Here is a 115343-nt window from a genome sequence, read left to right as displayed (position 1 = left end):
ATGCAAATCTCCATGAACTAAATAAGGCGTGAAAGAAAAGTCCAACTCAGATGTTAACTTATTATAAGCATTTAAAATGCGGGAAGAAATTTGGGAAAACCCATTGTATTCACTAGATGATTTTATAAATGCAGCGAGTTTTTCAATAGGTTGTTGCTTACGATGTACATACTTTTTGAAATCCTCTATAAACTTTTTGTCAGGCTCACTTGTATTTCTATGTAAGCCAATATCTTGAAGAATCGACTTGATTGCTATTGCACAATTTTCAGAACTGTTATTTTCGTCTAAGAAATATCCACGAAATTCTTGATGATTTTTTACCTTAGCCAAGTCATATAATATAATTCCCAAATCATTTTCTGTATCTTCTGCTGAAATGACATTCGGGCATAAAGAAGCAAAAGCAGCTTTTTTAGCGGCTTTTAATTCATCATCAGTTTTTCTAATATTTTGAAATTTAGCAATAAATTTCTTAGGATAACTAGCTGTTTTTATGTAAAAGTCTAAATAGAATACTTCACTACCACTTTTTCCTGCACGAGCTACAGGATATAAATTTAATTTCTCAACAGGTTCTTCGAACGTATTAAATTTTTTTAAGGCATTTTGTACAAGGTTGGATCTAATTTTAATATCCAATTCATGTTGATTTATATCTCTGTCAAAACGGAATTCAAAGTTAATAGGATTTAAAAGAGGTTCAATAAATTTTTCTGTTGAAGTATTCATGCGAGCTCTGCCTTTTCAAGGATAGAAAGCATATTTTCTTCTCGCTCTACTTTTCGCCAATCCCATTCATTTTTATCAAGTTGAGTAGCTATAGCTTTTCTAAGAGTTTGGCTTGGCAAGGCTTCCTTTAACTGTAAATGATAGAAGCCATCTTTCAAATTTCCAGCAAAAATATATGGCTTATCAACAGATGTATTCTTTAGTACAGATTCAATATTGGTTATGAGGTCTTTATTCTGAAAATTATAAAGTCCACTTACATTCACTTGACTAGCTGAAGGTAAAACATGGAGGTGTGCGTGGTAAATTCCACAACTACCATCATTAGGCCCTAATGCGCCATGCTCAAAAATTAAGCTGTCTGTTAACTCAAAGCCTAAGATTAAATGAACTTCTTTAAGTAAATGGGTTAATTCTTGATTGAGATTGTTTAATCTTTTTTGTGTTTGCGCTAGCGTACAATCATGATTCTTGGGTACAACAAGAAAATGTCCATTTACTAGTTGCCCAATACAAGGGAATGCTACTAGAGATTCAGTTTCGTAAATAATTCTACTCTGAATTTCTGGGTATCGAGTAGCAAAATTTGTGTCACGGCTACCATTGAGTTCTCTACAAAACACACAATCATTAATCATGTAATGCCCTTTTATACAAATTTATAAGTATGAATTTATTGAATTCTACTATACCAAATAATAGTTTGTTTTTTTAAACTATTCTTTTAGCTAGAAAATTGTTTATCTTAAAAGGAGAAAGTGTGATTCAAAAATTAATACAATTTGGATTTGATATTCATACTGAGATGTCATTGAGTGAAATCATACAGGCATTGAGATTTTGTCCAACATCTTATGACGTGGAGCAATTAGACTCCCAACGTTTCTTTTTTAAAGTTGAGAATTCACAACAAAAAAGCCTCATTCTTAATTTCTTAAATGATTTTAAATTACGTCAAGAGTTGGATAAGCAAATTAGTCCACAACAAAAGTCATTTGTTGATGCAATTATTTTAGCAAGTATAAGTAAATAAAATGATTTTTAAAAATGTGGAGTTAATGCCATTTAACTTTAAACGAATGGCAGATGATAATTATCTCATAACAAGTGTTACGGGCGATTTTGAGTTTATTTCTCAGGATAATTTAAAAAAGATCATTGCTAAAGATGAATCATTAGATATGGATCTCTATTTCAAATTGAAATCCAAATTTTTTCTGATGAGTCAAAATGCTATTGGTTCAAAGCGAGCCCTGGCCTCAAGGTTACATGCAAAGAAATCAACAATTTTAGAAGGAACTTCACTACATATTATTGTTGTGACGATTCAATGTATGCACTCATGTTCTTACTGCCAAGTCAGTCGCCAACAAGCAGGAGATGAGTTCACTATTTCCAGAAAAGATTTACTCTTAGCCTGCGACACTATCTTTGAAAGTACATCTGATACTTTAACTGTTGAGTTCCAAGGGGGAGATCCTTTAATCAAATATGATTTAGTAAAACTTGCGATTGAGTACATTACTGAAAAAAACAAAGAGCACAATAGATCTATTCGTTTTGTAGTAACTACAACATTGCACCAGTTAACTTCTGATATGTGCTTATTTTTCAAAGAACATCAAGTGGTGTTATCAACAAGTATTGATGGTCTTGCAGACTTACATAATAAAAATAGACCAACTGCTAATCGAGATGCTTATGAAAGAACTATTACAGGCTTAGAGCTAGCACGTAAAGAATTAGGCCAAGACTCGGTTTCTGCATTAATGACGACTACACGTAAAAGCTTGGATTATCCTAATGAGATTGTAGATGCATACGTTAAATTAGGATTTAAGGATATTTTTATCCGTGGTTTGAGTGATTATGGATTTGCTAAGAAAAACTCAAAGCGACTTGCACCAACTCATGCTGAGTTCTTAGATTTTTATGAGAAAGCATTGGAACGCGTTATTCATTGGAATGATAGAGGATATGAACTAATAGAAGTTCATTCCGGAATCTTATTAAACAAAATCCTTTCTCCATTTGATCAAGGTTATATTGATCTCCAGAGTCCATCAGGCGCCGGACTGGGGTGTATTGTCTATAACTATGATGGATACGTATACCCTAGTGATGAATCTCGTATGCTAAAAGAAACAGGAGATACTTCTTTACGCTTAGGTAAAATTGGTGAACCTTTATCTCAATTGTTAAGCTCTGATCTACAAAGAAATATCATTACTTCGAGTTTGAATTTTAATGATCCGAGTTGTAGTCAATGTGCTTATCTACCGTATTGTGGGCCTGATCCTATCAGTGCTTATAACGAATTCAAAACGATGACTCCACCAACACATTTAACCAGTCATTGTAGGCGTTACATGGGTTTGTTCGATTTGATATTTAACAAGTACCAAAATTCTGACAAGTTCAGGAAGTTAGCAAACCGATGGGCTTTTAGTAAGTAGATAAACGATGAGAAAAATAAAACTAGAGTCAGTTACAGAACATACACCACAAATCTTTAGGGTACTTAGTCTTAATAATTTCGATGCGGAGTGGTTGCCTAATCAATCTATTTTAGTGCCACTTAATAGTGTCCAGGAAGTTGAAATCTTTGATCGATATATTCAGGCTGGGCTAGATAATCTTTATTCAATTTATAGCTCAGACTTGCTTGAAAGGGTTGGTGCAAATAATCTCTTTATTCCAGAACAACAAGAACTAGAATCAAATGACGTGGTTGCTATTGATCCATATAAAAAGAACCTAAGCGTACTTTTGAGAGCAAGTGATACTCACCATACTTTGTTTTTAACCAACAGATGTAATAACTATTGCATCATGTGCTCTCAGCCGCCTACTAAGCATGATGATTCATGGTTAGTACAACAAGCACTAGAAATCATTGATCATCTCAGCTATGAACCAATGAATATTGGCTTAACGGGTGGTGAGCCATTACTACTTGATGAACAGTTAAGACTAATCATCGATACCATTCATAATAAATTTCCTTCAACTGAGATTGATGTATTAACGAACGGTCGCTTGTTTAGTAATCCTAAGATAGCGGAATCAGTGTTATCTAATCTTGAAACGAAAGTGAATTGGCTTGTCCCATTATATGGTCATGCAGATCTCTTACATGATTTTGTGGTGCAGCAACATTCGGCTTTTGAAGAAACATTAGAAGGTCTATATATCCTCCAGCATTACGTACAGCCGATACAATTAAGAATTGTTTTGGTTAAGCCTGTATTAGAGAACTTAATTGATCTTTGTGCCTATATACGAACCAACCTTCCATTTGTAAAAGAGGTCGCTCTGATTGGATGTGAACCTATCGGTTTTGCACTTGCCAATAAGGAACTTAGCCAAGTTGATATTAAGGATTGGTGGGATCAATTAAATGCAGCGGTAGATTTATTGCTAAGTACTAAAACTCGATTAATTTTGATGAATATTCCACTATGCTGTTTACCTCAAAGCTTATGGCAATATGCAGCAAAAAGTATCTCTGATTGGAAAAATACATATGATGATGTATGTAATAGTTGTGAAATTAAAGCTGATTGTTGTGGACTATTTAGTTGGTATAAATCTGGATGGATGCCATCTACGTTATCGCCAATTAAACTTGTTGATATTATGAGCACATAAATTGCATAATATATTTATTAATTAGTATCTTATTATTTTTTGGGGCGGTGGAAACTTGAGTAAATTTATAAAATCATTAGCTCTTTTTGCAGTATCTGCTCCAATCGTTCATAACAAGACAGAAGCAATGACGAATGTGACTGTTGATTCTTATGATAACTTAGAGCCTGTATCAATTCGTCCTCTCAACTATGAGTACGAAAATATGTTTGCAGCACATCGAAGCCATTCAAGTCATCGAAGCCATTCGAGTCATTACTCTGGTTCAGGTTATTCGAGTTCAAGAGCTCCAACGTATTCTGTGCCAACATATACGACACCAAGCACAGGTAGTTCCTATAGTGGAACTTCATCAGCAGCCAAAAGAAGTTCAAATATAACTGTAAAAACATATAGTAATGTTCCTACAAGGACGGATACAACAGCTAACCCATTTTATGGTAACTCTACTGATTTGATTGATGTTGGATCAAGTGAAGATCCTGTATTAGCTCGTGTGTTACAGGTGAAGCGTGTACAAATGTCTTTACTACGACTGGGATATTATTCTGGAAAAATTGATGGTGATTTGGGTAAAAACACAAGAAAAGCTATTGCAAATTATCAAGTTGATAAAGCATTAACAGTTAATGGTCGAATGACTACAGAATTATTAAATAGTCTAGGAATTCCAGCGGTCAATTTTGTTGAAGACTCTTACTAAGAATTTAGATTCAAAAATAAAAAATGTCAGAATTTCTTAAATTTCTATTCTTGAAGATAGAATGGCTAATAGGATTTAGTGGGCTAATTACTAAGTTTATCATTGGTTTTGGTATATGCCTTATACTTTGCTATTTTATTTATATTGATTATTTTCCAACAGATTTGTCGTTGGGGGATGGTCTTTTATTCTTTCTTATCACAGTTAAATTTTGTTTTGTGTATTTGTTGTTTTTAGGGTCACACTATGCTCTCGGAAATGCTTTAGTTGGTATATTAAGTGTATTGCAAAATATATGTATCACCTTGTTTTCTTTTAGAGAAAAGTTAGCTAAAAAATTATTGAATCTGTTTTTTATTAAATTAGATTTCAAAAAAAGTATTGATAAAATTGGAAAATTTTTTATCAAGTTTTTACTTTCTCTCTTTGGCTTGGCCTTTGTTTTTGTCTTTTATGGTGGGAAATCATTGAATTTAATGATAATGATTTTTTTAAGTTTATTGCTAAAAGTTTGTATAGATAAATTCATAAAGCATTTAAAAATAGAAAAATTAAATAATGAAGAATTAACTGAAAGTGAGAAAGATGATAAAAATAAAAATCTTTTAATAATATTGCTTTATATATTAATTGTACCTAGTGCTGTATATCTTTTTTACGCAGGAAAAGAGACCAATTTTTTGATTACTAATACACTAGGTTCTGTACGAGAAGACGATAAAAATAGCCTTATTTATATCAAATTAGTATTCAAAGATTTTTTTCCTGAAGCCAGAGTTGGAGAGAAGAAAGGTGAATACATAGAAATTAAAGATGCTGAAGTCTTGTTAAGAGGTGTTGGGAAAAATGCTTTAGTCCAATATATATCTAAAGCTAAAGATCAAAATGGGAATATGGTTCCTATTAAGGTGAAAGTAGAAATTCCAAATGATTCACTTTTAATTATACGAAGAACGCATAATCAAAAGTGATAATCAATTTTATAGATTCTATAATTTAAGCCATTAAACTTAATACATCAGAACGCTTAAAAAGCCTAATTTTTTTATCAGTTTTGCCTAAATAGTAAGGAATTATAAGACTTTGCGTTTGTAAATTCGTGATGTGAGAATGACGCATTCCAAGGAGTGAACTAGCTTCAGCTCCAGTTAGATATTCTTCTTTCAATTTAATGATTTCATATAGTTGACTCTTTTTAACAAGTTTCCAATAAACTAAATCTTTAATTTCTAAAAAGCCTGTTTTACACCAATATTGATTGAACCAGTTCATTCTACAACTGAGTTTTTCTGATGCATTTTGAAGCGAAACATACTCCTCACTTTCAAGCATATTTTTTAGTGCATCTAGTGAGATACGTTTGATTTTAATGGGGGTTAAAAACTCGTTATCGCGATCCAAAATTTTTAAATGGATCAAAGTCGCAACTTGACTAGGGCTAATTTTTAATATTAATGCTGCTTCATTCAATGAGTAAAAATCATAATTAGTTTTTCTCTTAAAGTTTGTTTTTTTTCTCCCTGTTTTTGTCTGGTATTCTTTAATCTGATCTATGTGTTCTTTAGTAATAAGTTGAATGGCATCTTTAGAGAAAATATTTACAGGAAGTTTATCTATATGAGGACCGCTAATAGGTTTAATACCGATACTTGTCATTTTCTCAACAAAATTTCCAGGATTGACATTTAATTTTTTTGCAAGAGTAGAGGCAATTACATATTTTTTTTGAAAATTTTCTAGTTTATGGATTGGGATTTGTAGTGGGGTGGTATTCCTTTTTTTGGCATCATCGAGCCAATGCGATTTAGCTAATTTTCTTATCGTATCCAAATTTGTATTTAGTATTTCAGCGGCTAATCTTATCTCTACTGTTAATAATCCATTTTGCCTGTTAGAAATAGAAACGGGGAGCTTTTCTATTTCTAAACTCTTTTCTCCGATTAAAAACATTTCAATATCAATGCTAGATAGAAGCTGTTTACTATGATTATTTTCCACACGCTTTAATAAATTAGAAGCTAGCAAATTGGTTAGCTTAAGGCGTCCAATTCCAAGTATAAGCCTTGATTCTTCAGGTGTTAATTGAAAATTTTTACTTTTAGTATTAGGTAAATAAGGAATACAATTTTTCTCAATATTTGAGAGATAATTCTCTTTAAACCTAACAGTCTTATTTTCTTTGTAAAATGATAATAGTTGAATTCTTGGATGGGCTAAATTAATTCTACTGTTAATCCAATTACTCATGGTGAGTATGGAATGGTGAGTATTTTCGAAATATTCGTATAATATTTTTAAGTAATCTTCATCTGAGCGCGGCTCATCCAATGCTGCAAATTTTTCTAACGCAAACCAAAAAGATGTAAATTCATGAAATAACTCATTCGAGTTTTGATTCAAAATATAGATAAACCAATGAATCAAAAAGTTTTCCGAATAGTGTATTTGTTTAGCCTCTCTTAAATCAGCAGAACAGTTTGAACAGTTTATAATAGATCCTGACTGTAAATTAATTGCATGTCCGCATCTGTAACAATTGTCTAAAAGTAAAATAGAATGAATAGGACAAGAGTAAACAGGCCTTAAAAGCCATAGTTTTCTGAAATATGATTGTTCCTTTAAGCATTGTGGGCAATATGAATGGCTTTTTGATTTAAATAAACTAAGATCAATAATCACATTTCTATAGATTCTAGGTGCTCTGCTAGTTAATTTATCTCGATCAAAAGCAAGAGCAATATAATCAGGTTTAAGATTTAAAGTCTGTAATACATGTTTAAAACGATGTTGATCCATAAAGGTGTAATTAGGAGCCAATTTAGTCAAAAAACTAAATTTTTCTTTCCCAAATAATTGATAGACTGATGTGTGACCATTTAATTCAGCAGTTCTCAGTAAGTAACTCGTAGCTGATTCGTCTGGATAAGGCGTTGCTTCAATAAGAAGTCGTATGTTTTTATTCATATTTGACCTCTTACTTGCATGGTTAATTGTGACAGAGACATTTTAAAAGGGTTAGAGTTGGGTTTAGAAATATGATCAGTTATTCCTAATTCCCAAGCCTTACTAAAATCATTATTGTTGACGATTATCCTTCCTTCATTCAATGCATTAACAATACTTTCTCTAATCAAACTAATGATATACGAGTGATAACCTCTAGTCGCAGTGTAAATTTGCATACCCATGAGTGGAGTGTCGAGAGGTGGTGAAAATGAAATATTTTGCTGCGCTATTTTACGAGCAATTTCACTTAGAAAAGCATAGATTGTGCCATGACCTTGGGTAGACTCAATGTAAAGTGGATTTAAGGTATAGATAAATGGAAATCTTCGGGCAATTTGGCTATCGACTTGTAATAATTCTGCAAATTCTGGAAGACCGACTAAGCAAAAGCTAATTCCTGTTTGATTAACAAGTGTTTTCAGCCAATTTCCTATAGTTACGTTCATTCGTGTATACGATTGTTTACGCTCAAATAAATGATGAAATTCGTCTAGGAATACGAGTTTAGTTTCACACATACCGAGTAAATAGCTCAATCTGTCAGTCAAGTAGGATGTTGTACCAGTGTTATAAGTTGGATCACCTAATTCATGTAGCATAGTGATTGCTAGTGATTTAACAGTGGCTGGAGAAGGAACCTCAACATAAAATGCTGGAATGATTGTTTTTTTATGATCCTCTTCAATTCTGATAGATTTAGGCATTTGGCTGACAATAGTTTTACACAAAGTCGTTTTCCCTAAACCACCTTTCGCAAGAAGCATGCTTCCTATTGGCTCTTTATAAGCTATGCTCCTTTTCACACAATTTTGTATTCCTTGAAATGCTGTCATAAACTCATCTGAAGTGACTACGATGTTATTAATCGAGCTAATTTGTTCAAAAACGTTATCAAATTTTTCCATTTTTCATCACCTCAATTGATCCAAAACTCAAACTATTTTTTTTGTTATCACAAGGTGCTTCAATATTTGGTTCCTCTTGAATCTCTACAATAGGTGATAAATTTTTTTCCATATTTTGAAGGATGAGAGGAAGCTCAAGTTTGATCGGCTTTAGCTTTGGCTTTTTTCTAATTAGATCTGATTGAATTTCATGTAAGAGTTTGTAGAGGCCGAATAAATCTGAAAACTTTCCTAATTTTTGTTGATCGTGTTTAGATAGTTGTTTTTTTCTTTTTTGAATCTCTATATGAATTGTCCTTGATAATCCAGAAGTGTAGTCAGGGTTGGTAGAGTCTGCTTGTATGACAACATGCATATCATTGGGATCAATGATATAAACTACATTTAAGTCAAGATCATCAACGAGCACTGTGACTTTTTTAGAGCCTTTTGCTTGTAAAGTAGTTAAGGCGTGAGAAAAATAACTTAATCCATCAACTTGAACTTGCCCATGATGAATTGTACGTTCGATGGGTTTTCGACATAAAATTTTTGCATCAACTTCAGAAATATGACTGGGCTTGATATCTCTAATAGCATCTTGCCACATGACAAATGGTGAGCGACCAGTCACGCTATGAATTGAGCGGTGATAGACATCGCTGATCCACATATCGATATATTTTCTTAGCTGTTCTATTGTAAATTGAACATTTTTTGTAGAGTTGTAGCTTCCTCTATCGGATGGATTTGAAAAGGTTGTTCCTGATAATTTTTGAATAATACCGTGCGTAAGGGTGCTAAAAAACCTTTCAATATGTGGTTTATTATTTGGTGTACCAATTTGAGAAGGTGTTAAAGTAATTTTTAACTGATCACAGACTCTCGCAAGCGAATTATTCTTAAATTCGACTCCGTTATCTGGAATAATAATGCTAGGAATACCTCCAGGTAAGTCTTGATTTGGTCGAGTAATCATATCTTTTATGACGGCTAGAGTCGTTGTTGCACTTGGCGGATACATGCTGATATACCTGCCTACGATTGCGCGAGTGTGGACATCAATTGCACATGCTAAAAAAGGACGACCAAGAGCGACGTTTGTTTTCGGATCGATCACGATGACATCGAGATAGTGGGTGTCAATTTCGACCATATATAAAGCAAAAGGGCTGATAATACTTCTACCTGACGCTTGAAATGATTTTTTGGCTACACGACTTCCTTTTTTAGATTTTAAAATCAGGTATGGATCAAGCTTTTTAATATGCCTTTGTATGCATCTGAGGCTAGGTAAATGATTTAGAGCAATTCCTTGTTCTACTAATTTGCCAAGCATACAGGCACGAACATCATTGCTCGTTCGAAATTCTGGTTTTAGATAAACCTCTTCAATGGTCTGATTGAGAATTTGATAAATTTCAGCTGAAAAACGTAATGAATGATTTCCCTTGCGCTCATTTTTTAAGAAGAGTTTATTGTAAGAATAATTTTTATATTTAAAAATCCATCTTGCCACTGTTCTAGGTGAAGGAGGGGACTTATCATCTATCAAAGTCGCAATTTCTTGAATTAATGGTGAGAGTTGGTCAAGGCTTGTAGGGTATTCTAACTGCTGAAGTGCAGATAAAACATAACGTTCTTTTCGATGGATATCCTGACTACATTGAGGATTTAGAACAAGTTTCTCAGGTGCAAAACTACAAATGATTTCACCAGATTTATAGCGACTCTCAAATTCATTTAGATTCAAGGTACATATTTTGCCTCCCACTGTTGCAGCATAACGAATTGTGTTTAATGCAATTGATGCTATTTCAAAAATATAATCTGGATGCTCGGCAAAATAAAAGCGATACCCTGGTTGAGGGAGAAAAAGCGGATTTTCCATATTAAAAAATTCCTTGATGATTATATTTAGGCGAAAATTCTTTGAATTTATTGTGGAAAAATAGGTAATCGCCTAGTTCTTGTTTGAATCCAATCATTTCAAGCTCTTTGTAGATTTGAATCGGACTTTCAGGTCGCTTTTTTTTTAAATGGTCTAAAGCGTATTCAATTTCAAATTTACTCCAATCAAAACGATGCCCTCTTTGATACCAGTAAAGAAGTTGTTGAAGTTCTTTCTCTGTAGGAAGTTCAGTTTGATCAATAAGTTTGAATGTAATGCCAACTGAGCTAAGTAATGATGCTAGGCGATCAAAACGGACATATTCATCTAAGGCTAATGATGCAATTGATGGTTTTACCTCATGTACTTCATAGCAGCCGTCAATCGTTTGAATTAGAAAATCTGGATAGCAATATTGGTCATGGGAAAGTTTGATTTTTAAAGCTTGGGATCTATAGTTGATTACACAGGAGTTTCTTTCTAAACAGATAGCATGAGCTAGCTCTAAGCGACTTTCTGTAGGGATCGCACCTCCGCACTTTTTACTTGGGAATAGGGCAGTTCTACGTCCATAACAGCCTTGGAAAATTTTACGTTGTCCGTGAATGGTTGCTGCAATATTTGGCTCAGTTGCAAAAGCCTTTCGAATTTGTTCAAAAATATAATGATAAGATTTGTTCTGATCATAGTTTAGGTCAAGGTACATAGATGTATCTCCAGTATTTCTGAGCACCCTAAATTTAGGGTGAGTGAAATTACTTGTTGCTTAAAATTTAGCTACAAGGCTTGACTGGCGACTGAATACAGAAGATACTTTGATTGACAGGTTTTTATATCTATATATAGAGCCACCAACGGATCCTTATTAGGGTCCGTTTTTTATTTAATATTTTTTATCTCATCCATGAAGTCCTTTCTAAAAATTGAAGTTATTGGATCGACTCATTGCGTTGTTTAGCCAACCAAAAGGCTAAGTCTTTAACAAGTGCATATTTACCACGACGGTTTTCGACAGAGAAAATTGGGATTGGTACAGTCTTTCTTGTTAATGCCTGTCTAAAGGCATCCATAGAGCGATAACCCAATGCAATTCTTAATGCATCATCTGAAATCATGGGACCATGACGTTCAAACAGATCACGTTCAATCATTTCTGTATTTATTAAGATTGCTTTATTCATCTTATTTAGTCCTAACACGTCATAACAAAAGCATATATCCTCTTAGAATATTATGGTAGGAGAGCGTTAAGAGTGAAAATTTGGTCTTGTTTTTTAGATAATTTTTTGATTTTAAATAAAAAAGAAGTGTTGCGTTAAAGTTGCGTTGAGGTTGTCATAAGATGAATGCTAAAAAAATAAAAACTAGGATAAGAAGAGATTGGATTGATGCTTTACGAACTGTGGTTTGGTATGCATATATAGAAACTCATTTTTTCAATCGTACGAACTATGAGATAGCAAAACTGATTGAACCTAAGGTTTTTGGGATAGATGAGGATAAAGATATTAATAATCAGATTAGGTGGGCCAAATATAGAAGAGGAATACATACACCAGGACAAGATCTTATAAATAAAGCTAATATGCATGTAGAAGGGACGGCTGATATTATAAATCATGTTTTATGGGAGGCAATTAGAGGTCGTAAATCAATGAAATGGTTTATGAATGATGGTGTAAGTCAGCTTTCTTGGGATGTCCAAAAAATTATTTTTAAGTCTGTAAACGGACAAAATGAATTAATTTCTGTTTTTCATATAACAAGAAATGTAAGGAAATTACAGCGCTTGGCAAGTTTTGATGCATTAGCAGCATTGATTATCTTCTTTAGGATTGCAGTAGATCAAAATCAAAAAGAAACTGCTTCACGTGTAGCGTTGTCGATTTACAGAATATCATTGGTGATGTGTATATATTCACCATTTCAAAATTTTAAGTATGGATTGGCTTTTTTACTATACCTAAATGTTTTTTCTATTCTTCCAGGAAAAATAAGAAATTTTGATAGTAGTGATGTTGATGAGTTTTGTGAGCGATCCTTTGATTTAAATGCTATTTTATTAATTGCTGAAGATGAATGTTTTTTTGATCTAAAGCAGAAGGATAACCGAAAAAAAAGCTACTCAAATTATCTATTTGATACTCTCGAAGGTAAGCATAACTTTAGAATGTTGTTTGAGTTTGCACCTTCCTTTTAAAAAAGGATACCTAAAGTGTTTTAAAAGCTTAGGTCTTTTCCTAAGCATTTATAAGCTTAATTCTCTCAATAGATAAGAATTTATACTTTGATCTTGAGAAGATTATTCAGCTTCTAATTAATCTTATAACTAATTATAAGAGACTGAATAACTAACTGAAACTTTCAAGCGTCAAGCCTTTTAGATAGTTTTTCTTCAGCATACATCTGTTTTAACAGTAGATTTTCCTGTTCTAACTTGTCTAAACGAGTAAGAATTTGCTCACTTACATCTAAATAGTTTGCTTTCCAATGATAGAAGGTTGCCACACTAATTTGATATTCCTGACAAATCTGTTCGATAGTAGCACCTGCTAAATTCTTTTTAACAATATTGTTGATTTGAGCTACAGAAAATTTTTGCTTCACAGTGAATTCCTAAACTATTGTTCATTGATTATCCAAATGAAAAAATTCAGTAAACAGATAGGGTTAAATTAAAAATATCCCATTTTGGGATATTTTTAATTGTAACTGATATTGAGCCATGCGCTCAATACACGATCCTAGGTATCAAGACCTAATTAAGAAACTTATAGAACTCCGAGAGTCTAAACATGTGACTCAGGTTGAGCTCGCTCGTCGTTTGAATAAGCCTCAATCATATGTTTCAAAAGTTGAAATATTGGAAAGAAGACTTGATGTGATTGAGTTAATAGACTGGTTAAAAGTATTGGATGCTAATATTTTTGATTTTCTGGCATTCTGCTATTTTCAAAATTAAAAGGCTCAGAATATTTTCCAAGCCTTTTGTTTTTAAACTGATATAAGCTCATTGCCATTTTCAGTACTATTAATCCTTAATACAGACTCTAAGCCAGCTTGTTTATAGTCGTAAATGATTACATCTGGATGATTTTTATCAATCCCTTGTCCTATGGCAACACATGCTGCATTCGGGGCTGTTATAAATAAATGTACTAATTCAATTCCATGGTTACTTTTAAAATGATGTAGTAATTTCTGAATTTGGGCAGTAAGAGCTTTAACGTTTAATGGGTGGGGTATACTTTTACTACCCATATACTCAGGTAAAGTCGATATTTCCACGACTTGATTATCAATGCTTTCTGCTAATTGCTGCGCCTTTTCAAGAACTCTATCAACTTTAGCTGTAGCATGAATGCATAGCACAACTTCATTATTTTTCTTTAATTTATCTAGTCCAATTATCTCATTAAATGGATCCACCATTGTGGGACTTGGCCATTCCCATTTTTGACTGTCTCTAAATTTTAACATAGGTATAAATTCTGCCTTGTTACCGAGTAATGCCCCTAAACCAATTAAAGCTGGCATAGGACCAAAAGCAAATATTGCTGCTTTATAATTCTCATTTTGAGTTTGATTGATAATTTTTCTAGCTTCTATTTCTATGTGTCGAATCATCTGTTCTTTGAATAGCTCTGGATCGATATTGCTATTACATAAGGTATTAAGACAGCCATTTATTTTATATTTTAATGGGTGGAGGCTTGAGGCAATTTCTTTTAAGTCAGGATTTGATACAGCTTGTCCATGTACGGGCCATAGAACTGAATATACAGGGATTGGTTCAAAAGCTAGAGCATCTAAAAGCTGTTGAGCCATTTCTTTATGCTCATTACGCATCTTATTGAGTGTCAGTGAATCATAATCACTTGGTGCTACCTTATCTATTAAGCGATGATGTTTGTCACAGAGTAACAGTACATTTTCAGGATCATTAGATAAAGCGCTTGATAAGAAAGGTAGACCACGCTCACCATTATCTGAAGAAGCTATATTGTGAGCATTATAAGCATAATTTCCCTTTCTACCTGTGAGTTTATCGATATCCAATCTTTCTCCACAACCAGTAAACATGCATCTGCCAAAGCTATCTAACATAACTTGATTTAAAGTACTTTTTGTAAAAGGATTACCTCTACCTACTTTCTTCTCGTGGCTAAGAAAATCACTAATAAATTTAGATTTCACACGTTTATCATTCAGAATATGTGATGTAAATGTATATTTATGCCAAATATTTTGAATCGCATTAAGATCAGTGATTTCTTCAGCTAGTAGTGCTCTATCAGGAAGTGATCTGACTTCAATATTTTTGCGAATACCTGCTGTAAGTTCTATAAATGAAATAAGATCATTTTTAGGTAAATTGACACGTAAGACCGAAAGTATTTCATCATCAAGCATCAATAAAAATAGTAAATTTTTTCTTCCATCAATGTCACTTTTATCTCTTAAAATACTTACTTTGTTCCAACTAATAATATTTTTAATCGCAGCTATGTATGCTTGAGCTAATTGAATATTGTCTAAAGGTAAATAGCGGGTTTGTATAATATCGAAAGATGGTTCTGTGTTACTTGTATTCATGAAAGTTCTATAACCTTATAATTGAAGTTACGTATAAAGAATTTTTTTTCATAATGTAGATATTAATTTCTTTGATTCCCACAATAACGAAAAAGAGTTTTCTATCAGTATTTCTAGCTAGACACTTCGCCCAATCCTTTTTATCGATTGCAGAGGGCGTAGGGGAGTTTTCAGGATGGCTATGCCATGTACCCAAATAAATAGATGTACCATTAGATTCTTTATACTTTTTATCGAGAAACTTCTGGTGAAATGGATCTTTCATCACAAAGTTATATCTAGTTCTAATGTCTAGTTTTTGTGGGGTAGTAACAAATTCTAGTTGAAAGACTTGAGTACCTTGAATTTGATGTCCTATCAATATTCCGCAAGCTTCTTTAGCTTCAGATGAGATTTGACGATACTGTTCCCATGTTTCAATGATGTCTGAATTGATATAAACAGTAGCGTCAGAAACATTAACAGTTAATTGGTCATTCATTACAAATATCACATTCTGGATTTAATAGTGGTGTGATTAGTAATGATTTTGAAAAGGCATAATAACGATCTGTTAATTCTAAATTTTCATTTAAAGCATCTTGATCAGAACCTTTCCAACTTACTTTTGAGGAATCTTTTACCTTTCCTTTTAAAAATTTTAAGGCTAAGTCTGTAGCGATACTGGCGGTCTGAATGGCAGATAAGTTTGAATAGGGTAGAAAGGCATTACCACATCCTGAAAGATTTTTAGTTAAATCTTGATTCGGTTTTAAAAAATTAAGATTAGAAACTAAGCCTCTGCATAAATTTTTATTATCTACATAAGCACATCTTAAACATCCTTTTTGCTCTGGAATATCTAAAGCTACATGTCCGCCAACTCCATAACCTTCTGTCCATGCATTAATTACGGCTGTTTCTACGTTATTCTTAATACAGTAATCATGAAATATCCGTTCTTTTGTTGGAGAACCTATAGCGATAATAACTAGATCAAATGAATTCAAAATAGAAACTTCTCTAAGATTCAATAAACAACCCTTAACAGGTTTGATGTTGATCCAAGGATATTTTGTTGCAATTTTAACCTGTAGTCCTGTAGTTTTTTCCCAATTTAAGTAATCGATTGAAAGGTAATGCCTGTATGTATTTTCAATTGATATTGTATCTGAATCAACTAGCGTTAGGCCTCCTAGTCCACATGAGGCGAGCTGGTCTGCAATATATCCACCTACTGATCCACAGCCTACCAGTAAGACTTTTTTCTTTTGTAGATCCGTAAAGGCACCACCACGGGGAATTAGACTTGATTTATCAAATAATTTAATCGAGCATGCTTCTATATTCCATTCGGCGAAGCTTTCTAGTCTAAGTGGAAGGGTCTTATTAACTTTATTTTTTTTATGCTGAAATTTCAATCCAAACCAAGATTTTCCTGATGGAGTGTCAATATTGAATATTATCCAAAAAATATTCTTTCTAATTTGAGCAAAAGTAGTTAAGAAGTGGTGTTTTGTATCAGAATCTAATAATTCAATATGTTCTAAAAACCATACCGGAAGGTCTGATACATTCCATGGAATAGAGGAAAGATCAGGTAAAGGGAGAATACAACCCAAATCAGGACTCTTTTTTCTTTGAGCTACTTGGATTTTAAAAAAAGGTTCTTTTGTTGCAAGATCATAATTTTCAGGGTGAACTAACACGCTACTTTTTAATCCATATTTCCCCTCAGTCGCATAAACTTTTAATTTACAAAATTCAGGTGAATCTACTAGACAAAGAACATCATTAAATTTTGTATTATTTAAGCTATACCAACTGGCTAAGAACTCTCTTAAAAGCTCTTTTTTATTTTCAACTGGATCTGTTAAACATTTTGTAAGCAATTCAATATGCTTTTTTAATGAATCCTCAAATGCAAGGGTTGGAACTTCATAATTTACTGAGACAGAGTCTGTGACATTCACACATATACTTGCTAAGTTGTAATCATTGAAAGGCAAGGTATGAGCAAGTTTTGGAAATTGCTGTGGATCTTTTAAATAAAATGCGGGCATTGAAGTTAATTCTTTAACTTTAATATGAATCAATTCAACGTTATACCCCCCAATAGTTACATCCACTTCTATTGTATCTAGAGTTAATAGTTCAGCTGCAGATACTGAGTATCCACAGCTTTGTAAATGTTGAATTATGGATTGATAGTTCATGCGCCTTGAGATGTTCCTACAGATCCAGCTGAAGGAAATACAACCTTAGCTGCTTCATTTTTTGAGTTATTTTTAGTACCTTCAGGGAAATCTTCACCAAATATTTCTCTTAATAGATCACATTGTTTGGATTCATCTGACTCATCAATGACTTTCTTTAAGTTATTTCTCAATGTGGATAGCTTATTTTTCAATTGAGTACCTGTATCTATACTACTGCCAGAGAAAATATCTCTGTATGGAGATACTGGTAAATAAACACTTACTTTCCATTGGCTCTCATTTTGGTATAAAAAATAATTCGATTGATCTAGTATTTTATCGATAGTATTTTTCAAAGCTTGTAGGTCATTTTCAAGACCTTCATCATTAATTGAACTTTGAAACTTTTCTTTGAGCATCACAGTAAGACCGATTGAAAAAACTTTTCTACAAGTATTTTCATGGAACTTGATATTTCTCCATCTCTTTATATATCTAGTTAATCGTTTAAATTGCTGCAGTTTCTGTGATTCATAAATGCCTGAACTGTCTTGAGCATTGATCCAATCAATTAATCCTTTGGGATCTGAATCAGACCATTCTCTATTATTTTCATCTGAATTTTTCTTGCCCACAGCTAATTTGTAATAGCCACTCTCCGATTTGCTATAAATAGGAATATCAATATGTAAATCCTCATTTTTATAGTCAGCCGTTACACAAGGCTTTTTAATTTTGGCATTCTTGAAACCTCTGGTTTCTAGAATTTCTAAGACAACTTTCTTAGGGATGGTTGGATCAGCAGGAGCGTCTTTTTCGTTAATCACAATCGCTCTATCAATATCGAAGTCTTTCCCTTTTTCCTTGATCGCTGTACTAGTTGCTAAAGAACCTTGGATAAAATCATCTTGGACAGGGTAGCCAAATTCCTTAAATTTTTTGCGAATTTCTTCCGTAATGCTATCGTCTTTTTGACGTGCATTTTTATACTCATCACTTTGGCGAGTTATGTTGATATTGTTGTTGAATGTTGAAAATTTACTTTGTAGTCCCATTTTTACCTTCTAAATTGATTATTCATTATGAAATTGATTTTCTATTTGCTTGTTCTAAGCACAATTGTCCCTTAGCCAGAATTAGCCAAACTTTGATATTCAATTTCGGGTTTAAGATTTTAAAGTGATATGCTTTTTTAGTTTCCCAGTAAGAAACCTAGATTTCTTACCGGGTATTTATATAAAATTTCTCAATGACAACTTATGTGTCGCGCAATGACATTTTATGTGTCGTAAATGACAACTTATGTGTCGCGTGACGTTGAAACAATCTTACCAGCTTAACGCACCACCAGTTTGGTAGTCAGTCACGCGAGTTTCGAAGAAGTTCTTCTCTTTACGCAAGTCCATCATTTCTGACATCCACTGGAATGGGTTATTCACACCAGCAAATTGCTCAGGTAAACCAAGCTGACTTAAACGACGGTTACAGATGAATTTCAAATATTCTTCCATCATGCCAGCGTTCATGCCCAATACGCCGCGCGGCATAGTGTCGCGTGCATATTCAATTTCAAGCATTGTGCCTTCAAGAATCATTTGAATGATTTCTTGCTGGAATTCTGCTGTCCATAAACTTGGGTTCTCGATTTTGATTTGGTTAATCATATCGATACCGAAGTTCAAGTGCATAGACTCATCGCGCAGGATGTACTGGAACTGCTCAGCAACACCATTCATCTTGTTACGACGGCCCATCGACAAGATTTGGCTGAAACCGCAGTAGAAGAAAATACCTTCCAGTACACAGTAGAATGCGATCAGGTTGCGAAGCAAAATTTGATCGTTTTCAGGCGTACCCGTTTGGAACGTAGGATCGCTTAAAGACTGTGTATATTTCAAGCCCCAAGCTGCTTTACGCGCTACAGATGGAACTTCACGGTACATGTTGAAGACTTCGCCTTCGTCCATGCCTAAAGATTCGATACAGTATTGGTAAGCGTGTGTGTGGATCGCTTCTTCAAAGGCTTGACGCAAAATGTACTGGCGGCATTCAGGGTTGGTAATGTGGCGGTAAATCGCCAAGACCAAGTTGTTTGCAACCAAAGAATCCGCTGTAGAAAAGAAACCCAGTGAACGCATAACAATGGTGCGCTCATCTTCAGTTAAGCCGTTTTCAGACTTCCAAAGCGCGATGTCATGGTTCATGTTGACTTCTTGCGGCATCCAGTGGTTTGCGCATCCGTCTAGGTATTTTTGCCAAGCCCATTCGTATTTGAACGGCACCAGCTGATTCAAGTCTGCGCGGCAGTTGATCATGGCTTTATCATCAACTTGTACACGCTGAGCGCCCATTTCCAGCTCTTCTAAACCTGGTGCAACATCAAGTGTCTCTAGAGCGTCAGATGCTCTTGCCAGCGGATCGGCTGAATTTCCTGTCCCGCTTGAACGGGTTCGAGCGGGTTGTGCAGCTGCCACATTCGGCGATGATTGCTTTGCATTAGATACCACTTGCGAATCAGCCGCTTTTTGCGGTTCGACGGGCGCAGGCTGGTGAGCTTGTGCAGCTTGTTTCGGTTCATCATCTTCGAAATCGTCCCAACTTAGGATAGACATAACAGTTCTCTCTTCGTTGCTTTATATCTTTTATATAGTCATCCATATAGCGGACATCAAGCTATTGAAGCAAAGACGTCCTACTATACGCTCATTCTGTGTAAGCAAAATTAAGTTTTGTCGATGGATGCTCTTGTTTTATTCGGAAGAGCAAATATCCCCACTACTTATTTTGATTACGCTGCTGTTCGCGAATCTTCACCCATGCATACGTCAGGGGTACATAAAAACAAACAATAAAGGAAACCACCAAGGCAATCAGCCCTAACATGTAGTTGTGCGTCATATGAGGCATTGATGCTTCCTTTATTGTTTTGAATTTTGAATCTCCCCAAACCCCACTTTAATAAGAGGGGCTTCCTTGAATCCAAATGGTTTTAGGAAGTCCCCCTTTGAAAAAGGGGGATTTAGGGAGATTGGAAACCTGTCAGATTACTGACAAGCCTCACAATCAGGGTTGTCAATTGAACATGCCATTGGCACTGGAGCTGCTTGACCGAAACCATCTTCTTCAACCGCTTCAGGCTTTTTCGCTTCAACAACAGGAGCCGCTGCTACAACAGGCGCTGCAGCTGCAGTCGCTTTAACAGCATTCAATGCGCCTGTGTTAATGGTCGATTTCTCTGCAGAAGTTGCGCCCAATGCACGCAGGTAATACGTGGTTTTCAGACCGCGCAGCCATGCCATTTTGTAGGTCATGTCCAGTTTCTTACCGTTTGCACCTGAGATGTAAAGGTTCAGAGACTGAGCTTGGTCAATCCATTTTTGACGGCGTGATGCAGCATCAACGATCCAGCGCGGTTCAACTTCAAACGCAGTCGCGAAGATTGCTTTAAGCTCTTCTGGAATACGTGAGATTTTTTGAACAGAACCTTCGAAGTGTTTCAGGTCGTTGACCATCACAGAATCCCACAAACCACGCTCTTTCAATGCACGTACTAGGTACGGGTTGATCACTGTGAATTCGCCAGAAAGGTTAGATTTCACATACAAGTTTTGGAATGTTGGTTCAATCGATTGCGAAACGCCGCAAATGTTCGAAATGGTTGCTGTTGGTGCAATCGCCATCACGTTCGAGTTGCGCATACCGTCTTTTTGAACTTTGGCACGTAATGTGTCCCAGTCCAAACGCTGTGTGCGGTCAACTTCAAACATGCGGTCTGGACGTGATTTCGCAACGAGGTCTAAAGAGTCGATTGGCAAAATGCCTTGATCCCACAATGAACCTTTAAATGTTTCATATGCGCCGCGTTCAAGCGCTAAGTCGCTCGACGTTTGGATCGCATAGTATGAAATCACTTCCATTGATTCATCAGCAAAATCAACAGCAGCGTCTGAACCGTAAGCCAGCTGCATTTCATACAACGCATCTTGGAAGCCCATGATGCCCATACCGACTGGACGGTGCTTCATGTTTGAAGTACGTGCTTGCGGTACAGCGTAGTAGTTGATGTCGATCACGTTATCGAGCATGCGAACGGCTGTTTTTACTGTGCGCGCCAGTTTTTCACGGTCAAGAACGCCGCCTTGAACGTGCTGTACAAGGTTAATCGAACCTAAGTTACATACCGCAATTTCATCTTTGTTTGTGTTTAAGGTAATTTCAGTACACAAGTTTGATGAATGCACCACGCCAACGTGCTGCTGTGGTGAACGTAAGTTACATACGTCTTTGAATGTGATCCACGGGTGACCCGTTTCAAACAGCATAGACAGCATTTTGCGCCACAAGTCTTTTGCACGGATTTTCTTGTGCAATAAGTTTTGTTCTTTGGCAATGCCTTCGTAGTACGCATAGCGTTCAGCGAATTCTGCGCCAGTCAAATCATGCAGGTCAGGTGTTTCAGACGGCGTGAACAGTGTCCATTCAGCATCTTCAAATACACGCTGCATGAATAGGTCTGGAACCCAGTTTGCAGTATTCATGTCGTGCGTACGGCGGCGGTCATCACCTGTGTTTTTACGCAGTTCAAGGAATTCTTCGATGTCCAAGTGCCAAGTTTCAAGGTATGCACATACTGCGCCCTTACGCTTGCCGCCTTGGTTTACCGCAACTGCAGTATCGTTGGCTACTTTAAGGAACGGCACAACACCTTGTGACTTACCGTTAGTACCTTTGATGTACGAGTTCAGCGCACGGACTGGCGTCCAGTCGTTACCTAAACCGCCTGCCCATTTAGACAGCATGGCGTTATCACGCATTGCGCCATAAATGTCGTACAAGTCATCATCAATGGTTGTTAAGTAGCAGCTAGACAACTGTGGACGTAACGTACCTGAGTTGAACAGGGTAGGCGTAGATGCCATGTAGTCGAAGCTAGACAATAAGTTATAGAACTCAATTGCACTGTCTTCACGGTTTGCTTCATTTAAAGACAGACCCATCGATACGCGCATGTAGAACAATTGCGGTAATTCGAAACGGACGCCATCAGAGTGAATGAAGTAACGGTCAAATAATGTTTGCAGACCTAAGTATGTGAATTGGTTAGAGCGTTCAGGTTTGATCGCAGCAGCCAATTTCGCAAGGTCAAAATTAAGAAGTTCTGGAGAAAGCAAATCAAGCTCGATACCTTTCTTAAGGAAAGTCTCAAGCGCGTCGCCTTCATTTGTGTCTGTAGATAAACCCAAGAACTCTAAGCCAGTTGCAACTAAGTTGTCACGAAGTAAACGTGCAGTCACATAAGTATAGTTTGGTTCTTGCTCAATACGGGTACGCGTCGCCATCATCATTGTTGTTGCGATGTCAGACTCTTTTACGCCGTTATATAGGTTTTTAATGGTCTCATCGATAATCGCTTGAACATCAATGCCTTCTAAGCCTTCAGCCGCTTTTGCAATATGAGCTTGAAGCGCGCCAAGGTCGAGTGGACGAAGCTTGCCTTCAGCAGTCGTTACTTGCAGTGTTGGATGATGGTTCGCGCCAGTTTGCTTACGCGCTTCAGCGCGCTGGTCACGGTAAATCACGTATGAGCGCGCAACTTTTTGCTCGCCTGTACGCATTAGCGCAAGTTCAACTTGGTCTTGAATTTCTTCAATATGAATTGTGCCGCCAGACGGTAAACGGCGGTTGAACGTATTTAATACCATCTCGGTAAGTTGAGAAATACGGTCGTGAATGCGGCTAGAATCAGCGCTTTGCTGGCCTTCAACAGCCAAGAACGCTTTGCCGATCGCTACAGAAATTTTTTCCGCATCAAAAACGGCAACATCACCGGTGCGCTTGATCACCTGCAATTGGCCAGGGGTAGACGTGATTACGCTCATGTCAGCATAGCTCCATTGTCATCTATTGTTATGTTTATAGACCGTTTGAACTGCGCAAAAACTATGCCGCAGTGTTTGAGGTTTAAACACAAGACTTAGTGGTTTAAAAATGAATTGAACACAAGATACGGGAAAAATTAGGTCAGATCAATATTGACATTTTACTAAAAGCTTCGAACAGTTCTGGCAGAAATCCGTCTCGAAAAATCCCTATTTTTTTGTCATTCTTGTTTATGCCTTATCGGACAAGGGCATAGCATAGCAAAGCTGAGATTAAGTGCTTATAGATAACCTTGTGGATAAGTTAAAAAGCAAAAAACTTATGATGAATGGATTTTGTCTAAATGCTGTAAATATAGGCGCTGATTGAATTTTATTCTTTTTGTAACTGAATATTTGGGATAAAAGCCCTGAAAGACTTCCTGTGAAAAAGAGAGTGAATTCAGTGCTTAAAAAATATTAACAAAATGCAGCGCTGATGTATCAGTTTGGTGAACAGCATCTTGTTTACAATGTAAACGTGTGTATATTGCAAATTATATTGAAGTGTATCTCTTGGATTTTAAAGGGATACAGCCAGTCTAATAAAGGGGCACTCCATGAGCCAAGAAGAAAAGTTACCTAAAATTTTAATCGTTGAAGATGACGAACGTCTTGCACGCTTAACGCAAGAGTACTTAATCCGTAATGGACTTGAAGTCGGGGTAGAGCCGGACGGCAACCGCGCCATCCGCCGCATTATCGCAGAGCAGCCAGATATGGTTGTATTGGATGTGATGCTTCCGGGTGCAGATGGCTTAACCATTTGCCGTGAAGTTCGTCCGCACTATCATCAGCCTATTTTAATGCTGACTGCGCGTACTGAAGATATGGATCAGGTGCTGGGCCTAGAAATGGGCGCAGACGATTATGTTGCCAAACCTGTTCAGCCGCGCGTACTGCTGGCGCGTATCCGCGCATTGCTTCGCCGCACAGACAAAGCGCCTGAAGATGAAGTTGCGCAGCGTATTGAGTTTGATGATTTAGTGATCGATAATGGCGGCCGTTCAGTGACCCTGAACAATGAGCTGGTAGATTTCACAAGCGCAGAATATGACTTGCTGTGGCTGCTGGCATCTAATGCGGGCCGCATTTTGTCGCGTGAAGATATTTTTGAGCGTCTGCGCGGCATTGAATATGACGGTCAAGACCGCTCGATTGATGTGCGTATTTCGCGTATCCGTCCAAAAATCGGTGACGATCCAGAAAATCCAAAACGTATCAAAACTGTTCGCAGCAAAGGCTATCTGTTTGTAAAAGAGACCAATGGCCTCTAATGTGTGATGCCTTTCTTCCCGGTTTGAATTTAGGACATGCTTAATTGTTAAAGCACAGTATTTTTTTGCGCATTTATGCAGGGCTGGTCATCTTAGTCGTCTTGGTGGCTTTGTTCGGCTATTTGCTGGTGCAAATTATCAATTATCAGCGTGCGCAGGAATACCGTGAGTCATTGACTGACGGCATGGCCTATATCATCAGTGAAGGGATTGCCCGTCAGCCCAATGAACAGCAGCGCATGGATTGGATTTCCGATGCATCCAACCTGCTGGAATTGCCGATTTACTATGTTAAATCTGAAAAGGTTGATTTAACCCGCGCAGAAGCCAGACGCATTGAAGAGCGTAAAGGCGTTGTGCGCTGGGATGCGCAAACCAATGTGGCTTATATCATTATTGGTTTGAAAGATGACGCCAGTCATTTGCTGTACATCAAAGCGGAAAATATTACAGAGCGGCAAATGAAAGCGCTGCCTGTTTTTGTTCTGGATTATCTGGTGTATTACCCTGGGCAGGAAAAAGAGTATCTGGAAAAAATCCAGCATTACTTTTCATATCCAATGGAAATTGTGGATGTAAAAAGCCTGCCTTTGGATTCAGAGCAGATCGGCCGTTTAAGGCTGGACCACAGCATTATCCTGTATCGTGACAGTGCTTCAGTGCGCGGTACAACCATCTCTATTGTGTCGCCTATTCCAAGCTCTACATCAGACGTGCTGGTGATGGGGCCTGTGCCGCTGTTTAATTGGATGCCGTTCCAATTGGCTGCAGGCATTACCTTGCTCAGTCTGTTTGTGCTGAGTCTTGGGGTGTACGGTTTGCTGGTGCCGATGCAACGTAAGCTGCGCGCAGTAAACTATGCATTGAATAAGATGAAAACCGGCGACATGTCTGTGCGCCTGCCGATCGAAAGTACCGATGAAATGGGATCTTTAGCATCCAGCTATAACTCCATGTCTGATCATATTCAGCGCCTGATTGAGGCGCAGCGGGAGCTGATGCGCGCAGTATCGCATGAGCTGCGCACGCCTGTTGCCCGAATCCGTTTCGGCATGGAAATGATGGCGGATGAAGACGATTATGAATACCGTCAGCATCAGGTCGAGCAGATTGATAAAGATATCGAAGCTTTAAATAATTTGATTGATGAAATCATGACCTACGCCAAGCTGGAGCAGGGCACACCGTCATTGGACATTGAGCAAATTATTCTGTTTGAAGTGCTGGATCAGGTGGTCATTGAAACCGAAGCGCTGAAAACGGGCAAAACACTTGAACTTCAAGCGCCGTCAATCACTGTGGTGGTGGATGCGGAGCGCCGCTATTTGCATCGCGTGGTGCAGAATCTGGTGGGCAATGCAGTGCGCTACTGTGAAGATAAGGTCCTTGTGAGCGGCGGTATTGATGTATTTGGCAATGCCTATATTTCGGTTGAAGATGATGGCCCAGGGATTCCAGAAGATGAGCGCAGCCGTGTGTTTGATGCCTTTACTCGTCTGGATGACAGCCGAACCCGCGCGTCGGGCGGTTATGGTCTAGGTCTGTCTATTGTCAGCCGTATTGCCTATTGGTTTGGCGGCACAGTAACGGTTGATGCAAGTCCTGCTTTGGGCGGCGCACGTTTTATTATGAAATGGCCAGCGACCCGCTTTAAAGACAGTAAGCGCAAAAATTTAGATGTGAATAAAGACAGCGATGCTGAGTAATCAATTTAAGCGCTGCGCAGTGATGTGCGGATCATAAAATAATAAAAAAGCCATTCAAGTGAATGGCTTTTTTATTATCAAGTTCTTACGCTATTCATGCTGTGTTGCATCTGGCGCAATGACGGTTTTGCCGTTTTTTAAGCTTTCAAGCGCGTTGGAGTTAAAGTCAATGAGCAAAGAATTATTTTTAGCATCAATGCTGTAACGGCTAATCAGCTTTTCGTCGCCGTTCAAGGTTTCTACCTTGTATTCATCAGCAATATTCATAATGCCATCCAGATTGGTGGTGGCGGATGCTTTGTCGTGGCGGAACAATTCGTAGATGTCACGCAAATCAAAAATCGCATTATCTGCATCGGGATGTTTCGCAATATAATTTTCGATGTGACGGATAATGAGCTGGGCAAACAAAAAATAGTCAGGTTTATGCGTAAACTCTAAGTTCATGTATTGCTCCTTTATTGTAGTGATTTGATTGTTTTATCTAGAAATAGCATAATTTTTTTTAAATGCAGATAGATCATTCAAATTTGCTGCAAAAAAATACAAATGCCGATCTGTGGCGTGCGCCGGTCAGGCAAAATTTAAAAAATCGAGTAGGAGAATAGATAATTGGTTTGAAGCGCGAATAAGGCGTGAGATGTAATTTTTACAATCCTATATTCTGTTAAATTATCATAATATGAAAATCTTATTGAAAATTTAAATAAGGTTTGAATATTTAAAAACAAGTTCATCGCTGGCTGATACTCGTTCACTGAAATTGTTTTTTTGGTACTTTTGCTGGATAAAAAATTACAAAATTTATAAAAATAATCACAACTTGAATGTTTATTTAATAAAGCGATGGAGTTGATGGGAATACGGCTTTAGTCGAGTCTGAAACTGAAAATGTCTAAAAAATCATCCCAAAGACTAAGGCTTATAAGCTAGCAAGATACATCATCAATCAGGTACAATTGGCGGGATTAATTTTGTGTTTGGTGTATTTGAAGGCCAATACATGCATTCTTTGTTAATAAATTAGGCCTGCCAGGAGTTATCCCCGCATGAGTGCCATTACTCCATACGATTGGGCAATTATTGCCTTCGTGATCGGCGTTACATTTCTATGCGTCTTTATGCTTACTGTCCCGTTACTCCTTGGGGGTAAGTCGTGGGGCCGTGCTAAGCAAGAGCAGTTTGAGTCAGGTGTTGTAGGCGCAGGCGGAGCGCGTATCCGTTTGTCTGCTAAGTTCTATTTGGTTGCAATTTTCTTCGTCGTTTTTGATATCGAAGCGCTGTATCTTTATGCATGGTCTACATCTGTGCGCGAAGCAGGCTGGTTCGGTTTTACGACTGTAGTGATTTTTGTGGTCGATTTATTGATTGCATTGATTTACGCAGTGAAAGTCGGCGCATTGAATTGGGCGCCAACAGACCGCCGCAAAGCTGCTGGTAAAGAAGTGAAAATTGGTTCACCTGCAATGAATATTGCTGACATTACCCGTTTTAACTCAATTGAAGAATTGGTAGTTGACCCTACTGGTCAAATTCCAGCTCAATCATCTGGCCGTGTGAAATCATCTGCGGCTGCATCATCTGATAAGGAGTAACCCGGGAATGAAATATACATTAACCCGTGCGAATCCGGATGCTGATCAATATCCGCTTCAAGAGCGTCAAATCGTTACAGATCCGCTTGAAGAAGAAGTGAATAAAAATGTATTCATGACTCGTTTAGAGGACTTGATGCATACAGCAGTAAACTGGGGCCGTAAAAACTCAGTTTGGCCGTTTAACTTTGGTACATCTTGCTGCTACGTAGAGTATGCAACAACCCTAACAGGTGTGCATGACTTGTCGCGTTTCGGCGCCGAAGTAATCCGTGCTTCACCGCGTCAGGCCGATGTCATGATTGTTGCGGGTACCTGCTTCATGAAAATGGCGCCTGTAATTCAGCGTTTGTACGAGCAGATGCTTGAGCCGAAATGGGTTATTTCCATGGGCGCATGCGCAAACTCAGGCGGTATGTACGACATTTACTCTGTTGTGCAAGGCGTAGACAAAATCATTCCTGTGGATGTGTACATTCCAGGCTGTCCGCCGCGTCCTGAAGCATTGATTCAAGCATTGATGTTATTGCAAGACCAAATTCAATTAGAGCGCCGCCCGTTGTCTGCGGTTATCGGTGATGATCTTAAGCCAGTGTATAAGCCAAAGATGCAGCCGGAACGCGACCGCAAGCAAGCACAGCGTATTGCTGTGAAAAACCTGCGCTCTATGGATGAAATTAAATAATTTAAACGGCAAATGTTTGATACACCCGGTCTGGGTGTAATTGTCGTTTAGGTTGACTGAATTTGTATTAAATAGGAAGCCAAGCCAATGGCTGAAACTGAAATTGCTATGCCAGAATCAACTCCCGTTGATTCACGCCCAGCATTTGCAATTGTAGAAGAGCTCAAAACCAAATTTGGTGAGAACTTCTACGTGCAAACGACTTTTGAAGACTTTCCGACAGTCTGGGTTGAGCGCGCACGTGTGCAAGAAGTTTTAATGTTCTTGCGCAAGGTGTCACGTCCATACGTGATGCTGTTCGACTTGTCTGCAGTAGATGAGCGCCTGCGTACTCACCGTGACGGTCTGCCTGCGTCAGACTTCACTGTGTTTTATCACTTGCTGTCGCTAGAGCGCAACAGTGATATCCGTATCAAAGTTGCATTAAGCGAGAATGATGCAAATATTCCGACTGCAACGAATATTTGGCCAAATGCCAACTGGTACGAACGTGAAGCTTATGACATGTTCGGCATCAATTTCGAAGGGCATCCAATGCTCCGCCGTATTTTGCTGCCAACCTACTGGGAAGGTCACCCGCTTCGTAAAGAATATTCTGCGCGTGCAACTGAATATACGCCGTATATGCAGAACCAAGCGAAACAGGACTACGAGCAGGAACATCTGCGTTTCGTACCTGAAGATTGGGGCATGAAACGCGGCAATGATGACGAAGACTTCATGTTCCTAAACTTAGGTCCTAACCATCCATCTGCGCACGGTGCATTCCGTGTGATCCTGCAGCTGGACGGTGAAGAAGTGAAGGACTGTGTACCTGACATCGGCTATCACCACCGCGGCGTGGAAAAAATGGCTGAACGTCAAACATGGCACTCATTCATTCCGTATACAGACCGTGTCGACTACTTGGGCGGCTGTGCGCAAAACATGCCTTATGTGATGGGTGTGGAGCAAATGGCGGGCATTACTGTTCCTGACCGTGCGCAATGTATCCGTGTCATGATGTCTGAATTGTTCCGCATCAATAACCACTTGCTGTTCATTGGTACTGCGATTCAGGATGCCGGCGGTATGACGCCAGTCTTCTATATGTTCGCCGACCGTCAAAAAATCTATGACGCGATTGAAGCGATCACTGGCTACCGTATGCACCCAGCATGGTTCCGTATTGGCGGTACCGCGCATGACTTGCCTAATGGCTGGGACAAGCTGATCCGTGAAATTCTGGATTGGATGCCGGGCCGTCTGAAAGAGTACTACACTGCAGCGCTGAAAAACTCAGTGTTTATTGGCCGTACCCGCAACGTTGCGCAATACGATGCGAAATCTGCATTGGCTTGGGGTGTAACAGGTACTGGTCTTCGTGCTACAGGTATCGACTTTGACGTACGTAAATACCGTCCTTACAGCGGCTACGAAAACTACGACTTTGATGTGCCTTTAGAGTACGAAGGCGATGCTTATGCACGTGTGATTGTGCATTTCCGTGAAATTGAAGAATCACTGAAAATCGTGAAGCAATGTTTAGACAACATGCCTTCCGGCGCATACAAAGCAGACCATCCGCTGGCTGTTCCACCGCCTAAAGATAAAACTTTACAAGACATCGAAACATTGATTACGCACTTCTTGAGCGTTTCATGGGGTCCTGTAATGCCAGCAGGCGAAAGCTCTGTAATGGCGGAAGTGGTAAAAGGCGCGTCGAACTACTACTTGACTTCAGACAAGTCAACGATGAGTTACCGTACCCGTATCCGTACACCAACCTTCACGCATTTACAGCAAATGCCTTCTGTAATTAACGGCAGCTTAATGTCTGACTTAATCATTTATTTAGCGACAATTGACGTCGTAATGGCTGACGTGGATCGCTAAGGGGTAAACGCATTATGATGATTTTGACTGACAAAAAACCGCGTGTGAATGTTGAAGGGATTTTAACTTCGGAAGAAATCCACGATATCGAACATCACATCGAGCATTATCCGTACCCGCGCGCAGCATGTTTGGACGCTTTAAAATGCGTTCAGCGCCGCAACGGCTGGGTAGATGATGCGCAAATGAATGCAATCGCGCAAATGCTGAGCATGAGCCTTGCAGACCTTGAAGGTGTGGCAACATTCTACAACCGTATTTACCGTCAACCTGTTGGACGCCATGTCATTTTACTTTGTGACTCGATTGCGTGCTTCCTAATGGGCGCAGAAACTTTAGCTGAAGCATTCCAGCGTGAACTTGGCATCCAGTTCGGTCAAACGACTGTGGATGGCCGCTTCACTTTGCTTCCAATCTGCTGCTTAGGGAACTGCGACAAAGGCCCAACGTTGATGATTGATGAAGACACTCACGGTCTGGTTGAAGTGACATCAATTAAACAGTTATTGGAGAAGTATGTATGAATACTGAACCAAAACCAATTTATGGCGACGGTAATCCAGAAACTCACCCGCTGACTTGGCGTTTGAGTAAACAGGAAAGCGTTCGCAGCGCAGATGATTACGAAGCACTTGAAGGTTATGCTGGCTTTAAAAAAGCACTTGGCATGCAACCAAAAGAAGTCTTGGAAGTCATTAAAGCAGCGACTGTAAAAGGCCGTGGCGGCGCAGGTTTCCCAGCGGGCATTAAATGGTCGCTGATGGCGCCAAATGATGGCGGTCCACGCTACCTGATCTGCAACGCTGATGAAATGGAACCGGGTACTTTCAAAGACCGTTTGCTGATGGAAAAACTTCCTCATCAATTGATCGAAGGTATGCTGATTGCAGGCTATACCCTTGAAGCGACTCAAGGCTATATCTTCATCCGCGGCGAATATATCGAAGCTGCTGGCTACTTAAATGAAGCATTAGAGCAGATCCGTGCTAAAGGCTACTTAGGTGAAAATATCCTCGGTACTGGCTGGAACTTCGAAATGCACGTGCATACAGGCGCTGGCCGTTATATCTGCGGTGAAGAAACTGCATTGATTAACTCGCTTGAAGGCCGCCGTGCAAACCCGCGTACGAAGCCGCCATTCCCGCAAGTTGCAGGTGCATGGGGCCGTCCTACGATTGTAAACAACGTAGAAACGTACAATAACTTACCCGCAATCATGCTTCGCGGTCCTGAGTGGTATGTTGGCTTGTCAGCTGGCAAATCAAAAGATCCAGGCACGAAAATCTATGGCGCTTCAGGTAAAGTGAAATACCCAGGCCTTTGGGAGCTTCCATTTGGTACAACTGCGCGTGAAGTGATTGAAGATCATGCGGGCGGTATGCGTGATGGCTTAACGCTAAAAGCATGGCTTCCAGGTGGTGCATCAACTGACTTCTTGGCTGCTGAACACATTGACTTACCGATGGATGCCGAGAGCATCATGAAAGCAGGCTCACGTTTAGGTACGTGTTTGCTGATGGTGGTTGATGAAACGCAATGTATGGTTTCAGCGACGCGTAACTTAGAAGAATTCTTTGCACGCGAATCATGCGGTTTCTGTACACCTTGCCGTGACGGTTTGCCTTGGGCAGTTAAAGCGCTGAAATCGCTGGAAGATGGCACAGGTAAGAAAGAAGATATCGACCACTTGCAAGAACTGACTCGCAAGCTTTGGATTGGTAAGACTTTCTGTGCGCATGCTCCAGGTGCGATGGAACCGTTAATGGGCGCACTTAAATATTTCCGTGGCGAATTTGAAGCAAAAGTAGTGAATGCTGCTGCTCAAGTTAGCAACGCAGAACAAGCTTAAGGAATTCGACTATGGCTACAATTCATGTCGATGGAAAATCGTATGAAGTCAACGGCTCAGAGAACTTGCTGCAAGCATGTTTAAGCCTTGGCATTGACATCCCATACTTTTGTTGGCATCCGTCCTTAGGTTCTGTCGGCTCTTGCCGTCAATGTGCTGTAACTCAATACGCGAATCCTGAAGATACTCGCGGCCGTTTAGTTATGTCATGTATGACGCCTGCATCTGACAATACCTACATTTCAGTTGAAGACAATGAAGCCAAAGATTTCCGTGCTTCGATTGTTGAATTCTTGATGACCAACCACCCGCACGACTGTCCAGTCTGTGAAGAGGGTGGTCACTGTCATTTACAAGATATGACTGTGATGACGCAGCACGACCGTCGTCGCTATCGTTTCACAAAACGTACGCATTACAACCAAGAGCTAGGCTCATTCATTTCACACGAAATGAACCGTTGTATCGCATGCTACCGTTGTGTTCGTTACTACAAAGACTATGCTGGCGGTACGGACTTTGGCGTGTATGCAAGCGCGTCACGCGTTTACTTTGGTCGTCCAGAATCAGGTACTTTAGAATCTGAATTCTCTGGCAACTTGACTGAAGTCTGTCCTACAGGTGTATTCACCGACAAAACTCACTCAGAACGCTACAACCGTAAATGGGACATGCAGTATGCACCAAGCGTATGCCAAGGCTGTTCTTCAGGCTGTAACATTTCTCCGGGTGAACGTTATGGTGAGCTTCGCCGTGTCGAAAACCGTTTCAATGGTGACGTGAACCAATATTTCCTTTGCGACAAAGGTCGTTTCGGAACAGGTTATGTGAACCGTGAAGACCGTCCGCGTCAGCCGCAATTCCGCAATGGTGCAGCTGTAGAAACTGTTTCAGTAGATACTGCTTTAGATACAGTGATTGCAAAAATCCAAGGCAAAAAAGTTTTGGGTATCGGTTCGCCGCGCGCTTCACTTGAGTCGAACTTCGCGCTTCGCGAGTTGGTTGGTCAAGACAACTTCTCTACTGGCCTGTCTCAAAAAGAGCAGAACTTGGTTGAGTTGGCTGCGTCTATCATGCAAACAGAGGGTGTATACAACCCGACAATGCGTGAAATTGAAGGCTATGATGCGGTTCTCATCTTGGGTGAAGACTTAACGCAAACTGCGCCTCGTATGGCTCTGTCTGTTCGCCAAGCTGCGAAAAACAAAGCCAAAGAAATGGCTGCAGAGAAGCGTACTCAAGACTGGCTGGCAGAACCTTTGCAGCGTATTGCGCAAGATGCGAAATCTCCGATTTACATCTTGGCTGCGACACAAACACGTTTAGCTGACGTTGCTGCAGGTGAAGTTGTTGCATCTCCTAACGACATCGCGCGTTTAGGCTTTGCCGTTGCTGCTGGTGTGAAAGGTGAGGCGATTCTTGGTTTGGATGATGATGCGAAAGCATTTGCACAAACCATTGCTGATACTTTGAAAGCGGCTAAAAAACCATTGATCATTTCAGGTACTAGCTTGCAAGACGCTGCCATTATGGAAGCGGCTGCACAAGTAGCTCAGAACCTGGGTTCAAATGCAGGCTTGACATTGACTGTTCCTGAAGTGAACTCAATGGGCTTGGCAATTCTAGGCGGTCAAAGCTTAGAACAGGCATTTGCGCAAGACTTTGACACGATTGTTGTGGTGGAAAATGACTTGTACCGCCGTTTACCGGCTGCTCAAGTAAATGCTGCGCTTTCAGGCAAAGACGTAATTGTTTTAGATCACTCTGAAACTGAAACTGTGAAAAAAGCGGATATCGTACTTTCTGCTGCTTCATTTGCTGAAGGCGATGGTACTGTCGTATCGCAAGAAGGCCGTGCACAGCGTTTCTACCAAGTGTATGACCCAAGCTATTACAAACCTGAACTTGCGATTAAAGAATCTTGGCGCTGGCTGCATGCCATTGAAACTGGCGTGAAGGGCAAAGCGATTTATTGGACATTGCTGGATGACGTGATTGAGTCAGTTGCGAAAAACGTACCTGCGCTTGAAGCGATTCAAGATGTTGCGCCAAATGCGGGCTTCCGTGTACATGGCTTGAAAGTTGCGCGTGAACCGCGCCGTTATTCTGGCCGTACAGCAATGCGCGCGCCGCTGTCTATTCACGAGCCTAAACAGCCAGTGGATGCGGATTCTGCATTAACGTTCTCAATGGAAGGTTATGTGGGCAGCGAAACACCATCTCCGCTGGTTCCATTTGCATGGTCAGCTGGCTGGAACTCTCCGCAAGCTTGGAACAAATTCCAAGACAACGTGGGCGGCCATTTGAAAGGCGGTGACTCAGGTATCCGTTTATTCGACCGTTTGCCTAAACGTCCAGTACGCACATTTGTTGCGCCTGCGACAGTTGTGGTCAACCCAGACAGTTTCCGCCTTGTGCCAATGCATCACATCTTCGCTTCTGGCGAATTTACAGTGAAAACACCTGCGATGGAAACACGTATTCCTGATGCAGTATTTGCTGTGGGTGAGCAGGATGCAGCGCGTCTGAATGTCCAAGACGGTCAAAAAATTACTGTCAAAGCCGGTGAAACTTCAATCGTGCTTCCAGTTCAAGTGATTGAGTATTTACCTACAGGTTATATTGGCTACCCAGTTGGCATCGCGCCGACGGTATCTCTTGCTGAGCCTGTTTCAGTCGCGGTAGGAGTGTAATTCATGGAACAAGAATTAATACGTCAAACACCGCTGTGGGCTGAGAACTGGCCAATTGCCTATTCTGTGCTGCAAGCGGTTGTTATCTTATTGGCGGTTGTCCTGATTGCTGCATTAATGTCGTTCATTGAGCGCCGTTTGCTTGCGTTATGGCAAGACCGTTACGGTCCGAACCGTGTAGGTCCGGGCGGTATGTTCCAGATTGTTGCCGACATGCTGAAAATCATGTTCAAAGAAGACTGGACACCAAAATTTGCCGACAAGCTGACTTTCCGTCTAGCGCCAGCAGTTGCGATGGCAACCGCTGTACTGTCGTTCATGGTTATTCCGGTATCGCCTTATATGGGTGTATCGGACATGAGCATCGGCTTATTGTTCTTTATGGCAATGGCAGGCATCGCGGTTTATGCGGTACTGTTCGGCGGCTGGTCTTCAAACAACAAATATGCCTTATTAGGCGGCTTGCGTTCTGCGGCTCAAACCATTTCTTATGAAGTGTTCTTGGGTATTTCACTGATGGGTGTGGTGGCAATTGCCGGTTCATTCAACATGCGTGAAATTGTAGAAGCGCAAAAAGATTGCTGGTTTGTCATTCCTCAATTCTTAGGTTTCTTAATCTTTGTGGTTGCGGGTGTTGCGGTTACTCACCGTCATCCATTTGACCAACCCGAAGCAGAGCAAGAATTGGCTGAAGGTTACCATGTAGAATACGGCGGCATGAAATGGGGGATGTTCTTCGTTGCGGAATACGTCAACGTTGTACTGATTTCTGCTCTGATCGTAACTCTATTCTTTGGTGGCTGGTTAGCGCCATTCAACCTTGAAATTCCGTATGTTCCAGCAGCATTCTGGTTCATTATCAAAACAGCATTCTTTGTAATGATGTTTGTCTTAGCGCGCGGCTCTTTGATGCGTCCACGCTATGACCAAGTAATGAATTTTGGCTGGAAAATTTGCTTGCCATTGGCGTTGGTCAACTTATTAGTGACTGGTGCTGTGATTCTGATGAATCAGGCCTAAGACAGCAGGGAGAACAAAATGTTTAAGTTTCTAGCTGGATTTGGGTCAATTGTACGTTCACTGTGGATGGTTTTCTCACATGTGACACGTAAACGTGACACCATTTTATATCCGGAAGTACCAGCCGAAGATATCGTACCGCCGCGTTTCCGTGGCCGTATCGTGTTGACACGCGACCCAGATGGCGAAGAGCGCTGCGTCGCATGTAACCTTTGTGCCGTTGCATGTCCTGTGGGCTGTATTTCACTGCAAAAAGCAGAAAAAGAAGATGGACGCTGGTATCCGGAATTTTTCCGTATCAACTTTTCACGCTGCATTTTCTGCGGTATGTGTGAAGAAGCATGTCCAACGACTGCGATTCAGATGACACCAGATTTCGAGCTGTCAGAATACGTTCGTCAAGACCTTGTGTATGAGAAAGAACACTTACTTATCTCAGGTCCTGGTAAATACCCTGATTATAACTTCTACCGTGTAACCGGTATGGCAGTTACAGGTAAAGACAAAGGTCAAGCGCAACGTGAAAGCGCGCCTGTTGATGTACGGAGTCTATTACCATGATGTGGCCGTTTTATTTGATGGCGCTCGTGGCCATCGTCTCTACGATTCGTGTTGTGACCAATACGAATCCAGTACACGCTTTATTAAGCCTGATTGTTTCATTGCTTGCTGTTGCCGGCATTTTCATGATCGTGGGTGCGCCGTTTGCTGGCGCGCTTGAGATCATTGTTTATGCAGGCGCAATCATGGTGCTTTTCGTATTCGTGGTGATGATGCTGAACCTCGGCCATCAAACTGTGGAACAGGAAAGCAAATGGCTAACTTCATCTGCGTGGGCTTATCCTGCGCTGATGAGCTTCCTGATGGGCCTTGTGCTGGTTTGGATGCTCAGCTCAGATTACACCAAAGCTTCTTTGGTGATGGGCACTGAAGTTGTCGGCCCTAAAGCTGTGGGTACAACACTCTTTACTCAGTACTTATTATTGGTCGAAGTTGCTGCGATGTTATTGCTGGGCGCACTTGTCGCTGCATTCCATCTGGGCAAACGTGAACCAGGTGCAGAAGAGGACAAAGAATAATGGGCAACATCCCTTTAGAACATGGCTTGATCGTTGCAACCATTCTTTTTGCACTGGGTTTTTACGGTGTAATGGTTCGACGCAATTTACTTTTTATTTTGATGAGCCTTGAAATCATGATGAACGCTGCTGCTTTAGCGTTCGTTTTGGCTGGCAGCGCATGGGCGCAGCCGGATGGCCAAATCATGTTCATCCTGATCTTAACGCTTGCTGCGGCAGAGGCTTGTATCGGTCTTGCTATCGTCCTTCAGTTCTATCATCGCTTCCATCATTTGGATGTGGATGCTGCTAGTGAGATGCGCGGATGAGCTATTTATATTTAACAGTATTATTTCCGCTCATTGGTTTTATCCTTTTAGCAGCGGGACGCAACAATCTTTCTGAGAAAGTTGCAGCGATTATTGGTGCAGGTTCAGTCGGTCTTTCTGCTTTATTTGCACTGATTGCTGGCTTGGACTTCGTTAATAATGGTTCTGTGGCAACCACACAGCATTTATGGACTTGGTTCAATGTAGGCGGTTTAGCGCCAGGCTTCTCGCTTCACCTTGACGGCTTATCATTATTGATGATGGGCATGGTCACAGGTGTGGGTTTTTTAATTCACATCTTCGCGACATGGTACATGCGCGGTGAAGAAGACTTTGCGCGTTTCTTCTCATATTTCAACCTGTTTGTAACAAGCATGCTGCTGCTGGTTCTAGGCGATAACTTAGCGTTATTGTTCTTGGGCTGGGAAGGCGTAGGCCTTTGTTCATACCTGTTGATCGGCTATTACTACCAAAACCCTGCAAACGGTTTTGCTGCGATTAAAGCATTTACAGTGACCCGTGTGGGTGACGTATTCCTGCTGATTGCATTGTTCTTAATCTACCAGCAGTTTGGTACTTTAAACATTGCAGAAGTGGTTGCCGCAGCGCCAACGGTTTTGGCTGAAAGCTCTTCAATTGCGATCTGGACTGCTTTAATGCTGTTCTTGGGCGCAGCGGGTAAATCTGCACAGATTCCTTTGCAAACTTGGCTGGCAGATGCGATGGCTGGTCCTACACCAGTATCTGCATTGATCCACGCAGCGACAATGGTCACGGCAGGTGTTTACCTGTGCAGCCGTATGTTCAGCGTATTCGAGCAAGCGCCTGAGGTAATGCTGTTTATCTCTATTACTGGTGCTGTAACGCTGTTGGTTGCAGGTTTTGCTGCGCTTGTGCAAACAGACATCAAACGTATTTTGGCTTACTCAACCATGAGTCAGCTGGGCTACATGTTTATGGCTGTGGGTGCAGAAGCTTACCAAGCTGGCCTGTTCCACATGCTGACTCACGCATTCTTCAAGGCATTATTATTCTTGTCTTCTGGTGCGGTTATTCTGGCTTACCACCACGAACAAAACATTTTCAAAATGGGCGGCCTGTTCTATAAGAACAAATTCCTGTTTGCTTGTTTCGCGATTGGCGGCGGCGCATTGGCTGCAATCCCATTCATCACCATCGGCTTCTTTTCAAAAGATGCGATTTTGGGTGCGGTATGGGTAAAAGGCCAAGCGATTGCTGTATATGACTGCTTGTACTGGGCTGGTGTAGCAGGTGCGTTCTTAACTTCAATTTATACATTCCGTCTAATCTGGGTTGTATTCTTTGGCAAAGAAAACACGCCTTACCATGAAATTAAAGGCATCACATACTGGGGCCCATTGGCGGTTCTTGCAGTATTGTCTACTGGTTTAGCTTATGTATTAAAAGCGCCAGTAACAAACATTTTAAATGCTGCTCAAATCCCTGCGTTTAATGTTCCTGAAGCTTTAGTACACGGCATGCACAGTGCTGAATACACAGCTGTAGGCATCGCGCTTGCAGGTCTGGTGATTGGCGTTATTCTGTTTGCTTTTGCTTACGGTGCTGTTAAAGCATTTGCTAAAACTGCGCTGGGTGCAGGCCTTGCGAATATCTGCCGCAATGCGCTTGGTTTTGATGCGCTGTATGACATCGTATTTGTGAAGCCATATTTACTGATTGCGAAAATTTTAGGCCGTGATCCGATTGACGGTATGTGGCTTGTGCTTCCTGCGCTGGTTAAAGGCGGACACAGCTTTACAAGTTCACGTCAAACAGGTTCATTGCGTGAATACGCATCAAGTATGGCGCTGGGTACAGTAGTCTTGCTGATGATCTTGATCGTGATTCAGGTTGTGGGGAAATAAAATGGAAACTAATAATTTAATTTTACCCGCTCTGATCCTTATTCCGTTCATTGCTGGTTTTGCATGTTGGCTGGTCGATAAACTCGACAAGCACTTGCCGCGCTATATCGCGCTGATCGGTATGCTGATTACCTTGGTTTTAACCATCGTTCTTTGGCAAACCGGAACGTATACCTACGAACTTGGCAACGCTGCGCCGACTTGGGCAGCTGAGTTCAAACTGCCTTGGATTCAAACGCTGGGCATTAACATTCACCTTGCAGTGGATGGCTTGTCGCTTCTTATGGTGGGTTTAACTGCACTCCTTGGTGTGCTTGCAGTAGGCTGTTCATGGGGTGAGATTCAGAAGAATGTCGGTTTCTTCCACCTGAACCTTCTTTGGTCTTTAGGCGGCGTAATCGGTGTATTTCTTGCGATCGATATGTTCCTGTTCTTCTTCTTCTGGGAGATGATGCTGGTTCCGATTTACTTCCTGATTGCGCTTTGGGGTCACCGCGGCGCAGAAGGCAAGTCTCGTGTATATGCTGCAACTAAATTCTTCATTTATACCCAAGTTGCCGGTTTAATCATGCTGATCGGTATCCTAGGCCTTGTGGTCGTAGGCTACTCAATGACTGGCGAAATCCGTTTTGACTACACGCATTTAATGGCTGTAGCGCATACGATTGATGCTCAGGCGCCTGCTTTGGCATATACCTTCATGATCTGTATGTTTATCGGTTTTGCGGTAAAACTTCCAGTTTTCCCATTGCACGGCTGGCTTCCAGACGCGCATGCGCAAGCGCCGACAGCAGGTTCTGTCGACTTAGCGGGTATTTTGATTAAGACTGCGGCTTACGGTTTATTACGTTTCGTCATTCCGTTCTTCCCAGCAGCGTCTGCTCAATTTGCTGATATTGCGATCATCTTCGGTTTAATCGGTATCTTCTACGGTGCTTGGTGTGCTTTCCAGCAAACGGATATGAAACGCTTATTGGCGTATACATCAATTTCACATATGGGCTTCATCCTGCTTGCAATTTATGCAGGCAACATTCTGACTTTCCAAGGTCTGATGATCATGATGCTTGCACATGGCTTGTCTTCTGCAGCCTTGTTCATTATGTGCGGTCAAGTATACGAGCGTCTGCATACGCGTGATCTTCGCTTAATGGGCGGCATCCGCGGCCAGTTCAAGTATCTTGCTTTCTTCCTGATGTTCTTTGTTGCTGCGCTTGTGGGTATTCCAGGCCTAGGTAACTTCATCGGTGAATTCCTGATCTTGATGGGTTCTTATGAAAGATTCCCAGTGTTTACGATTCTTGCTGCGGTAAGTTTAGTATTCGCAGGTCTATACGGCTTAATTCTGATTCACAAAGCATTGTTTGGCGTGCCAAATGAAGAACAGCAGCAGCACTATTCAAATCCGTTAAAAGATTTGAATGCGCGTGAAGTTGTTATTCTTCTGATTTGTGCGCTGAGTCTGACTTGGCTGGGCCTTTACCCGCAAACGTTCCTTGACGTTTCTAATTCAAGCATGGCGTGGTTAGCGAATAGCTACATTCCTGTTCAAGAAACAGTTGATACCGTGCAGCAAGCTGTCGTTTCAGCTGAAAATGTGGAGATCCAATAAGTCATGAACTTCACAATGTCATTTGCTGATCTTCTGCCTATCGCACCAGTGATGATCGTCGCTTTAACAGCGGTGGTTGTCATGCTGCTGGTGGCCATCAAGCGCAACCATAATTTAGCTGCAACTGCATCGGTTGTCGGTTTGAACCTTGCTGCGCTTTACATTTTATTCGTTGTGTTTGCAGGCCAGTTCGCGCCTGCAAATATCATGAACTTATTCGTCGTAGATCCGTTTACGCTACTGTATCAGTTCGTGATTATTATTGCGGCGCTTGCGTGCTGCACACTGTCTCATGCGTATATTGAATCGTATAAAGACAACCGTGAAGAACTGTACATCCTCATGCTTGCATCTGTTACAGGTGCATTGCTGATGGTGGCAAGCACTCACTATGCATCATTCTTCATTAGCCTTGAGTTAATGTCGATTCCTGTATACGGCTTATTGGCCTATACGCATCAGCGTTCTCAATCGCTTGAAGCAGGTGTGAAATACCTTGTACTTTCAGCAACTGCATCTGCAACTCTGCTGATGGGTATGGCTTATGTTTATGCTTATACAGGTACATTAAACTTCGTTGCTGAACCCGGTAAACTCTTTACGACATTCAGTCAGCCAGCTGTAGTATTGGGCTTAGCGCTAATCGTTTTTGCTGTGGCATTCAAACTGTCTCTTGCGCCATTCCACAAATGGACACCTGACGTGTATGCCGGTGCTCCAGCGCCGATAGCTACGTTCCTTGCGACCGTTGCTAAAGTTGCAATGATTGGCTTATTTGTACGTTACTTACTGTCTTCTGGCTTATTGCTGTCAGACAGTTTTGTTGTCATTCTGACCATTCTTGCCGTGCTTTCAATTCTTGCAGGTAACTTGCTGGCTGTACGTCAAGTCAACTTGAAACGTATTCTTGCTTATTCTTCAATTGCGCACTTCGGTTATTTACTGGTGGCAATTGTCAGCGCAAACAATACTGACTTCCTTCAAGTTCAAGGTTTTGCAACTTTCGAATCTGTAAACGTATATGTGATTACCTATACATTAACCACAATAGGCGCGTTCGGTGTTGTGACTTTAATGTCTAGTCCATATAACAATACAGACGAAGCAGGCAGCTTGGCTGAGTACCGCGGTTTATTCTGGCGCCGTCCAGTATTGACTGCAACATTGACAGTGATGATGCTGTCATTGGCGGGTATTCCGTTAACTGCGGGCTTTATCGGTAAATTCCTTGTGGTGAAAACTGCAGTTGCAGGCCAATCTTGGTTCCTTGCAGCAATGGTTATCATCGGTTCAGGTATTGGCTTGTACTACTACTTGCGCGTTATGGTGGTGATGTACATGACTCCGCCTGAAAACCCGCGTATTGATGCTGTAGACCATTGGGGTCAAAAAGTGGGCGGTATTATGGTGCTTGGCGCAGCTGCGCTCGTACTGTTAATCGGTATTTACCCAGATCCAATTATTGCAGCTTCACGCGTAGCATTCTTTGCAATTTCGCCTGAATTGCAGCAATTCATTCTGGCCTTGGTGCAAAGCGGTTTTAACTAATGAATTAATCATTTAATTCGGTTAATACGAAAAAGCCTCCGACATCGGGGGCTTTTTTTATTTTTAACATTTGATAAATGTTTTATACTAGGAGTAATTTGATTTAAACCTTTTAGGTGTTCTCCCGTGGCTATCCATGAAATCCGTCATCCGCTTATCCGCCATAAACTCGGTTTATTGCGCCGTTCGGATATCAGTACTAAAAATTTCCGTGAACTGGCTCAAGAAGTAACAATGCTTCTGACTTATGAAGCGACTAAAGATTTACCTGTCTGCGATCAAGAAATTAATGGCTGGGCAGGCAAAGTTACAGTAGACCGTATTGCGGGTAAAAAAATTACAGTTGTGCCAATTTTACGTGCTGGTATCGGTATGTTAGATGGCTTCTTGAACCTGATTCCAAGCGCAAAAGTATCTGTACTCGGTCTAGAGCGTGATGAAGAAACTTTAGAAGCGCGCACATACTACAAAAAATTAGTGCCGGATGTTCAAAACCGTATTGCGATGATTATTGACCCAATGCTGGCAACAGGCTCTTCATTGGTTGCTGCGATTGATGTATTAAAAGCCAGCGGCTGTAAAGACATCCGTGTCATGGTATTGGTTGCTGCGCCTGAAGGTATCAAGCGTGTAGAAACTGCACATTCGGACGTGACTATTTTCACTGCCTCTGTTGACCAAGGCATTAATGAAAATGGCTACATCGTTCCTGGTTTAGGCGATGCAGGCGACAAAATTTTCGGTTCAGTTCAAAAAGATTAATTTTTTTCACTGAGTGAAAAAAGAGGCTTCTACAGCCTCTTTTTTATATAATAGTCAAAAGGCATTTTTAGAATAGGGCGGGCGGCAGCATGAAAGACGAAGTGCATCTGGGTAAAGTGAAGCAGTATGACCCTGAAAAGGGCTATGGCTTTATTGGATCGGCTGAAGGGGATATTTTTTTCCACATTTCAGATTTTCCATCTGCGGAAGGCGAGCCAAAACGCCACGAGCGCGTGAAGTTTATGGCGGTTCAAAACGGCGATAAATACAAAGCGGTTAAAATTGAACGTGTAGAAGATCAGTCAAAAAAAGCCAAAAAAACTCGTGTCGCAGAGCATAATAAATCAATTACGTCATCACTTTTAGGTAATTTTAGACGTTAAGATTTAGAAAATTCAATAAAAATGGGCTGTGTAATACAGCCCATTTTTATTGGGCTGAACTATTGCTGATATGCGGAAACGATTTGTATTTTGCATCACTGAATCAACACTAGAACATTGCAAAATGAATGTTCTAAAAAAGATCAGAAAATTAATACGGATAGATCAAAGAATCCATGCAAACTGAGATATTGTGTGAACAATATAGTTTTATTGTGTTTTTATAGCCTGATTTTAAAGCCCTGTTTTTGTGTTTGTTTTATTGCAACTTATTGAATTATTTATATAATATTTTTAGGTAAAACTGCTTTAATTATCCATTTTTAGTCTTATTTTTATAAGGTTGATCATGGGGTTTTAGGTCATTGTTTTAATCAAATTACTGAAAGGCTTAGGGACTCGGACGTATTTCCCATAATCAGTTTTTGCCTTCTGCGCAGCGCTGAAACAGCTTGCCAAAAATTGCAGCTAAAGTGAGGGTGTATACACGTGCGCTACAAAAAATCTTCTGATGTTCGGGAAAAACGGCGAAACTCGCCGCGCTATGAAAAACCCAAGTTTTCATTTTTGTCGAAATTTTTATTGGTCACCTGCAGCGCAGTCTTGGCTTATTATAGTTTTGTCGGCTATCACAAATATCGCGCCTATCAGCAGCTGCAAAGCCAGAAAGCGCAACAGTTTATGCAAGAGCAGCAAAAATTGGTTGAAGAGCAGCGTAAAGAACAAGGAGAGCTGCCAGAAAGTGTGTTGTCTGAGCAAGGGCGGAAAAATCTGGAACTGCAAAATAATTAATTAAAAATGAATGATTAAGAGGCAGCAAGGCCTCTTTTTTTATTAGAATAATGATGAATTAAAGAATAACGAGATAAATAATGTTCTTAGAGGGGCAAGTTAAACATTACAACGCGGAACGCGGTTTTGGGTTTATAAGGGTCGAAGGCGAAAGCAAAGATATTTTCTTCCATATTAAGGATTATCCGAATAAGCAGATTGAACCCAAATTGGGTGAGCGGCTTAAATTTATGATTGTGGAAGATCAAGGCAAACTCAAAGCTGGGCACATTGTCCGTTTAGATTTGAAATCTGTGGATGAGACAAATGACTTTGGAGTGCCATGCAATACAAAAGTATCCGAGCACGAAGCTGCCGCTTATGTCACAGCAGATAAAGTGACAAAGCCAGCTGTACGGTCTAAAGTCCTTCCAGTCATTGGGGTTCTGATTATCGCTGTGATGGCGGTTTTGGTTTATGGCAAATATCAGGCCTACCGCGAGCAAAAACAGGCGCGTGTCAAGCAATTAATGCAAGAACAGCAAAATATTGTGGCTGAGCAGCGGAAAGCGCTCGGTGATCTGCCAGAACAGGTGTTAAGTGAATCGGGTAAGCAGAATTTAAAATCCGCTAGTGACACAGATGCAGTTCCAGCATCTCTACATCGGCCTGCAGGATCAGTTCAGAGCATAGAGCAGACTGCTTCAGGATTTAAATGTGATGGCCGTACACATTGCAGTCAAATGCGTTCTTATGAAGAAGCGGTATTTTTTATAAGAAATTGTCCGAATACACAAATGGATGGCAACAATGATGGCGAACCATGTGAACGGCAGTTTGGACGATAAATAAAAAAGCGCCATGAGGCGCTTTTTTATTTATGTGAATAGGTGATTAATCTTCACAGAATTTCATAAAGGCTTTTAAGCCCGGGCCTTGATATTTCTGACGATGGACCAGCATGAATAGCGGGCGGGTCAGCTGCCAGAAAGGTGTCTGCAAAATCACCAATTGGCCTTTTTCAAGCAGCGGTTCAATGGCTAATTTAGAAATACAGGACATGCCTAAACCGCCTGCCACAATTTTAAGAATAGCTTCATTATGACCCAGCGTTAAGCGGATATTGGCATTGGGTAAATCTTTTAAAATGGCATTGTCAAAGACTTCGCGTGTACCTGAACCTTCTTCGCGTAAGATCCATTCAACATTGCTGTTAAAATCTTGCACGGTTAAAGGGCGGTTCAATTGCGCCAATGGATGGCTTGGTGCACAGCAGACGGCTAACTCATCATCGCGCCAGTGTATGCACTGCAGCTGCGGCAAATGGCAAGAGCCTTCAATGAGCGCTAAGTCTAATTGGAATTGATTCACAGCTTCAATCATTTGGCGGGTATTGCCCACTTGCAGCTGTAAATGCGCTTGAGGCTGAATCTGTAAAAAATCAGCCATCAGGTCAGGCATGAGATAGTCACTGATGGTCAGTGTCGCGCCTAAACGCAAATCAATGCTTTGCAGTTCACCTTTGGCTGCCTGTTCAAAGGATTCACAGCGGCCTAAAATTTCCAGCGCCTGAGGGAGCAGGAAGCGGCCTAAGTCATTGAGCTGCAAGCGCTTACCTAGGCGGTCAAACAGCGGAGCGCCTAAACCGTCTTCTAAATCTGCTAAAGCCATACTCGCGGCGCTTTGCGTGAGTTTTACGGCGTCACTGGCTTTAGTTACCGTACCTTCTTGAGCGACTGCTACAAAAACAGCCAACTGGCGTAAAGTCATGCGCATGAATAGAGCCTTAACATTTAAAAAATATTAATAAATTATGCCGTCATGCTAACATGAGCGCAGTCTTTCATGCCACGTTGAAATCATGTCAATTGAGAAATTTAGCTTAGAAAAAGTCTTATCTGTACATCGTTGGACCAATACTTTATTCAGCTTTACCATGACGCGGCCTGCTCATTTTAAATTCACTGCAGGTCAATTTGCCCGCATTGGCTTAAAAGTGGGAGACGATTTGGTGGTGCGCGCCTATTCAGTGGTGTCTTCACCTTTTGATGAAACTTTGGAATTTTTCTCCATTGTGGTGCCAGATGGCGCGTTCACTTCCAACCTGCAGCATCTGCAAGTGGGGGATGAGCTGTACTTAGAAAAAATACCATACGGCTTCTTAACCTTGGCACGCTATCAGCTGCCGCTGCCGCAAGACTTATGGCTGCTGGGCACAGGAACAGGCTTAGCGCCATTTCTATCAATGCTGCAAGACTTTGAAACATGGCAGAAATATTCAAAAATTAATTTGGTTTACAGTGTGCGTACAGACGCAGAATTGGCTTATGTCGATCGGATCAATGAAATTGCTGCGCTGTTTGGCGAAGGGCATACAGGCTTCCAGTTTATTCCGATTGTGACGCGTGACCCGAATGCGCCGCTGCATGAGCGTCTGCCTGTGCTAATCGCCAATGGGGATTTAGAAAAGGCGGCAGGCATGGCTTTAAATCCAGAAACCAGCCATGTCATGCTGTGCGGCAACCCGCAAATGGTCGATGACACCAAAGATGCGCTGAAAGACCGCGGCTTGACCATGAACCGCCGCGGTGAAGGCAATATTGCTGTTGAAAATTATTGGTAAGTACCCTCAGTACTCCTCCCTTTAAAAAAGGGAGGTTGGGAGGGATTAAAATTATAAAATTCTTCTCAAATCTTTGAATCCTCCCCAAGCCCCTCCTTTAATAAAGGAGGGGGCTTTTTACAGATACAAAAAAACCTCCATTTAGGAGGTTTTTTATTTGAGCTGTCTCAATACAAACAGACTTAATGCACAAACATATCCATATATTCACGGATTTCTTGAATAGCAGTTTCTACATCAGGCGTAAGCCAAGTCGGCTCAAAGAGGCCGGCATAATGATCCATACGCTCTTGCGGCACAACCAAACGCACAGGGCAGTCCTCTTCCAGCAAGCGCCAAGGAATAATCGGCACTTCATTGTCCAGATATGCAGTTACATTGCGGATATCAATCACCATAGCATTGATGCAGTCTGGAAACGGCATCACCGAAAATTCTTCAGTGCGGCGGCGGAAGAATTCAAGATCGCCCCATTTCAGGACATAGCTAGGCTTATTAAATTCAATAATGCCAATAAGATGCTGATCACGTGTGTAATGTAAAGCGCATTGATAAGTGACGTCAGTGTCAAGATCAAGCGTTACACTTTGCTGACGATACGCCATAGAGAATGAATGCATAAAAATCGAGGTGCATAATTATAGCTCATTTATTCAGTCAAAGACATTTTTTCATGCGCTGCGCGTAGTTCTAGAGCGGATGAAAATACAGCATTTTGAAATAAAGCCATAGTTCACAAAATATACACTTTAACAAAAGATAAAATTTGGTATGCCTTATGCATAGCTAAAAGAATCGAATCATAAAAAATATAGAGGTGCTTATGTCGGATGCAAAAAGCGCAGCTGCAATACCCGCAGCAGAAACCGTTTCTGAGGATTATTTTGCGCAAAGGCAATTGAAGAAAGGCGCAGTCGGCTGGCTGCTGCTGGTCGGGCTAGGCGTTGCTTATGTCATTTCAGGTGACTTTGCCGGCTGGAATTTTGGTTTGGCGCAAGGCGGATGGGGCGGCATGTTTATAGCGACTGTCGCGGTTGCCTTCATGTATTTATGTATGTGCCTATGCATGTCTGAAATGTCGACCATGCTGCCGACAGCAGGCGGCGGCTACAGTTTTGCCCGCACGGCTTTTGGCCCGATGGGCGGTTATTTGACGGGCACAGCTATTTTAATTGAATACGCCATCGCGCCTGCGGCGATTGCCTGTTTCATTGGCGCTTATTGCGAATCCTTATTTGGCCTTGGCGGCTGGATTATTTATCTGGTGTGCTATCTGGTCTTTATGGGCATTCATTTGAAAGGCGCAGGTGAGGCCCTCAAAATTATGTTTGGGATTACTGCGGTGGCGGCCATTGCTCTAATGGTATTTATTTTTGCCATGCTGCCTGCCTTTAACAGTGCCAATTTATTTGATATTGCCGTGAAATCGGATGCAGCAGGCGCCAGCAGCTTTTTACCGATGGGTTATCTCGGTATTTGGGCTGCCGTGCCTTATGCCATTTGGTTCTTTTTAGCCGTAGAAGGCGTGCCTTTGGCTGCAGAAGAAGCTAAGGAGCCGCACAAATCTTTGCCGCGCGGTTTAATTGGTTCCATGCTGATTTTGGCATTCTTTGCACTGAGCATTTTATTTTTAGGACCGGGCGCAGCAGGCGCAGAAGCTTTAAAAGCATCTGGAGCACCTTTGGTGGATGCTTTAAAAGCAGTATATGGCGCCAATACATGGCTGGCCGGCTTTGTCAATTTTGTCGGTTTGGCAGGTCTAATCGCCAGTTTCTTCTCTATTATTTATGCCTATTCGCGGCAGATTTTTGCCTTGTCCCGAGCAGGATATTTGCCTAAAAAATTGTCTTTAACCAATAAAAATCATGCGCCGTATTTGGCGATTATCATCCCGGGCATTATTGGCTTTTTCATGTCATTGTCTGGAGAAGGCGACTTGCTGATATTAATGGCAGTGTTCGGTGCGACCATTTCTTACGTACTGATGATGCTGTCTTATATTAAATTAAAAACCTCAAAAGCGGCTTTACCGCGTCCGTATACAGCACCAGGCGGCATCGTGACAGCATATATCGCGCTGATTTTGGCTGCGGTTGCAGTGGTTGCGGGCTTTGTAGTTGATCCGAAAGTATGGCTGATGGCGGCTGCTATTTATGCTGTATTTATATTGTACTTTTTACTGTACAGCCGCCATCACTTGGTGGCAGGTACGCCAGAAGAAGAATTTGCCAATATTCAGCATGCGGAGCAAGAATTGAAATAAGGCAAAGCTAAACCTGATACAAAAAAAAGGATAAAAGCATGCTGTATCAAATCAATGTGGCGAATCAGCATTATGTTTTTCAAGATTTGAAAACGCTGATGGCGAAAGCGACCCCATCACGTACAGGTGATGAACTGGCAGGCATTGCGGCGCGTGATGCAACAGAGCGCGTGGCGGCGCAAATGTGTCTGGCGGACGTGCCCCTAAAACAGTTTTTAAATGAAGCGCTGATTGATTATGAAAAAGATGAAGTCACTCAGCTGATTATGGATGAGCATGATGCGGCAGCTTTTTATCCAATTTCCCATTTTACAGTGGGGGACTTCCGTAATTGGCTATTGAGTGATGAGGCCAGCACTGAACAGCTGCAAATGTTGCAGGCGGGTCTTACCCCCGAAATGACGGCTGCAGTCAGTAAGATTATGCGCAATCAAGATTTGATTTTGGTGGCGAAAAAATGCCGTGTAGTCACACAGTTCCGCAACACAATTGGTTTGGAAGGTCATCTCTCTACACGTCTGCAGCCGAATCATCCTACGGATGATCTGCTCGGAATCTCTGCCAGTATTTTAGATGGTCTGATGTATGGCAATGGTGATGCGGTGATTGGCATTAATCCAGCGACGGATAACCTGCAGAATTTAACTGAATTGCTCAAACTTCTAGATTACATCATCCACGAATATGAAATTCCGACGCAATCCTGCGTATTGACGCATGTCAGTTCAGGCATTCAGCTGGCGAATAAGAATGTGCCGATCGATTTAATGTTTCAGTCTATTGCAGGTTCTCAGGACGCCAATACCGCTTTCGGCATCAGCCTTGCTATGCTGCAGGAAGGCTATGAGGCTGCTTTAAGCCTGAAGCGCGGAACAGTGGGGCAGAATGTGATGTATTTTGAAACAGGCCAAGGCAGTGCGCTGTCGAGCAATGCGCATCATGGTGTGGATCAGCAGACCATGGAAGCCCGCGCTTATGCTGTCGCGCGAAAATTTAATCCATTTTTGGTCAATACCGTGGTGGGTTTTATTGGGCCAGAATATTTATATAACGGCAAGCAGATTATCCGTGCAGGTCTGGAAGACCATTTTTGCGGCAAGCTTTTGGGTGTGCCGATGGGCTGTGATATTTGCTATACCAATCATGCTGATGCGGATCAGGACGATATGGATGTCTTGCTGACTTTACTGGCCAATGCTGGACTGAATTTTATGATGGGCATACCCGGTTCAGATGATGTCATGCTGAATTATCAAACCACATCTTTTCATGATGCGCTGTATATCCGCCAGCTGTTAGGCTTAAAGCCCGCGCCTGAATTTGGCGCTTGGCTGGAACAGCAGGGCATCTTAAAACAGCAGGAAAAGGTGCTGCAGTGGCCTGCAAATGTGCCAGAGAAATTTTCAAAACTGCTGATGTCTTAACAGGAGCGGAAGATGATGAAGCTGCATCCGGATGTACAGTTTAAAACGCAGCATGCAGGCAATGCATGGGAGCAGTTAAAGCAGTTTACTGATGCGCGTATCGCATTGGGGCGTGCAGGTGGCAGTCTGCCGACACGCCCAGCGCTTGAGTTTCAGCTGGCGCATGCGCAAGCCAAAGATGCTGTATTAAAGGAATTGGACTTAGATGCAATGCAGAGTCAGCTGTCTCTGCTGCAGCACGATACTTTGCAAATCGAAAGCTGTGCTGTTGATAAAGATATGTATTTGAAGCGGCCAGACCTAGGCCGAGAGCTGTCCGATGCTTCACGGCAGCAGCTGCAAGATTATGCACAGCAGCATCCTGCTGCTTATGACCTTGTGATTGTGGCGGGAGATGGCTTGTCTGCGCGCGCGATTGAAGACAATGCGCCGTATTTTATACAGCAGCTGCATGCCGCCTGCACAGCGCAGAGCTGGACGCTTGCCCCCATCGTTTTGGCAGCAGGCAGCCGTGTAGCGCTGGGCGATGAAATTGCACAATTGCTGAATGCGAAAATGCTGGTGATGCTGATTGGCGAGCGGCCAGGGCTGAGTTCTCCCGACAGCATGGGGATTTACTATACATGGCAAGCGCATAAAGGCTGCCATGATGCGATGCGCAACTGCATATCTAATGTGCGTCCTGCAGGCTTATCTGCGCAAGTGGCCCTGCAGCGCTTAGTGGCACTCATGAAAAAATCCGCAGAATTGGGCTACTCTGGGGTGAATTTAAAAGATGAACATGAAATAGCAGCAATTGTTCAGGCCCCAAACAGGCCCAAGCAGCTCTTTTAAGTTGAGCTGTTGATAAAATGTTTTATAGGCTGAGTAAGCTTAAGTTGAAATACATAGTTTTTTTACAAGTTTTCACACGCCGTAATGCTTCTTCACACTTCTGGAGGGATGTGGTTGTTAGTATAAAAAAACAGCACATGGATAATAACTTGAGGGGAAAATTATGACTCATGATTTTAATAAACCGCCCCATACCGAAAGCTCGGATGAAACGACTCAGAAAAAACGCATACCCGTCTATATTTTAGTGCTCATCGGCATTTTCTTTATTGCGCTGATTATCTATATGTCGGCAGGCATTAAACCGGAAAACAGTGAGGCAGCTCCTGAACGTCCAGCAGCGCAAGCGCAGACTGAGCAAAGCAATACTGCAACCGCGACAGCTCATGATGATGCCGCGGCAACAAACAGCAATACTGCAACAGCCTCTGATCATTAGTTCTATATACCGGACATGCATTTTGACTTAATGAAAAGCCCTAACTGAAAAGCTAGGGCTTTTTTGCAATGGATTGTGCTCTTTTGTTGTAGTTCTGCATTTGTTATTGATTAAAAAATATTCAAATTTTAAGGTATTCATAGATCTTTTAAAAGTCCGCTATGCCTACTAGAACGGAGTTTTAAGCGCATAGTTTTGAAGCATAACTTGCAGAAAATACATCAATCAATAACAAAGAGGGCGTAAAAAAATGAATAATTATCAAGGAGGTTTAGGGCGTTTTGATGCCATGTATTACTGGGATCAGTTTCACCCTATTCTCAGTGCAGTCGCAATACTTTTAATCGGCTGGATTATCGCGTTGCTGGTGGCAGGCGGGATTAAAAAACTGCTGGAAAAACTCGGCACCAATCAGAAGCTCTCCAGCGCCACAGGACACCGCTCAAATATTGAAAGCATTGTTTCCCGCATCGTTTTTTGGATCATCTTAATTATTGCCGTGATTGGTGCATTGAATGTACTGAATTTGACCAGCGTCAGCGGGCCTTTCAGTAATATGGTTCAGCAATTCCTATTATTTATCCCGCAATTGCTGGCTGCAGCAGCGGTCGGCTTTATCGGCTGGATTATTGCAAACTTAGTCAGAGTTGGCTCACAAAAACTGCTGAATAAAACCCAGCTGGATGAAAAACTCAGTTCGGAAGTCGGTGTCAGTCCAATCAGTGAAAATATCAGTGAAATTGCCTATTGGCTCATTTTATTGCTGTTTCTGCCGATCGTGCTGTCGATCCTTGGCCTGAATGGTTTGCTTTATCCTGTACAGAACATGGTGAATGAAGCCGTCTTGTACTTGCCTAATATCTTTATTGCGGGTGTGATTATTTTCGTGGGCTATATTTTGGCGAAAATTGTCCGCGGTATTGTTGAAGGCTTGGTGGGCAGCTTGAATCTGCAGGCGCAGGCGGAAAAAATTGGTCTGTTTAAAAATGGCAATTTACCGCATTTGCTGGGCTCATTTGTCTTTGCAGTGATTATTATTACTGCACTGATTGTGGCTTTTGAGGCGCTTGGCATTGATGCGATTTCTCAGCCAGCGACAGCGATGCTGCATGAAATCATGTTTGCCATTCCAAATATTATTGCGGCTGGGCTGATTCTAATCTTGGCTTATATTGTTTCGCGCTTTGTAGCGAAATTGGTGGCTGAAATTGTCGCGGGTACAGGCGTAGACAATGTGCCTGCAAAATTGGATGTGCAGCGCTTTTTAGGCACAACAAAACTGTCAGATATTGTCGGCTGCCTGATTGTGTTCTTTACTATGCTGTTTGCAGTTTCTGAAGCGGCCAACCGTTTAGGCTTTGATCAAATCAGCGGCCTGATCGCCATGTTTATTCAGTTTGGCGCAAGCATTTTGCTGGGTGCAGTCATTTTGGTCATCGGCTTCTGGCTGGCCAACATTGTGGCCAATGTCGTGCAGCGCGGTGAATACAACAGCTCACGCTGGTTAGGCAATCTAGTCCGTGTGCTGATAATGGGCTTGGTGGTGGCTATGGGTCTGCGCGCAATGGGCATTGCCGATTCCATCGTTAATTTGGCCTTTGGTTTAACACTTGGTGCTGTGGCTGTGGCTTTCGCTTTGGCCTTTGGTCTAGGTGGTCGCCAGCCAGCAGAACGTGTACTGACAGATTTGATTGATAAAGCTAAAAAAGAAGGCGGTCAGCCAAATCCAGTGAAAGATCAGGCGCGTGCTCAAGGTTTTGGTTCTGCAGCATCCGCGGCGCCTGCCGCAGACACGGAAGCAAGCCATTTGGATGAAGGCTACAGCGTGCAGCGTCAGGAAGCGCCAGGTGTAGTGGAAAAAGAAACTGCAACGCCTGATCAGCTGGATGTTGATCCTGCTCAGCAGCCTGCGAATAATCCATTTGGTTCGACGGGTGAAAAAGAAGCGGGGATTGATATACATACGCCGCCAAAAAATGACCCGCAATAACCTGTTCAATGTGAAAAGAATCGGCCACGCTAAGTGGTCGATTGTTTATTTTCAAGAGGTGAAAAATGTCAAAGAAAGCGCCGAATAAAGTGCTTGCCCCAGTAGTGATTGCAGGAATTACCATTGGCTTTTTGGTCAGTGCCTATAAGTATATATTTGCTGCTAATCCACGCACTGAAATAGAGCAAAATAAACAGCCGCCGAAAAATGACGCGCTAGATCAGAAAAAAAGTGTATGAAATATAAACTTTATTTGGTATTTTTTGATATATGCAAAGCTAAGTTAATTTCATAAAAATATAAACGAAATAGAGCAATTTAGTTTTAACAATATGGAAATACAGCTGTGCTGTAATCAGTACAAGTTTAGTCAAGGAATGGCTCATGAGGGGAATCAAAATGCTGAATAAATTTATTGCAAACTTAAACAATCAATCGTCTGTGCAGACAGCACATCAGGCTGCGGCACTGGCAAAAATGGAACAGGCAATGAGCCGTTTAGCGGCATCGAAAGGCATCACATTATTTAAGACTGATTATCTGGAATAATGATTTTCATCCCCTGATTAGCGCAATTTGTAGCATCAGCTTCTGAAGCTGTAAATAAAAGCGCTGCAAGCCCAATCAAACAGACAAAAAAAGCGGCTGATATGAAATCAGCCGCTTTTTTATTGCACTTTAGAATATTGTATAGGGGGTAAACGCGTTGCATTTTTTTAGCTGCCGCAAAGCTGAAACTTAGACGTATTCAGACGCGGCATGTGCAGATGCCCATGCCCATTGGAAATTGAATCCGCCTAAATGGCCCGTTACATCCAAAATTTCACCAACAAAGAACAGGCCTTTCTGCTTTTTGCTTTCCATGGTTTTAGAGGAAACTTCAGCAGTATCTACACCGCCCAAAGTCACCTCAGCGGTGCGGTAACCTTCGGTGCCAGAAGGTTTAACTTCAAAGCTAGACAGGCGCTGTGCAATATTTTCCAGTTTTTCATCGCTGATGTTGCCCATGGCTGTATCTGCCTGTTCAGCCCAAATCAGATTCTGCAGCTCAAGAACGACGCTTTTTGGTAGATGCTCAGCCAGTAAGGTGCGCAGCAGGACTTTAGGCTGGCTTTGTTTTTTAGATTTCAGAAAATCATTTAAATCGACACTTGGCAGGAAATCAATTTTAAAGCTTTGACCAACGTCCCAATAGTTAGACAGTTGCAGCGAACTTGGACCGCTGAGGCCGCGGTGTGTAAACAGCAGCGCTTCAGTAAAGCTGTTTAAATCATTGGACAAAGTCGCTTCTACCGCATTGCCGCTGAGGCGCGTGGTGACTTCTTTAAAACCGTCAGAGAAGGTAAAAGGCACTAGTCCTGCACGTGTTGGATAAATATGGTGACCAAACTGTTTGGCAATGTCATAACCGATGGCAGAACCGCCCAAAGTTGGAATGGATAACCCGCCCGATGCAATGACTACAGATTCAGCTTCAAAATAGCCAATATTGGTCGCCACTTGAAAACCTTGACCTTCTACTGTGTTTACAGCTTTCACTTCACAGCTGGTTTTAATGTCCACCAAAGCCGTTTTGTCACATTCTGCCAATAGCATGGACAGAATCTCTTTTGCACCATTTAGGGTAAACAGCTGCCCATGCTTGCGCTCTTCGTAGGCAATGCCATAGTCGCAGACCATGCCAATGAAGTCCCAATTGGTATAGCGTGAAAGGGCAGAAATCACAAAATGCGGATTATGCGAGATATAGTTTTCAGGCTCGACATAGAGGTTGGTAAAGTTGCATTTGCCGCCGCCGGACATCAGAATTTTCTTGCCGACTTTATTGGCTTTTTCCACCACCAGCACTTTTCGCCCGCGCTGAGCTGCTTTATAAGCCAGCATCAAGCCAGATGCGCCAGCGCCGATTACCACGACATCGTACAGATTTTTAGACATGAGCCAGCCTGCGGGAGAACGAAAAGAGGCGGATTATACTCTGTTTTGAACCAATTTTCAGGGAAAGTGCCGGCTATGGACGCGCGAATCAGCGCTGTATTTTTCCTTGCAGGCCGCCTGTATGCAGCGCTAAAACGCTTTGAGTTTTTTTGATCTCACCGCGCAGAATCATTTGTTCAACTCCAAATAGCATTTTGCCGGTATAGACGTGCTCCAATGGAAAGCCGTAGTCCTTTTCAAAACGCTGGATAAACTGCATCAGTTCAGGCGCGGTTTTGGCATAGCCGCCAAAACAAAACTCATCGGTGATATGCCAGTTTGAGCGCTGAGTCCATTGCTGTAGCTCTTGCGCGAGAAATTCACCTTTCAGGGCAGAAAATCCGAGAATTTTTTGATTTTCCGCGCTGGCTTCAATCAGCCCTGAAATTGTGCCGCCAGTACCTGCTGCACAGCAGATCAGATCAAAATTATTGACATCGTCTGCAGTTAAAATTTCCTTGCAGCCTTGAATCGCCAGTGAATTGGTGCCGCCTTCAGGAATGATATAGCTGTCTGGAAATTCGGCTTGCAGCTGCTGAATAAAATCTGCCGACTGTTTTTGCCTGTACTGTTCACGGCTGACAAACTGCAGCTGCATGCCAAAGTCCTGCGCAGTGTGCAGGGTTGGATTCAGCGCTTTATGCGCCAATTCTTCACCGCGGATAATACCGATACTTTGCAGGCCGAATAGATGCGTAGCATAAGCTGTGGCGGCAATATGATTGGAATAGGCGCCGCCAAAGGTCAGTACGCGTTTAAAGCCTTGTTGCTGTGCGCTTAACAGATTGTATTTCAGCTTAAAAAATTTATTGCCAGAAATGCGCGGATGGACCAAATCTAGACGTTTAATGCAGAGCTGAACGCCATGCATATTTATCGTTTGATACGGAATTGCATGCGCAAGTGCATCAAAGGCTAAAGCATTGAATGAGTCTGAGTTAGGCATATTGGCAATTCAGGCGAAAGAATCCGCTGTATTGTAGCGGATTCTTCTTACCGCGTTTTTGTCTTTGTTATTGTCAGTAAGGTTTAGATGCAGTGTCTACCGATGCCACCACGGACATGCCTGGGCGCAAACGTTCCATGCCTTTTTGATTCGGGTCGATGACAATACGCACAGCAATACGCTGCACGACTTTGGTAAAGTTGCCTGTGGTATTGTCAGCTTTCAGTACGCTGAACTCAGAACCTGCCGCAGGGGAAATGCGTTCAACTTTGCCGCTGAATTGCTGATGGTTCATGGCATCGACTGTAAACCACGCTTTTTGCCCAATCTGCATATTGGCAATTTGAGTTTCTTTAAAGTTGGCGGTGACCCAGCGCTGCTGAGGAATCAGGTACATCAGCTGTGTTCCTGCCGCCACGTATTGGCCTACACGCGGTGTCACTTCACCCAGCTGTCCATCCATGGGGGCTTTAATCACGCTGTAGTCCTTGGTGGTCACGGCCTGATCACGCTGCGCTTTGGCGCTGGTCACTTGCGCATTCAGACCAGTTTGCGCAACTTGTGCTGTTTTTAATGCTTCCATTGCCACTTGAATATTGGATTCTGCCTGATGAACGACAGCCAAGTTGTTTTTGACATCGGCCCGTGCTTTATCTTGTTCGGTTTTAGAGGCTGCGCCGCTGTCGCCTAACTGCGCATAACGCTGCAGCTGTGTCACAGATAACTCATAAGCTGCCCGCGCCTGATCGGCTTTGGCCTCAGCTGCGGCTATGTCGGCTTTGCGCTGCTGAATGGCTTGGGTTTGATTGGCCAGATTGTTTTCCGCCTGATCAATGCCAGATTGCGCCTGTGTGACTTTTTGATCATAGGTCGCTGTGTCTATATGCATCAAAGGCTGGCCTTGCTTCATGGTTTCAAAGTCTGTGACCAGCACATCTTTGACATAACCATTGATCTGTGAAGACAAAATGGTGGTTTTGCCTTTTACATAGCTGTTTTCAGTTGATTCCACTGCAGAATGAAAAGGCCCGATTTTCCAAGCCCATAAAATCAGACTGATACCAATCAGCAGTACAAAAAACATCAGCACCAGCACCCGCTTATTGGTGGGAATCAATTTGCTCGATGGCGCAGGCGCTGGGTCAGGCGCAGCTGCGGGCTGTGCAGCCGCCGTATTAGACACTACGGTATTTGTTTCTGCCGGCTTTTCTTGTTCTGACATGGACTTCTCTAAATATAATCGTGTGATATGGGAGCTTCGTGATGAATAAATAACAGTAGATTGATCTGGAAGATGCTAGCTGGAATTCGGCATTAGCCGCTGTTTAAAGCTGCGGTATTGATTCATGCCAATGACAAACAATCCCCAAAACAGCAAGACCACAGCAAAGAGCTGATTCAGAAAAATCACGTCGTTATAAGCGCGGACTTGCGCTTCTTTGGTCACGGCTTGGCTCAAGCTGCGCAGCGCCTGATTTTGCTCCAGTGCTGGGTCGAGCGTATAGCGCTGGCTGCTTTGCGCATAGCTTTGCAGGCGCTGAGTGACTTGCGGGCTGGTGGACGGCAAGTCTGCCAAAATTTCTGCCTGATAATGCTGCGTGCGCATTTGCTGATAGCTTGAGAAGAATGAAGAACCCATCAAGCCGCCAAAGGTTTGGCTGGCAGAGAACAGCACAATAAAGGTCACCATATGATTGGGGCCTTTTTGCAATGCATTGATAATGCCAGTCAGCAGCAGAGGGCCAATAAACATGCCGCTGGCAAAACCGACGATGAATTGGCTGGCATAAAAGTTTTCTGGGCGCACGTCACTGGTCAGATGATGATCCAGTGCGCAAGCAATTAAAATCAAAGCTACAGCGCCCAGTAAATGCCATACGGCTTTTTCACGGGAAAAGGTCAGCGCGCTGAAAATTGTGCCGCTTAAAATGCCGAAGAAGATCACCAGATAAAAATGCACAAACTGATCAGGCCCCATGCCCATTGTTTTCAAAAAATTCACCGCGGCATAGCTTTGCTCTGACATTAAAAAGCGAATGGCGAAAGCGCCTAAAACAAAGCGCACTGTCGAGGATGTACCCAGCCAGCGGGTAATGATCAGCGGATTGACTCGATAATGTTCGTAAGTCAGTCCCACGGTAATCAGAATCAGTGCGCCAATCAGCAGATAAGCCAGCCAGTCAGCATTCAGCCACCATTGAATTGGCCCTTGGGTCAGCACAATGCACAGGAAGGCAAAACCGGTCGCCAGCAGGATAAAGGTAAAAATATCCTGAAACTCAAATACTTCAATGCGCAGGCTGCGCGGCAGTTTTAAGGACACCACCATGGCAAGACAGCACAGCGCCAGCCCCAGCTCAAAGGTATACAGCAGCCCCCAGTCATTTACATCGACCAGATAAGGCGACATTATCCACGCCAGCGGAATGCCCAATTGCTGAAAGCCCAGCGCCAAATATAAGCCACGTCCAAAATTGGCTCGGCTGAAAGCCTGCATAATGTAATACATGCCCAAAGAGCTGAGCGGGGCGGCAACTAAGCCGCTGACAATACGGACAAATACTGCCATTTCAAAGGTATGTACATAGAGATGCAGCACCATCACCGCAATAAACACCACGAGGCCGATTTCGGAAAACAGCCTGAGCCCATATTGCTGGCGCGCTTTAAACAAAATTAAATTGGAACTGACATTGGCCATAACATAGGCGGCAGGAATCCACGCCGCTTCAGAAGGCGTCAGGCCATATTCACCTTGAATCAGCGGCAGATTGGCCGTGATAAAGCCGTTGCTCAGGCTGCCGGAAATGGCGACAAACAGGCCAATAATAAAGTATAAATACCGCTTATAGGTCGGGTGAGCAATCGCGGCAGGTGAACCCGGCAGGGTTGGTTTTTCCTCTGGAGTCCAGTCTGGTGCGGGTTCCAGCAGACGCGGTTCTTGAGCCATGATCTATACCAGTTAAGGGCGGATACCATTCAGGAGTAAATCGACTGCGCGTGCCGCCAGTTTTTCCTGATCTGCATCGGTGTAGCCTTGCAGTGCAGCCCGCAAGATAGAAGTCACCATGGTGTAGTCACGCGGGCTGAAATCACTGCGGCAAGTGCCATTGGCAATGGCGGTATCAATCAGCGGCTGCAAAATCTGATCGCGGCGCTGATAAATCTGAACCATTGCAGGATCATCGCGTGCAATCACCCGCCAATATTCCATTAAGGCAGTAAGATAGGGAATGTTGTGAATATGGTCCTGAATCAGGCGGATAAAGCCATCTTCATATTGCGCATGATTGCGCGCGCGGTTTTCCAAGCGGTCGAGCGCTTGTTCCATCAATGCTAAAACCAGTTCACGGCGGTCTGCAAAATTGCGGTAAAAGGTCGCCCGTCCGACTTTTGCTTCATCAATAATCAGCTGCAGCGGCGCATTGATGCCTTGGCTGCGGAAAATATTGATGGCCGCGGCCAGCAGTTCTTCACGGTTTTGCGCGGCGCGTTCTTGGCGAAGTGACATAGCGTTCTAATTTTAAGCTGGAGAATATGCTGTATTTAACGGACAAAAATGTCCGTTGTAAATATTCTGCATTGTGCTTTTTTGTAACGCTGAAGATTTGGCTGCAGTAAACCTGTCTTAAAACCAATTTAACTATTTAAAAAATATAAATTAAATTTAAAGGAAATTGACTGTGCGAAAAATAAATATGCAGACATGAAATTTAAGGTGAAAATTTATACAGCAGTGCTATGCTGAAAGAAATAAGGATAAACATGGAGGGGATAGGATGAAGATTTTATCCGCAGCCATAATGGCTTGCCTGCTGCTGGGTGTGGCAGGCTGTGATGCAAAGGAAGACTTAAACAAGCCGAAAACAGAAGTGCGTACCATGATTATTGGCGGCATGCCTGCATCTGATCAGGATTACAAAATGCCCAAGAATCAAATGATTTTGGCAGAGCAAATTCAGCGTGACTAAAGTGCTTAACGCGAACAGTCCTTGTTTACGCAGCTTTAGATAAGCGAGCTGATAAAAGGTGTTGAATAGGGTGGGCATATTGTCAGTGCATGGTAGTGCGGTGTGACAAGTAAGAAGTAAGCGATGCGTTGTGCTGCGTCAGAGATGTAAAAATTTGAAGCAGACGCTTTGCTTCCTGCAAGCGTTTGTTGAATTAAAGCCTTACAAACGCGGAAAAGGCCTTGCACTCGCCCAATATGCCCTAACTGAAATGGATCGCTGTGCAAACCAAATTTTTAAATTAAATCGACCTGCCAATTTGAGGCTTGAATCTCTAAATTATTCTGACGCAGCTGCTTGCTGATGTCATCGGCCAGCTTTTGCAAATCACTAACGGTAATGGTTTTGACCCAGCGGATTTCACTAGAACTGTAGCGGCCATTTTCACGCCGTGAATGGTCTATGGCCTGCTGCAAAATACAGTGCTGGCTCGTTAATGCATCGCGTTCAATAATCAGCGTTAACAGTTTTTTACCGCTAGCTGTTTGCGCTTCTGCATTGGTTGCATGTATCCGCTGAATCAAATCATGCAGTTCAGTATTCACAGCGCTGGCTTCCTCAATCAGCAGATTGGGGGCTTCACTGGGTGCATCGCCTTCCTGAACTAAAATATTACTGTTGATGCGCTGCTGCAATGATGCAAGCTTGGTTTGCATATCACTGCGCAGCAGGAGCGCTTCTGCAAGTTTCATTTTTTCTATCATTTACTGCTTTTGCATCATCATGCAATGGAATTGTTGGTCAATCAATAAATTTACAGTGAATAATTCGGTGTTTTTGTGAAAGTGCTGTGAAAAATAGGGAGATATTTGGTGATGATGCTTGTAAAATTGCCCCGAAATTAATATTTACAGGTGCTGATGTGGAATCATTTTGGATTTTGGGCTCTATCGCTTTTGCTTTAATGCTGGGCGCAATGAGTCCTGGGCCGACATCAATTTATGTAGCCAAAAATTCAATTGCAATTTCACGTCAGCATGGGCTGTTTACCGCTTTAGGTACAGGAACAGGGGCCGCTATTTTCGGCTTATTGGCTGTATTGGGCTTGCAGGCTTTTTTACTGGCTGTGCCGTCAGCATATTTGGCTTTGAAAATTTGCGGCGGACTGTATTTGCTGTATTTGGCCTTTAAAATTATTAAGCATGCCAAAGAGCCGATTGATGATGGTCAGAATACGTCCTCACAAATGTCATTGCGCCGTGCATTTACAACAGGATTAATCACCCAGCTGTCTAATCCTAAAATTGCGATTATTTTGGCCAGTATTTTTACAGCATTACTGCCAAAAGAAATTCCAACTTACTTCTATTTTGTATTGCCTATTTTATGCTTCTTTATTGATGCAGGCTGGTGCTCTCTGGTGGCCGTGGCGCTGTCTGCAGAAAAACCGCGCCGTGTATATTTAAAATTTAAAGCTGTATTTGACCGCGCAGCAGGTGCAGTCATGACCGTGCTGGGCTTAAAGTTGATTTTTGGTATGAAATAAGGGCTGTGCTGCAGCGGGTAAATTGTCCGACAATTTTACGGCTATGACCCCAAAACACATTGGCCAGACCTCATTGGCTATGAACAACCGCGGCGCAACTCAGTAACGTGGAAGCATCTATCTCCCTTAGAGTCATATATGCTTTCATTATTAAAAAGTAAACCGCAGCAAAATACCTTCCGTAAAATCTTCAATTATCAGCTTGGGCAAGTTTTAACGCCTGTATTGGGCGCTGTGCGTCCAGAGCAGCAGGCCAGACTTCCGCGCGACTATGATTTTGATGCGCATGTGTTTAACAGGCAGTTTGCAAGCACGCACTATGGCGTGATGATTCCAGATTTGCCGGAACCCTATCGGTATTTATCTTATGCATCAATCATTGGCGATGTCGGGGCCAAGATCACCAAAGTCTCTTCTAAATTAACCGCATTGGCATTAGAAAATACAGCCACTTTAGTGCATGGCACTGCCTTGTCAGATGATCAAGAAGCCTATCGAATTTTCAATATTCAGAAGCAATTAAAGTTTCAGCATTCTCCATTTCGCATCGATTTCGCTGAAGAATCCTCTTTATATGAGCAAGACGGGGCATATCGGCTGGTATCACAATTAGATGATTTAAAAGCAGATTTAACCTTAACCCCGACAGATGCATTGACATGGTTTGCGCACAGCCGGTTTTACCAGCACTTTAGTGTGTTAATGCGCTATAGCGGAACCATTCGCCAGCAAGATAAAGCAGTTGAGGTTTCTGGCTTATGCACGCTTGAGCATTGGAAAGCGATTTCGTTAAGCATGTTGCCTAAGCGGTTTTTAACAACAAATTTAGCATTGCCTCTGACTTCATTCAGTTATCAGGTCATTAACCTGAATGATCAAGAACAGCTGGTCTTGGCATTTGTGGGCGCTTTAGGACAACCCGTATATACGGCAGTTTCGTACCGTCATATCAATGGTACATCGATCCAGTATGAACGGGCTGATTTTGAAGTGGCAGCGTTAAAAACTGAACCTTTAATGACGCCTGACGGCTATGTAATGGAAGTACCGCAATCGTTCCGCTGGCTGGTGCATCATGAGGGTGAAAAAGTGCTGGATATTTTGGCGGTTGTGGATACGCCGTATTGTTATGGTTTGGGGGCAGGCTATGTCAGTTCTTATCAATGGTCAGGTGAGTTTAAGCAGCAAAAGGCTGAGGGAAGAGGGTATTTGGAATATATTGATCGGAGATAACACACCGTTGAAAGATAAGCTCCACATTGGAAAAACACTATAGGCTTCCAATGCGGAGCTTTCAGCAGAGTAGTGTGCTGATCTGTCGCATCATTTTTTACAGCAGCTTTTTTAGCATTATAAAATCAACCACATGCTACTGATCTTTAAAATGCACTGGGATCCACTGATAGCTTTTTCCATCCTTTGAATAAATATGCCCAATACCCGGAAATGGCAAGTGCGGCGCGGCAATCAGCTGGCCTGCTTTCGCATATTCTGCAAAATGCTTTAAGCGGGTTTGCACGGCTGCCGCAGGGTCGGTATCAAAGTCGATGGCTGTTTCCGGACGGTCAAACTGAATGCTGTGTGAATGCACAATGTCGCCAATAAACACTGCTTCTTGATCGCCTTGTTTGAATTTAAAGCTGTAATGACCTGGGGTATGCCCAAAAGACGGTTTGTATTCTATGCCGCCAAAAGACAGTGATTTATCTGAAAATACTTTGATCTTTTTCGCTTGTTCATAAGGTGCAAGCGCGGCTTTAATTTTTGCCACAGTGCCTAAAAATTTAGCCTGATTGTCTTTAGGGATTTTTTCTAACGTTTTCGGGCTGAGCCAATAATCATATTCAGTTTTGGCAATGTGCAGCGTCGCATTTGGGTAGTTTGCCGCGCCATTGCTGGAGATGCCGCACACATGGTCTGAATGCAGGTGCGTCAAAAAGATTTCATTGACTTGTTCAGGCTGATAGCCCGCAGCTTTGAGATTGCTATAGATCGAGCCAAAATTAGGTCCGTTGCAGCTGGCTGCGCCGCTATCGACCATCAGCAACTGGCTGCCTGTATTAATTAAAAAAGCATTGACTGAGGTTTGTACGCCTTTGGCCTGATCGGCATAGTATTTTTTTAAAATGGCGTCAATTTCTGATTCAGGCAGTCCTTTAAATAAAGCTTTATTTAAATAGTTTGTGCCGTCGAGCAGGGCGGTAATTTGGGTATTGCCAAACTGATAATTGTAATAGCCCGCAACCTGCTTTTGCTGCGGAATAGATACTGGCTCCAGTGCATGGCTGAACTGATTTAAAAGCAAGGTATTTGCAGCAAGTACAGCGCCGAAGAGCGCCTTGTTTAAAGTATTCATTGCGGTTCTTGTATGTTCTGAAGTTGTTTAATTTTTAGCATAGATTTATGTGAATTTGAAATTATGACGGTAGGATGTTTTGTCTGAAATTTAGAGGTCAGTATCTGTATTAGAAAAATAGTGCCAATCTGTATATTGACTTTTATGTTTTAAAAAGGATGTTTTTTATTTAAAAGTTGTTGTTAAATAAATATTTAGCTGGTTTTACTTTTTATTTTATACGCGCTAACATGGTGCAAATCTGTATATTTAGGTGGCAGTATGAGTTTCTGGAAAAAGAAAAACAAAGCGAGTTTTGTCTATTTTATTCTCGTAGCATATTCCTTACTCGGTTTTGGAGTTGGTTATGTGATTTGGGAATTTGTACTCGCTTAAAATGTACTAAAAAGCCTCTAGTGTTAGGGGCTTTTTTGTGGGTGGTTGATGTATACGTTTTAAAGTTTGTTAGAAACTCCCTCTCCCTATGGGAGAAGGTTTGGGTGAGGGTATTTTGATATTTGAGGAAAATTAGCCTTACTTTTGTCGGGGCAAAAGTAACAAAACCCCTTTGTTCGTTAGAGGACTCGTCCATGTGCCCCTAACGAACGGGCGACATCCATGTCGCAAGTCATTTGATTGAATACTGTCTTAGAATTCACAAAGAATTTCCCTCTCCTTTTAAGAGAGGGCTAGGGAGAGTTTTTGAAAGCAACTTAGCTGGATATCTATAAAAAGTTTATAAAATTTAAATACATATGATGTTTTTAATATATTGTTTAATAATTTTTAGTTTACTTACTAAGAATTAATGAAAAAGAGCGGCGTATGAGCGAACTAGAATACTTAGGAAAACCTTTAGCTTATTTAGATCAGAATATTTTAGATTTATTTACAGAGCCACAGTGTTTGTTAAAAAAAGACTCTGAGTTATTCAATTTTTTGAAAAATGAAGTTCAAGTTGTTTATTCTCCTACTACTCTCGAAGAAATATATCGATCAGTTATTAATGGGAAAAGTAGTGTTTATGGTTTAGCCTTTTTAGATGTACTTAAAGAGTTGAATGCTCATTTTATTACTTTAATAACTGAGAATGGCGAAGTAACCAATACTATTTTTAGGTCTTGGGAAGAGCCTTTAATACATTTTAACCAATATGTAGAAAATAATTATTTAAATCAGTTTGTGCATCCTTTGAGAAATAATTTATTTGCAATATTTGGTGGAATTAAGGATTTTAAAAAACTTGAAAATGAGCAAATTAATAATTTAAATAATTTATTGATATTTTTAGAGAGTTCTCTAAATTTTCTAGAAAGTTGTGAGGATAAAGATGAATATATTTTATCTGAAATAGAAAAGTATAAAGTTGAAATTCCTAAACTTAGAATGCAACAAAAAGAATATGAATCATTTGTTCAATTATCAATACAACATTTAGAGGATGTTAATAAAGATCAATCAGCACATAGGAACTTTAGAGATTCATTGAAAATTGATCTTAATAATCTAAAGAAAATTGAATTTCCTAATGTTTTAATTCAAATATGGGAAATGTTGCAACAAAATAATATTGAATTAGATAATCTTGAGTTAGATGATTTTTTTCAATTAAAGAAAAGATTTAATCTTGAAAGTGATTTTTATGTTTTTCAAAAAGTTAATCAAATTTATACGATGTTAAATATGATCGGATACTATCAAGATGAAGGTATACATAAAAAAGAAAAAAGATTTATTGCTTCGTTTAGCGATATGTCGCATGCTTCCTATGCTTGTTTTTGTGACTATTTATTTACAAGAGATAAAAACTTTTCTTTAAAAGTTAGAGTAGCCTATGAATATTTAAGTATAGCTACACAAGTTGTAAATATTCAGATTAATACGAATCCGTAAACTTATTTATTTTAAAAGAAAAAGCCCTACATCGTAGAGGCTTTTTCTTATCTCAGATCTAAATTTTAAGACACTTTATCACCAGCTTTAGCACCTGATTCAGGTGAAATCACCCAAACACCTTCGCCATTACCCGCAGCTAAAACCATACCGTTAGAAATACCAAAACGCATCTTACGTGGTGCAAGGTTAGCCACCATCACCACCAATTTACCTTTAAGGTCTTCGGGCTCATAGAACTCACGGATACCGCTAAACACGTTGCGTGGTTCAGCTTCGCCGACATTTAAAGTCAATTGAAGAAGTTTTTCAGAACCTTCTACGTGAGCTGCTTCTAAAACTTCAGCCACACGCAGGTCAACTTTCATAAAGTCTTCGATACCGATAGTGCTTGTGTTAAGAGCAGCTTCACCGACTTTAGGCTCAGGCTTTTTCTCAGCAGCTTTCTTCTCTTTTTTCTTTTCAACTTTAGGCGCTTCCGCAGGCGCAGCTAAAGAATCTTTAGACGCATCCACCATAGCCGCCACAGCTTTCGGATCTACACGCTGCATAAGCGGTTGGAACAATGCAATTTCATGACCCACAAGAATTGTTTCACGTGAAGCAAAGTCAAACGCATCCAATTGCAAGAAGGCTTGAACTTGATCTGCCAGTGTAGGAAGTACAGGCGCAAGATACACAGCCAATTGACGGAACAAGTTAATACCGACAGAACATACGTCATGTACTTGCTGTTCTTCACCTTCAATTTTCGCTAAAGCCCAAGGCTTTTTCTCATCAATGTATTGGTTAGCTTTGTCCGCCAGCGCCATAATTTCACGAATGGCTGCAGAGAACTCACGTGACTCGTATTGCGCAGCGATTGACGCGCCTGCATCAATAAAGCTTTGAACTAACTCAGGCTCTGCACAAGTTGCAGACAATTTATTGTCAAATTTGGTATTGATGAATTTTGCACAGCGGCTGGCAATGTTGACTACTTTACCCACTAAGTCAGAGTTTACTTTCTGAACGAAATCATCAAGGTTCAAGTCCGAATCTTCAACTTTGTCCGAAAGTTTAGACGCGAAGTAGTAACGCAAATATTCAGGGTTTAAATGCTCTAAATACGTTTCCGCTTTAATGAACGTACCGCGGGATTTCGACATCTTCTGACCATTAACAGTCAAGAAACCATTTACGAATAAACCTGATGGAGTGCGGTAGTTTGCGCCTTCCAGCATTGCAGGCCAGAACAGCGCGTGGAAATACACGATGTCTTTGCCAATGAAGTGATACACCTCATTTTTAGAATCTTTTTTCCAATATTCCTCAAAGCTGAGTTCAGGACGTTTGGTCTTAATATAGTTTTCAAAGCTCGACATGTAGCCAATTGGCGCATCTACCCAAACATAGAAATATTTGTTTGGCGCATCTGGAATCTCAAAGCCGAAATAAGGCGCATCGCGTGAAATGTCCCAATCGTTTAAGCCATTGTCGAACCATTCATCCAGCTTGTTCGCAATAGATACAGGCAGACGGCCTTCATCACGTGTCCATTTTTGCAGGTATTCTGCAAAGTTCGGCAGTTTAAAAAAGTAGTGGTCTGAAGATTTCTCTACAGGTGCTGCGCCGCTTAACGTCGATTTAGGATTCAGCAGTTCAGTGGCGTTATAGGTTGTGCCGCACACTTCACACGAGTCGCCGTACTGATCTTCCGCTTTACATTTAGGGCATGTGCCTTTAATAAAACGGTCAGACAGGAACATACCTTTTTCTGGGTCAAATAATTGAGTCACAGGACGCACGGCAATATTGCCCGCTTCACGGTTTTTGATGTAAATTTCAGACGAGCGATTTTTATTTTCTTCGCTATTGGTCGAATCGTAATGATCGAAATGCACGCCAAAACCTTCAAAATCACGGATGTGCTCTTTTTGCACATTGGCAATTTGTTCTTCTGGAGAAATGCCGTTGGCTTGCGCGCGCAGCATAATCGCTGTGCCGTGAGCGTCGTCCGCGCAGACATAAGTCACATCATGACCCATTGCACGCATGGCACGAACCCAAATATCTGCTTGGATATAACCAAGTAAATGACCCATATGGATCGGGCCATTAGCGTATGGAAGGGCGTTAGTGACTAAAATATTACGCACGGATAGAACTCGCTCATTCGTCTTTTATATAAGGTCAACGATTTTACCTTAGATAGCCAGCAGATGCACAAGTGAATCGTTGAATTCTTTTCAAAAGAGTTAAATCGGCAAGTAATTTAAATACAGTCCAGCACAGCATTTGCCTTAGATACAAAAGATGAAAATCTTTGCAAAAGTTGCCTATAGATACACTTGATGCGCCTTTAAATATACACAACACTGAATAAAAACATTCTTAAATCAGCAGTGCTTCAGCCTGCTAAAACAATAAGGACAATAAGAATGCACAGGAATGGGTATAGCTATTTGCATCACGTGCTGCAAATACTGCGCTATGGCCTGATTGGGGCCGTCGCGCTGGCGGTCATTGTGTGTATTTGTGTGGTGTTTTTTATCTTGGGGGTATTGCTGCTAGGCACATATCAGCAGCATCAGGCATTTCAGCATCAGCTGGTCGATGCTATTCAGATCGATCATCAGCAATTTCCACAGCTGCAGCAGCCAGTCTTAATCTTTTACCGCAATCACTCTCCCATGACGGGGAATGTTGTGCTGGTGTATGCCATCGACAATCGGGTCAGAGAGGGGATTCAGCAAAAGGCGCTGCGCGACGCCAGTCAAAATGACGCCATGGTTGAATGTGTGAAGCCTGCCATTAAAAAGCGCTGGCGCGGATGGCGCAAAACATTGCATTACGTTCAGCCAAATCCAATCTATTCTAATCATCATGACTATATGAATCATGATTCCTATTTTGTGCAAGGCTCAACCGAATATTTAAGCCAAGCGGTCAATGCCTGTTATATGTCTTTTACCCGCATACCTGCTGCCACTCTTCCGGAAAAATATCCAAACTTTCAGCACCGTTATTGGGCTTTAAGTGATACAGAAAATTTATTGTTCAGCGTTTACCAGACATGGCATTAAATAGATGAACCGAGAAAGATGAAACGAATACAGGCTAATGCGGTTGTGTCCTGCAGCAAAGAACAGCGATAATGTTTTCCCTCAATCGGCCCGTTTTAGAAGGATCATTCCATGATCGATGATGATTATGATTTTGCACAGCCCGTGACGCGCATTAAACAAAATGCAGGCAGTCAAAAACAGCTAGGCAGCCACATCCTAAAAACTGCCGAGCAGTATTTACAAAGCATGGGTTCCGCTGCGCACGGACAGCTGGTGGCAGCGCTTCGAACCTTGGCGCAGACCGAGCCTTATTTTGATGGGCTTGCCGATCAGGTTGAATTTGAAGGCGATGGACCAACTGCAAATGATGCATTGAATTTGCTGTATTTTTGGAAATTAGCCAATGAAAATGAATCAGAGATGGATCAATTTTCATTGCTGGATTTAATTGAAAAAGCATATTTTCAAAAAGAATTATTCACCGCTGTAGATGCCTTGAAGATTGGGGAGAATTTGCCTAAACACCGCACTGTGATTGAGCAATGCTTACAGATGTATCAGCAGCAGGCTTATGCAGGCTGTGTAACTGTGCTATATGGTCAAATCGAAGGGATTTTAACTGAGGCGCTGGCAGAGCGCGGCTATTTGCAGCTGAATCAAAGCAAATATGTCGATGTCTATAAAATTGTACCGGGCTTAAAAGGCCACGAAGTGAAAAGCTTATGGCATAAGGTGAAAATCGCCAGTGACATTAATCCCTACTTTTTAGAGCTGCAGGCGCTGAAAATGGACAGCAGTTCTACGGTCACCGCTACACGTCATAATATTGTGCATGGTTCAAATGTCGAGCACTTTACACGGGAACGCAGTTTTATCCTGTTTATTTGGCTGTTTGCGGTGATCAGCTTTATCAGTACAGTAAAAAAATAATGGCTTGATGAGATGGCATTTCCGCCATCTCATTTTTGAGTTTTGCTGTCATTAATAAACATTAAAATTTTTAAAATAATTATTCAAAAGATGCTGAAAAGCATAGGGAATCTTATATTTTTATACTATAAATAAATAAAATATTAACAAAGAGATAAAAAATGCATTGGCTTTGGATTGCAGGCAGCGTTTTCGCTGTGCTTGTTGTTTTATTGCTGTTATTTCAATTAATTTATCAATACAAAATGCTTCCAGCCATAGCGGAATATGCACGAATTTATGGCAATGTGCCTGTAAGTTATACCCGTGATCATTTATTATACTATTTAAGGCATAACAGTCATGAAGCGGATGAATTTTCATTTTTAAAAGAACGGAATTTCACACAAACCTATGGATTTATGATGTGCAATTGGTATGCATCCATATTGGTAGAGCGCCAATTAATAGAAAATCATTTTATTACAAAAGAAGATTCAGAACAGCGCTATGCAGACCTGGCTGAACAGCTCCAGCAGCCAAAACTTACAGAGAATCAAATTCAAGACATTATTTTCAACCTGAAGTTATTAGCCTTACAGGGAAATGCTGATGCAGCATCTACCTTAGCTGATCTATTTACAGAAGGGCGGCTGGTGCCTGTAAACTTAATGTTTGGCGTTCATTTATATATTCGCGCATCTGAAGTGAATAATACAGAAGAGCATGTCACACGCAGCATGCGCGCCATTCAGCAATATCCCAATGTCATCTTGAATGACAATTTTTTTGAAGATGTTTTTATTCAGGATGTCTATTATGAAATTTTTTCCCGCAGCCCTTATTTAGAAAATTGGAATGAATTACTGAATGCACAAAATTTAGCGGGTGCTCAATGATTTATCTTATTGTATTGCTCATCGCTGCTGCGTCAGTACTGTTTTATCGGCAGATTAAAAGAAAAAAATTCAATATAGCTGCTGCCCAATTCGCTCGGCGGCATGGACGGGTACCGCTGGATTATAGTGAAATTTTGCTGATGGAATACCGGCCTGCTTTGGCGATTTTCTTGCGGGAGCACAAGAAGGATTATGAATTTATTCACGGCTTATCTTTAGCGCATCAGTATGGATGGACATTGATCTACTGTTATTTAAACGATTTACTCGTAAATAACATCATTGAAAATTATATAGACCTGCCGGAGATGTCAGCTGATGAACAAAAAAATCATCGTGAGACTCTAATTGCGCGTTTAAATTCCAATGACCGCAGCCAAGCTGAATATCAAGATCTTATGATAGCGCTTAAACAATTGATTATATTAGGCGAAGATAAAATTGCCGCTGAACAGCTGGGAGAATATTTTGAACAGCAGGGACAATTTAAAAAGGCATTAATTTGGTACTGTGTTGCGGGTGAGACTTCGGATAAAGCCTTGTATAAAATGCATCAATTGTGTGAAGCACATCCATTGCAGGCGATAACGGATCAAGACATTCATACCTTGGTGCTGAATTTATTTTTACAGCGCTTTCAATATTATCATCCCTATGTAGAAAATTGGCGCAGCCGATTTACCGATCAGGACAGTGTTCATCAGCTTTTGAGTGAAAGCACAGAAGGCTAGGTGTGGCTTCATCGTATTTGAATATTAATTGTATTGATAGGTTCAGACTTTAACTGAAGCGTCCCGCTATATTTCAGTTTGTCATAAAGTGTGTAGAAATGCTGATTTGAGTATTATTTCTCCATTTAAGTGTTATACCTATTGTTAGACAAGGCATAACATTCAGGAAGGTAACACTATGAGCAATACTCAGCTTGATGACTTAAAAAATAAAGCGGCTGAATTGGGGGATGATCTAAAACATTCTGCCAAAGAAGCGAAGCTTGAAGGCGAAAAAGCGGTAGATGACTTGAAGCATTCGGTAAAAGAAGCTGCGCTTGAAGGTGAAAAAAAGCTGGATGAACTGAAGCGGGATTCTGCAGAGCAGCATGCTGACAGTAAAGCGGCAGCAGAAGAAAAAGTTGAAGATCTTAAAGCTAAAGCTGAGCATGCCAAAGCATCTGCACATGAAAAACTGGATCATTTAAAAGATGAAGCCAGCCATAAATTTGATGAGGCAAAACTGAAAGCTGCTGAATTGAAGCAAGAAGCTTCGGTGAAGCTGGACGAGTTAAAAGTGCAAGCCACAGAAAAGTTCGATGAGCTGAAAAAGAAAGCGACAGATGTTTTGGGCAAATTCAAAAAAGATGATCAGGCTTAGAATTAACGCTGTTTATATTTCATAAAAATCAAAAACCCATTGTCTCGGCAATGGGTTTTTTCTTTAAAGAAAGTATTCAATTCGATGCAGCTGGCTGTTTTTGGCTCAGCTTATTTATCGAGACTTTCAGTTTGAATCTTGCTGATTTTGTCGTTGATAATCGTGATTACATAGCGCACATTTTCAATTTCATAAGTGTAATCAATCGCCAAGTGCGCTTTTTGATCTTTTTCAGGCAATGCATGGGAGATGACACTCATCGGAGACGCTTTCATGCGTGCCTGCATTTCTTCTACTGTGTCGCCAAGGGTAATGGTCTGACGTTCTGCAGTCACGAAACTTTCAACATCAGCGGCATGGCTAAAACTTGCCGCAGCAACCAAAAGCAGAAAAGCTAATTTTTTCATTGTAATTCCCCAAATTTAAGTTTTGACATCTTGAAATGACCTGTTCCAAAAAATAACAGCAGCGGCTGGCCATAAGTGATTGAACTCATTTCTGCACTGTGCTTTGCATTCCCTGCGCCGCAGCATTTTAAAATTATCAATGCGAAGATGTGTTCTCTGCTTAATTAAAAGCAAGACCGATGCCAGATAGCACTGCTTCCAATATTGCAAATAGCGCCACCTCAGGATCAGCAATCATGCGCTGAACAGCGTGCTGGAAATGTTTATAGCAAAAAAAACATGCAATTATTGTGTGAATATGTAGCGCAGCTCAGTTTAAAACCAAGCAAAATGCTAGGATTTTTTTAATTAACTGCCAACTTCCGCAGAAGACTGCTTACTCTGAGCAGAGTTTGCCGTTAAACTATCCTTAATTTGCTGTATTCGCGCTTTTTTGGAGTAATTCTATGTCTTGGCTTTCTTCGCTTAAATCGGTTTTTTCACCCTCGCAGGAAGTTCAGGAAGATGAAATCCAAAAAGTGCTGCAAAACTATATTTTGCCCAATTCGGACAACGCGCTGAAAGACCGCATTACCCAAGTGAATGTGCAGGGCCAAGTGCTGCAGATCACCATCAATACCATGCCTTCAGAAGCAGATGATTTGCAGAAAATCCATGATGATTTGGCTGATGCTTTGGAAAAATGCGGCATTACAGAATTGAATATGCATGTCATTCAGCAAAAAACGGGTCATGCTGCAGGCGGCTGTGGACATGAGCATGCAGAAGGTGAAAGCTGTTCTAGCCAGCCTAAAACTGAAAGTTCAGCACCTAAAAGCAATTTACCGCCTGTGGTCGATGCTTCAGCAGCAGCGCCAGCAGCAAAAAAAGAAGAAGTCGATCCGAATAATCCGCCTATTCAAAAAGCTGCGCCGCAGCAGCGTGATGTGCCCAAACATCCGCGCATTCAAAATGTCATTTTGGTGTCATCAGGCAAGGGCGGCGTAGGTAAATCAACTACAACGGTTAACTTGGCTTTGGCGCTGCAAAAACTGGGCTTAAAAGTGGGCGTCTTAGATGCCGATATCTATGGTCCAAGCATTCCAACCATGCTGGGCAATGCAGGCCGTACACCCATGATTGAAGCCGAGCATTTTGTTCCCTTAGATGCTTATGGTATGGCGGTGCTGTCAATCGGCCATTTAACCGGTGATCACAATACGCCTGTCGCATGGCGCGGTCCAAAAGCCACCGGCGCTTTAATGCAGCTGTTTAATCAAACCTTATGGCCTGAGCTGGATGTGCTGATGATTGATATGCCGCCAGGTACTGGCGATATCCAGCTCACTTTGGCGCAGCGCATTCCTGTGACTGGCGCCGTGATTGTGACCACGCCGCAAAATGTAGCGCTGATGGATGCAACCAAAGGCATTGAACTCTTTAACCGCGTGCAGATTCCTGTGATGGGTGTCATTGAAAACATGTCGACGCACATCTGCTCTAATTGCGGTCATGAAGAACAGATTTTCGGTACAGGCGGCGGCGATAAATTAGCTGAACAATACCATATTCCACTGCTGGGACGTTTGCCATTAAATGTCCAAATCCGTGAAAATGCTGATGCAGGCAAGCCTTCTGTGCTGGCGGAAGACAGCGCTGCAGAGGGCTACATGGCCATTGCTGAGCGTATTGCTGAAAAGTTGCCTAAAGCAGAGAAAGACCAAAGCCGTATTTTCTAATTATGGCTTGATTCCTAAACCAGCTCAGGCTGGTTTTTTTGAATCTGGGTGCGCACATTAAAATGTGATATTTCCTTTATTATTAAGGGTTTTGTGTGCATTAAATAACGCTAAACACCTATTTTGTTTGAAATTTAACCACATATGACTCTTTGGTTACAGTAAGATGATTTTTATAAGTTATTGAATAATATTGTTTTAATTTAATTCGCTTAAAAATTATATATTGGCTTACAAATCTTGTTTTGCCAGCGCACTTGAAGTGATTTAATCTGCGCTCACTCAAAGGTGAGTTTTTCGTATGATTACATGGTTTTTCATTGGCTTAGTCGTCACAATTTTGCTGACTCCAGGCCCGACCAATACCTTGCTGGCATCATCAGGCATACAGGTAGGTGTACGTAAATCTTTCCGCCTCATTCCCGCAGAAGCGTTTGGCTATCTTATTTCTATTAGCTTATGGGGATTCCTCATTGGTAAAGTGACAACGCAAATGTCGCTGCTGCCCATGATTCTAAAATTATTCAGCGCAGCCTATATTCTTTATCTGGCTATACGGGCTTGGAAAATGTCCAACGTCACTGAAGACTACAATCAAGTGTCGATTGGCCCAGTGCACCTGTTTGCGGCAACCTTGCTCAATCCGAAAGCGCTGTTATTTGCATCAGCGATTTTCCCTGCGATTGCTTGGGTAGATCCCCGCTATTATGTAGCGCATATGCTGGCATTTTTATTGATGCTGATTCCAATTGCCTTTGTTTGGACTGTTATCGGATCGGTATTAAATTCTAATAAAATCAGCTGGCTCAACCAAAGCACTTTGCAAAAAACAGCATCGCTTGTATTAATGTGCTTTTCGGTGCTAATGAGCTATACCGCACTTACAGCTTAATGCTCACGTTGCATATCAGCCGTCAGTTTTAACGATTAAAACTGACGGTTTTTTTGCAAATATACGTGCAGTGGGATTGGCTTATTTTCATTGCAGTCAATTTCAGTTAAAGTACCACGCAATAATTGAATTTACGCTTTTTGGATAGAAATACATGGCTATTAAGTCTGATCGTTGGATTCGCGAAATGAGCGAAAAACACGGCATGATTGAACCGTATGCAGAGAACCAAGTTCGTTTTGATGAAAATGGCGAAAAACTGATTTCTTATGGCGTATCGAGCTACGGTTATGACGTCCGCTGTGCACGTGAATTCAAAGTGTTCACCAATGTGCATTCTGCCATTGTCGACCCAAAAAACTTTGACGACAAAAGCTTTATCGATATCGAGTCGGATGTTTGCATTATCCCGCCAAACTCTTTCGCTTTAGCGCGTACAGTGGAGTATTTCCGTATTCCGCGCAATGTATTGACCGTATGCTTAGGCAAGTCGACGTATGCGCGCTGCGGTATTATTGTGAACGTGACACCGCTTGAGCCCGAGTGGGAAGGCCATGTGACCTTGGAATTCTCAAACACGACCAATCTCCCTGCGCGTATTTACGCAGGTGAAGGTGTTGCACAGATGCTGTTCTTTGAATCTGATGAAGTGTGTGAAACCTCATACAAAGACCGTGGCGGCAAGTATCAAGGCCAAACAGGCGTTACATTGCCAAAAGCTTAATTTATAAAGATTCTAAGTTTTATACGCTCAAAAAGCAGGATTCAGATCCTGCTTTTTTTTGTGATTCATTCATCGGAAATTGAGTCGTTTTAGCTGGTTTTTTTTGCAATTGTGTAATTATTCAGCATAATAAAAAGTTAGAGTGGCTTGGCATAAGTCCATCATGGATACGATGGAATAAAACGAATTAAAGTGCCAAGAAAAGGAATAAATATAAGAAAGATGCAGTGCATCTGAAGAAGGAAGGTCGAGATGACTGGTTTAAATAAAACTTTCACATTCCGCCAGAGCTTTGCCGTAATAGCAGTAAGCATGTTTATGGCGCAGTCTGCATATGCACTTCAAGATTTATCAGATTCCGTACTTTCTGAAACGACAGGTGAAGGCCTCGCGTTATTGCCTGAAAATTTTAAGATGGTCTTTCAAGGCGCAAATGATCTGTCTACAGGATCCAGCTATAACCGGGCGCTTGCTGGTACAGATGCTGTAAATGCTGAACAATATGATACGGGTTTCATTCGTATCATCCCTGTAGGTGAAAATTATGCAAAATATGCTGGAATTTCAAATGCGGATTTAGGCGCAAGGCGTACGAAAGCAGATATTTTTATTTATGGCTTGGCGCTGTCTCAATCGGATAATAATTTAAATAAGCGTTTTAGCAATACTGGATTTACTTGGGGCTCTGAGGCAAATCCATGGTTATTTAGAGCAGGTACTGCAACAGGTATTCAACAGTTTCAAGCAGCCAATGCGAGTGCAGATGTAAGTTATTTAACGTTGGAAGCCCCCTTAGCAACGGTAACTGCATCTGAAAGTGATAATAATATTAAGTTGGGTTTCTGGCTGGATGCATTTTCTCGGACATTAAATTCAAGTAATAAAATAAATCCGATTACTGGCGCACCTGTAAGCGCTAATGCTGCAAATGATACTGATTTAACGAAAGATCAGCGTATACGCCTACAATTCACGGCAAATGGTCTTAGTTTGAATGGCTCGCAAGTGAAATTGTTTCAGACTCAAGCTTCGAGTGTAGCGCAGCAAAATCAAACATTGGGCATAGCAAGTATTTTACGTATCAATACCAATGATGACCCATCCGCTTTGGTGTATGCCAATACAGATATAAATAAAAATACTTTAAATGCCAAAGGTATACGGATTGGTACTGCTGCAATCAATGACGGTACTGCAACAACTCCTGCTTTAGACCAGTCATTTGCCCCAATTTTTGATGCCAATGAAGGTTTGTATTTATATAGCCCTAATATCAACTTGGTTTTAGGAAATATGTATCAGCCTTTTATTTTGGGCTCAGAAGGCAACAATATTATTCTGGAAATTACTAGAATTCCGAATGTGCCTGAAATTTACAAAAAAATCTATAGTTATTATGCGGATACAGATGGAAACAATACAGCGGTTGTCGCTGGAGACTATAAGGGGGCAACCTGTAATGTGGCTGCGTGCGGAACAACATTAACCGCTGGTTCAATCAACTATCAAGGCAATAATGCAACACACAGCAGTATTTCAATTGGCAGTGTTTCGTTTGGTTCGGATAAATTGCTTAAAGCAAATACGGCGACAGATTCAACTGGAGTAGTTTTCCGTGGAGTTGGTGCGGCTGCTCCTGTGAATTTAGGATCAGTTGCTATTGATGGTGTGCTAATTCAGCATTTGAAATTTAAAACAACAGGTTTGTGAGGGTGAGTGAAATGAAAAAAGCGTTATTAATGACACTGATTTTATCCTCGCAAATAACAACTGCCGGTTTAGTTGGGCTGAATAGCGATGAGTTGGTGAGTGTCACTGGAAAAGGGGGCGCTGATTTGAGCTGGACGCTGTCTTTAAACCAGCAATATGCAACTGATATGAGTTTAAAAAATATTTCAAAACTGAATGGCGTGGATAAAAATGGCCGAGCGGTTGTAACAGAAGCATACTATAAAATGCAAACCAGCGATTGTCCTTTGCTTGAGCTTTGCAGATTAGCGATTGCGCCAAATAATCATATTGAAAATGGACAAAAGAAATGGCTGGTTTTTAAGCAGCTGCAGGGAACAATTCAAATTGAGAAGTTTTCTTTAGAAGGTACGACCATTTTAAATAAGGATGGAAATCCTCAGACAGCCATGTTACTGAAATTTTATGACAATTACCCGCTCAAAATACGAAATTTAGGCTTTTCAAGCCTTTCGGTGGAATCAGGCGCTACAGGATATTTGAATACTGATAAATATACGACTTATGATTCTGGCAAGTCCGCAGTCCCTAGTTTTGATAAAGATCAGGAAAAAGGATTTATGGGGGTAAATATGCATGGAAATCTACATATAGACGGAAATTTGAAAATTTTCAGCTATAACTGTTCAGGTGCAGGAAGCCGCTGCTGATCTTGCAGTTCAAAAGGAAAATTGATATGCATAAAATTATAAAGTTGAACGTTCTTGCGGCCTGTATTTTTGCTGCTAATCATGTATATGCGCTTGAAGCACTAAGTGATCAGAACTTAGAAAAAGTGACTGGTCAAGACGGAATTTCAATTACGCAAGAAGTCTCACGTATCACGATTGATCAAGCCAATTGGGTTGATTATTCAGGGACAGGTACAAATCCAATTAAGCTGGGTTTGCATGATGTGGTGATTAATACTGCTCAGGGCAACGCAAATATCAAATCACAAATAGATTTGGATGTCGGTGTAACAAATTTAGATAGCACTGGCCGAAAAGGGACAGGGATTCAGCTCAGCGCAAGTGTTTCTCCATTTACAGCTGTTGCCTCAAAAATCATGCTGATGTGTGAGCCGAATTGTGCGCCAGGAGAGGTAAACCAGAATTTAGGCTCTCTAAGCTTCTCGACCATTTCGCCTTTAAAAGTTTATTTGTTAACTACCAATGGCTTGTTTAATAGTAAAGATGTCGCGCATTTAAGCTTTAATTTGCAAAATGCCAGTATTGGCTATGGCTTGAATGGCCAAACTCTGACAGCGAAGGATTTTAACTTTAATTTCGCTGCAGACGGCTATATGTATATAGATCCTAGTGAAGGGATTGTGTTGACGACTAAATCTCAAGATGGCGCTAAGGATCATGTGGTGACCTTAGGGCGTGTTGAAGATAAAACCAATGTGCATAGCAGCAGAGCAGGAACTGCAACAAATCCAGGTTTAAATATTGATTTACGTTATGGTTCTGAGTCGTCAACCCAAAGAAACTTGATTCGATTAGGCGCATCTGGTGAGCTTACCAATGCAAAAATCTTATTAAATTCGAATCAAACAGGCATTGCTCAATTTTCGCAAGTCAACCGCAGCAACAGCAATGTGGCTGAAACTGTAGCAACAGCTACGAAAGGCTATGATTTTAAAAATGCAGGCGGTTTACATTTTGGGATGTCTGCAGATTTTTTGCACACGGGCGCTAATCCAACTGTGTTTGAGCTGGGTCATACAGGAACGGGCAGTTACGCGATTGAATTTTCTAACTTAACCCGATTGACTGTGCGTGCATCTAATGATGTAAATGCGACAGCGAATACGCAAAATGCATACATCGATTTGGGTGACATTTACATAAATAATATTCGAACCAATTCCTTAAGCTTTGTGGTCAATGAGCAAATTAAAAATGTGCTGGGCGTAACAGCGGCAGAGCAGGTTTATAATCCTTCGCCAACGGCTGATGCGCAAAATATGGTATTGCTTGCTGTGCGCGGTATGGATTTTCAAGCGATTGCCCGTAAGGCGCGATTTATTTCAGATAATTCAATTGCAGATATCAATGCTGGAAAAGCTCAAGGCACTTGGGGCTTGGGTATTCCAATTTACAATTTGAATGCCAATGCTGCCATTTATTCCAAGACCTATACCAATAAAAATAATCAGGTCAAATCAGGCTTGGGCTATGATTTGGCGATGTCCACGGAAGGCTACGGCATAGATAAAAAAACGGGTACTGCCAATACAACCTCTATTATTGTGATTGATGGCGCGCAAGGCAATCATGGCGAAGAAGTCAATTATTATGCCGGTTTGAGAAATATTGATTCATATATCAAAGCCAAAGGTGTAATTGGTTTTGAGGATCAAGAAATTTATGTCAAAGCGGACAGTTTGCTGGTAGCTGCTAAAGCTGAGGTTGCGATCGGGCAGTTGCCAGGTTCTCTATATAATTGTACTGGCAGCCAGACATCATGCGCGAAAAAAATCGTACCTATAGACAACTTTGCTAAGAAAGATGATGTATTGACAACAATAGCTTTTAAACTGGATGGCAAAGGTGAGCTGTTCATTATTCCTGGATTGGAGAGTGTAAATGGTACACCAGATACCAATTTCTTATCTTTAAAAGCAAATTTTGAATTTAACCCGCTTAATGACTCTAGTGACAGAGGAAGCTATGTCAGTCTTATTGATTCTGATGTACAGGGTACAACAACCAAGAATTCGAGTATTAATTTGAATAAGCTGCAGGGGCATCTTGGGATCAATAGTCAAATACATATGAAGAGCGACACGGTTGTCTTGGATAATCAGGTGAAATTTAATTACAAGTCGACAGCAGGATCATCTGTGATTCAAGGGAAAGCATTTACTGCAGAAATTGCGATGTCGCCATCAGCCGGCACTATGCAAAAAATCGCGGATATAGCAATCACAGGTGGCACAATGCGAAGCACGATGGGTATTACGCCTAGATAAATGATAAAAATAATCAGGGAAATGTATATGAAAAAGAAAATTCTATGTGGATTGATTGCGTCATTATGTGTTTATTCGTCAGCAAATGCGATGACGGCATTGGATGATAATGCGTTATCAAAGGTTGATGGGCAAGCATTGCTGAGCCTTTCTAAAGACTCTTATACTTATGATAATGTAAATTTTTACAAACTGAATTTTCAGGCAGAAATGGATATTAATGCCAATATAAAATCACTTCAATTGGGGTGTGGCGGTGTAAATAATTCAATACGAACCGGTTGTGATATTGATATCAAAAATTTGTCTCTCAGTGGGCTATCTACTGGTAATGATGGGACAGGTAGTCCTACATATACAGGTGACCGAGCTTCATCCAGCGCTAAAATCACCAATCCATTTATTGAGTTTGCGATTAAAAATACCGGGCAGGCTTCTACACGTGAAGTAGTTGGCTTTCGATTAGGGGCAGAACAAATTTTGGGTATGCTGACAGCTGGCACATCAAATACTCAAAACCCTTCGGACGGTATTCAATCATTCAGCGGTTATATGAAAATGGCGAAAACAACCGGCGATGTGAAAACAGCTCAAGCAAAATTTGGCGATTCTACAAATGAGCAGATTTCAGGTTACCTTACTGCTTTATTCACAGATCGTACTTTTACAAGCGATTCAACAAATTCAAATAATACCGGCATTACCGTACCGAGTATTACTGTTAATTTTACCATGCCGGAAACAGTTGTGTCGGGCACTCGATTAAAAGATGCTAAAGTTACAGGCATTAGATCTACTATTGATAAAATCCCCCTAGCTGCAGGAAGCGGTGTTGCAGGTGTAAATGATAGTGTATTTGCAAATGATCAGCTCTTTGTGAAATTTCCTGCGATTTTATTAATTGCATCTTCTGCTAAATTCAAAATGGATACTGGTTCAATTATTAAAAATCTAAATATGGATATTACATTTGAGCAGGCTTTAAGCATGATTCATAATATTCCTTTAACAGGAACGGGGGGGTATTTATCGATGCAAAAGCAATCTATCAAGTGGGCAGGTACAGATGCGGGTGATATTGCGAAAACTGGCTGGTGGATGTCATTTAAAGATCCAGTTCAGTTAGGTTATTTACAGGCACAAAATCAAGTTGATATTTCATCGGTACTGCCGCAAGTAGCTACGTTGGTGACACAATATTTAACTACAGAAGAAAATAGAATTGAAATTAATGCATTAGAGGCAATTGGATCTTTACTTTCTGTTCCTATCAAGAAAAAATTAGAAATTGATTTGGCAAGTTATACAAGTAGTTCCCCTGCAACAATTAGTTTAACAAATCAAATTTTAAAAAATCAAAATGTGACGTCAAACTGCTTTGGCGGACTAAAATTCTGCTAATCACTTTTTTCAAGTTATAAAAAATCCCGCATCAAGCGGGATTTTTTATATGGACTAAACTTATTTTGCGATTTTAGCCAATAATTCTTCTTTAGAAATATTCACAGATTCCGCATCGCGGCGGCCTTTGTATTCAAAAGTGCCCGCATCCAAACCTTTTTCACCAATGACAATACGGTGCGGAATACCTGTTAATTCAAGGTCAGAGAATTTAACCCCTGGGCGTTCGTTGCGGTCATCAAGCAGTACATCATAGCCAGCTGCAGATAATTCAGCATATAGCGCTTCAGCTGCTTCTAAAGTGCGTGGTGATTTATGCGCATTCATTGGCACAATCGCAACTTCAAAAGGTGCAATAGCTGCAGGCCAAATAATGCCTTTATCATCAAAGTTTTGTTCAATTGCAGAAGCAACCACACGAGTTACACCGATGCCGTAGCATCCCATGGTCACAACCATTGGTTTGCCGTCTTCGCCAAGCACTTTACAGCCTAGCGCTTCAGAATACTTTTTGCCCAATTGGAAAATATGGCCGACTTCAATACCGCGTTTAATTAATATTGTGCCTTTGCCGTCTGGAGATGGATCGCCTTCAACAACATTGCGCAGGTCATATACTTCTGTGAATTGCGCATCACGTTCCCAGTTCACGCCAACTGCGTGTTTATCTACTTGGTTTGCACCAGCAACAAAGTCAGAAAGAACAGAAGCTGCACGGTCAATAATCACCGTTAAGCCTTTTTCAACTAAACCTTGCGGGCCGCAGAAGCCAGCTGTAAGATCTAAGTCAGCCAATTGCGCTTCAGTTGCAAAAGTTAGTGGAGCAGCAATCAGTGGGTGTTTTTCAGCCTTAATTTCATTCAGTTCGTGATCACCACGAAGGAATAATGCAACAACGGGTGCTGCTTTTCCTTCTTCAGCTACACCTTGAACCAAAAGTGCTTTAACGGATTGCGCTGGATCTGACTTTAAAAATTCAGACACATCAGCAATGGTTTTTTGATTTGGCGTATCGACAATTTCAAGCGCTTTAGCAGGAGCTGCACGTTCGCCAACAAGGACAGCTTCAGCCATTTCAACGTTGGCTGCGTAGTCTGACTCTGTAGAGAAGGCGATATCATCTTCACCGCTTGAAGCCAATACGTGGAATTCATGCGAACCTGAACCGCCAATTGAACCCGTATCTGCCTGTACAGGGCGGAAGTTAAGGCCTAGACGTGTAAAGATTTTGCAATATGCTTCATACATATTGTCGTAGGTTTCTTGCAGTGACGCTTGGTCAGCATGAAATGAGTAAGCATCTTTCATCACAAATTCGCGTGAACGCATCACACCAAAACGCGGACGGATTTCGTCACGGAATTTGGTTTGAACTTGATAGAAGTTTGCAGGCAATTGCTTGTAGCTTTTTAACTCATTGCGGGCAAGGTCAGTGATCACTTCTTCGTGCGTTGGGCCAAGCACAAAGTCATTATTGTGACGGTCTTTAAAGCGTAACAGTTCAGGGCCGTATTGAACATAACGGCCAGATTCTTCCCAAAGAGACGCAGGCTGAGTAACAGGCATCAATACTTGCAGAGAGCCAGCGCGGTCCATTTCTTCGCGTACAATCGCTTCAACTTTATTTAATACGCGAACGCCCATCGGCAGCCAAGAATATAAACCTGAAGCCAATTTACGAATCATCCCTGCACGAAGCATTAGCTGATGTGAAATAACTTCAGCATCGTTTGGGGTTTCTCTCAACGTTGCAAATAAAAAGCGACTCGCGCGCATGGAAACTGTCCTAAGAAAATTAAGCGTTAAAGCAGAGAGTATACAATAAAAAAAGAGGTGAACATTTGGGAATGTCACCTCATTGCTGTTTAAAATGATGAAAAATTATAACAGGATTTTTTTGGCCTGACGCATCATGAAATTTTTCAAGTCATCTAAGTAGGTAAAAATCACCGGCACGACCACCAGGGTCAGCAGGGTGGAGGTAATCACCCCGCCAATCACCGCATGCGCCATCGGCGCACTTTGCTCGCCGCCTTCACCTAAGCCAAGTGCAAGCGGGACCATGCCCATCACCATCGCGCTGGTGGTCATTAAGATTGGACGCAGCCGTGTCTTGCCTGCAGCAATGATGGAGTCATATCTGGAGATGCCTTGATCCATTGATTTTTTGATGAAATCAATCAGCAAAATTGCGTTCTTGGTGACCAGCCCCATCAGCATGATAATCCCGATAATGGAGAATAAATTCATGGTGGAATTGAATAGGAATAAGGCTAGAAACACGCCAATCAGTGATAGCGGCAAAGAAGCCATAATCGCTGCAGGATGGATAAAACTATTGAACTGAGAACCGAGCACAATATAGATAAACACAATTGAAAGGGTGATGGCGGTTAAAGCATAGCCTGCTGATTCCGCCATGTCTTTGTTTGAACCTTGGGTGACAAAGTAATAGCCGGCTGGCAGTTCAAAATTATCTTCGATCTTTTTAATATCTGCGCCGATATCGCCCGCGGGACGGCCTGCGGTATTGGCCTCAACTAAAACCTCGCGCGCAAGGTCACGGCGGTTAATTTGCGAAGCGCCTAAAGTCTCTTCAAAACTGGCGACAGAGGCTAAAGGCACTAAGATTGGCAAACCATTGGCATCGGTTTTTTGCGAAGTGATATACATGTTCTGCACATCACTTGGCAGTCTGCGGCGGTCTTCATTTAAACGCAGATTCACATCGTAGGTTTCGCCTTTGTCATCTTTCCACGTGGTGATGTTATCACCCGCAATCAGTGGGCGTACCACATTTGCAATTTGATTGACTGACAGCCCTAAGTCGCTGGCCAGCACACGATTAATATGTACGCCCAATGTGGGTTTGGGCTGCTTAAGCGAACTTTCCAAATCGACAATGCCGTTTACCTTGGATATTTCAGCCATAAAGCGGTCAGAAATTTTCTGCAGCTCATTCAGGTCAGGGCCTTTAATGGAAATCATGACAGGCTTTTGACCGCCAGAGACAGTTTCATCTGCCGATGCTACAGAAGTGACAGTAATGCCAGCAACTGATTGCAACCTGCTGCGGAATTGATTGTTTAAGTCGGTTAAAGTTTCTTTGCGCTCAGCTCGCGGTGTCACAGTAATACGGATGCTGACATGATTTTTACCGCGGTCGGAAACGCTGTTAATCGCGCCATAGGTGGCTTTGACTTCTGGGTGCTGGCGGATGATCGCATCGACCTGTTTCAGCTTAGCCTGTGAATATTCCAAGGTTGCATCGACAGGGGTTTCAAATTTGATGCGGATTTCACCTTTATCCGGCACAGGCACGAATTCTGTACCAATCAGCTTAGATAAACCCAATGCGCCAAACAGTGAAGCTACAGCAATTAAAATGGTGATGAATCGGAAGCGCAGCGCCAATTTCAGCAGTTTTTCATACACGTGGCTGAGATTATCCAGTTTGTCCGAAATCCAGTTTAGGAAGCGTTTGATTGCGCCTGGCTTTTTATTTGGATCTTTCTTTTCGGCCCAATGCGCGGACAGCATTGGATCCAGCGTAAAGCTGACAAACATTGAAATGAGAACCGCCGTACTGACTGTTACGCCAAATTGGTAGAAAAAGCGTCCGATAATACCGCCCATAAAAGCGACAGGCAAAAATACAGCAACAATGGTCAGAGTTGTGGCCAACACGGCTAGGCCAATTTCCTTGGTGCCGTCGAGTGCCGCCGTAACATGGTCTTTGCCCATATCGGCATGGCGGACAATATTTTCCCGCACGACAATGGCATCATCGATCAGCAGGCCAATACTCAGCGATAGCGCCAGCAGCGTCATCATATTGATGGTAAAGCCAAAAGCCCAAATAAAAGTCAATGTTCCCAGTAGGGCAATAGGCAGCGTTATGCCGGTAATTGCAGTCGAACGGAAAGAGCCTAGAAACAGCAAGACAATCAAAATGGCTAAAATGGCGCCTTCAATAATGGTGCGGGCAACATCTTTGATACTGCCTCGGATGCCTTTGGATGAATCCACCGCGATTTCTGCTGTCGTGCCTTTCGGCAGCTGAGTTTTAATCTCTTCCAGTGTTTTACGGGTATTGTCCGTGACTTTAATGACATTGGAATCTGAACTGCGCAGAATATCCACAGCAACTGCTGCTTTGCCATTCAGGAAGGCGCTGGATTCCATTTCTGCTTGGCTGTCTTCAACTTTAGCGATTTGTTTCAGGAAGATGGGCGCGCCGTTTTTATTGGCAACCACCAAATCGCCAAAAGCCTGCGGATGGATGACCCGCGATTTAATTTCCACCACCAATTCAGACGTTGACTGCTTCAGGGTACCGCCAGGCACTTCAATATTTTCTGCTTTTAGCGTGTTTAAAACTTGATCAATGCCAATTCCAAAGCTTTGCAGCTTTTTTGAATCCACCTGAATGCGGATCTGGCGCTGCGCATCCCCTAAAAGGTTGACCGTACCGACACCGGAAACTGTACGCAGCTGAGGAATAATACGCTGGTCCAAGTATGAGCTTAAATCACGCAAATCCATGGTTTTGGATTCAAACACAATCGACATGACAGCACTGGCGGTCGGGTCATAGCGCTCTACAATCGGGTCATCAATTTCATCACGAAACTGTGCGCTGACAGGCGCGATTTTGTCACGGATGTCTTGGGCCGCGACAGAGGAAGGGACATCCAGATTAAACTCAGCAATAATCGTAGACAGGCCTTCACTTGATTGGGAAATGACTTGTTTTAAACCTGAAATGGTATTGATCTGATCTTCCATTTTTTTGGTAATTTCAGATTCTACAGATTCAGGGGATGCACCAGGATAGTTGGTGTAAATCACCACGAAGGGGAAGTCGACATCCGGAAATTCTTCCACACCCATGCGCTGCCAAGAGGCCAAGCCGAGCACCATCAAGCAGAACATCATCATGATGGTGAAAACGGGGTACTTGACGCTAATTCGGGTAAACCACATAACCGCTATCCTGCTTTTTTATTTATTCTTTATTGATGCTGATTTCTTTATGAATATCATCTTCGGTAAATTTAACGCGGCTGATCAGATCGCTGTTTTCCAAGCCTTGGACCACAGCGCTATTGTCACTGTAGCGCTGTTCTAAAACGCTAATGTCTGCACGGATAATTTTGTGCTGGCGAATGACCCAAACATAGGGTTTGGCCTGCAGATTTTGAATGGTATCGAGCGGAATAATCTGTCCAGAAACAGAATTTGAGCCTAAAATCGCGCCTTCAACAAAAGCGCCGATGCTTAAAGAATTAATGTTTTGAGAGGGCTGCGCAAAAAACTCAATCTGGCGGCTTGCTGGGTCGGCAATCGGTGAAATCCGTGACAGCGTGGCAGTCAGCTTATAGGAGTTGCCCTGAATGCTGTATTCAATTTTTTGCCCCACTTTTAATGCAGACTGCAGGTCGCTTGGCAGCTGAGCCTGAATTTCCAAATGATTTGGATCAACAATTTCAAACAGCGTTGTGCCAGCGGCGACAGTTTGCCCTGGTTCGACCTGGCGTTTGGTAATTATACCGTTAATTGGACTATAAATCGTACCATCCTGATCAGCTTTACGCGCGATATCTACGCTGGACTGCTGCGCATTGACATTTTCCAGCTGCGCCTGATAGTCCACTTTGCTTTGTTCAAACTCAACTTTAGAAATAAAGCCTTGATTCAATAAGCGCTGCTTGCGCTGCATCATCAGCTTCGCCTGATTGGCCTGCGCTTGAGCAGATGCAAGATTGGCTTGAGACTGGGTAAGACGGGCCGCATTGTCCTGATTGTTTAAGCGGACTAAGACTTGGCCTTTAGCAATGGATTGCCCTACTTGGGCGTTGACCGATGTGGCTGTTGCTGTGACTTGGGCCTGTATACTGCTTTGATTGACTGCGCGGATTGTCCCAGTAAAGTCCGTTTTGCTTATGACGGAGCCTTGCTGAACAGCAACTAAATCTTGCTGAATAAGTTCAATTTTTTTTGGAATATCGGCAGGCGGGGCGGTTTCATTTTTTTGACAGGCTGTAAGCGCGATGCTGAGGCAAAGTATGCCAGTTTTAAAAAAAAGGGCAGAATGCTTCCCGTAAAATTGAGTAATAAGCTGTGCTGATCGCATAGTCGTCCTTTTTTTCAGCTGTCAACCATAACGTTTGAAACAAGAGATTTATTCCAAGGCTTTTAAGCGCGTAATAATTCTGTCGTATTCTGCTGCAGTATTTCGATAGCTCGTTTGTAAAGATTGAATATATTCTTTTTTTGCTACGATATTTTTTTGATTATTCGTAAGCGTTGTTTTTAACTGCGCAGGCACAGTTTCACCTTTGCGGAAATGTTCCCGTTCTTGGCGGACAAATAAAATACGGTCATTTTGCAGCTGTTTCAACTGGTCTTGCTGAAAAACCAGCTGTTTATTGATGACTGTCAGCGCATCCTTCTTTTTTTGCGAGGCTGTAGCACTGCTTCCATAAGCGCGTTTGAGCTTATTGTCAGCATCGCGCTGCCTCGCCTGAACAGCCCGCTGCGGCGCTTGCTTAATGTCAGCTTCTGCATTATAAGGATTATTGCGCTTAATCACTTGCATATTTTGATCCAGCGCTTCATATCCGTGCCGAATATGGTTTGGCGTCACATTTGTGCTGATATTGGCTACACCTTTGCTGTCATAATAGCGGTACCACACCGCTTTATGCTGCTGGGAAGCTGGAGCGGCTGCGAAAATGGCCTGCGACGTTAGGCAAGCAATTAAAATAATTTTTTTAAGCATGCTTTTATCTGTAATGAGGGTAAGTCTATGCTTAAACTGACTCAACATTGGACTCCCCAGTTTGAAGTTGACTAAATTACTTATTTTAAAGTAATAAAATGTTATATTAGACTTAAAATTTAGAATTAAAAACTATTCTCAGATAAAAAAAAATATCCAGTCATTTAAAAGTGTGAATAGGTTGTTGTTATTGGGGTTTACTGTGCAATTTATCTGAAAATCTTCATTGAAAACGCAAGTAAATATATGTTAAAAATGTTAATAACTTGTAAAAATATAGCGGCTAATAAAATTAGCAAGTGCATATAAAATGGTAGGGTCATACTGATGGACGAAAAATTCCAAAATTTAAAAGTCATGGTGATTGATGATTCAAAAACCATCCGCCGTACAGCAGAAACTTTATTGCAGCGTGAAGGCTGTGAAGTTGTAACTGCAGTTGACGGTTTTGAAGCATTGTCAAAAATTGCCGAAGCAAATCCTGATATCGTTTTTGTCGATATTATGATGCCGCGTTTAGACGGCTATCAAACCTGCGCATTAATCAAAAATTCGCAAAACTATCAAAATATCCCTGTCGTCATGCTTTCCAGTAAGGATGGCTTGTTTGATCAAGCAAAAGGACGTGTTGTTGGCTCAGACGAGTATTTAACAAAACCATTCAGCAAGGACGAATTGCTGAACGCTATCCGTAATCATGTAACTGTATAATTAAGATTTATTTTTTGGGGGAATGGAATGGCACGTATTTTAATCGTGGACGATTCACCGACTGAAACTTTCCGTTTTAAGGAAATTCTCGGAAAGCACGGCTTTGAAGTGATTGAAGCTTCAAATGGCGCAGACGGTGTGACGATGGCGGAAGCAGAGTTGCCAGATTTAGTACTGATGGATGTTGTTATGCCAGGTGTAAATGGCTTTCAGGCAACACGCCAAATTTCGCGCGGCGCAACCACGAAACACATTCCAATCGTCATTGTCAGCACAAAAGATCAGGCAACGGACCGTGTTTGGGGCAAACGCCAAGGCGCTTCTGATTATTTGACTAAACCTGTTGATGAAAAACAATTAATTGATGTGATTAAACACCACCTCAATGCAGAGTAAAACTCTATGGCAGCAAATGGATTTATCGAATTACTTCGAATAGCAAAACGTGGCAACAAAAACTACGTTTCGACTGAAAATGAAGTAAACCGATGGTCAGGCATTGCTTTTGAGATGATGGGGCAATATTTTGTTGCCCCTTTAGGTGAAGTTTCTGAGGTAATCTATCCGCCAAAATGTACACCGGTGCCGAATACGCAGTCTTGGGTGCAGGGCCTGGCGAATATCCGGGGACGCCTGCTGTCTGTGTCAGATTTGGCGCAGTACATTACAGGACGGAGAAGCACCTACTCACCAACTCAAAAAGTATTGTGCATCAGTCATAATGACCATTATGTCGGTTTAGTCGTTGATCAGGTTTTGGGGATCCAGCATTTTAATAAGAAAAGTTACTTTTCTGCAGGCACTGAGTTAGACAGCAATTTGCAAGAATATTGCAAAGGGTATTTTCACCAGCACAATCAGCAGTGGCATGTCTTCTTATTCAGCAGCTTGATGCAAAATCCTAAATATATGAACGCATCAATAAAATTTATAAATTAATTGTCGCACCTAAACAGGTAGGCCGAAAACGGGGAGAAGCTGCATGGGCTTTAAACTTAAGAAGAAAAATACGGGCGAAGGCGCTGGCCGTAAAGGCGGAAATGCTTTAATAGCCAAGTTTCAATCACAAACAGAACAGTTATCGCGTGTATTTGGTGACAGTGAAAAGTCTAAGCCTTTGATCTTGGGTGCAGCCTTCTGTTTATTTGTAGCAATTTTCATCTTGCTATATTTATTCTACAGCGTTCCTCGCAACAATGAATTAACACGAAGCCTAGGTGAATTGCGTTTACTATCTCAAACGATTTCACGTCAAGCGACTGAAGCGACAGCATCGGGTACGCCTGAATCCATCAAGAAATTGGCTGAGTCGCAAACTTCTTTTGCAGAAAACTTAGAAGTTGTAAAAGATACGCATGCATCTACACAGGCTTTAAAATCTGTTGAAGCGCAGTGGAAGCAAGTATCTGACAGCATTACGCTGATTTCTTCACAGCAAAAAATCATTAACAAGCTGTATGACACGAACATTGCGATTGGTGAAACCATTCCAGGTATTCAGGCTGAATACAACTTGATGGTTGACCAAATGGCGCGTCAAAACATGCCGTCAAACCAGGTGGTTATTGCGAAGAACCAAGTGTTCATTGCGGAACGTATCTTGCGTTCAATCAGTTCGGTTTTGACAGGTAATGAAAGCTCTCGTGAATCTGCGGATGACTTCAGTGCCGATACAGAAACTTTCGGTTCATACCTGAATGCACAGCTGAACGGCAGTGCAGAGTTGGGTGTAGAACGTATTTCTGATGAAGCGCTGCGTGAGTCTCTAGCGGGCATTAAATCTGAATATGACGATGTATTGAAATCTGCATCTGCAACCATTCTGAAAAACTCAACGCAAATTGTAAAAGTACGTCAAGCATCTGCATCGATTTTTGCACAGTCAGATGAACTGTTGACTAACTTGAACAAGCTGTCCAGCGGTTCAAACTGGGCGATTGCGATTCCTGCACTGTTCTTGCTGCTTTGCTTAGTCGGCTTCTTGATCTGCGTATTCCGCTTACTTGCACTGCGCGGCCTTTCTGATAAACAGCGTGTAACTCGTTTACAAGAAGAGTATGACCGTAACCAGAACGCAATTTTACGTCTTCTCGATGAGATCGCCGACTTAGCAGACGGTGACTTGCGTTCATATGCAACGGTATCTGAAGATTTTACGGGCGCAATTGCCGACTCGATTAACTTCGCGATTGACCAGCTGCGTGACCTTGTATCTCGTATTACCGAAACTTCTCAGGAAGTTGCACAATATACGGCAAATACACAGGGCATTACCAACCAGCTTGCTGAAGCATCTGAGCATCAGGCGCAGGAAATTGCAGGCGCATCTGCCGCAATTAACGAAATGGCAGTGTCTATTGACCAAGTATCTGCCAACGCTGATGAGTCTGCTGTGGTTGCGGAACGTTCAGTACAAATTGCTGCCAATGGCGCGCAAGTTGTAAACCGTTCGATTGAAGGTATGGACACGATTCGTGAACAGATTCAGGAAACATCGAAGCGTATTAAACGTCTGGGTGAATCATCGCAAGAGATTGGTAACATCGTAGCCTTGATTAACGATATTGCCGACCAAACGAACATCTTGGCCTTGAACGCTGCGATTCAGGCGTCTATGGCAGGTGAAGCAGGCCGTGGTTTCGCCGTGGTAGCGGATGAGGTACAGCGTCTTGCGGAACGTTCAGCGTCTGCAACGAAACAGATCGAAGGCTTGGTGAAAACCATTCAGACCGATACCAACGAAGCGGTTATTTCCATGGAACAAACCACTTCGGAAGTTGTACGCGGTGCGAACTTGTCTAAGGATGCCGGTGTGGCACTGGATGAGATTCAAAACGTATCAGGCAGCTTGGCAAAACTGATTGCGAACATTTCTGATGCTGCAAAATTGCAGTCTGCTTCTGCGGGCCATATTGCAACAACGATGAACGTCGTACAGGAAATTACTTCGCAAACGACAACTGCAACCTTTGATACGGCACGTTCGGTATCTGAATTGGCAAACATGGCCGAATCATTACGTGAATCTGTATCTGACTTTAAACTTCCAGAGTAAGTCAAAGGCTTAGGGGGATGCGCCTTGCTTAAGGGCAAGGCGCATCACAAAACACAGATAATGCATCATCAAGATGAACTCTGCACCAATAAGCCGAGTCTCGTGTGATGGTTACAATTAAGTTTGAGCACCCTGCTTGGTGGCAAAACGTAAGAAGCCTTAGCTATGAAAGAAATATTAAAAAATTTAGTAGAAACGACTACGCTGCCGGAAGATAGCTATCTAGATCAAGATGCGGAAATTTTAGAAATTTTTGTAGAAGAAATAGAAGAGATCTTTGCTGAATTAAATTCTTTATTTACGGGTTGGCTAGAAGAGCCGAATAATCCTGAAACGCTGACTACGATTCGCCGTCATTTCCATACCCTAAAAGGGTCTGGCCGTATGGTGGGGGCAAAGTCTGCCGGTGAAACTGCATGGGCTGTGGAAGATACGCTGAACCGCGTTATTGCAGGCAGCATTGTGCTGAAGCCTGTAATTCAGAAATTTGCTCAAACGGTTCTGAACGTTTATCAATACAAACTGTATCCGAAATTTAAGACAGTTGCAGAGCTGGATGTTGATTTGCGTCCGCTGGTCCTGTTGGGCCAGCAATTGCAGCAGGGCATCAGCCCAGAGCCTGCGCTGCAGGAGTTATTAAGTTTGGCGGATACTTTAAATTCGCCCAATGGCTACACGGGCTTAGAGCTTGCTGATGAACCGCAGGCAGCAGATGCAGCTGAAGCCTCTGCTGTTGCTGGACAAGATGACAGCTACCTTGAAGAAACGGTTTCGATCTTTATTGAAGAAGCTGAAGAGCATCTGAACACTATTGATCAATTCTTGAAAACAGACAGCGAACAAAGCTCTGATTACAATGGTTTGATCCGCGCCTTGCATACGCTGCGCGGCAGTTCATCTATGGCGCAGATTGAGCATATTTTTGAAGCCAGTTCGAAAGTTGAGAACCTGTTCAAAACATTGCTGCAAGAAGACATTGTTTCAACATCTAAAGAAAGCGCATTGCTGATTCAGTATGCTGAATTTGTAAGAGACTATTTGCTGACCATGCGAGAAAGCAATACCTCGAAATTAGATGCAATTTATGAAACTTTCCATACTGCTTGGGAAGATTATGGTTTTGCAGCTGAAGGCGTCCGTGCTGATCTGAACCCGCAAGGCTTAGTGTCTAAACTGATTGAATTGAACATTGATCAGTTATTAGATGCTGAATTTGAATTTGACAGCCGCGCTAAAGCAGAGTTCCCAGAATATCTGCACACCTTAAGCGAGCAAGCCGCTTTGTTGCTGCAGCATACGGACAATAGGGCTTCTTCGGGCATCAATGAGTTCACCACGGAATTGAAACGCGGCTACGATGTGCTGGCCGAAAAACCGGCGCTGCTGAACTTGAATTATGCCTATGAATTGTTTGCCCAAGCGCATCAGGAATTTATCCATTTATTCGATACGCTTGCTGCAGGACAGCGTGTGGTGCTGGAAGCTGACGCGCAAAAACTGTTAAGTGAATTGGCTGCTTTTGTACAGCAAGATGTAGAGCATATTGCAGAACAGCCGCAAGCTGTTGCAGTAGTGCCAGTTGCAGAAATGCCTGCTGCAGCAGTTTCTGCAGGTGTTGATTATGCACAGCTTAGCCAGCGCATTGCGTCTGCACGCGCAGAGCAGCACTCTGATGAAGCCAATAAAGACTTTGATGATGATTTGCTGGAAATCTTCCTTGAAGAGGCGGATGAGTTGCTTGCAGGGATTGATGATGATTTAAGTACATGGACCAATGATCAGAATAATGTTGGCGCATTGAATAACCTGATGCGTTATTTGCACACTCTAAAAGGTGGCGCAAATATGATTTCAGCATCGCATATCGGTTTAATTGCGCATGAGCTGGAATTTGTTTATGAACGCATCATTCGTAATCAAATCCCAATTAATCCTGCATTAATCCGCATTATCCGACTTGTACAGGATGATGTATCAGACCGTATTCAAACCATCCGTGAGCAGCAAGTTGACTATCCTGCAGATGCAGTGATTGATATTGTTCAAAATATTCAAGCTATTGCTGTTGGTGCAGGTACTGCTTCTGTTGAAGTTGCCGCTGTTGAAAGTATTGCATCTATCCCAGCTGCAGCAGTTGAAACTACAGAAGCTGAAGCACGTACTGCTCCTGAAGCACTTGCTGAAGTTCAATTAGTAGAAGAGCTCAGTGCAGAGCCTGAAGATCAGGTTACTGAAACACTGATTGAAGTTGCAGCGCCTGTTCAAGCGCCTAGTACAGTTTCAGCACCAGTGGAGCGTTTAATTGAAGCTGTTGCAATGTCTGACGAAGATGCCGCACTGCGTTCAGTGGTTGAAGAAACCTTCTTAGAAGAAGCTGAAGAAGTTTTAGATCAAACCGAAAAGCTTTTAACACAATGGTTTGAACAGCGAAGCGACCGTAGTATTTTGCTTCAATTACAGCGTGCTGCCCACAGTATTAAAGGTGGCGCACGTATGGTTGAAAATGAGCCTGTCGCGTCAATTTCTTACCGTTTAGAAAGTACTTTTGAACAGTTTGCGGTACATCATTTCAGTTCAAATGTTTATGATCATCTTTTGCAAACAACGGTCAGCTGGTTAAAGCAGGCGATTTTCAGCAAAGATTACAGCAACTTTGACAGTATTCAAAACAGCTTAGATGCAATTGAATTTGTCAATGTTACAGCGCAATTGCCGAACAGCTTTACACGGGTTGAGCCGTCACAGGCTTCGCGTGGATTCGAGTTCATTCAAGGCGATGGTGTTGAGCCTCCATCAATGCAGGGAGAATGGTCTGATTCGCTCAGAACGGACAACAGTAATGAGATGATCCGTATTTCTGCAGACCTCGTTGAGAAAATGATTGACTTGGCGGGCGAAAACTCAATTAACCGCTCGCGGATTGAGATGGATTTGGGCCAGTTGGGCAATACGCTGAACGAGATGGAATTGGCCATTAAACGTTTGGCCGACCAGCTGCGCCGAATGGATGGTGAGCTTGAGTCTCAGATTATTGCCAAGCATGGTTCAGACAATTCACGTTATGCAGATTTTGACCCGCTGGAAATGGACCAATATTCGTCTTTAAACCAGCTGTCTAAATCACTTGCGGAATCTGCATCGGATTTAGTTGACTTCAAGAGCACGCTTTCTGAAAAAATCCGAGATACCGAAGGTTTGCTATTGCAGCAATCACGTATTCAGGCCGAAATTCAAGAAAGTCTGATGCGGACGCGTTTGGTGCCGTTCTCACGCATGCTGCCGCGTTTGCAGCGTATTGTGCGTCAAACATCATCTACACTAAACCGTCCTGCAGAATTGATTGTCCAAAACACTGAAGGTGAATTGGACCGTACCATTCTGGAACGTTTGGTGACGCCGTTCGAGCATATGCTCCGTAACGCGATTGACCATGGTTTGGAAGATACTGAAGAGCGTCTCGCGCTGAATAAGCCTGCGACCGGTAATATTGTTCTGAATATTAGCCGACAAGGTACAGATGTACTGGTATCGTTCAGTGATGATGGCAAAGGGATTGATGAGTCTAACATCAAAGCTAAGGCATTAAGCCAAGGCTTGATTAAAGCTGATCAGGTTCTGGATAAACAAGAAGTTCTGCAGCTGATTTTCCATCCGGGATTCAGTACGGCACAGGCGGTCACTCAGATTTCTGGCCGTGGTGTGGGCTTGGACGTTGTGCAAAGTGAAATTAAAGCTTTGGGCGGCCACGTTACTGTTGATTCGGTGATGGGTCAGGGCACGACATTTACAATTCGTGTACCGACGACAGTATCAGTCAGCGATGCCTTAATGGTGAAATCTGGCGATCAGCAGTTTGCTGTTTCTCTGGCGCAAATTGACCGTATTGTGCGTATTGCACCATCTGCATTGGAAGACTATTTCGCTAGCAAAGCGGATACATTCAAAATCGACAATACGCACTATAAACTGCGTTATCTGTCTGAGTTTGTTTCAAATCAGCCTGCACCGCGCTTAAGTCAGATTTCACACTCATTGCCTGTACTGCTGATCAAAGGTAACAGTGGTCAAACCATTGCGCTGCTGGTCGATCAGCTGGTCGGTTCACGCTCGCAAATTGTTGTGAAGCCAATTGGCCATCAGTTCTCAAACGTGGGCGCGATTGCCGGTGCAACCATCTTGGGTGATGGGCAGGTTTGTTTGATTCTTGATGGTCAAAGTATTGCCCGTCAGATTCAGACCACACAGCGTGTGACAAAAAGTAAAGATCAGCGAGATCTGTCCCGTCATGGCAATGCGCGCAGCTTAGTCATGATTGTGGATGACTCGGTGACTGTACGTAAGGTAACAACACGCTTGCTGGAACGACAAGGTTTCGATGTGGTGACAGCAAAAGATGGCGTAGACGCGATGGAGCAGCTGGAAAATGTGAGACCAGACTTAATGCTGCTGGATATTGAAATGCCGCGCATGGATGGTTTTGAAGTGACTAACTTGGTTCGACATCATGAAATTCATCAAGACTTGCCGATTATCATGATTACCTCACGTACAGGTGAAAAACACCGTGAACGAGCATTCAGCTTGGGCGTGACGCACTATATGGGTAAACCATTCCAAGAGGCTGAGCTGCTTGCCAATGTCGAAAGTTTAATTGCAGAAAAACAGGGGTAATCGATGAGTCAGACTACTGTATCCAATGAAATTAATCAGCAGGAACTGCAGCATTTAATTACGGTATCTACTGGATTTATTGATGCCTATATTATTGAATGCCATGGTAAAGAGCCGATGCTGCTGCCGCAAAATATTGTGCTGTCAGCATTGGACAGCACAACCAAAGTGCAAAGTGTAGAGTGGCATGAATTGAAACTGCCGGTATATGCAGTTAATGAGCCAGAGCGTAAAAATGGCGTAGCGCTGGTGATTGAAGGTGAAGATGTGCGTCAGCGTTTTGCGCTGATGTGTAATGAAATGCCAACGTCAATCCGCTTGCGTATTTCGGAAATTGTCGATGAAGATCATGTCATGACTGATCCTGCAGTTTTCCAATATGTACGTATGAATGAGCACGTGTATCACATTCCAAATTTGACGCATATTCAGTCAACAATTGGTTTATAACCTTTAGTTTGAGCCGATTTTAAAATAATAAAAAAGGAACTCTGCGGAGTTCCTTTTTTATGTCTTATGCACTAAGTATTTTATTCAGCCAATAAGCCTTCTAGAATCTGTTCGTAGATTTCTGCTAGAGGCTCTAGATCAGCAACATTAACATGTTCATTCACTTGGTGAATGGTTTCATTCAATACGCCTAATTCAAGCACTTGCGCGCCTGTAGGTGCGATAAATCGCCCATCAGAAGTGCCGCCGCTGGTTGAAAGCACAGTTTCAACACCGGTTACATTCAAAATCGCTTTTTTAGCGGCATTGACCAATTCGCCGACTGGAGTAAGGAACGGCAAGCCTGAAAGCGTCCATTCAATATCATAATTAACTTGATGGCGGTCTAAAATTTCTAAGGTGCGCGCTTTTAATTCTTCAGCCGTCACTTCTGTAGAGTAACGGAAGTTGAAGAGGGTCGTTAACGTGCCAGGGACAACATTGGTCGCGCCAGTGCCTGAATTGATGTTAGAAATTTGGAAAGTGGTTGCTGGGAAGTATTCATTGCCGTTATCCCACACTGTTTCACATAGTTCTGCAATCGCCTTAGATGCCATGTGAATTGGGTTCAGGGCCAAATGCGGATAAGCGACATGGCCTTGTTTGCCTTTCACGGTTAATTTTGCGTTTAAAGAGCCGCGGCGGCCATTTTTCACAATATCGCCCAACGTATTGGTGCTTGACGGTTCACCAACCAGACACCAAGTCATTTTTTCATTACGGGCTTCCAGTGTTTCAACAACTTTTACCGTACCATTAATAGAAGGGCCTTCTTCATCAGAGGTAATTAAGAAAGCGATTGAGCCTTTATGATTTGGATGTTTAGCTGTAAAACGTTCAGATGCAACCACCATTGCTGCCAAAGCGGTCTTCATGTCTGCGCTGCCGCGGCCATATAGTTTGCCGTCACGAATTTCTGGGGCAAATGGGTCTGAACCCCATGCGTCAAGGCTGCCAGTCGGTACAACATCGGTATGGCCGGCAAAACAGAAGACAGGTGACTCTGTACCGCGGCGCGCCCATAAGTTATCCACGTCTTCAAAACGCATATTTTCAATTTTGAAGCCTGCTTTTTCCAAACGGTCTGCCATAATGTTTTGGCAGCTATGGTCGACAGGAGTCACAGAAGGCTGACGTAGAAGCTCAAGGCTAAGATCAAGGGTCGCGGATGAAGTCATGCTGAGTCTAAAAATCTAAAAGTTCGTAATATAATAGGCGAATCAGCAAAATTAAACATAAAAAAACCCTATTTAAATAGGGTTTTTAAAAATTCAGCACTAAAGCTGATTTTAATTCAATTAATTGCGGCGGATTTCTTCAGATGTTTTTTCAGCAGTGCCGGTTACAGCTTCACCAGCCTTAGATACGTCTTTGCCGACACCTTTTACAGTGTTACAGCCAGCTAGAGCAAAAGTAATAAGTAGTGTAGCAGCTAGAATTTTTTGCATGATCATCTCCGTTTATTTTGAATAATTAAAATTATTCTGATGTGAGATTTAGATTAAAAAATACACTGCTTAAAATATGTGCTTTTTTTATAGTGCTTAGGTAAGTGAATGTAATTCATCGGCAGAGTAAATATTTGATTTTATGGGTAGCTTAATAAGCTTGGCTGTCTGTACATATAGTAATGTTCTGCATCTGCAGATTTGTATAAACCATCAGTCCACCACTGTGCTGGCAGGCTGCTGGCAGAATGGTTGACGCAAATCCACTCATGGCGCTGCAGCCGGTAAAAGTGCTGCGCTGCTGCAGGGTGCTGCTGCGCCCAAAGTCCCATTCTGCGTGCAGGATTGATCCAGTCTGGCAGTGTATGTATGTGCTGGGCGGCTGGCAAATATAGCTGACCTTTTAAAATGCAGTAGCGGCGTGAAATTTGATGTTCAAGCGCCTCAGAAAATTGGAATTGCTTTTGGGTAAAATGATGCAGTTTTCGGCTCAGTGTGTCACTACGGTTCAGTCCATACCAGAAGGGCAAAGACAGATCGCGTTCAGCGAGATAATATTTAAGCGCGACTTCCCAATGCTCAATTTCATTTGTTTCAGTATTTTTGAGCACAAAATCTAATTCACCTACAGTTCTGGCGCCATCAATTTTTTGAATGCTGTGGCCTAATAATTCATAAGGATGGTATTGCTGTTCCAGCAGCCAAAACCAAATGAACATTTCAAAGCGCAAGCCAAGCCGAGTGCTTTTTAATTTTTGCAGGAATTCAAGCAGTTCATCTGGATGCTGATCTAAATACTGCAGGCGAGGCCAATAATGTGTTAAATGCTTGCGCCAAACGTCATCGTTATGAAATTGAAAAGCGTGCGTTATTGGCAGTTCCTGAGGCAGACTGCGCAGAATATTGGCGCTGCCGACACTGAATGCCAGCTGGCGAACCATGGGCTGTGAAAGTTCCAGCCAGCGTTCATCAAAATCGTGATCTAAAAAATGAAGGTGCATGCGTCGCCCAAGGAAAGTGCAGAATAACAACGGATAATGTGCAAAAACACTTTATACTACCTTAAATCTGTAATGTGGGATGCGGCATGAAAACGTTGTTTTGGCGGAGCCTTGTGGTGATTTTTGTCATTCTTGGTTTTATAGGCGCAATATTGCCCGGCATGCCGACAACCGTTTTTCTTATTTTAGCGGCTTGGGCTGCATCAAAAGGCTGGCCGCAAATGGATGCATGGCTGCTGAATCATCCTAAATATGGCGCAACATTGCGTGCATGGCGTGAAAATGGCACAGTGCCCCGCAAAGCAAAATGGATTGCCAGCAGCATGATGCTGGTCAGCGCCATAATTATGTTCTTTACCAATGCGCCGCTCGCCATTAAAATTTTTACAGATGTGACCATGCTTTTGGTGGCAATTTGGCTGTGGATGCGTCCTGAACCGCAGCATCAAGCGCTTTTAAATGCCGATAAAACTGAGAACACAAAATGACGCATTATTCGCCTGAGCAGGCCGATATCACAATTGATTTAAAACACCAAACGCTGAGCTTAAATAAGCTGAATAAATTTTACGTGATTTCTACAGGAAAAAACGGGATTGGTGAAGCAGAGAACAGCGGCAAAACACCGCGCGGCTGGCATACTGTTGCAGAAAAGTTTGGCCAAGACTTGCCTTTAAATAGTGTTTTTATTGCCCGTCAGCCGACTGGAGAAATTTATAGTGCGCAATTTGCTGCAGAACATCCTGATAGAGATTGGATTTTATCGCGGATATTGTGGCTGCGTGGTTTAGAACAAGGCTTTAATTTGGGCGATGGCTGCGATACCTATAATCGCTATATCTATATACATGGCACGCCAGAATCTGAACAGATGGGCATCCCGCTGTCGCATGGCTGCATTCGCATGCGTAACGAAGAAATAGCAGAGCTGTTTGAACTGATTCCAGAAGGGGCCTTGGTCAATATTGTCGAATAAGGCAAAAGCATCGATACAATTTTGCCTATAGTTATGCGTGATAGCCGAAACTTCAGTTTTTGAGGTGTTTTTCTAAACAGCATAATCTGCTCAAAAGACAATACAGTTACATGAATCCTCAATAATTTTTTAAAATTGATTTGAGCTGCATGTAAAATAGTCAAACTTGGCAGATATATAGAATTGAGTTGATCAAAAGCAGTATTTTTTCTTGAAAAAAATCGGTCGTAATACTTTTAAAATGAGTTATGCATTTAAAAATTATACAAAAAATGCAGTTTTTTACAGCAGATCACCTATTTTTTAATCACTCAGGCTTAAAAAGTGGAAAACTCGCAGAAAAGCGTTTGACACTCAGTGAGGATTCTCTATAATGCACCTCATCAAACGATGAAGACGTTTTGAAAGGGCGCTTAGCTCAGTTGGTAGAGCGTCTGCCTTACAAGCAGAATGTCGGCGGTTCGATCCCGTCAGCGCCCACCAAGCTTTTTCAGCGTTAAGATTTAAGTGCAGCGGTAGTTCAGTTGGTTAGAATACCGGCCTGTCACGCCGGGGGTCGCGGGTTCGAGTCCCGTCCGCTGCGCCACTTTAAATCTTAATATTCGTTTGAACCACAATTGCGACATTGTGTAGATGCAGCGGTAGTTCAGTTGGTTAGAATACCGGCCTGTCACGCCGGGGGTCGCGGGTTCGAGTCCCGTCCGCTGCGCCATTTACATGATAGATCTTTTGAGGGCGCTTAGCTCAGTTGGTAGAGCGTCTGCCTTACAAGCAGAATGTCGGCGGTTCGATCCCGTCAGCGCCCACCATTTCTTTGTGATGCAGCGGTAGTTCAGTTGGTTAGAATACCGGCCTGTCACGCCGGGGGTCGCGGGTTCGAGTCCCGTCCGCTGCGCCATTTCAAAGAATAAATGCAACAAACCCTTAAAGGGCGCTTAGCTCAGTTGGTAGAGCGTCTGCCTTACAAGCAGAATGTCGGCGGTTCGATCCCGTCAGCGCCCACCATATCTTTTTAAGATATAAAGTGTAACTTCGAAAGAAGTGACGTGATGCAGCGGTAGTTCAGTTGGTTAGAATACCGGCCTGTCACGCCGGGGGTCGCGGGTTCGAGTCCCGTCCGCTGCGCCATTTATCTTAAAAATCTCTGTTCAAGAGAATGCCTTTAGAAAAGTCTTCGATTTTTCTCTTGCGCTTAGACAAAGCTTCGCTTTGTTACTCTTCGCTCAGGGCGCTTAGCTCAGTTGGTAGAGCGTCTGCCTTACAAGCAGAATGTCGGCGGTTCGATCCCGTCAGCGCCCACCATATCTTCTTCCTTAAAGCTTGCCTAATACATTATTTTTTCATAGAATTTAACGTCTATAATAATTTTAATATTCGTAATTTAATCTATGAGAAATCCATATCAGCGCAAGGCAGCGACAAAAACTCTAACAACCCTTTCTAATCCTCAAGATATTTATAAACAATTTATTGAAGCCATGGTTGCGCAAGCAGGCTTGATGGCTCTGTATCAAGACGGCTGGGCATTATGCGCGACCCCAACCGGTCAAAAAGCATTTGCCGTCTGGAAAAATAAGAGCCTTGCAAAACTTTTAATTAAAGACAATTGGGCAAATTATGAAGTGCAGGAAATAACCCTGAAAGACTTTGTCGAAAAAGTGATTCCATTTCTGCGTGAAAACAATACTTCTGTCTCTATGGATTTAACGCCAGAGGGGCAAAATATTCTGGTTGCGCCTGAAAAACTGTTATTAGACCTAAAAAATTATTTATATCAGGTTTATGTGCAAAAGCCTGAAATTTTCAAAGATGTAAATATTCCATTGCCTCGCAATATTCGGATTCATTAATTTAATTCATATTCATTCAGTAGCAGTCCGCTGGCATAGGCAAAATATTCGCGCAGCCAAGAATTGTAGCGAATATAGAGCGGAGTCGGCGCACTGACGCTGTAAATATTGCGGTAGCCTTCATGTTTTGCAATTGCCGCCGCACGCGGCAAGTGAAAGTCGCTGGTCACAATCGCTATCGGCTGATCCAAGCTGATCTTTATTGCTGTTAAAAGTACCTTGCTGTTGCTGAGGTTTTGAGCTGTGCTGGTGCTTTGATCTTCTAAATAGATATGCTCAGCAGTTAGACGATAGTTTTGAACTAAATATTGTTTCATTACTGCAGCTTCAGACACCTGCTCATGCATCCCCAAACCGCCTGTCATGATCAGCGCAGCATGGGGATTTTGTTGCACCACAGGCACAGCAGCATCTAAACGGGCCTTCAATGTAGGCGAAGGCTGTCCATTTTCTATTCCGCTGCCTAGAACGATGATGGCTGTGACTTGCGGTATTGAAGAAGATTGCTGAACCGCATATTGCAAATAGGCAAAAAAGACCGCCAATGAAATGAGCCAGAGTCCGAAGGCGGCCCAAGACCATTGCCATATTTTTTTCAGCCAAGGATACTGAGTTAATGCGCGCTGTATCGCAGGATAGAATATAGCGCAGGCAATAAAAACAAGACTGATGGCAATCGGCAGCAGAATGCCAAAATGGATTTTGCCTAAGGAGAGCAGCCATAAGCTGTTGATGAGCAGGGCACAGCCTGTAATGGATAATAAAATTCTTTTCATCATGCTGCGCTGATTAGCCTGAGACTGTGTTGCAGTTTAACAAAGATGCCTGTTTTATTCAGGCAAAAAAAACCGAGCGGCTAGGCTCGGTTTTTTCTTAAAGCACTTTAGTAAACATCGCGGCGGTAACGGCCGTCCTGTCTTAACTGCTCTACTGCGCTTTCACCTAAAATCTTGATCAAGACCGCATCAACATCGCTGGCCATGCCATTGATGCTGCCGCAGACATAGAGGGCAGCGCCTTTGTCAATCCAAGCTTTGAGCTCGTTAGCCTGCTCAGTTAATTTATGATGAACATAGACTTTTTCTGCCTGATCGCGTGAGAAAGCCAAGTCTAGGCGTTTGAGCATCCCTGTGCTTTGCCATGCTTCTACGGTGCTTTGATAGAAGAAGTCATGGTCATGCTGGCGTTCGCCAAAGATTAGCCAGTTGTCGGTATAGCCAGCGCGGATACGCGCGCTAAGCAGACTCATTAAACCTGCGATGCCTGTGCCATTGCCAATGAAAATCATTGGTCGGTTATCGGCAATCAGATGGAATGATTCATTGGTGCGGATGCGCATGGCAATCTGCTGATTGATCTGTGTATGCTGAGTCAGCCAGCCTGAACCTAGGCCGAGTTGCCCTTGTGCATCAGATTGCTGGCGCACCACTAAGCGCAGCATTTGCTGCTCAGGAATGCTGGCAATGGAGTATTCGCGTGACGGTAATACTGGCAGCTGTTCGAGCAGATGATCCATATTGGCAAAAGGTTCAACTTCTGCGGTTAAATCACGGTTCCATAACATGGCTGCAATATTTTGGCCGCTTGAATCTGCTGTTGTGCTGGCATGAATTTGATGCTGTGTTAAGAATGCATCAATGCGGTCTGCGCTGTTGCCTGGCTGAATTTCAGCAATGTCACCTGCTTGCCAAAGCACTTCATGTTCTGGGCTGAATTCAAGATTGAATGCTGGTGCTCCCAGACTATTTGGGTTAAGCACATTACGTTTTTTCAATGTCCATGTATCGAAGGTTTTTTCGATATTCATGGCTTGCAGTTCAAGTTTTGATGCTTTTGCAAGCGCTTGATTCCATTGCTGGATCGCCGCGGCATTGGCATTATCGACTTCAATCAGGTCAAAGAAACGAGCCGCGCCATTGTTTTTAAGCCAAGCATCAATGCGGTGGCCAAAGGCGCAGTAGCTGTCAGGATATTCTTGAGAGCCAAGTGCAAGCACAGCATATTTTAAATGGCCCAGTTCTAAAGATTGAGACATGTGTTTCTTTTCAAACACTGAAGCAAGGTCTGGCGCTTCACCAGTGCCGTAAGTGCTTGCGACAAATAGCACTTGAACTGCCTGTTTCAAATCTTCCGCAGTCAGCTGCTGTGCAGATTTTACGGTTACGGGCTGACGCGCTTCCTGCATACTGGTGGCGGTACGCCAAGCCAGCTGTTCTGAAACACCAGTTTGTGAGGCATAGACAATAAGCCAAGGCTGAGCATTTGGATCCGTACTCACCGCATTTAAGTGATTGCGTGCAGCAAGGGTTAAGCGTTTTTGCTTGCGGCGTTTTAAATATAGCATCCAGCCTGTGACAAAAAATAGCGGCATCATCAGGGAAGCAAGCACCACTGCAAATTGATACACGGGGCCGAAGAAACTGCCGCGGTGTACAGGCAGCATGCTGGTCATGATTTTTTCATTCAGCTTTTTGTCTTCATACAGTTCTAGTTTTTTGATGCTGGAAGCAGTGTAATCATAGGTCGCTTTGTTGCGCGCACGTTCATGCTGCGGCACGGCATCGACAAATTGAATTTCCAATTCGCCATTGGCTTTTTTAGGAATATTAAAGGTTACACTTGAGTATTCACGGCCAATTTGCGCATTAAAGCCCGTCCAGCTTTGAGTTAGAGCGAGATGGATCTGTTCTGGTTTCAGGCCTTTTTTCTTTTTGCCTTCACCTTGCTCATCGCCATGACCTGCATTTTGCGGCGTAGGCTGCGCAGCGGATTGAGCATTTTGCGGCGGCTTGTGACCGCCTTGAGGCTGAGCTTCAGCCTGCATGGCTGGCTGAGGCCGCTCTACACCCAATACCTTAAACATGCCGCTGCGCCACCAGTCATATGACCAATACAGACCAGTCATTGCCAGTATTAAATAAAAGACAGCGACCCATGTGCCGATGACGGCATGCAGGTCCCAGATAAAATTGCGGCCTTTTAATTTTGGCTTAACAAAGACCCACTGTTTTAGCGAATGCTTTTTAGGCCAGCGCAGGTAAATACCGCTCAAAATAAAATAAATTAAGATCAGGGTAGATGCGCCAGTCAGCTGTTTACCAAACGCGCCAGCAGTCAGCGTGCGGTGCAGCTTCTGAATAAATGGAAAGAAATCACGGCCTTTGAGCTCTGGCAGAATTTCGGCAGAGTAAGGATTAATCATCATATTGTGGCCGCGTCTGGCGCCTTCTTTCACAACATTGACGGTAGATGATTCGGTAGCGGAAGGAGTGATGGTAATGCTGTTGATCTTAATACTTGGATCGGTTTGCTGGAAATGCTGAAAGATTTGCGCCGGTGTTAATTTTTCTTTTTGCTCGGCTTGAACCGTATAGCTTTCAGGATTCAGCCATTTTTGAATCGGCTGTTCGTAGGAATAAATGGCGCCAGTGATCCCCATAATGGAGAGGATTAAACCGGCACTGATTCCAAAGAACCAGTGAAGCTGGAAGAGAGTTTTTTTAAACATGGCGTTCAATGTTTAGACTAAATGCGAGATGCCGCGAATTATACCCTGAGATTGCGCAGAGAATATGTATTATTAATTTTTATTCTCATTCTCATTTGAAAAAATAGAGCATAAAAAAGCCCCGATGCGGAGGCTTTTAAATGTGCATATAAATTATACGGCTTTTGGCTCGCCCACAGTTTCAGTGAGGTGCTTGCGAATCGTTGCAAAAGGGAAGTTTTTGCTGTCTAAACGTTTTGGCAAAATATATGCGCCTTGCTGATCTTTAATTTTGAAATTGATCAAAATAAACTCAGGCGTGTTGTACCATTCGTAAATGTCTTTCCAGCCAACGGTCATGTTGCCCATTTGCATGCCAACCTGCTGCTGCATTGAAATGCCGTGAGGCTGTACGCCTAGACGAATGCCTTTAATTTCCTGTACAGGTGTTTCTTTCAGCTTGCGTTTTACATACCATTCGATGCCGAATTTGCGGACAAGGAAGTAAACAGCAACACAGACAATAGCAACCCAGCAGAATACGGTTGAGTAGTTTTTGATTAACACCAGACCTAAAATTGAAAGGGCAATGATTGCACCCATAATCAGCCAAGCTTTAGTGCCAATTTTATAATTGCTGCGGGACAGTACCAGCTGTGCATTGCGCTGTTCTGCTTCTGAAACTTCATAAGCCACAGGCTGCAAAGTATAAGCGTATAGATTTTTCGCGGTCATGATTCAACTAACAAATTTCAAACTGTAAAAAGTTTAGCATTATTTATACCGTTTCAGTGAGTATATTGTTCCAAAATCAGTCAAATTATAACGATTATAATGATGCTAATTCAGTCGCTTGCTGGTCATGATCATGGCTTAAATTCTGTTTTAAACGGCTGATTTGCGCCAAGATGCTGAACATCAATGACAGCTGCTGCAGAATAATCAATGACTTTTGATCGTCGTCGCTGTTTTGCGTTAAGCGCTGGCGGATAGTCTGCAGCATATTGGTGGCGGTCAGATCAGGCACTTCATCGCGCAGCAGCGCACCCTGAATATCATTAGCGGCTTTGTCCAGCAAATGCAGTACTTCCTGATCCTGAACTTTTTCACGATGCGCGCCCAGCGCGGCAATATAGCTGATAAAGGTATGGTTTAAACACAAGAACTCAAAAGCCTGTGCTTTTTGTGCAGAGTCAAAGTCAGGTTCAGTTGCTAAAGTGGAAATTAATGAAGCAACCTCAGCATCCGTATTGTGTGCAGCGCGGCGTACAACACGGTAATTCAGCCCGTTATTGCGGCCATGTTTATATTGCTCGACCACTTCTGCCAGATAATTGCACTGCGCCTGCAATGAGCGCTTAATGGTACGGGGCAGGCGGCGGAATTTCCAGTCAGGGAAAATAAAGCTGACGCCCAGCCAAGCCAAGGCACAGCCGATAAGGGTATCGATCATGCGCGGTATAGCAGCTTCAAAGCCCATACCGTCTAAATTGAAATTAATCAGCGCAAGAATGGTAATGAATGCTGTGGCCTGAGCGTACTGTTTGCTTCGCAATTCAAAGAACAGTACGCCGCTGAGTACCAGCAGCAGTAACTGCCCTTCAATAGAAGGTACAAAGTACAGTACGGCATAGCCTAAAATAATACCGATCAGCGTGCCGACAATACGCAAATACAGGCGGCGCTTGGTGGCGTTAAAGTTTGGCTGGCTGACAAAGAGTGCAGTCAGTAAAATCCAGTAGCCGTATTGAATATCTGTCAGCTGAACAAAGATATAGCCAATAAACAGCACCAGCGAGACACGCACAGCATGGCGGAACAGAACCGACTCAGGTGTTAAATGCTGTTTGACCCGAATGACAATATCGTCCCAGCCTTTTAAGTCGTCATCTTTGAGCTGATTTTCAATGTGCTTGGCTTTATCGAAATTCATATGGCGCTCAGTTTCCACATTGCGCAGCTGTGAGTCGATGGCCTTTAAGTTTTGATACAGCGAAAATAAAGAGTTGACCCATACTTGATCGTACTGCTGTTCTGCGCGCAGTTTTTCTAAGGACAGCTTTAAATTCTGAAATGCATGCTTAAAACGCTTGTTATGCTGATAGGTTTTGCGCTGCAGAATGCTCGCGCTTAAATCCTTACAGGCTTTGGCCTGAATCGATAAAATACGCTGAAAGCGGAACAGAATGTCGCTGTGTTCAAAAATTTTAGAGAGTTTTTGATAGTCAATATGCGCTGAGTCAGCGCGTTCATGAATATCCTGCGCCACAAAATAATACTGCAGGCTGCGGCGGGTATCGCGCTGTCCGCGGTCACCTTTAAGGCGGGTCAGCAGCGCAGTTTTCATATCATTATAAATGGTAATCAATTTGCCATTTTCTAAAGACAGTTCAATCATGCTTTGCTGATAGCTGGCAGCCGTCATATCTACATCAAACAGATTGGATTTTGCAAAGAGAAAATCGCCTAAGGATGAATAGCACTGCGCCAATTTGTCTTGCACTTGGCGGACTGGAAACAGCAGAAAGCTGATGGTGGAGATTATGCCGTACCATGCTGCTCCAATCACCAGCAGGCTGGCCTGCATGTACCAATTGTCAAATAAATGCACGCCCAGCATAGAATAGACAGAAATGACCAAGCATCCATAGGAAATGGTGGCATAGCGGCGGCCCAGAGAACCCAGCAGAATCCAGCCTATACAGGACACTATTAAGCCAATGGCAAACAAGATCGGGTAAGGGAACAGTAAATACACCGATACCGCAGTAATAAAGAACCCAATGTAGGTGTAAATCAAATTCATGATGCGCACGGAAAAACGGTCATCAATATCGCTTAGACCAGCAGCGACAACCCCTAAGGTGAGGGGAATCGTGTACAGCTGCTGCCCCATGTAATACGGCACAAAAGCAGTGCCTGTGAAGGCGATAATCATGCGGATGCTGTACATGAAAGTGGTGTTATAGGTCGCTTGTTTAAGCCGAGTGAACCAAGAGTCCAATTTTTATCCTTCGCAGTTGGGCGCTGAGCGGCTAAGTGAAATTCTGAATTACATGATTTTTCACTTTGAATCTGCAAAATAATACTATGACAGGTGTAAACTTGTCTGCATTCAAAGCATTTAGAAACGAAATACCCTTATGCAGACCGAACAAAGCAAAACGCAGTATTCCAGCGCTTGGATCATGCTGCTGGCGCTGCTGACTTCGCTTGGACCCCTGTCCATTGATATGTATTTACCGGCTTTACCGCAGATGGCGCATGATTTTGGTGTAAGCACTCAAATGATTGCCAATACCTTGCCTGCGTATTTCTTGGGGCTTGCTGTGGGGCAGCTCATTTACGGCCCTGTCAGTGACCGGATTGGACGTAAAATCCCGCTGTATTTCGGGCTGATTTTATATACGGTCGCCAGCTTATTGTGCTTCTCTGTGCAAAATGAATGGAGCTTGATCGCTGCACGGGTATTGCAGGCTTTGGGCGGCTGTGTAGGCGTGGTGATTGCCAGAGCGACGATTCGCGACCGTTTGGATATGCAGGCTTCTGCGCAGGCTTTTTCCAGCATGATGATTGTGATGGGGATTGCGCCGATTATTGCTCCAACGCTGGGGTCTTGGATTTTGAAATTTTTCAGCTGGCATGCGGTATTTGGCGCACTCAGCCTAATGGGCCTGTTTTGCTTAGTCTGTGTGCATTTCTTTTTTAAAGAATCCTTGCCAGTATCAAAGCGCCTCAAGCTGAGTTTTAAGCAGGTGCTTTTGCTTTATGTCACCATTTTCAAAGACAGCAGTTTTAGACTGCCGATGGTGATTGGCTGTTTTTCGGGTGCATTGCTGTTTTGCTATATCAGTTCGTCACCTGCGGTGCTGATGGACAGCTATGGACTGACCCAGCAGCAATTTGCCTATGCTTTTGGCGCAAATGCTTTTGGCATTATGCTGTTTTCGACCTTTAATAAGCATTTAGCCGCGAATACTACTGTTATGCAGCGCCTAAAAATTGGCGGTTATATTCAGCTGGCGGGTGTACTCATTTTACTGATGAGCGCTGTGCTTTATGCAGAGGCGCCATTGATGGCGGTTATGCTAGGCATGTTCCTGACTGTTTCTGGCATTGGTTTTACCGGTCCAAATGCTATGGCTTTGGCCATGTCTGAACAAGGCGCGCGTGCAGGGACCGCCAGCGCTGTCATGGGCAGCATGCAGTTTGGCTGCGGTCTGCTGGGCGGTTTGATTTTGAACTTTATGTTCTGGAGCGCATTGCTGAATATGGCGGCAGTCATGCTGCTGTTTATTATTGTGGTTTTATACGCAATCCGAAAAATCCAGCCCAAGGCTTTGGCTTAAAACGGTTTAAAATAAATAAAAGTGCTGGAACAAAAAAAAAGAGGCTTTGAGCCTCTTTTTGCTGTTTTTTAGTGTCATTTAAATGGTGCGCATTATTCTAAGAAAACGGCAAAATCTTCAACAGGGACACGCGGTGTGATAAATGTATTCACAATATCGTCTGGGTCCGCATAGCCGAGCGCCATTGAGCAGACCAGTTCTTCGTCTTCAGAAGCATGCAGTTCACTTAAAACAATGGTGTGAAAGTGATTCCAAGCCGCTTGCGGGCAAGTGTCCAGTCCGCGGGCTTTGGCAGCCAGCATGACATTTTGGATCATCATGGAAATGTCCATTTTAGAACCGACACCTAATGATTTATGAACAGTAAAGAACAGCCCCACAGGCGCATCAAATAATTTGAAGTTACGCAGCTGCTGTTTGGCCATTTTTTCTTTTTCACCTTTTTGAATATTCAGCAGTCCATACAAGCCCCAGCCATTTTCACGGCGGCGCTCAATAAAAGGAGATAACCACTTTTCTGGGTAATAGGGAAAAGTTTCGGTGTAATTTTTTGCCAATTCGGGGCTTAGAAATAAGGCAGATTGCGCGGTGCAGACTTTTTCGATCAATACATTGCGTTTACGGCCTTGAACAACATACACTTTCCATGGCTGTGTATTGGTGCCAGAGGGCGCACGGCTTGCCACTTGCAGGATGTCTTTCAGCATGCTTTGTTCAATCGGCTTGTCCAAAAAAGCCCGGACAGAATGGCGTGAGGTGATCACTTGATCGACGGCTTGCTGCAGCTGCTGGTCCATATTATTTACCTTATCATTGCTTAAAATTTTAGTTCTCCTTTAAAATGTTTAACATTAATCTGTGTTTTAGAACAAGTCTTGCTGCTGAATCATGAAAAATAGCCTGAAGTTTCTATACCTTTAAGGTATTAAAAATTACTTTTAAGGTATGATTTTGGCATATTCAGCTAGCACATCAGGCCATGACCTGTGCAATTCTATGACTGTGTTCAAGAACTTATCCTTGTATTGGAGATTATTAAATTTCCAAAGCGGGCTTTTGTGCAATTCAGCGTTTTACTGGGTGAAGCGCATGCTACTAAAGCACGGATAGTCATGTTATGAATTGTCCGTTCAAATAATCACCGTGAGATGTCAGGAAGAACAGCTCAATTTTAAAAATACAGTGTATAAAAAATGGATTTTGTAAAGGAGCGGTTCAACAGGACCAATTATTGCAAGAGCAAAACACCATGATTCATGGTTAACTTGGCGCTGTTTAGGGATTTGAAGATTTATACGTATGGAAAAGGGCAGCTTCGCTTATTCAATATGTAAATTACAAATGCGTAAAATCAGCAAAGTCGTGTTTAATTTTTCCTGTATAAATACGCAATTAGGGAAAAACTTAATAATTGTCACAAAATAACATTTCCGCTTGGATTGGAAATGATTGTGTGAAACTTGGATTCATCTGGAGAATATATGAATTTCGCTCAAATTAAAAAACCTGCAGCACAATACAGCTTAGCCATTGCCGTTTCAGCAATTATGCTGAGTACTGCGCATGCAGCCACAGCTGAACAAAAAGAAATTGCACAATTACGTGCAGAAGTTGCAGAACTGAAAAGCCTGATTCAATCTCAGCATCAGGTGCAAGTGCAGCAGCAGGCAGAAATTCAGCAAGTAAAAACCCGTCCAGTTGTACCGCCGCCAGCAGCGCCGCTTGCAGGCTTAAAATCTAAAGCTGGCGCAGATGTGAACTTATATGGTTTTGTACGCGGTGATGCGAACTATATCATTGAAGGTTTTGATGGTGATTTCGGTGGTGTGAATGCAACTACTGGCGCGACTAAAGACAAATTGCGCGCTACCGCAAAAACTACACGCTTTGGTTTAGACTTTACAGCGCCAGTGGGCGGTGATAATAAAGTTGGCGGTAAAATTGAAGTCGATTTTGCCGATACAAACGGTTCAAATGACGGCCTGCGTTTGCGTCACGGCTATTTAACCTATAACAGCTGGTTATTCGGTCAAACAACGTCAAACTTCTTGGCTGGCCACGCACCTGAAATGATTGATTTCAGCACCAACATTGGCGGCGGTACTCAGCGTTTGCCGCAAGTACGCTATAACTTCAAACTAGCGCCGCAAACTCAGTTGTTTGTTTCTGCAGAAGAAGGCGATAGCAAGACAGGTACAACTGCAGATTCAATTCAATACCGTCTTCCAAACTTAACGGCGAAATTGACTCAAGGTTTTGCAGGCGGTAAAGGTACGGCATCTGCGCGTGCATTGGTTGAAAACTACAAGTCAGAAGCAGCGAATGACACTGAAACAGCTTGGGGTATCGCAGGCGGCGCAACTTTTGATGTCACTGATCAATTGAAATTGACGGGTGATGTGTCTTTTGTTGAAGGCAACAGCAACTATCTATACGGTTCAAATAATGCCTACGTTGTTGATGGCAAAAATATTGAACAAAATAAATTCACAGCAGTTCAAGTTGGCGGCACATACAAGTTTAATGAAAAATTGCGTTCAACGTTAGCATATGGCGCACAGTTTGCGGATGACGGTTCTCGTTTTGCGGAATTAAGCGCTACCGCTAATGAAGAAGTGCAGCAAGCATGGATCAACTTTATCTATGCGCCTGTTAAACCCGTTGAGCTGGGTGTTGAATATGTGAATGGTAAGCGTAAAACATTTGCCGGCAATTCATATAACGATGACCGTGTTGGCTTAATGGCTAAATACAGCTTCTAATCTGAAGATTTAAATTGCCTATAAAACAGGAGCATAAAGCTCCTGTTTTTTTGTTTGGGCAGAGCGCGCTAAAATACTTATAAATCAATAACTATTTTTCTGAAAAATAAATATAAAAAAACATATCAATTGGATTGATATGTTTTATTGTAAAAAATAAAGTTTTTTTACAGAAAGTATGCATAATGGCCCACTTTTATTCATATTTTAAAAATTGAATCTAATTTACATTGCTCAGAATCACTGTACATCCATGTAAATTAAATTCAGTTTTTAAGTGCTTTGTCTTATTAAAAATCTGCTGGCGTTATTGAACAGATTGCATGTATTTTAATCAGAGTGCTGTGTTGCTGCAGATGGCCAATGACGCTGTCAGCGCGCGGTATTTTTGATTCAGTGTTCAATGTCATGCAGTTTAACAACGTATTGCGCAAGCAGTCTTAGCAGATTACGGCATCATTTTAAGGACATTAAATTATGGATTATCTTTTAAATCCGACTTTCAGCTTGATGCTTGCAGTTTTGGTACTGTACATCGGGCGCATATTGAATAAGTACATCCCATTTCTGACCAAATACAATATTCCAGAACCCGTTGCGGGCGGTTTGATTGGCGCGATTGTATTCTTTTTAATTCATCAGTTTTTAGGCTATACCATTCTGGTGAATAAGCCGATGCAAGATACATTCATGCTGATGTTCTTTGCTTCAATCGGTTTAAGCGCCAACTTTGCCAAGCTCAAAGAGGGCGGTAAGCCGCTGGTGATTTTCCTGATTGCTATTTCTGTCTTTGTGTTGGTGCAAAACGGTGTAGGTATGGTAGTTGCCAAAGCCGTTGGTTTAGACCCATTAATGGG

The 115343-nt window shown here is 42.3% G+C and carries 102 protein-coding genes and 8 tRNA genes (2 of these 110 running past the window's edge); 71 read left to right on the top strand and 39 right to left on the bottom strand.

Going from position 1 to position 115343, the window contains the following annotated elements:
- Together B9T34_RS08285 and B9T34_RS08280 are read right to left on the bottom strand one after the other, a co-directional pair.
- Nucleotides 1–732 carry the 5' portion of a phosphotransferase gene (locus B9T34_RS08285; protein ID WP_086212687.1) on the bottom strand. The gene continues 537 nt to the left of window position 1, outside the view, so 732 of the gene's 1269 nt are visible here — the first part of the coding sequence; the start codon lies at nt 730–732; its stop codon lies beyond the left edge, outside the window.
- Nucleotides 729–1370, bottom strand: a complete 642-nt coding sequence (locus B9T34_RS08280) for an HIT family protein (protein WP_086212686.1) — start codon at nt 1368–1370, stop codon at nt 729–731. The genes B9T34_RS08285 and B9T34_RS08280 overlap by 4 nt, the downstream gene beginning before the upstream one ends.
- A 122-nt stretch (nt 1371–1492) precedes the next feature.
- Here B9T34_RS08280 and B9T34_RS08275 point away from each other — a divergent pair, with 122 nt between their 5' ends.
- Genes B9T34_RS08275 through B9T34_RS08255 form a run of 5 tightly spaced genes read left to right on the top strand, consistent with a single transcriptional unit; the run spans nt 1493 to nt 6057 of the window.
- A complete protein-coding gene (locus B9T34_RS08275) occupies nt 1493–1765 on the top strand; it encodes a hypothetical protein (protein ID WP_086212685.1) in 273 nt (90 codons plus the stop codon).
- Nucleotide 1766: 1 nt separating this feature from the next.
- On the top strand, nt 1767–3188 hold the full coding sequence (gene hxsB, locus B9T34_RS08270; RefSeq protein WP_086212684.1) for a His-Xaa-Ser system radical SAM maturase HxsB: 1422 nt from the start codon (nt 1767–1769) through the stop codon (nt 3186–3188).
- A 7-nt stretch (nt 3189–3195) separates the two neighbouring features.
- Complete coding sequence (gene hxsC, locus B9T34_RS08265; protein ID WP_086212683.1) at nt 3196–4383, top strand: His-Xaa-Ser system radical SAM maturase HxsC; 1188 nt, start codon at nt 3196–3198, stop codon at nt 4381–4383.
- Between the two features lie 55 nt (nt 4384–4438).
- On the top strand, nt 4439–5086 hold the full coding sequence (gene hxsA / locus B9T34_RS08260; protein ID WP_086212682.1) for a His-Xaa-Ser repeat protein HxsA: 648 nt from the start codon (nt 4439–4441) through the stop codon (nt 5084–5086).
- 23 nt (nt 5087–5109) lie between these two features.
- Nucleotides 5110–6057: a hypothetical protein gene (locus B9T34_RS08255; RefSeq protein ID WP_086212681.1), complete on the top strand. Its 948-nt coding sequence runs from the start codon at nt 5110–5112 to the stop codon at nt 6055–6057.
- Between the two features lie 25 nt (nt 6058–6082).
- Here B9T34_RS08255 and B9T34_RS08250 read toward each other — a convergent pair whose 3' ends face one another.
- The 5 genes from B9T34_RS08250 to B9T34_RS08230 all read right to left on the bottom strand — a co-directional run bounded on the left by B9T34_RS08250 (nt 6083) and on the right by B9T34_RS08230 (nt 12048).
- Entirely contained in the window at nt 6083–8050 is a 1968-nt protein-coding gene (locus B9T34_RS08250) for a TniQ family protein (RefSeq protein ID WP_086212680.1), read from the bottom strand.
- The gene (locus tag B9T34_RS08245; protein ID WP_086212679.1) at nt 8047–8997 is read right to left on the bottom strand and encodes a TniB family NTP-binding protein; all 951 of its coding nucleotides are present in this window, start codon (nt 8995–8997) and stop codon (nt 8047–8049) included. Before B9T34_RS08245 ends, B9T34_RS08250 begins: the two co-directional genes overlap by 4 nt.
- The gene (locus B9T34_RS08240; protein WP_086212678.1) at nt 8984–10867 is read right to left on the bottom strand and encodes a Mu transposase C-terminal domain-containing protein; all 1884 of its coding nucleotides are present in this window, start codon (nt 10865–10867) and stop codon (nt 8984–8986) included. Before B9T34_RS08240 ends, B9T34_RS08245 begins: the two co-directional genes overlap by 14 nt.
- A gap of 1 nt (nt 10868) precedes the next feature.
- A complete protein-coding gene (locus tag B9T34_RS08235) occupies nt 10869–11573 on the bottom strand; it encodes a hypothetical protein (protein WP_086212677.1) in 705 nt (234 codons plus the stop codon).
- A gap of 223 nt (nt 11574–11796) precedes the next feature.
- Nucleotides 11797–12048: a hypothetical protein gene (locus B9T34_RS08230; RefSeq protein ID WP_086212676.1), complete on the bottom strand. Its 252-nt coding sequence runs from the start codon at nt 12046–12048 to the stop codon at nt 11797–11799.
- A gap of 161 nt (nt 12049–12209) precedes the next feature.
- On the opposite strand from B9T34_RS08230, the gene B9T34_RS08225 reads away from it, so the two are divergent.
- Complete coding sequence (locus B9T34_RS08225) at nt 12210–13067, top strand: hypothetical protein (RefSeq protein WP_086212675.1); 858 nt, start codon at nt 12210–12212, stop codon at nt 13065–13067.
- 164 nt (nt 13068–13231) lie between these two features.
- Here the strand turns inward: B9T34_RS08225 and B9T34_RS08220 are convergent, their stop codons facing one another.
- Entirely contained in the window at nt 13232–13474 is a 243-nt protein-coding gene (locus B9T34_RS08220; RefSeq protein WP_086212674.1) for a transposase, read from the bottom strand.
- Nucleotides 13475–13592: 118 nt separating this feature from the next.
- On the opposite strand from B9T34_RS08220, the gene B9T34_RS08215 reads away from it, so the two are divergent.
- Complete coding sequence (locus B9T34_RS08215) at nt 13593–13829, top strand: helix-turn-helix domain-containing protein (protein ID WP_086212673.1); 237 nt, start codon at nt 13593–13595, stop codon at nt 13827–13829.
- Nucleotides 13830–13861: 32 nt separating this feature from the next.
- Here the strand turns inward: B9T34_RS08215 and B9T34_RS08210 are convergent, their stop codons facing one another.
- The 7 genes from B9T34_RS08210 to B9T34_RS08185 form a co-directional block, all read right to left on the bottom strand.
- The gene (locus tag B9T34_RS08210) at nt 13862–15463 is read right to left on the bottom strand and encodes an SAVED domain-containing protein (RefSeq protein ID WP_086212672.1); all 1602 of its coding nucleotides are present in this window, start codon (nt 15461–15463) and stop codon (nt 13862–13864) included.
- A 7-nt stretch (nt 15464–15470) separates the two neighbouring features.
- Entirely contained in the window at nt 15471–15944 is a 474-nt protein-coding gene (locus B9T34_RS08205) for a Mov34/MPN/PAD-1 family protein (protein ID WP_086212671.1), read from the bottom strand.
- Nucleotides 15937–17658 (bottom strand): ThiF family adenylyltransferase, encoded by a 1722-nt coding sequence (locus B9T34_RS08200; protein ID WP_086212670.1) that lies wholly within the window; start codon nt 17656–17658, stop codon nt 15937–15939. Before B9T34_RS08200 ends, B9T34_RS08205 begins: the two co-directional genes overlap by 8 nt.
- A complete protein-coding gene (locus B9T34_RS08195; RefSeq protein ID WP_086212669.1) occupies nt 17655–18695 on the bottom strand; it encodes a nucleotidyltransferase in 1041 nt (346 codons plus the stop codon). Before B9T34_RS08195 ends, B9T34_RS08200 begins: the two co-directional genes overlap by 4 nt.
- Before the next feature lie 273 nt (nt 18696–18968).
- Entirely contained in the window at nt 18969–20252 is a 1284-nt protein-coding gene (locus B9T34_RS08190; RefSeq protein WP_086212668.1) for a ribonucleotide-diphosphate reductase subunit beta, read from the bottom strand.
- Nucleotides 20253–20415: 163 nt separating this feature from the next.
- Nucleotides 20416–20547: a hypothetical protein gene (locus B9T34_RS19125; RefSeq protein WP_265733478.1), complete on the bottom strand. Its 132-nt coding sequence runs from the start codon at nt 20545–20547 to the stop codon at nt 20416–20418.
- 137 nt (nt 20548–20684) lie between these two features.
- Nucleotides 20685–23519, bottom strand: coding sequence for a ribonucleoside-diphosphate reductase subunit alpha (locus B9T34_RS08185; RefSeq protein WP_086212667.1), 2835 nt, complete (start codon nt 23517–23519; stop codon nt 20685–20687).
- A gap of 599 nt (nt 23520–24118) precedes the next feature.
- Between B9T34_RS08185 and bfmR the strand changes: the two genes are divergently transcribed.
- A complete protein-coding gene (gene bfmR / locus B9T34_RS08180) occupies nt 24119–24835 on the top strand; it encodes a response regulator transcription factor BfmR (protein ID WP_086212666.1) in 717 nt (238 codons plus the stop codon).
- Nucleotides 24836–24879: 44 nt separating this feature from the next.
- Entirely contained in the window at nt 24880–26541 is a 1662-nt protein-coding gene (gene bfmS / locus B9T34_RS08175) for a sensor histidine kinase BfmS (RefSeq protein WP_086212665.1), read from the top strand.
- 90 nt (nt 26542–26631) lie between these two features.
- Here bfmS and B9T34_RS08170 read toward each other — a convergent pair whose 3' ends face one another.
- Nucleotides 26632–26988: a hypothetical protein gene (locus tag B9T34_RS08170; RefSeq protein ID WP_086212664.1), complete on the bottom strand. Its 357-nt coding sequence runs from the start codon at nt 26986–26988 to the stop codon at nt 26632–26634.
- A 602-nt stretch (nt 26989–27590) separates the two neighbouring features.
- Here B9T34_RS08170 and ndhC point away from each other — a divergent pair.
- The 17 genes from ndhC (at nt 27591) to B9T34_RS08085 (ending at nt 45455) form a co-directional block, all read left to right on the top strand.
- Nucleotides 27591–28136: an NADH-quinone oxidoreductase subunit A gene (gene ndhC / locus B9T34_RS08165; RefSeq protein ID WP_086212663.1), complete on the top strand. Its 546-nt coding sequence runs from the start codon at nt 27591–27593 to the stop codon at nt 28134–28136.
- A gap of 7 nt (nt 28137–28143) precedes the next feature.
- A complete protein-coding gene (locus B9T34_RS08160; protein ID WP_086212662.1) occupies nt 28144–28821 on the top strand; it encodes a NuoB/complex I 20 kDa subunit family protein in 678 nt (225 codons plus the stop codon).
- A gap of 87 nt (nt 28822–28908) precedes the next feature.
- A complete protein-coding gene (nuoC, locus tag B9T34_RS08155; protein WP_086212661.1) occupies nt 28909–30696 on the top strand; it encodes an NADH-quinone oxidoreductase subunit C/D in 1788 nt (595 codons plus the stop codon).
- 14 nt (nt 30697–30710) lie between these two features.
- Nucleotides 30711–31220 (top strand): NADH-quinone oxidoreductase subunit NuoE, encoded by a 510-nt coding sequence (gene nuoE / locus B9T34_RS08150; protein ID WP_086212660.1) that lies wholly within the window; start codon nt 30711–30713, stop codon nt 31218–31220.
- Complete coding sequence (gene nuoF / locus B9T34_RS08145; RefSeq protein WP_086212659.1) at nt 31217–32545, top strand: NADH-quinone oxidoreductase subunit NuoF; 1329 nt, start codon at nt 31217–31219, stop codon at nt 32543–32545. The genes nuoE and nuoF overlap by 4 nt, the downstream gene beginning before the upstream one ends.
- An 11-nt stretch (nt 32546–32556) precedes the next feature.
- The gene (gene nuoG / locus B9T34_RS08140; RefSeq protein WP_086212658.1) at nt 32557–35238 is read left to right on the top strand and encodes an NADH-quinone oxidoreductase subunit NuoG; all 2682 of its coding nucleotides are present in this window, start codon (nt 32557–32559) and stop codon (nt 35236–35238) included.
- Between the two features lie 3 nt (nt 35239–35241).
- Nucleotides 35242–36258: an NADH-quinone oxidoreductase subunit NuoH gene (gene nuoH / locus B9T34_RS08135; protein WP_086212657.1), complete on the top strand. Its 1017-nt coding sequence runs from the start codon at nt 35242–35244 to the stop codon at nt 36256–36258.
- Between the two features lie 18 nt (nt 36259–36276).
- Nucleotides 36277–36819, top strand: coding sequence for an NADH-quinone oxidoreductase subunit NuoI (nuoI, locus tag B9T34_RS08130; RefSeq protein WP_086212656.1), 543 nt, complete (start codon nt 36277–36279; stop codon nt 36817–36819).
- Nucleotides 36819–37337: an NADH-quinone oxidoreductase subunit J gene (gene nuoJ / locus B9T34_RS08125; RefSeq protein ID WP_171265165.1), complete on the top strand. Its 519-nt coding sequence runs from the start codon at nt 36819–36821 to the stop codon at nt 37335–37337. The genes nuoI and nuoJ overlap by 1 nt, the downstream gene beginning before the upstream one ends.
- Complete coding sequence (gene nuoK, locus B9T34_RS08120) at nt 37337–37645, top strand: NADH-quinone oxidoreductase subunit NuoK (RefSeq protein WP_005007970.1); 309 nt, start codon at nt 37337–37339, stop codon at nt 37643–37645. The genes nuoJ and nuoK overlap by 1 nt, the downstream gene beginning before the upstream one ends.
- Nucleotides 37642–39531 (top strand): NADH-quinone oxidoreductase subunit L, encoded by a 1890-nt coding sequence (gene nuoL, locus B9T34_RS08115; RefSeq protein ID WP_086212654.1) that lies wholly within the window; start codon nt 37642–37644, stop codon nt 39529–39531. Before nuoK ends, nuoL begins: the two co-directional genes overlap by 4 nt.
- Nucleotide 39532: 1 nt before the next feature.
- Nucleotides 39533–41143, top strand: coding sequence for an NADH-quinone oxidoreductase subunit M (nuoM, locus tag B9T34_RS08110; RefSeq protein ID WP_086212653.1), 1611 nt, complete (start codon nt 39533–39535; stop codon nt 41141–41143).
- Nucleotides 41144–41146: 3 nt separating this feature from the next.
- Complete coding sequence (gene nuoN / locus B9T34_RS08105; protein WP_086212652.1) at nt 41147–42691, top strand: NADH-quinone oxidoreductase subunit NuoN; 1545 nt, start codon at nt 41147–41149, stop codon at nt 42689–42691.
- A 126-nt stretch (nt 42692–42817) separates the two neighbouring features.
- Nucleotides 42818–43453 carry a uracil phosphoribosyltransferase gene (gene upp, locus B9T34_RS08100; protein ID WP_086212651.1) on the top strand — a complete coding sequence of 212 codons (636 nt, stop codon included), beginning with the start codon at nt 42818–42820 and terminating at the stop codon, nt 43451–43453.
- An 89-nt stretch (nt 43454–43542) separates the two neighbouring features.
- The gene (locus B9T34_RS08095) at nt 43543–43836 is read left to right on the top strand and encodes a cold-shock protein (protein ID WP_086212650.1); all 294 of its coding nucleotides are present in this window, start codon (nt 43543–43545) and stop codon (nt 43834–43836) included.
- 489 nt (nt 43837–44325) lie between these two features.
- Nucleotides 44326–44628, top strand: a complete 303-nt coding sequence (locus tag B9T34_RS08090; RefSeq protein ID WP_086212649.1) for a hypothetical protein — start codon at nt 44326–44328, stop codon at nt 44626–44628.
- An 80-nt stretch (nt 44629–44708) separates the two neighbouring features.
- Complete coding sequence (locus B9T34_RS08085) at nt 44709–45455, top strand: cold shock domain-containing protein (protein WP_086212648.1); 747 nt, start codon at nt 44709–44711, stop codon at nt 45453–45455.
- A 46-nt stretch (nt 45456–45501) separates the two neighbouring features.
- Here the strand turns inward: B9T34_RS08085 and gigC are convergent, their stop codons facing one another.
- On the bottom strand, nt 45502–46383 hold the full coding sequence (gigC, locus tag B9T34_RS08080) for a LysR family transcriptional regulator GigC (RefSeq protein WP_086212647.1): 882 nt from the start codon (nt 46381–46383) through the stop codon (nt 45502–45504).
- A gap of 85 nt (nt 46384–46468) precedes the next feature.
- Here gigC and B9T34_RS08075 point away from each other — a divergent pair, with 85 nt between their 5' ends.
- Nucleotides 46469–47230, top strand: coding sequence for a ferredoxin--NADP reductase (locus tag B9T34_RS08075; protein ID WP_086212646.1), 762 nt, complete (start codon nt 46469–46471; stop codon nt 47228–47230).
- Nucleotides 47231–47412: 182 nt separating this feature from the next.
- On the opposite strand, the gene B9T34_RS08070 is transcribed toward B9T34_RS08075, so the two are convergent.
- Complete coding sequence (locus tag B9T34_RS08070) at nt 47413–47835, bottom strand: hypothetical protein (protein ID WP_086212645.1); 423 nt, start codon at nt 47833–47835, stop codon at nt 47413–47415.
- A 218-nt stretch (nt 47836–48053) separates the two neighbouring features.
- Between B9T34_RS08070 and eat the strand changes: the two genes are divergently transcribed.
- The 7 genes from eat to B9T34_RS18875 all read left to right on the top strand — a co-directional run bounded on the left by eat (nt 48054) and on the right by B9T34_RS18875 (nt 54729).
- Complete coding sequence (gene eat, locus B9T34_RS08065) at nt 48054–49493, top strand: ethanolamine permease (protein ID WP_086212644.1); 1440 nt, start codon at nt 48054–48056, stop codon at nt 49491–49493.
- Between the two features lie 38 nt (nt 49494–49531).
- On the top strand, nt 49532–50917 hold the full coding sequence (locus B9T34_RS08060) for an ethanolamine ammonia-lyase subunit EutB (protein WP_086212643.1): 1386 nt from the start codon (nt 49532–49534) through the stop codon (nt 50915–50917).
- Between the two features lie 15 nt (nt 50918–50932).
- A complete protein-coding gene (gene eutC / locus B9T34_RS08055) occupies nt 50933–51751 on the top strand; it encodes an ethanolamine ammonia-lyase subunit EutC (protein ID WP_086212775.1) in 819 nt (272 codons plus the stop codon).
- A gap of 163 nt (nt 51752–51914) precedes the next feature.
- A complete protein-coding gene (locus tag B9T34_RS08050; RefSeq protein WP_086212642.1) occupies nt 51915–52190 on the top strand; it encodes a hypothetical protein in 276 nt (91 codons plus the stop codon).
- Between the two features lie 250 nt (nt 52191–52440).
- Nucleotides 52441–54180 (top strand): mechanosensitive ion channel, encoded by a 1740-nt coding sequence (locus B9T34_RS08045; RefSeq protein ID WP_086212641.1) that lies wholly within the window; start codon nt 52441–52443, stop codon nt 54178–54180.
- 65 nt (nt 54181–54245) lie between these two features.
- Nucleotides 54246–54419 (top strand): hypothetical protein, encoded by a 174-nt coding sequence (locus B9T34_RS18880; RefSeq protein ID WP_171265151.1) that lies wholly within the window; start codon nt 54246–54248, stop codon nt 54417–54419.
- A 145-nt stretch (nt 54420–54564) separates the two neighbouring features.
- The gene (locus B9T34_RS18875; protein WP_171265148.1) at nt 54565–54729 is read left to right on the top strand and encodes a hypothetical protein; all 165 of its coding nucleotides are present in this window, start codon (nt 54565–54567) and stop codon (nt 54727–54729) included.
- A 189-nt stretch (nt 54730–54918) separates the two neighbouring features.
- On the opposite strand, the gene B9T34_RS08035 is transcribed toward B9T34_RS18875, so the two are convergent.
- The 5 genes from B9T34_RS08035 to B9T34_RS08015 all read right to left on the bottom strand — a co-directional run bounded on the left by B9T34_RS08035 (nt 54919) and on the right by B9T34_RS08015 (nt 60614).
- Nucleotides 54919–56118, bottom strand: a complete 1200-nt coding sequence (locus B9T34_RS08035; protein ID WP_086212639.1) for an NAD(P)/FAD-dependent oxidoreductase — start codon at nt 56116–56118, stop codon at nt 54919–54921.
- An 88-nt stretch (nt 56119–56206) separates the two neighbouring features.
- On the bottom strand, nt 56207–57103 hold the full coding sequence (locus tag B9T34_RS08030) for a 1-aminocyclopropane-1-carboxylate deaminase/D-cysteine desulfhydrase (RefSeq protein WP_086212638.1): 897 nt from the start codon (nt 57101–57103) through the stop codon (nt 56207–56209).
- A gap of 73 nt (nt 57104–57176) precedes the next feature.
- Nucleotides 57177–58325, bottom strand: coding sequence for an HlyD family secretion protein (locus B9T34_RS08025; protein WP_086212637.1), 1149 nt, complete (start codon nt 58323–58325; stop codon nt 57177–57179).
- A gap of 75 nt (nt 58326–58400) precedes the next feature.
- Nucleotides 58401–60053 carry an MFS transporter gene (locus tag B9T34_RS08020; RefSeq protein WP_086212636.1) on the bottom strand — a complete coding sequence of 551 codons (1653 nt, stop codon included), beginning with the start codon at nt 60051–60053 and terminating at the stop codon, nt 58401–58403.
- Nucleotides 60054–60065: 12 nt separating this feature from the next.
- A complete protein-coding gene (locus B9T34_RS08015) occupies nt 60066–60614 on the bottom strand; it encodes a TetR/AcrR family transcriptional regulator (RefSeq protein WP_086212635.1) in 549 nt (182 codons plus the stop codon).
- A 268-nt stretch (nt 60615–60882) separates the two neighbouring features.
- Here B9T34_RS08015 and B9T34_RS08010 point away from each other — a divergent pair, with 268 nt between their 5' ends.
- Nucleotides 60883–61074 carry an NF038215 family lipoprotein gene (locus tag B9T34_RS08010; RefSeq protein ID WP_086212634.1) on the top strand — a complete coding sequence of 64 codons (192 nt, stop codon included), beginning with the start codon at nt 60883–60885 and terminating at the stop codon, nt 61072–61074.
- A 275-nt stretch (nt 61075–61349) separates the two neighbouring features.
- Here the strand turns inward: B9T34_RS08010 and B9T34_RS08005 are convergent, their stop codons facing one another.
- On the bottom strand, nt 61350–61805 hold the full coding sequence (locus tag B9T34_RS08005) for a DIP1984 family protein (RefSeq protein ID WP_086212774.1): 456 nt from the start codon (nt 61803–61805) through the stop codon (nt 61350–61352).
- A gap of 170 nt (nt 61806–61975) precedes the next feature.
- Between B9T34_RS08005 and B9T34_RS08000 the strand changes: the two genes are divergently transcribed.
- Nucleotides 61976–62599, top strand: coding sequence for a LysE family translocator (locus B9T34_RS08000; protein WP_086212633.1), 624 nt, complete (start codon nt 61976–61978; stop codon nt 62597–62599).
- A 138-nt stretch (nt 62600–62737) separates the two neighbouring features.
- Complete coding sequence (locus B9T34_RS07995) at nt 62738–63832, top strand: DUF6670 family protein (RefSeq protein ID WP_086212632.1); 1095 nt, start codon at nt 62738–62740, stop codon at nt 63830–63832.
- Nucleotides 63833–63968: 136 nt separating this feature from the next.
- Here B9T34_RS07995 and B9T34_RS07990 read toward each other — a convergent pair whose 3' ends face one another.
- On the bottom strand, nt 63969–64955 hold the full coding sequence (locus B9T34_RS07990) for an MBL fold metallo-hydrolase (RefSeq protein ID WP_086212631.1): 987 nt from the start codon (nt 64953–64955) through the stop codon (nt 63969–63971).
- A 261-nt stretch (nt 64956–65216) separates the two neighbouring features.
- Here B9T34_RS07990 and B9T34_RS19215 point away from each other — a divergent pair, with 261 nt between their 5' ends.
- Both B9T34_RS19215 and B9T34_RS07980 read left to right on the top strand, forming a co-directional pair.
- Complete coding sequence (locus B9T34_RS19215; protein WP_086212630.1) at nt 65217–65330, top strand: hypothetical protein; 114 nt, start codon at nt 65217–65219, stop codon at nt 65328–65330.
- Between the two features lie 429 nt (nt 65331–65759).
- Nucleotides 65760–66827, top strand: a complete 1068-nt coding sequence (locus tag B9T34_RS07980) for a hypothetical protein (protein ID WP_086212629.1) — start codon at nt 65760–65762, stop codon at nt 66825–66827.
- A gap of 65 nt (nt 66828–66892) precedes the next feature.
- Here the strand turns inward: B9T34_RS07980 and metG are convergent, their stop codons facing one another.
- Nucleotides 66893–68965, bottom strand: coding sequence for a methionine--tRNA ligase (gene metG / locus B9T34_RS07975; RefSeq protein ID WP_086212628.1), 2073 nt, complete (start codon nt 68963–68965; stop codon nt 66893–66895).
- Between the two features lie 282 nt (nt 68966–69247).
- Between metG and B9T34_RS07970 the strand changes: the two genes are divergently transcribed.
- The 5 genes from B9T34_RS07970 (at nt 69248) to B9T34_RS07950 (ending at nt 73053) form a co-directional block, all read left to right on the top strand.
- On the top strand, nt 69248–69892 hold the full coding sequence (locus tag B9T34_RS07970; RefSeq protein ID WP_086212627.1) for a hypothetical protein: 645 nt from the start codon (nt 69248–69250) through the stop codon (nt 69890–69892).
- Between the two features lie 111 nt (nt 69893–70003).
- Nucleotides 70004–70804 carry a hypothetical protein gene (locus B9T34_RS07965; RefSeq protein WP_086212626.1) on the top strand — a complete coding sequence of 267 codons (801 nt, stop codon included), beginning with the start codon at nt 70004–70006 and terminating at the stop codon, nt 70802–70804.
- 161 nt (nt 70805–70965) lie between these two features.
- The gene (locus tag B9T34_RS07960) at nt 70966–71682 is read left to right on the top strand and encodes a hypothetical protein (protein WP_086212625.1); all 717 of its coding nucleotides are present in this window, start codon (nt 70966–70968) and stop codon (nt 71680–71682) included.
- Nucleotides 71679–72413, top strand: coding sequence for a hypothetical protein (locus tag B9T34_RS07955; RefSeq protein ID WP_086212624.1), 735 nt, complete (start codon nt 71679–71681; stop codon nt 72411–72413). Before B9T34_RS07960 ends, B9T34_RS07955 begins: the two co-directional genes overlap by 4 nt.
- 178 nt (nt 72414–72591) lie before the next feature.
- Nucleotides 72592–73053 carry a hypothetical protein gene (locus tag B9T34_RS07950; protein ID WP_086212623.1) on the top strand — a complete coding sequence of 154 codons (462 nt, stop codon included), beginning with the start codon at nt 72592–72594 and terminating at the stop codon, nt 73051–73053.
- Between the two features lie 110 nt (nt 73054–73163).
- On the opposite strand, the gene B9T34_RS07945 is transcribed toward B9T34_RS07950, so the two are convergent.
- The gene (locus tag B9T34_RS07945) at nt 73164–73460 is read right to left on the bottom strand and encodes a hypothetical protein (protein ID WP_086212622.1); all 297 of its coding nucleotides are present in this window, start codon (nt 73458–73460) and stop codon (nt 73164–73166) included.
- A gap of 446 nt (nt 73461–73906) precedes the next feature.
- On the opposite strand from B9T34_RS07945, the gene apbC reads away from it, so the two are divergent.
- From apbC to B9T34_RS07910, 7 genes are all read left to right on the top strand, one after another.
- On the top strand, nt 73907–75178 hold the full coding sequence (gene apbC / locus B9T34_RS07940; protein WP_086212621.1) for an iron-sulfur cluster carrier protein ApbC: 1272 nt from the start codon (nt 73907–73909) through the stop codon (nt 75176–75178).
- Nucleotides 75179–75479: 301 nt separating this feature from the next.
- The gene (locus B9T34_RS07935; protein ID WP_086212620.1) at nt 75480–76070 is read left to right on the top strand and encodes a LysE family translocator; all 591 of its coding nucleotides are present in this window, start codon (nt 75480–75482) and stop codon (nt 76068–76070) included.
- A gap of 154 nt (nt 76071–76224) precedes the next feature.
- Complete coding sequence (gene dcd / locus B9T34_RS07930) at nt 76225–76794, top strand: dCTP deaminase (RefSeq protein WP_065993652.1); 570 nt, start codon at nt 76225–76227, stop codon at nt 76792–76794.
- A gap of 252 nt (nt 76795–77046) precedes the next feature.
- Nucleotides 77047–78504: a hypothetical protein gene (locus B9T34_RS07925; RefSeq protein ID WP_086212619.1), complete on the top strand. Its 1458-nt coding sequence runs from the start codon at nt 77047–77049 to the stop codon at nt 78502–78504.
- A gap of 11 nt (nt 78505–78515) precedes the next feature.
- A complete protein-coding gene (locus tag B9T34_RS07920) occupies nt 78516–79193 on the top strand; it encodes a hypothetical protein (protein WP_086212618.1) in 678 nt (225 codons plus the stop codon).
- Between the two features lie 26 nt (nt 79194–79219).
- Entirely contained in the window at nt 79220–81502 is a 2283-nt protein-coding gene (locus B9T34_RS07915; RefSeq protein WP_086212617.1) for a DUF6160 family protein, read from the top strand.
- 27 nt (nt 81503–81529) lie between these two features.
- On the top strand, nt 81530–82903 hold the full coding sequence (locus B9T34_RS07910) for a hypothetical protein (RefSeq protein WP_086212616.1): 1374 nt from the start codon (nt 81530–81532) through the stop codon (nt 82901–82903).
- Nucleotides 82904–82963: 60 nt separating this feature from the next.
- Here B9T34_RS07910 and B9T34_RS07905 read toward each other — a convergent pair whose 3' ends face one another.
- From B9T34_RS07905 to B9T34_RS07890, 4 genes are all read right to left on the bottom strand, one after another.
- On the bottom strand, nt 82964–84679 hold the full coding sequence (locus tag B9T34_RS07905) for a proline--tRNA ligase (protein ID WP_086212615.1): 1716 nt from the start codon (nt 84677–84679) through the stop codon (nt 82964–82966).
- Nucleotides 84680–84784: 105 nt separating this feature from the next.
- Nucleotides 84785–87889 carry an efflux RND transporter permease subunit gene (locus tag B9T34_RS07900; RefSeq protein ID WP_086212614.1) on the bottom strand — a complete coding sequence of 1035 codons (3105 nt, stop codon included), beginning with the start codon at nt 87887–87889 and terminating at the stop codon, nt 84785–84787.
- 22 nt (nt 87890–87911) lie between these two features.
- Nucleotides 87912–89039, bottom strand: coding sequence for an efflux RND transporter periplasmic adaptor subunit (locus B9T34_RS07895; RefSeq protein WP_086212613.1), 1128 nt, complete (start codon nt 89037–89039; stop codon nt 87912–87914).
- Between the two features lie 48 nt (nt 89040–89087).
- Entirely contained in the window at nt 89088–89735 is a 648-nt protein-coding gene (locus tag B9T34_RS07890) for a hypothetical protein (protein WP_086212612.1), read from the bottom strand.
- 279 nt (nt 89736–90014) lie between these two features.
- Here B9T34_RS07890 and pilG point away from each other — a divergent pair, with 279 nt between their 5' ends.
- The 6 genes from pilG to B9T34_RS07860 all read left to right on the top strand — a co-directional run bounded on the left by pilG (nt 90015) and on the right by B9T34_RS07860 (nt 98574).
- Nucleotides 90015–90398: a twitching motility response regulator PilG gene (gene pilG / locus B9T34_RS07885; protein WP_086212611.1), complete on the top strand. Its 384-nt coding sequence runs from the start codon at nt 90015–90017 to the stop codon at nt 90396–90398.
- A gap of 27 nt (nt 90399–90425) precedes the next feature.
- Nucleotides 90426–90794 (top strand): response regulator, encoded by a 369-nt coding sequence (locus B9T34_RS07880; protein WP_086212610.1) that lies wholly within the window; start codon nt 90426–90428, stop codon nt 90792–90794.
- Between the two features lie 6 nt (nt 90795–90800).
- Entirely contained in the window at nt 90801–91337 is a 537-nt protein-coding gene (locus B9T34_RS07875; RefSeq protein WP_086212609.1) for a chemotaxis protein CheW, read from the top strand.
- Between the two features lie 43 nt (nt 91338–91380).
- A complete protein-coding gene (locus B9T34_RS07870) occupies nt 91381–93453 on the top strand; it encodes a methyl-accepting chemotaxis protein (RefSeq protein ID WP_086212608.1) in 2073 nt (690 codons plus the stop codon).
- A gap of 165 nt (nt 93454–93618) precedes the next feature.
- Complete coding sequence (locus tag B9T34_RS07865; protein WP_086212607.1) at nt 93619–98124, top strand: Hpt domain-containing protein; 4506 nt, start codon at nt 93619–93621, stop codon at nt 98122–98124.
- Between the two features lie 3 nt (nt 98125–98127).
- The gene (locus tag B9T34_RS07860) at nt 98128–98574 is read left to right on the top strand and encodes a hypothetical protein (RefSeq protein WP_086212606.1); all 447 of its coding nucleotides are present in this window, start codon (nt 98128–98130) and stop codon (nt 98572–98574) included.
- An 80-nt stretch (nt 98575–98654) separates the two neighbouring features.
- Here B9T34_RS07860 and dapE read toward each other — a convergent pair whose 3' ends face one another.
- The 3 genes from dapE to B9T34_RS07845 form a co-directional block, all read right to left on the bottom strand.
- Nucleotides 98655–99791, bottom strand: a complete 1137-nt coding sequence (gene dapE, locus B9T34_RS07855) for a succinyl-diaminopimelate desuccinylase (RefSeq protein ID WP_086212605.1) — start codon at nt 99789–99791, stop codon at nt 98655–98657.
- A 120-nt stretch (nt 99792–99911) separates the two neighbouring features.
- Complete coding sequence (locus B9T34_RS07850; RefSeq protein WP_086212604.1) at nt 99912–100061, bottom strand: entericidin A/B family lipoprotein; 150 nt, start codon at nt 100059–100061, stop codon at nt 99912–99914.
- Between the two features lie 140 nt (nt 100062–100201).
- The gene (locus B9T34_RS07845) at nt 100202–101062 is read right to left on the bottom strand and encodes a DUF1853 family protein (RefSeq protein ID WP_086212603.1); all 861 of its coding nucleotides are present in this window, start codon (nt 101060–101062) and stop codon (nt 100202–100204) included.
- Between the two features lie 86 nt (nt 101063–101148).
- Between B9T34_RS07845 and B9T34_RS07840 the strand changes: the two genes are divergently transcribed.
- The 11 genes from B9T34_RS07840 (at nt 101149) to B9T34_RS07790 (ending at nt 103888) form a co-directional block, all read left to right on the top strand.
- Entirely contained in the window at nt 101149–101550 is a 402-nt protein-coding gene (locus B9T34_RS07840) for a YbaN family protein (protein WP_086212602.1), read from the top strand.
- Nucleotides 101547–102038 (top strand): cell wall-recycling L,D-carboxypeptidase ElsL, encoded by a 492-nt coding sequence (gene elsL, locus B9T34_RS07835; protein WP_086212601.1) that lies wholly within the window; start codon nt 101547–101549, stop codon nt 102036–102038. Before B9T34_RS07840 ends, elsL begins: the two co-directional genes overlap by 4 nt.
- Before the next feature lie 407 nt (nt 102039–102445).
- Nucleotides 102446–102521: transfer RNA gene (locus B9T34_RS07830), tRNA-Val, on the top strand.
- Between the two features lie 26 nt (nt 102522–102547).
- A tRNA-Asp gene (locus B9T34_RS07825) sits at nt 102548–102624 on the top strand.
- A 49-nt stretch (nt 102625–102673) separates the two neighbouring features.
- Nucleotides 102674–102750: transfer RNA gene (locus B9T34_RS07820), tRNA-Asp, on the top strand.
- A 21-nt stretch (nt 102751–102771) separates the two neighbouring features.
- A tRNA-Val gene (locus B9T34_RS07815) sits at nt 102772–102847 on the top strand.
- A gap of 12 nt (nt 102848–102859) precedes the next feature.
- A tRNA-Asp gene (locus B9T34_RS07810) sits at nt 102860–102936 on the top strand.
- A 31-nt stretch (nt 102937–102967) separates the two neighbouring features.
- Nucleotides 102968–103043, top strand: a tRNA-Val gene (locus B9T34_RS07805).
- A 46-nt stretch (nt 103044–103089) separates the two neighbouring features.
- Nucleotides 103090–103166: transfer RNA gene (locus tag B9T34_RS07800), tRNA-Asp, on the top strand.
- 98 nt (nt 103167–103264) lie between these two features.
- Nucleotides 103265–103340 (top strand) — tRNA-Val (locus tag B9T34_RS07795).
- An 86-nt stretch (nt 103341–103426) separates the two neighbouring features.
- The gene (locus B9T34_RS07790) at nt 103427–103888 is read left to right on the top strand and encodes a DUF2750 domain-containing protein (RefSeq protein ID WP_086212600.1); all 462 of its coding nucleotides are present in this window, start codon (nt 103427–103429) and stop codon (nt 103886–103888) included.
- On the opposite strand, the gene B9T34_RS07785 is transcribed toward B9T34_RS07790, so the two are convergent.
- From B9T34_RS07785 to yccS, 4 genes are all read right to left on the bottom strand, one after another.
- Entirely contained in the window at nt 103885–104664 is a 780-nt protein-coding gene (locus B9T34_RS07785) for a YdcF family protein (RefSeq protein ID WP_086212599.1), read from the bottom strand. The genes B9T34_RS07790 and B9T34_RS07785 overlap by 4 nt on opposite strands.
- Nucleotides 104665–104771: 107 nt before the next feature.
- A complete protein-coding gene (locus B9T34_RS07780; RefSeq protein WP_086212598.1) occupies nt 104772–107396 on the bottom strand; it encodes a PepSY domain-containing protein in 2625 nt (874 codons plus the stop codon).
- 153 nt (nt 107397–107549) lie between these two features.
- Nucleotides 107550–108110, bottom strand: coding sequence for a YcxB family protein (locus B9T34_RS07775; RefSeq protein WP_086212597.1), 561 nt, complete (start codon nt 108108–108110; stop codon nt 107550–107552).
- 94 nt (nt 108111–108204) lie between these two features.
- Nucleotides 108205–110379 carry a YccS family putative transporter gene (gene yccS, locus B9T34_RS07770; protein ID WP_086212596.1) on the bottom strand — a complete coding sequence of 725 codons (2175 nt, stop codon included), beginning with the start codon at nt 110377–110379 and terminating at the stop codon, nt 108205–108207.
- Nucleotides 110380–110518: 139 nt separating this feature from the next.
- On the opposite strand from yccS, the gene B9T34_RS07765 reads away from it, so the two are divergent.
- Nucleotides 110519–111724 carry a multidrug effflux MFS transporter gene (locus B9T34_RS07765; RefSeq protein ID WP_086212595.1) on the top strand — a complete coding sequence of 402 codons (1206 nt, stop codon included), beginning with the start codon at nt 110519–110521 and terminating at the stop codon, nt 111722–111724.
- A gap of 92 nt (nt 111725–111816) precedes the next feature.
- Here B9T34_RS07765 and B9T34_RS07760 read toward each other — a convergent pair whose 3' ends face one another.
- Nucleotides 111817–112521 carry a nitroreductase gene (locus B9T34_RS07760; protein ID WP_086212594.1) on the bottom strand — a complete coding sequence of 235 codons (705 nt, stop codon included), beginning with the start codon at nt 112519–112521 and terminating at the stop codon, nt 111817–111819.
- A 684-nt stretch (nt 112522–113205) separates the two neighbouring features.
- Between B9T34_RS07760 and B9T34_RS07755 the strand changes: the two genes are divergently transcribed.
- Both B9T34_RS07755 and gltS read left to right on the top strand, forming a co-directional pair.
- Nucleotides 113206–114486, top strand: a complete 1281-nt coding sequence (locus B9T34_RS07755) for a DcaP family trimeric outer membrane transporter (protein ID WP_086212593.1) — start codon at nt 113206–113208, stop codon at nt 114484–114486.
- Nucleotides 114487–114963: 477 nt separating this feature from the next.
- A protein-coding gene (gene gltS, locus B9T34_RS07750; protein ID WP_086212592.1) for a sodium/glutamate symporter crosses the window boundary here: on the top strand, nt 114964–115343 show its 5' portion. 850 nt of this gene lie beyond the right edge of the window; 380 of the gene's 1230 nt are visible here — the first part of the coding sequence; the start codon lies at nt 114964–114966; its stop codon lies off the right edge, out of view.

The organism is Acinetobacter sp. ANC 3813, assembly GCF_002135435.1.
Classification (GTDB): domain Bacteria; phylum Pseudomonadota; class Gammaproteobacteria; order Pseudomonadales; family Moraxellaceae; genus Acinetobacter.
Note: the sequence above shows the minus strand (reverse complement) of the source record. Positions and strands in the feature narration are given on the sequence as shown.

What these genes read in the sequence shown, in the direction of transcription:
- B9T34_RS07845 (WP_086212603.1), bottom strand. Translation starts at nt 101,062, where the DNA reads ATGCACCTTCATTTTTTAGATCACGATTTTGATGAACGCTGGCTGGAA.
- B9T34_RS08280 (WP_086212686.1), bottom strand. Translation starts at nt 1,370, where the DNA reads ATGATTAATGATTGTGTGTTTTGTAGAGAACTCAATGGTAGCCGTGAC.
- B9T34_RS07995 (WP_086212632.1), top strand. Translation starts at nt 62,738, where the DNA reads ATGCTTTCATTATTAAAAAGTAAACCGCAGCAAAATACCTTCCGTAAA.
- B9T34_RS07785 (WP_086212599.1), bottom strand. Translation starts at nt 104,664, where the DNA reads ATGAAAAGAATTTTATTATCCATTACAGGCTGTGCCCTGCTCATCAAC.
- B9T34_RS08230 (WP_086212676.1), bottom strand. Translation starts at nt 12,048, where the DNA reads ATGAATAAAGCAATCTTAATAAATACAGAAATGATTGAACGTGATCTG.
- B9T34_RS08045 (WP_086212641.1), top strand. Translation starts at nt 52,441, where the DNA reads ATGAATAATTATCAAGGAGGTTTAGGGCGTTTTGATGCCATGTATTAC.
- B9T34_RS07920 (WP_086212618.1), top strand. Translation starts at nt 78,516, where the DNA reads ATGAAAAAAGCGTTATTAATGACACTGATTTTATCCTCGCAAATAACA.
- nuoG (WP_086212658.1), top strand. Translation starts at nt 32,557, where the DNA reads ATGGCTACAATTCATGTCGATGGAAAATCGTATGAAGTCAACGGCTCA.
- B9T34_RS08200 (WP_086212670.1), bottom strand. Translation starts at nt 17,658, where the DNA reads ATGAACTATCAATCCATAATTCAACATTTACAAAGCTGTGGATACTCA.
- hxsB (WP_086212684.1), top strand. Translation starts at nt 1,767, where the DNA reads ATGATTTTTAAAAATGTGGAGTTAATGCCATTTAACTTTAAACGAATG.
- B9T34_RS08010 (WP_086212634.1), top strand. Translation starts at nt 60,883, where the DNA reads ATGAAGATTTTATCCGCAGCCATAATGGCTTGCCTGCTGCTGGGTGTG.
- B9T34_RS08225 (WP_086212675.1), top strand. Translation starts at nt 12,210, where the DNA reads ATGAATGCTAAAAAAATAAAAACTAGGATAAGAAGAGATTGGATTGAT.
- B9T34_RS07755 (WP_086212593.1), top strand. Translation starts at nt 113,206, where the DNA reads ATGAATTTCGCTCAAATTAAAAAACCTGCAGCACAATACAGCTTAGCC.
- B9T34_RS08070 (WP_086212645.1), bottom strand. Translation starts at nt 47,835, where the DNA reads ATGGCGTATCGTCAGCAAAGTGTAACGCTTGATCTTGACACTGACGTC.
- B9T34_RS08255 (WP_086212681.1), top strand. Translation starts at nt 5,110, where the DNA reads ATGTCAGAATTTCTTAAATTTCTATTCTTGAAGATAGAATGGCTAATA.
- B9T34_RS08205 (WP_086212671.1), bottom strand. Translation starts at nt 15,944, where the DNA reads ATGAATGACCAATTAACTGTTAATGTTTCTGACGCTACTGTTTATATC.
- B9T34_RS07900 (WP_086212614.1), bottom strand. Translation starts at nt 87,889, where the DNA reads ATGTGGTTTACCCGAATTAGCGTCAAGTACCCCGTTTTCACCATCATG.
- nuoI (WP_086212656.1), top strand. Translation starts at nt 36,277, where the DNA reads ATGTTTAAGTTTCTAGCTGGATTTGGGTCAATTGTACGTTCACTGTGG.
- B9T34_RS07910 (WP_086212616.1), top strand. Translation starts at nt 81,530, where the DNA reads ATGAAAAAGAAAATTCTATGTGGATTGATTGCGTCATTATGTGTTTAT.
- B9T34_RS08020 (WP_086212636.1), bottom strand. Translation starts at nt 60,053, where the DNA reads ATGGCTCAAGAACCGCGTCTGCTGGAACCCGCACCAGACTGGACTCCA.
- nuoF (WP_086212659.1), top strand. Translation starts at nt 31,217, where the DNA reads ATGAATACTGAACCAAAACCAATTTATGGCGACGGTAATCCAGAAACT.
- B9T34_RS08245 (WP_086212679.1), bottom strand. Translation starts at nt 8,997, where the DNA reads ATGGAAAAATTTGATAACGTTTTTGAACAAATTAGCTCGATTAATAAC.
- B9T34_RS07860 (WP_086212606.1), top strand. Translation starts at nt 98,128, where the DNA reads ATGAGTCAGACTACTGTATCCAATGAAATTAATCAGCAGGAACTGCAG.
- nuoM (WP_086212653.1), top strand. Translation starts at nt 39,533, where the DNA reads ATGGAAACTAATAATTTAATTTTACCCGCTCTGATCCTTATTCCGTTC.
- B9T34_RS07865 (WP_086212607.1), top strand. Translation starts at nt 93,619, where the DNA reads ATGAAAGAAATATTAAAAAATTTAGTAGAAACGACTACGCTGCCGGAA.
- dapE (WP_086212605.1), bottom strand. Translation starts at nt 99,791, where the DNA reads ATGACTTCATCCGCGACCCTTGATCTTAGCCTTGAGCTTCTACGTCAG.
- B9T34_RS07790 (WP_086212600.1), top strand. Translation starts at nt 103,427, where the DNA reads ATGAGAAATCCATATCAGCGCAAGGCAGCGACAAAAACTCTAACAACC.
- B9T34_RS07875 (WP_086212609.1), top strand. Translation starts at nt 90,801, where the DNA reads ATGGCAGCAAATGGATTTATCGAATTACTTCGAATAGCAAAACGTGGC.
- dcd (WP_065993652.1), top strand. Translation starts at nt 76,225, where the DNA reads ATGGCTATTAAGTCTGATCGTTGGATTCGCGAAATGAGCGAAAAACAC.
- B9T34_RS08075 (WP_086212646.1), top strand. Translation starts at nt 46,469, where the DNA reads ATGTCAATTGAGAAATTTAGCTTAGAAAAAGTCTTATCTGTACATCGT.
- B9T34_RS07965 (WP_086212626.1), top strand. Translation starts at nt 70,004, where the DNA reads ATGATCGATGATGATTATGATTTTGCACAGCCCGTGACGCGCATTAAA.
- nuoJ (WP_171265165.1), top strand. Translation starts at nt 36,819, where the DNA reads ATGTGGCCGTTTTATTTGATGGCGCTCGTGGCCATCGTCTCTACGATT.
- nuoK (WP_005007970.1), top strand. Translation starts at nt 37,337, where the DNA reads ATGGGCAACATCCCTTTAGAACATGGCTTGATCGTTGCAACCATTCTT.
- B9T34_RS08025 (WP_086212637.1), bottom strand. Translation starts at nt 58,325, where the DNA reads ATGTCAGAACAAGAAAAGCCGGCAGAAACAAATACCGTAGTGTCTAAT.
- B9T34_RS07970 (WP_086212627.1), top strand. Translation starts at nt 69,248, where the DNA reads ATGCACAGGAATGGGTATAGCTATTTGCATCACGTGCTGCAAATACTG.
- B9T34_RS07780 (WP_086212598.1), bottom strand. Translation starts at nt 107,396, where the DNA reads ATGTTTAAAAAAACTCTCTTCCAGCTTCACTGGTTCTTTGGAATCAGT.
- B9T34_RS07880 (WP_086212610.1), top strand. Translation starts at nt 90,426, where the DNA reads ATGGCACGTATTTTAATCGTGGACGATTCACCGACTGAAACTTTCCGT.
- B9T34_RS08250 (WP_086212680.1), bottom strand. Translation starts at nt 8,050, where the DNA reads ATGAATAAAAACATACGACTTCTTATTGAAGCAACGCCTTATCCAGAC.
- ndhC (WP_086212663.1), top strand. Translation starts at nt 27,591, where the DNA reads ATGAGTGCCATTACTCCATACGATTGGGCAATTATTGCCTTCGTGATC.
- B9T34_RS08240 (WP_086212678.1), bottom strand. Translation starts at nt 10,867, where the DNA reads ATGGAAAATCCGCTTTTTCTCCCTCAACCAGGGTATCGCTTTTATTTT.
- B9T34_RS08050 (WP_086212642.1), top strand. Translation starts at nt 51,915, where the DNA reads ATGACTCATGATTTTAATAAACCGCCCCATACCGAAAGCTCGGATGAA.
- nuoC (WP_086212661.1), top strand. Translation starts at nt 28,909, where the DNA reads ATGGCTGAAACTGAAATTGCTATGCCAGAATCAACTCCCGTTGATTCA.
- B9T34_RS07760 (WP_086212594.1), bottom strand. Translation starts at nt 112,521, where the DNA reads ATGGACCAGCAGCTGCAGCAAGCCGTCGATCAAGTGATCACCTCACGC.
- B9T34_RS18875 (WP_171265148.1), top strand. Translation starts at nt 54,565, where the DNA reads ATGAGGGGAATCAAAATGCTGAATAAATTTATTGCAAACTTAAACAAT.
- B9T34_RS07980 (WP_086212629.1), top strand. Translation starts at nt 65,760, where the DNA reads ATGAGCGAACTAGAATACTTAGGAAAACCTTTAGCTTATTTAGATCAG.
- pilG (WP_086212611.1), top strand. Translation starts at nt 90,015, where the DNA reads ATGGACGAAAAATTCCAAAATTTAAAAGTCATGGTGATTGATGATTCA.
- B9T34_RS07955 (WP_086212624.1), top strand. Translation starts at nt 71,679, where the DNA reads ATGATTTATCTTATTGTATTGCTCATCGCTGCTGCGTCAGTACTGTTT.
- eat (WP_086212644.1), top strand. Translation starts at nt 48,054, where the DNA reads ATGTCGGATGCAAAAAGCGCAGCTGCAATACCCGCAGCAGAAACCGTT.
- B9T34_RS19125 (WP_265733478.1), bottom strand. Translation starts at nt 20,547, where the DNA reads ATGCCTCATATGACGCACAACTACATGTTAGGGCTGATTGCCTTGGTG.
- bfmR (WP_086212666.1), top strand. Translation starts at nt 24,119, where the DNA reads ATGAGCCAAGAAGAAAAGTTACCTAAAATTTTAATCGTTGAAGATGAC.
- B9T34_RS07935 (WP_086212620.1), top strand. Translation starts at nt 75,480, where the DNA reads ATGATTACATGGTTTTTCATTGGCTTAGTCGTCACAATTTTGCTGACT.
- B9T34_RS07925 (WP_086212619.1), top strand. Translation starts at nt 77,047, where the DNA reads ATGACTGGTTTAAATAAAACTTTCACATTCCGCCAGAGCTTTGCCGTA.
- B9T34_RS08095 (WP_086212650.1), top strand. Translation starts at nt 43,543, where the DNA reads ATGAAAGACGAAGTGCATCTGGGTAAAGTGAAGCAGTATGACCCTGAA.
- B9T34_RS07990 (WP_086212631.1), bottom strand. Translation starts at nt 64,955, where the DNA reads ATGAATACTTTAAACAAGGCGCTCTTCGGCGCTGTACTTGCTGCAAAT.
- B9T34_RS07765 (WP_086212595.1), top strand. Translation starts at nt 110,519, where the DNA reads ATGCAGACCGAACAAAGCAAAACGCAGTATTCCAGCGCTTGGATCATG.
- gigC (WP_086212647.1), bottom strand. Translation starts at nt 46,383, where the DNA reads ATGCGCATGACTTTACGCCAGTTGGCTGTTTTTGTAGCAGTCGCTCAA.
- B9T34_RS08060 (WP_086212643.1), top strand. Translation starts at nt 49,532, where the DNA reads ATGCTGTATCAAATCAATGTGGCGAATCAGCATTATGTTTTTCAAGAT.
- B9T34_RS07840 (WP_086212602.1), top strand. Translation starts at nt 101,149, where the DNA reads ATGAAAACGTTGTTTTGGCGGAGCCTTGTGGTGATTTTTGTCATTCTT.
- B9T34_RS08030 (WP_086212638.1), bottom strand. Translation starts at nt 57,103, where the DNA reads ATGCCTAACTCAGACTCATTCAATGCTTTAGCCTTTGATGCACTTGCG.
- B9T34_RS07950 (WP_086212623.1), top strand. Translation starts at nt 72,592, where the DNA reads ATGAGCAATACTCAGCTTGATGACTTAAAAAATAAAGCGGCTGAATTG.
- nuoH (WP_086212657.1), top strand. Translation starts at nt 35,242, where the DNA reads ATGGAACAAGAATTAATACGTCAAACACCGCTGTGGGCTGAGAACTGG.
- B9T34_RS08185 (WP_086212667.1), bottom strand. Translation starts at nt 23,519, where the DNA reads ATGAGCGTAATCACGTCTACCCCTGGCCAATTGCAGGTGATCAAGCGC.
- nuoE (WP_086212660.1), top strand. Translation starts at nt 30,711, where the DNA reads ATGATGATTTTGACTGACAAAAAACCGCGTGTGAATGTTGAAGGGATT.
- B9T34_RS07775 (WP_086212597.1), bottom strand. Translation starts at nt 108,110, where the DNA reads ATGACCGCGAAAAATCTATACGCTTATACTTTGCAGCCTGTGGCTTAT.
- eutC (WP_086212775.1), top strand. Translation starts at nt 50,933, where the DNA reads ATGAAGCTGCATCCGGATGTACAGTTTAAAACGCAGCATGCAGGCAAT.
- B9T34_RS07945 (WP_086212622.1), bottom strand. Translation starts at nt 73,460, where the DNA reads ATGAAAAAATTAGCTTTTCTGCTTTTGGTTGCTGCGGCAAGTTTTAGC.
- B9T34_RS08210 (WP_086212672.1), bottom strand. Translation starts at nt 15,463, where the DNA reads ATGAATACAAGTAACACAGAACCATCTTTCGATATTATACAAACCCGC.
- B9T34_RS08015 (WP_086212635.1), bottom strand. Translation starts at nt 60,614, where the DNA reads ATGTCACTTCGCCAAGAACGCGCCGCGCAAAACCGTGAAGAACTGCTG.
- B9T34_RS08195 (WP_086212669.1), bottom strand. Translation starts at nt 18,695, where the DNA reads ATGGGACTACAAAGTAAATTTTCAACATTCAACAACAATATCAACATA.
- B9T34_RS08085 (WP_086212648.1), top strand. Translation starts at nt 44,709, where the DNA reads ATGTTCTTAGAGGGGCAAGTTAAACATTACAACGCGGAACGCGGTTTT.
- nuoN (WP_086212652.1), top strand. Translation starts at nt 41,147, where the DNA reads ATGAACTTCACAATGTCATTTGCTGATCTTCTGCCTATCGCACCAGTG.
- B9T34_RS07870 (WP_086212608.1), top strand. Translation starts at nt 91,381, where the DNA reads ATGGGCTTTAAACTTAAGAAGAAAAATACGGGCGAAGGCGCTGGCCGT.
- B9T34_RS08215 (WP_086212673.1), top strand. Translation starts at nt 13,593, where the DNA reads ATGCGCTCAATACACGATCCTAGGTATCAAGACCTAATTAAGAAACTT.
- B9T34_RS08235 (WP_086212677.1), bottom strand. Translation starts at nt 11,573, where the DNA reads ATGTACCTTGACCTAAACTATGATCAGAACAAATCTTATCATTATATT.
- B9T34_RS08035 (WP_086212639.1), bottom strand. Translation starts at nt 56,118, where the DNA reads ATGTCTAAAAATCTGTACGATGTCGTGGTAATCGGCGCTGGCGCATCT.
- B9T34_RS07915 (WP_086212617.1), top strand. Translation starts at nt 79,220, where the DNA reads ATGCATAAAATTATAAAGTTGAACGTTCTTGCGGCCTGTATTTTTGCT.
- B9T34_RS07895 (WP_086212613.1), bottom strand. Translation starts at nt 89,039, where the DNA reads ATGCGATCAGCACAGCTTATTACTCAATTTTACGGGAAGCATTCTGCC.
- B9T34_RS08005 (WP_086212774.1), bottom strand. Translation starts at nt 61,805, where the DNA reads ATGAAACTTGCAGAAGCGCTCCTGCTGCGCAGTGATATGCAAACCAAG.
- B9T34_RS07850 (WP_086212604.1), bottom strand. Translation starts at nt 100,061, where the DNA reads ATGCAAAAAATTCTAGCTGCTACACTACTTATTACTTTTGCTCTAGCT.
- B9T34_RS07905 (WP_086212615.1), bottom strand. Translation starts at nt 84,679, where the DNA reads ATGCGCGCGAGTCGCTTTTTATTTGCAACGTTGAGAGAAACCCCAAAC.
- hxsC (WP_086212683.1), top strand. Translation starts at nt 3,196, where the DNA reads ATGAGAAAAATAAAACTAGAGTCAGTTACAGAACATACACCACAAATC.
- B9T34_RS08160 (WP_086212662.1), top strand. Translation starts at nt 28,144, where the DNA reads ATGAAATATACATTAACCCGTGCGAATCCGGATGCTGATCAATATCCG.
- B9T34_RS08190 (WP_086212668.1), bottom strand. Translation starts at nt 20,252, where the DNA reads ATGTCTATCCTAAGTTGGGACGATTTCGAAGATGATGAACCGAAACAA.
- elsL (WP_086212601.1), top strand. Translation starts at nt 101,547, where the DNA reads ATGACGCATTATTCGCCTGAGCAGGCCGATATCACAATTGATTTAAAA.
- B9T34_RS07890 (WP_086212612.1), bottom strand. Translation starts at nt 89,735, where the DNA reads ATGTTGAGTCAGTTTAAGCATAGACTTACCCTCATTACAGATAAAAGC.
- apbC (WP_086212621.1), top strand. Translation starts at nt 73,907, where the DNA reads ATGTCTTGGCTTTCTTCGCTTAAATCGGTTTTTTCACCCTCGCAGGAA.
- B9T34_RS18880 (WP_171265151.1), top strand. Translation starts at nt 54,246, where the DNA reads ATGTCAAAGAAAGCGCCGAATAAAGTGCTTGCCCCAGTAGTGATTGCA.
- B9T34_RS08170 (WP_086212664.1), bottom strand. Translation starts at nt 26,988, where the DNA reads ATGAACTTAGAGTTTACGCATAAACCTGACTATTTTTTGTTTGCCCAG.
- B9T34_RS07960 (WP_086212625.1), top strand. Translation starts at nt 70,966, where the DNA reads ATGCATTGGCTTTGGATTGCAGGCAGCGTTTTCGCTGTGCTTGTTGTT.
- nuoL (WP_086212654.1), top strand. Translation starts at nt 37,642, where the DNA reads ATGAGCTATTTATATTTAACAGTATTATTTCCGCTCATTGGTTTTATC.
- B9T34_RS19215 (WP_086212630.1), top strand. Translation starts at nt 65,217, where the DNA reads ATGAGTTTCTGGAAAAAGAAAAACAAAGCGAGTTTTGTCTATTTTATT.